Origin of the sequence: Neokomagataea anthophila (genome assembly GCF_018122595.1) — a bacterium.
Classification (GTDB): Bacteria; Pseudomonadota; Alphaproteobacteria; order Acetobacterales; family Acetobacteraceae; genus Gluconobacter; species Gluconobacter anthophilus.
In genome coordinates, this window is the sequence record NZ_JAGRQH010000008.1 from 1 (window position 1) to 105,937 (window position 105,937).

At 49.7% G+C, this 105,937-nt stretch carries 90 protein-coding genes and 1 riboswitch; of the genes, 58 read left to right on the forward strand and 32 right to left on the reverse strand.

Annotated features, from left to right (window positions below; translation table 11 throughout):
* The first annotated feature begins 78 nt into the window (after positions 1 to 78).
* Positions 79 to 600 (forward strand): gluconokinase, encoded by a 522-nt coding sequence (locus tag KB213_RS09925; RefSeq protein WP_211682714.1) that lies wholly within the window; start codon positions 79 to 81, stop codon positions 598 to 600.
* Positions 601 to 645: 45 nt separating this feature from the next.
* The gene (locus KB213_RS09930) at positions 646 to 2,082 is read left to right on the forward strand and encodes a mannitol dehydrogenase family protein (RefSeq protein WP_068173706.1); all 1,437 of its coding nucleotides are present in this window, start codon (positions 646 to 648) and stop codon (positions 2,080 to 2,082) included.
* A gap of 96 nt (positions 2,083 to 2,178) precedes the next feature.
* Here KB213_RS09930 and KB213_RS09935 read toward each other — a convergent pair whose 3' ends face one another.
* Both KB213_RS09935 and pdxH read right to left on the reverse strand, forming a co-directional pair.
* Positions 2,179 to 3,066 carry a universal stress protein gene (locus tag KB213_RS09935; protein ID WP_068173704.1) on the reverse strand — a complete coding sequence of 296 codons (888 nt, stop codon included), beginning with the start codon at positions 3,064 to 3,066 and terminating at the stop codon, positions 2,179 to 2,181.
* 59 nt (positions 3,067 to 3,125) lie between these two features.
* Entirely contained in the window at positions 3,126 to 3,731 is a 606-nt protein-coding gene (gene pdxH, locus KB213_RS09940; protein WP_211682716.1) for a pyridoxamine 5'-phosphate oxidase, read from the reverse strand.
* 213 nt (positions 3,732 to 3,944) lie between these two features.
* On the opposite strand from pdxH, the gene fabI reads away from it, so the two are divergent.
* Positions 3,945 to 4,805, forward strand: a complete 861-nt coding sequence (fabI, locus tag KB213_RS09945) for an enoyl-ACP reductase FabI (protein ID WP_211682718.1) — start codon at positions 3,945 to 3,947, stop codon at positions 4,803 to 4,805.
* A 2-nt stretch (positions 4,806 to 4,807) separates the two neighbouring features.
* On the forward strand, positions 4,808 to 5,881 hold the full coding sequence (gene aroC / locus KB213_RS09950; protein ID WP_211682720.1) for a chorismate synthase: 1,074 nt from the start codon (positions 4,808 to 4,810) through the stop codon (positions 5,879 to 5,881).
* Positions 5,882 to 6,050: 169 nt separating this feature from the next.
* On the opposite strand, the gene KB213_RS09955 is transcribed toward aroC, so the two are convergent.
* The gene (locus KB213_RS09955) at positions 6,051 to 6,482 is read right to left on the reverse strand and encodes an OsmC family protein (protein WP_211682722.1); all 432 of its coding nucleotides are present in this window, start codon (positions 6,480 to 6,482) and stop codon (positions 6,051 to 6,053) included.
* Positions 6,483 to 6,857: 375 nt separating this feature from the next.
* Here KB213_RS09955 and KB213_RS09960 point away from each other — a divergent pair, with 375 nt between their 5' ends.
* Positions 6,858 to 8,843, forward strand: a complete 1,986-nt coding sequence (locus KB213_RS09960; protein WP_211682724.1) for a ribonucleoside-diphosphate reductase subunit alpha — start codon at positions 6,858 to 6,860, stop codon at positions 8,841 to 8,843.
* 202 nt (positions 8,844 to 9,045) lie between these two features.
* On the forward strand, positions 9,046 to 10,065 hold the full coding sequence (locus KB213_RS09965) for a ribonucleotide-diphosphate reductase subunit beta (RefSeq protein ID WP_211682726.1): 1,020 nt from the start codon (positions 9,046 to 9,048) through the stop codon (positions 10,063 to 10,065).
* Positions 10,066 to 10,085: 20 nt separating this feature from the next.
* Here KB213_RS09965 and KB213_RS09970 read toward each other — a convergent pair whose 3' ends face one another.
* Positions 10,086 to 10,865 (reverse strand): tRNA1(Val) (adenine(37)-N6)-methyltransferase, encoded by a 780-nt coding sequence (locus KB213_RS09970; RefSeq protein ID WP_211682728.1) that lies wholly within the window; start codon positions 10,863 to 10,865, stop codon positions 10,086 to 10,088.
* 278 nt (positions 10,866 to 11,143) lie between these two features.
* Between KB213_RS09970 and KB213_RS09975 the strand changes: the two genes are divergently transcribed.
* Entirely contained in the window at positions 11,144 to 12,163 is a 1,020-nt protein-coding gene (locus tag KB213_RS09975) for a polyprenyl synthetase family protein (RefSeq protein WP_211682863.1), read from the forward strand.
* Positions 12,164 to 12,226: 63 nt separating this feature from the next.
* On the opposite strand, the gene KB213_RS09980 is transcribed toward KB213_RS09975, so the two are convergent.
* The 3 genes from KB213_RS09980 to KB213_RS09990 form a co-directional block, all read right to left on the reverse strand.
* Positions 12,227 to 14,176 carry a M61 family metallopeptidase gene (locus tag KB213_RS09980; protein ID WP_211682729.1) on the reverse strand — a complete coding sequence of 650 codons (1,950 nt, stop codon included), beginning with the start codon at positions 14,174 to 14,176 and terminating at the stop codon, positions 12,227 to 12,229.
* A gap of 103 nt (positions 14,177 to 14,279) precedes the next feature.
* A complete protein-coding gene (locus KB213_RS09985) occupies positions 14,280 to 14,891 on the reverse strand; it encodes a histidine phosphatase family protein (RefSeq protein WP_211682865.1) in 612 nt (203 codons plus the stop codon).
* A gap of 40 nt (positions 14,892 to 14,931) precedes the next feature.
* Positions 14,932 to 15,864 (reverse strand): ribose-phosphate pyrophosphokinase, encoded by a 933-nt coding sequence (locus tag KB213_RS09990; RefSeq protein WP_211682731.1) that lies wholly within the window; start codon positions 15,862 to 15,864, stop codon positions 14,932 to 14,934.
* Positions 15,865 to 16,079: 215 nt separating this feature from the next.
* On the opposite strand from KB213_RS09990, the gene KB213_RS09995 reads away from it, so the two are divergent.
* Complete coding sequence (locus tag KB213_RS09995; protein ID WP_211682733.1) at positions 16,080 to 17,096, forward strand: glycosyltransferase 61 family protein; 1,017 nt, start codon at positions 16,080 to 16,082, stop codon at positions 17,094 to 17,096.
* A 48-nt stretch (positions 17,097 to 17,144) separates the two neighbouring features.
* On the opposite strand, the gene KB213_RS10000 is transcribed toward KB213_RS09995, so the two are convergent.
* Positions 17,145 to 18,497 carry an inorganic phosphate transporter gene (locus KB213_RS10000; RefSeq protein WP_211682736.1) on the reverse strand — a complete coding sequence of 451 codons (1,353 nt, stop codon included), beginning with the start codon at positions 18,495 to 18,497 and terminating at the stop codon, positions 17,145 to 17,147.
* Between the two features lie 288 nt (positions 18,498 to 18,785).
* On the opposite strand from KB213_RS10000, the gene KB213_RS10005 reads away from it, so the two are divergent.
* Positions 18,786 to 20,801: a phosphocholine-specific phospholipase C gene (locus KB213_RS10005; protein WP_211682738.1), complete on the forward strand. Its 2,016-nt coding sequence runs from the start codon at positions 18,786 to 18,788 to the stop codon at positions 20,799 to 20,801.
* Between the two features lie 46 nt (positions 20,802 to 20,847).
* Here the strand turns inward: KB213_RS10005 and putA are convergent, their stop codons facing one another.
* Positions 20,848 to 24,396: a bifunctional proline dehydrogenase/L-glutamate gamma-semialdehyde dehydrogenase PutA gene (gene putA / locus KB213_RS10010; RefSeq protein WP_211682740.1), complete on the reverse strand. Its 3,549-nt coding sequence runs from the start codon at positions 24,394 to 24,396 to the stop codon at positions 20,848 to 20,850.
* Between the two features lie 146 nt (positions 24,397 to 24,542).
* Here putA and KB213_RS10015 point away from each other — a divergent pair, with 146 nt between their 5' ends.
* Genes KB213_RS10015 through KB213_RS10025 form a run of 3 tightly spaced genes read left to right on the forward strand, consistent with a single transcriptional unit; the run spans position 24,543 to position 28,350 of the window.
* Complete coding sequence (locus KB213_RS10015; protein ID WP_211682742.1) at positions 24,543 to 24,995, forward strand: Lrp/AsnC ligand binding domain-containing protein; 453 nt, start codon at positions 24,543 to 24,545, stop codon at positions 24,993 to 24,995.
* A 53-nt stretch (positions 24,996 to 25,048) separates the two neighbouring features.
* On the forward strand, positions 25,049 to 27,166 hold the full coding sequence (locus KB213_RS10020; RefSeq protein ID WP_249110478.1) for a beta-N-acetylhexosaminidase: 2,118 nt from the start codon (positions 25,049 to 25,051) through the stop codon (positions 27,164 to 27,166).
* A gap of 5 nt (positions 27,167 to 27,171) precedes the next feature.
* Positions 27,172 to 28,350, forward strand: a complete 1,179-nt coding sequence (locus KB213_RS10025) for a serine hydrolase domain-containing protein (RefSeq protein ID WP_211682745.1) — start codon at positions 27,172 to 27,174, stop codon at positions 28,348 to 28,350.
* 11 nt (positions 28,351 to 28,361) lie between these two features.
* Here the strand turns inward: KB213_RS10025 and KB213_RS10030 are convergent, their stop codons facing one another.
* From KB213_RS10030 to KB213_RS10050, 5 genes are all read right to left on the reverse strand, one after another.
* Entirely contained in the window at positions 28,362 to 28,991 is a 630-nt protein-coding gene (locus KB213_RS10030) for a CPBP family glutamic-type intramembrane protease (protein ID WP_211682747.1), read from the reverse strand.
* 337 nt (positions 28,992 to 29,328) lie between these two features.
* Entirely contained in the window at positions 29,329 to 31,734 is a 2,406-nt protein-coding gene (locus tag KB213_RS10035) for a TonB-dependent receptor (RefSeq protein ID WP_249110479.1), read from the reverse strand.
* 152 nt (positions 31,735 to 31,886) lie between these two features.
* Positions 31,887 to 32,792: a TauD/TfdA dioxygenase family protein gene (locus KB213_RS10040; RefSeq protein ID WP_211682751.1), complete on the reverse strand. Its 906-nt coding sequence runs from the start codon at positions 32,790 to 32,792 to the stop codon at positions 31,887 to 31,889.
* Between the two features lie 50 nt (positions 32,793 to 32,842).
* A complete protein-coding gene (locus tag KB213_RS10045; protein ID WP_211682753.1) occupies positions 32,843 to 33,673 on the reverse strand; it encodes an ABC transporter permease in 831 nt (276 codons plus the stop codon).
* Complete coding sequence (locus tag KB213_RS10050) at positions 33,670 to 34,485, reverse strand: ABC transporter ATP-binding protein (RefSeq protein WP_211682755.1); 816 nt, start codon at positions 34,483 to 34,485, stop codon at positions 33,670 to 33,672. The genes KB213_RS10045 and KB213_RS10050 overlap by 4 nt, the downstream gene beginning before the upstream one ends.
* A gap of 112 nt (positions 34,486 to 34,597) precedes the next feature.
* Between KB213_RS10050 and KB213_RS10055 the strand changes: the two genes are divergently transcribed.
* The 4 genes from KB213_RS10055 to KB213_RS10070 all read left to right on the forward strand — a co-directional run bounded on the left by KB213_RS10055 (position 34,598) and on the right by KB213_RS10070 (position 39,078).
* On the forward strand, positions 34,598 to 35,611 hold the full coding sequence (locus tag KB213_RS10055) for an ABC transporter substrate-binding protein (protein WP_211682757.1): 1,014 nt from the start codon (positions 34,598 to 34,600) through the stop codon (positions 35,609 to 35,611).
* Between the two features lie 2 nt (positions 35,612 to 35,613).
* On the forward strand, positions 35,614 to 37,023 hold the full coding sequence (locus tag KB213_RS10060) for a sulfatase family protein (RefSeq protein WP_211682759.1): 1,410 nt from the start codon (positions 35,614 to 35,616) through the stop codon (positions 37,021 to 37,023).
* Positions 37,024 to 37,365: 342 nt separating this feature from the next.
* A complete protein-coding gene (locus KB213_RS10065; protein ID WP_249110482.1) occupies positions 37,366 to 38,253 on the forward strand; it encodes a fructose bisphosphate aldolase in 888 nt (295 codons plus the stop codon).
* Positions 38,254 to 38,325: 72 nt separating this feature from the next.
* On the forward strand, positions 38,326 to 39,078 hold the full coding sequence (locus KB213_RS10070) for a DUF421 domain-containing protein (protein WP_346266706.1): 753 nt from the start codon (positions 38,326 to 38,328) through the stop codon (positions 39,076 to 39,078).
* Between the two features lie 49 nt (positions 39,079 to 39,127).
* Here the strand turns inward: KB213_RS10070 and KB213_RS10075 are convergent, their stop codons facing one another.
* Together KB213_RS10075 and KB213_RS10080 are read right to left on the reverse strand one after the other, a co-directional pair.
* Positions 39,128 to 40,375 (reverse strand): outer membrane beta-barrel protein, encoded by a 1,248-nt coding sequence (locus KB213_RS10075; protein ID WP_211682765.1) that lies wholly within the window; start codon positions 40,373 to 40,375, stop codon positions 39,128 to 39,130.
* Between the two features lie 212 nt (positions 40,376 to 40,587).
* Positions 40,588 to 41,868: an ammonium transporter gene (locus tag KB213_RS10080; protein ID WP_211682869.1), complete on the reverse strand. Its 1,281-nt coding sequence runs from the start codon at positions 41,866 to 41,868 to the stop codon at positions 40,588 to 40,590.
* A 340-nt stretch (positions 41,869 to 42,208) separates the two neighbouring features.
* Here KB213_RS10080 and KB213_RS10085 point away from each other — a divergent pair, with 340 nt between their 5' ends.
* Entirely contained in the window at positions 42,209 to 42,760 is a 552-nt protein-coding gene (locus KB213_RS10085) for a histidine phosphatase family protein (protein WP_346266704.1), read from the forward strand.
* Here the strand turns inward: KB213_RS10085 and bluB are convergent.
* The 3 genes from bluB to cobT are packed head-to-tail and all read right to left on the reverse strand — an operon-like array spanning position 42,757 to position 45,233.
* Positions 42,757 to 43,395, reverse strand: a complete 639-nt coding sequence (gene bluB / locus KB213_RS10090) for a 5,6-dimethylbenzimidazole synthase (RefSeq protein ID WP_211682767.1) — start codon at positions 43,393 to 43,395, stop codon at positions 42,757 to 42,759. The two genes, KB213_RS10085 and bluB, sit on opposite strands and share 4 nt — an antisense overlap.
* 10 nt (positions 43,396 to 43,405) lie before the next feature.
* Positions 43,406 to 44,185, reverse strand: a complete 780-nt coding sequence (gene cobS, locus KB213_RS10095; RefSeq protein ID WP_211682769.1) for an adenosylcobinamide-GDP ribazoletransferase — start codon at positions 44,183 to 44,185, stop codon at positions 43,406 to 43,408.
* Positions 44,178 to 45,233, reverse strand: a complete 1,056-nt coding sequence (cobT, locus tag KB213_RS10100; RefSeq protein ID WP_211682771.1) for a nicotinate-nucleotide--dimethylbenzimidazole phosphoribosyltransferase — start codon at positions 45,231 to 45,233, stop codon at positions 44,178 to 44,180. Before cobT ends, cobS begins: the two co-directional genes overlap by 8 nt.
* A gap of 65 nt (positions 45,234 to 45,298) precedes the next feature.
* Between cobT and cobU the strand changes: the two genes are divergently transcribed.
* The 11 genes from cobU (at position 45,299) to KB213_RS10155 (ending at position 58,865) form a co-directional block, all read left to right on the forward strand.
* On the forward strand, positions 45,299 to 45,814 hold the full coding sequence (gene cobU / locus KB213_RS10105; RefSeq protein ID WP_249110483.1) for a bifunctional adenosylcobinamide kinase/adenosylcobinamide-phosphate guanylyltransferase: 516 nt from the start codon (positions 45,299 to 45,301) through the stop codon (positions 45,812 to 45,814).
* A 16-nt stretch (positions 45,815 to 45,830) separates the two neighbouring features.
* Positions 45,831 to 46,086, forward strand: a riboswitch (cobalamin riboswitch).
* Positions 46,087 to 46,230: 144 nt separating this feature from the next.
* Positions 46,231 to 46,620: a DUF1636 domain-containing protein gene (locus tag KB213_RS10110; RefSeq protein WP_249110484.1), complete on the forward strand. Its 390-nt coding sequence runs from the start codon at positions 46,231 to 46,233 to the stop codon at positions 46,618 to 46,620.
* A gap of 4 nt (positions 46,621 to 46,624) precedes the next feature.
* Complete coding sequence (gene cobW, locus KB213_RS10115) at positions 46,625 to 47,686, forward strand: cobalamin biosynthesis protein CobW (protein WP_211682776.1); 1,062 nt, start codon at positions 46,625 to 46,627, stop codon at positions 47,684 to 47,686.
* 6 nt (positions 47,687 to 47,692) lie between these two features.
* Positions 47,693 to 51,058 (forward strand): cobaltochelatase subunit CobN, encoded by a 3,366-nt coding sequence (gene cobN, locus KB213_RS10120; protein WP_211682778.1) that lies wholly within the window; start codon positions 47,693 to 47,695, stop codon positions 51,056 to 51,058.
* Positions 51,058 to 52,278 carry a precorrin-3B synthase gene (locus tag KB213_RS10125; protein WP_211682780.1) on the forward strand — a complete coding sequence of 407 codons (1,221 nt, stop codon included), beginning with the start codon at positions 51,058 to 51,060 and terminating at the stop codon, positions 52,276 to 52,278. The genes cobN and KB213_RS10125 overlap by 1 nt, the downstream gene beginning before the upstream one ends.
* Positions 52,262 to 52,915: a precorrin-8X methylmutase gene (locus tag KB213_RS10130; protein ID WP_211682782.1), complete on the forward strand. Its 654-nt coding sequence runs from the start codon at positions 52,262 to 52,264 to the stop codon at positions 52,913 to 52,915. The genes KB213_RS10125 and KB213_RS10130 overlap by 17 nt, the downstream gene beginning before the upstream one ends.
* Positions 52,915 to 53,637 (forward strand): precorrin-2 C(20)-methyltransferase, encoded by a 723-nt coding sequence (locus tag KB213_RS10135; RefSeq protein WP_211682784.1) that lies wholly within the window; start codon positions 52,915 to 52,917, stop codon positions 53,635 to 53,637. Before KB213_RS10130 ends, KB213_RS10135 begins: the two co-directional genes overlap by 1 nt.
* Positions 53,634 to 54,380 carry a precorrin-3B C(17)-methyltransferase gene (cobJ, locus tag KB213_RS10140; protein WP_211682786.1) on the forward strand — a complete coding sequence of 249 codons (747 nt, stop codon included), beginning with the start codon at positions 53,634 to 53,636 and terminating at the stop codon, positions 54,378 to 54,380. Before KB213_RS10135 ends, cobJ begins: the two co-directional genes overlap by 4 nt.
* 96 nt (positions 54,381 to 54,476) lie before the next feature.
* Complete coding sequence (locus KB213_RS10145) at positions 54,477 to 56,756, forward strand: hypothetical protein (protein ID WP_211682788.1); 2,280 nt, start codon at positions 54,477 to 54,479, stop codon at positions 56,754 to 56,756.
* Between the two features lie 85 nt (positions 56,757 to 56,841).
* Complete coding sequence (locus KB213_RS10150; protein WP_211682791.1) at positions 56,842 to 58,008, forward strand: hypothetical protein; 1,167 nt, start codon at positions 56,842 to 56,844, stop codon at positions 58,006 to 58,008.
* Entirely contained in the window at positions 58,005 to 58,865 is an 861-nt protein-coding gene (locus KB213_RS10155; RefSeq protein WP_211682793.1) for a hypothetical protein, read from the forward strand. Before KB213_RS10150 ends, KB213_RS10155 begins: the two co-directional genes overlap by 4 nt.
* A gap of 191 nt (positions 58,866 to 59,056) precedes the next feature.
* Here the strand turns inward: KB213_RS10155 and KB213_RS10160 are convergent, their stop codons facing one another.
* A complete protein-coding gene (locus KB213_RS10160) occupies positions 59,057 to 59,791 on the reverse strand; it encodes a cobalt-precorrin-6A reductase (RefSeq protein ID WP_211682795.1) in 735 nt (244 codons plus the stop codon).
* Positions 59,792 to 59,823: 32 nt separating this feature from the next.
* Here KB213_RS10160 and cbiE point away from each other — a divergent pair, with 32 nt between their 5' ends.
* From cbiE to cobM, 3 genes are read left to right on the forward strand one after another with little or no spacing between them, the layout of a single operon-like run.
* A complete protein-coding gene (cbiE, locus tag KB213_RS10165; protein WP_211682796.1) occupies positions 59,824 to 61,044 on the forward strand; it encodes a precorrin-6y C5,15-methyltransferase (decarboxylating) subunit CbiE in 1,221 nt (406 codons plus the stop codon).
* Entirely contained in the window at positions 61,041 to 61,418 is a 378-nt protein-coding gene (locus KB213_RS10170; RefSeq protein ID WP_211682798.1) for a cobalamin biosynthesis protein, read from the forward strand. The genes cbiE and KB213_RS10170 overlap by 4 nt, the downstream gene beginning before the upstream one ends.
* A gap of 3 nt (positions 61,419 to 61,421) precedes the next feature.
* Entirely contained in the window at positions 61,422 to 62,180 is a 759-nt protein-coding gene (gene cobM / locus KB213_RS10175; RefSeq protein WP_211682800.1) for a precorrin-4 C(11)-methyltransferase, read from the forward strand.
* 12 nt (positions 62,181 to 62,192) lie between these two features.
* Here the strand turns inward: cobM and KB213_RS10180 are convergent, their stop codons facing one another.
* Positions 62,193 to 62,570 (reverse strand): hypothetical protein, encoded by a 378-nt coding sequence (locus KB213_RS10180; RefSeq protein WP_211682802.1) that lies wholly within the window; start codon positions 62,568 to 62,570, stop codon positions 62,193 to 62,195.
* 26 nt (positions 62,571 to 62,596) lie between these two features.
* On the reverse strand, positions 62,597 to 63,691 hold the full coding sequence (locus tag KB213_RS10185; RefSeq protein WP_211682804.1) for a cobalt-precorrin-5B (C(1))-methyltransferase: 1,095 nt from the start codon (positions 63,689 to 63,691) through the stop codon (positions 62,597 to 62,599).
* Between the two features lie 59 nt (positions 63,692 to 63,750).
* Between KB213_RS10185 and KB213_RS10190 the strand changes: the two genes are divergently transcribed.
* Genes KB213_RS10190 through KB213_RS10200 form a run of 3 tightly spaced genes read left to right on the forward strand, consistent with a single transcriptional unit; the run spans position 63,751 to position 67,235 of the window.
* Positions 63,751 to 65,115, forward strand: a complete 1,365-nt coding sequence (locus tag KB213_RS10190; protein WP_249110493.1) for a cobyrinate a,c-diamide synthase — start codon at positions 63,751 to 63,753, stop codon at positions 65,113 to 65,115.
* A 3-nt stretch (positions 65,116 to 65,118) separates the two neighbouring features.
* Positions 65,119 to 65,727: a cob(I)yrinic acid a,c-diamide adenosyltransferase gene (cobO, locus tag KB213_RS10195; RefSeq protein WP_068168304.1), complete on the forward strand. Its 609-nt coding sequence runs from the start codon at positions 65,119 to 65,121 to the stop codon at positions 65,725 to 65,727.
* A complete protein-coding gene (locus tag KB213_RS10200; RefSeq protein ID WP_408903739.1) occupies positions 65,727 to 67,235 on the forward strand; it encodes a cobyric acid synthase in 1,509 nt (502 codons plus the stop codon). The genes cobO and KB213_RS10200 overlap by 1 nt, the downstream gene beginning before the upstream one ends.
* Here the strand turns inward: KB213_RS10200 and cbiB are convergent.
* The gene (gene cbiB, locus KB213_RS10205; RefSeq protein ID WP_211682806.1) at positions 67,157 to 68,152 is read right to left on the reverse strand and encodes an adenosylcobinamide-phosphate synthase CbiB; all 996 of its coding nucleotides are present in this window, start codon (positions 68,150 to 68,152) and stop codon (positions 67,157 to 67,159) included. The two genes, KB213_RS10200 and cbiB, sit on opposite strands and share 79 nt — an antisense overlap.
* 36 nt (positions 68,153 to 68,188) lie before the next feature.
* On the opposite strand from cbiB, the gene cobD reads away from it, so the two are divergent.
* Together cobD and KB213_RS10215 are read left to right on the forward strand one after the other, a co-directional pair.
* A complete protein-coding gene (gene cobD, locus KB213_RS10210) occupies positions 68,189 to 69,217 on the forward strand; it encodes a threonine-phosphate decarboxylase CobD (RefSeq protein WP_211682808.1) in 1,029 nt (342 codons plus the stop codon).
* Positions 69,218 to 69,400: 183 nt separating this feature from the next.
* On the forward strand, positions 69,401 to 70,759 hold the full coding sequence (locus KB213_RS10215) for an FAD/NAD(P)-binding protein (RefSeq protein WP_211682810.1): 1,359 nt from the start codon (positions 69,401 to 69,403) through the stop codon (positions 70,757 to 70,759).
* A 63-nt stretch (positions 70,760 to 70,822) separates the two neighbouring features.
* Here the strand turns inward: KB213_RS10215 and KB213_RS10220 are convergent, their stop codons facing one another.
* The 3 genes from KB213_RS10220 to hpxZ are packed head-to-tail and all read right to left on the reverse strand — an operon-like array spanning position 70,823 to position 72,744.
* Positions 70,823 to 72,175: an AtzE family amidohydrolase gene (locus tag KB213_RS10220; RefSeq protein ID WP_249110485.1), complete on the reverse strand. Its 1,353-nt coding sequence runs from the start codon at positions 72,173 to 72,175 to the stop codon at positions 70,823 to 70,825.
* Positions 72,172 to 72,357, reverse strand: coding sequence for a DUF4089 domain-containing protein (locus KB213_RS13015; protein ID WP_282958328.1), 186 nt, complete (start codon positions 72,355 to 72,357; stop codon positions 72,172 to 72,174). The genes KB213_RS10220 and KB213_RS13015 overlap by 4 nt, the downstream gene beginning before the upstream one ends.
* Before the next feature lie 3 nt (positions 72,358 to 72,360).
* A complete protein-coding gene (gene hpxZ / locus KB213_RS10230; RefSeq protein ID WP_211682814.1) occupies positions 72,361 to 72,744 on the reverse strand; it encodes an oxalurate catabolism protein HpxZ in 384 nt (127 codons plus the stop codon).
* A gap of 644 nt (positions 72,745 to 73,388) precedes the next feature.
* Here hpxZ and KB213_RS10235 point away from each other — a divergent pair.
* Genes KB213_RS10235 through KB213_RS10250 form a run of 4 tightly spaced genes read left to right on the forward strand, consistent with a single transcriptional unit; the run spans position 73,389 to position 78,403 of the window.
* Complete coding sequence (locus KB213_RS10235; RefSeq protein WP_211682816.1) at positions 73,389 to 74,639, forward strand: allantoate amidohydrolase; 1,251 nt, start codon at positions 73,389 to 73,391, stop codon at positions 74,637 to 74,639.
* Between the two features lie 4 nt (positions 74,640 to 74,643).
* Complete coding sequence (locus tag KB213_RS10240) at positions 74,644 to 75,873, forward strand: pyridoxal-phosphate-dependent aminotransferase family protein (protein WP_211682818.1); 1,230 nt, start codon at positions 74,644 to 74,646, stop codon at positions 75,871 to 75,873.
* Positions 75,870 to 76,766: an allantoinase PuuE gene (gene puuE / locus KB213_RS10245; RefSeq protein ID WP_346266705.1), complete on the forward strand. Its 897-nt coding sequence runs from the start codon at positions 75,870 to 75,872 to the stop codon at positions 76,764 to 76,766. Before KB213_RS10240 ends, puuE begins: the two co-directional genes overlap by 4 nt.
* 50 nt (positions 76,767 to 76,816) lie before the next feature.
* Entirely contained in the window at positions 76,817 to 78,403 is a 1,587-nt protein-coding gene (locus KB213_RS10250) for a gamma-glutamyltransferase family protein (protein WP_249110486.1), read from the forward strand.
* A gap of 450 nt (positions 78,404 to 78,853) precedes the next feature.
* Here KB213_RS10250 and guaD read toward each other — a convergent pair whose 3' ends face one another.
* Entirely contained in the window at positions 78,854 to 80,164 is a 1,311-nt protein-coding gene (guaD, locus tag KB213_RS10255; RefSeq protein WP_211682822.1) for a guanine deaminase, read from the reverse strand.
* Between the two features lie 36 nt (positions 80,165 to 80,200).
* On the reverse strand, positions 80,201 to 81,133 hold the full coding sequence (locus KB213_RS10260; protein WP_211682824.1) for a LysR family transcriptional regulator: 933 nt from the start codon (positions 81,131 to 81,133) through the stop codon (positions 80,201 to 80,203).
* Positions 81,134 to 81,259: 126 nt separating this feature from the next.
* Between KB213_RS10260 and KB213_RS10265 the strand changes: the two genes are divergently transcribed.
* From KB213_RS10265 to KB213_RS10285, 5 genes are all read left to right on the forward strand, one after another.
* Positions 81,260 to 82,300, forward strand: coding sequence for an aromatic ring-hydroxylating oxygenase subunit alpha (locus KB213_RS10265; protein ID WP_211682826.1), 1,041 nt, complete (start codon positions 81,260 to 81,262; stop codon positions 82,298 to 82,300).
* An 83-nt stretch (positions 82,301 to 82,383) separates the two neighbouring features.
* Positions 82,384 to 83,844, forward strand: coding sequence for an NAD(P)-binding domain-containing protein (locus tag KB213_RS10270; RefSeq protein ID WP_408903740.1), 1,461 nt, complete (start codon positions 82,384 to 82,386; stop codon positions 83,842 to 83,844).
* The gene (uraD, locus tag KB213_RS10275; RefSeq protein WP_211682828.1) at positions 83,844 to 84,359 is read left to right on the forward strand and encodes a 2-oxo-4-hydroxy-4-carboxy-5-ureidoimidazoline decarboxylase; all 516 of its coding nucleotides are present in this window, start codon (positions 83,844 to 83,846) and stop codon (positions 84,357 to 84,359) included. Before KB213_RS10270 ends, uraD begins: the two co-directional genes overlap by 1 nt.
* On the forward strand, positions 84,356 to 84,688 hold the full coding sequence (gene uraH / locus KB213_RS10280) for a hydroxyisourate hydrolase (RefSeq protein WP_211682830.1): 333 nt from the start codon (positions 84,356 to 84,358) through the stop codon (positions 84,686 to 84,688). Before uraD ends, uraH begins: the two co-directional genes overlap by 4 nt.
* 6 nt (positions 84,689 to 84,694) lie before the next feature.
* On the forward strand, positions 84,695 to 86,059 hold the full coding sequence (locus KB213_RS10285) for a nucleobase:cation symporter-2 family protein (RefSeq protein ID WP_211682832.1): 1,365 nt from the start codon (positions 84,695 to 84,697) through the stop codon (positions 86,057 to 86,059).
* Between the two features lie 57 nt (positions 86,060 to 86,116).
* Here KB213_RS10285 and KB213_RS10290 read toward each other — a convergent pair whose 3' ends face one another.
* On the reverse strand, positions 86,117 to 88,225 hold the full coding sequence (locus KB213_RS10290; protein WP_211682834.1) for a TonB-dependent receptor domain-containing protein: 2,109 nt from the start codon (positions 88,223 to 88,225) through the stop codon (positions 86,117 to 86,119).
* A gap of 131 nt (positions 88,226 to 88,356) precedes the next feature.
* On the opposite strand from KB213_RS10290, the gene KB213_RS10295 reads away from it, so the two are divergent.
* The 10 genes from KB213_RS10295 (at position 88,357) to KB213_RS10340 (ending at position 97,438) form a co-directional block, all read left to right on the forward strand.
* Positions 88,357 to 89,307 (forward strand): heme/hemin ABC transporter substrate-binding protein, encoded by a 951-nt coding sequence (locus KB213_RS10295; protein ID WP_249110487.1) that lies wholly within the window; start codon positions 88,357 to 88,359, stop codon positions 89,305 to 89,307.
* The gene (locus KB213_RS10300) at positions 89,304 to 90,290 is read left to right on the forward strand and encodes a FecCD family ABC transporter permease (RefSeq protein ID WP_211682836.1); all 987 of its coding nucleotides are present in this window, start codon (positions 89,304 to 89,306) and stop codon (positions 90,288 to 90,290) included. The genes KB213_RS10295 and KB213_RS10300 overlap by 4 nt, the downstream gene beginning before the upstream one ends.
* Positions 90,290 to 91,075, forward strand: a complete 786-nt coding sequence (locus KB213_RS10305; RefSeq protein WP_249110488.1) for a heme ABC transporter ATP-binding protein — start codon at positions 90,290 to 90,292, stop codon at positions 91,073 to 91,075. The genes KB213_RS10300 and KB213_RS10305 overlap by 1 nt, the downstream gene beginning before the upstream one ends.
* Positions 91,076 to 91,101: 26 nt before the next feature.
* Positions 91,102 to 91,416 carry an antibiotic biosynthesis monooxygenase family protein gene (locus KB213_RS10310; protein WP_211682888.1) on the forward strand — a complete coding sequence of 105 codons (315 nt, stop codon included), beginning with the start codon at positions 91,102 to 91,104 and terminating at the stop codon, positions 91,414 to 91,416.
* Entirely contained in the window at positions 91,409 to 92,131 is a 723-nt protein-coding gene (locus KB213_RS10315) for an energy transducer TonB (protein WP_211682838.1), read from the forward strand. Before KB213_RS10310 ends, KB213_RS10315 begins: the two co-directional genes overlap by 8 nt.
* A gap of 284 nt (positions 92,132 to 92,415) precedes the next feature.
* Positions 92,416 to 92,703, forward strand: coding sequence for a hypothetical protein (locus KB213_RS10320; RefSeq protein WP_211682840.1), 288 nt, complete (start codon positions 92,416 to 92,418; stop codon positions 92,701 to 92,703).
* 3 nt (positions 92,704 to 92,706) lie between these two features.
* On the forward strand, positions 92,707 to 93,408 hold the full coding sequence (locus tag KB213_RS10325; protein ID WP_211682842.1) for a helix-turn-helix transcriptional regulator: 702 nt from the start codon (positions 92,707 to 92,709) through the stop codon (positions 93,406 to 93,408).
* Between the two features lie 79 nt (positions 93,409 to 93,487).
* Positions 93,488 to 94,327 carry an SDR family oxidoreductase gene (locus KB213_RS10330; protein ID WP_211682844.1) on the forward strand — a complete coding sequence of 280 codons (840 nt, stop codon included), beginning with the start codon at positions 93,488 to 93,490 and terminating at the stop codon, positions 94,325 to 94,327.
* Positions 94,324 to 95,175, forward strand: coding sequence for an SDR family oxidoreductase (locus KB213_RS10335; RefSeq protein ID WP_211682846.1), 852 nt, complete (start codon positions 94,324 to 94,326; stop codon positions 95,173 to 95,175). Before KB213_RS10330 ends, KB213_RS10335 begins: the two co-directional genes overlap by 4 nt.
* Before the next feature lie 106 nt (positions 95,176 to 95,281).
* Entirely contained in the window at positions 95,282 to 97,438 is a 2,157-nt protein-coding gene (locus tag KB213_RS10340; RefSeq protein WP_211682848.1) for a Hint domain-containing protein, read from the forward strand.
* A 69-nt stretch (positions 97,439 to 97,507) separates the two neighbouring features.
* On the opposite strand, the gene KB213_RS10345 is transcribed toward KB213_RS10340, so the two are convergent.
* The 3 genes from KB213_RS10345 to KB213_RS10355 form a co-directional block, all read right to left on the reverse strand.
* The gene (locus KB213_RS10345; RefSeq protein WP_211682851.1) at positions 97,508 to 98,653 is read right to left on the reverse strand and encodes a cytochrome-c peroxidase; all 1,146 of its coding nucleotides are present in this window, start codon (positions 98,651 to 98,653) and stop codon (positions 97,508 to 97,510) included.
* Between the two features lie 288 nt (positions 98,654 to 98,941).
* Positions 98,942 to 99,958 carry an alkaline phosphatase family protein gene (locus KB213_RS10350; RefSeq protein WP_211682853.1) on the reverse strand — a complete coding sequence of 339 codons (1,017 nt, stop codon included), beginning with the start codon at positions 99,956 to 99,958 and terminating at the stop codon, positions 98,942 to 98,944.
* Positions 99,959 to 100,081: 123 nt separating this feature from the next.
* Entirely contained in the window at positions 100,082 to 101,506 is a 1,425-nt protein-coding gene (locus KB213_RS10355; RefSeq protein WP_211682855.1) for a sensor histidine kinase, read from the reverse strand.
* Between the two features lie 122 nt (positions 101,507 to 101,628).
* On the opposite strand from KB213_RS10355, the gene KB213_RS10360 reads away from it, so the two are divergent.
* The 3 genes from KB213_RS10360 (at position 101,629) to KB213_RS10370 (ending at position 105,744) form a co-directional block, all read left to right on the forward strand.
* Positions 101,629 to 102,351, forward strand: a complete 723-nt coding sequence (locus KB213_RS10360) for a response regulator transcription factor (protein WP_211682857.1) — start codon at positions 101,629 to 101,631, stop codon at positions 102,349 to 102,351.
* Positions 102,352 to 102,645: 294 nt separating this feature from the next.
* Positions 102,646 to 105,240 (forward strand): TonB-dependent receptor, encoded by a 2,595-nt coding sequence (locus KB213_RS10365; RefSeq protein WP_211682859.1) that lies wholly within the window; start codon positions 102,646 to 102,648, stop codon positions 105,238 to 105,240.
* 21 nt (positions 105,241 to 105,261) lie between these two features.
* Positions 105,262 to 105,744, forward strand: coding sequence for a hypothetical protein (locus KB213_RS10370; RefSeq protein WP_211682861.1), 483 nt, complete (start codon positions 105,262 to 105,264; stop codon positions 105,742 to 105,744).
* The last annotated feature ends 193 nt before the right edge of the window (positions 105,745 to 105,937 follow it).

A 105,937-nucleotide genomic window follows, 5' to 3' on the forward strand; every position in this document is an offset into this window, starting at 1 on the left:
ACTTCGCTGAGAAAATCATCTCCGCACAGCGCTTCGGATTCGGCGGACACGTCGAGAAGAAATAAGGGAGAGCGGTCCATGGGCGTATCCATCATTGTCATGGGCGTCTCAGGCACGGGCAAGAGCACGGTTGCACGTGCTCTTGCTGATCGGATCGGAGCCGTATTCATCGAAGGCGATGACCTTCACTCTCAAGAGAACCTTGAGAAGATGGAAAGCGGTATTCCTTTAAAAGATTCAGATCGCTATCCTTGGTTGCAGATTTGTAATCGCGCCATGCGTGAACAAAATGCTCAAGGAAAAGATGCCGTTTTAACCTGCTCTTCGTTGAAGAAGGCTTATCGTGATGCGCTGGCAGAGGACTGCAATGCGTATTTCGTATATCTCAAGATCTCAAAAGAAGAGTCTCTTAAGCGGGTGAACCAGCGTGTTGGGCATTTTATGCCAACGAGCATGGTGGAAAGCCAGTTTGAGGTACTCGAAGAACCGGAACCCGGAGAGCATACGATCATTATAGAGAGTGATCGGTCTCTTGATCAGGTGGTCGAGGATGTTTCGCGCAGGGTGCGGCGGAATGTTCTGGATAGTGGTGCGCGTTAAAAGTCTCATCACAACATATCGACAACGACATAAGGAAACAAAAAGATGACGCTGAAATCAGTAGATGGATTGCCTTCTGGAGTTGTTGCGCCACCCTACGATGTATCGTCTGTTCGTCCGGGTATCGTGCATTTTGGCGTCGGTAACTTCTTTCGTGCACATGAAGCATTTTATGTTGAGCAAATTCTGAAAGACGATCCTAACTGGGGTATCGTTGGTGTCGGTTTAACGGCCGGTGAGCGTTCAGAACGTAAGGCTGCTCAGTATAAAGCACAAAATGGTCTGTACTCTTTGACAGAGACAGCACCATCGGGTGAGAGCCATGTGCGGGTGATTGGCTGTTTGCGTGATTATTTGCTTGCGCCAGAAAATCCGGATGCTGTTTTGGAGCGTCTCGCTGATCCGGCAACGCGTATCGTATCGATGACGATCACGGAAGGTGGTTATAATATCGATGAAGGTACGGGGGAGTTCGATCTGACGAACGAAGCTGTGCAGCAGGATCTAAAAACGCCAGAACGGCCGTCCACGATTTTTGGTTATGTTGTTGAAGCGCTGCGCCGCCGTCGTGATGCAGGCCATAAGGCTTTCACGATCCTGTCAGCCGATAATTTGCGCCATAATGGTAATGTTGCGCGCAAAGCATTCTTGGGTCACGCTAAAGCACGTGATGCAGAATTGGCGGCATGGATTGAAGAGAATGCGACCTTCCCAAACGGGATGGTGGATCGTATTACACCAACCGTCTCCAAGGCTGTTATTGAGAAGCTGAATAAGGCTTCTGGCTTGAATGATGACCTGCCGCTTGTGGCGGAAGATTTCCACCAATGGGTTCTGGAAGATAATTTCGCTGATGGTCGCCCGCCGCTTGAGAAGGCCGGAGTGCAGTTCGTTGATGACGTGACGGATTATGAGCATGTGAAAATTCGCATGTTGAATGCGTCTCACATTATGCTCAGTTTCCCTGCATTGTTGATTGGATATGAAAATATCGATCAAGCTTTGGCGGATGCTGATCTACGCCGGAATGTAGAAGCTTTCTTGAACAAGGATGTGATCCCGACCTTGCATGCCCCTCCGGGTGTGACGTTGGAAGGTTACCGAGATAGCGTTATCAGTCGTTTCTCTAACCCTGCGATGGCTGACCAAATCTTGCGTATTGCAAGTGATGGTTCGTCGAAGGTTCAGGTGTTCTGGACTGAGACTGTGCGTCAAGCTCTGGAACGTAAAACAGATCTGTCCCGTATTGCTTTTGGCATCGCGGCTTATCTCGAAATGCTGCATTCAGTGCCAGATCATGCTGAGCCAACCTTTAAGGCAAAGCAGAAGGAATTGGCTGCGGCTGATGATTATGAGACGGCACTACAGCTTCCTTCTTTCGATGCGTGGCGTGATTTGGACACAACGGCGCTGAATGCCAAGGTTGTGGAACTGCGTAAGGTTATCCGTGAGAAGGGTGTCCGTGCGGCCATCCCAGCTTGAGGGTATAGCGAGAGGGCGCAAACAAGCGTTTAAAATGAGAAAGGGAGGCTATAGGGCCTCCCTTTTTTGTGCGTAATATATGTGGTGATGTGGGTGTTAGCGGCTCATCAAAACCGTAAGCTTCATATTCTCCAGAATGTGGCGGGTGACGCCGCCAAGTAAGATTTGGCGGAAGCGTGGAGAGTGGGAATATGCGCCTAGAGCCAACATATCGGCCCCGAAATCGTCTGCTGCTTTAAGAAGGCCTGCGCCAATATCTTTTTTGACGGGTTCGCAGGAGCGGGATGTAGCGGAGATTCCATGTAGGCGGAGGTATCGTACGACTTCTTCGGCTTCGGGGCCGCGGCGTTGGTATTCAGGGGACGTGACGATTTCGATGGCTTCTGCGTCGTGTGCCCAAGGTAATACGCAGCGCAGTGCGAGTGAGGCTTCAGCTGTACCGTTCCATGCAATGGAAATACGCTTGCCGACGTGTTCTGGTGGGGTTGGTGGAGCGATGACGAGGGGGCGGCCACTGTCGAAAAGAATGGAATGTAGGGTGGCGGAAGCGCGCGGGTCAGATGTTGAGCTTAAGGTTGGGACCAGCGTCATATCTGCCAAACGAGAGCGCCAAGCCATAGCATCATAATCTACGCCATCCAGCACTTCAAAGCTGGCTGTATGGCCATTGGCGGATGCTAAGCCCATACAGTCAGGCTCAATTAAGGTGATATCATTATCAGCGACAAATTTTTGAAAATTATGCCGTATGAGGATTGCGTTACGCTCGGCTTCGGTGGAGGCTTCCTCGATCATTTCTGTGACCATGCTGGCGGAAATGCCGCCACCGGCAAGAGCCGCTATTTCTGAAGGGTCTGACCCAACGACAACGGCTGATAAGTGGGCCGTGAAGTGCTGAGCGAGTTTTTGGGCAACGCTCATGACTGCGTCGAGGTCTCCGGTTCCATTGAGTGGAAGCAGGATGTTTTTGATATCAACGAGCATTGGGCTGACTCCCTCGTTCAATATGGGGTTTGAAGTATACGCAGGGTGATTGTGTCTTTTTACGGGTAAAGCCGTGTGACATTCCAAGCGGATGTGCCCTCGCGTGACCATACGGCACGATCATGGAGGCGGTAAGGGCGATCTTGCCAAAACTCAATATGGTTTGGGACGACCCGGAAGCCCGTCCAGTGTGTGGGGCGAGGGATTGGTCCTGAGCCGTATTGCGCTTCAGCATCTTTCAGGCGTTGTTCAAAAATGGCGCGATCGGCTAGAGGGCGGGATTGGTCAGAGGCGATGGCACCTAAGCGTGAGGTTGCAGAGCGGCTAGCAAAATAGGCATCGGCTTCTTCGGTTGTGACGGGTTCCACGGGGCCTTCAATACGGATCTGTCGACGCAGACTCTTCCAGTGAAAGAGAAGGGCGACATGAGGGTTGGCGAGGATTTCTTCGCCTTTGCGGCTGTGGGTGTTGGTGTAAATGACAAAGCCTCGCTCATCTGCGCCTTTCAGAAGAAGCATACGAACGGAGGGGCGCCCATCTGGTGTGGAGGTTGCTACGGCAACGGCATTCGCATCATTGGGTTCGGTGACTTCGGCTTCAGTCATCCATGTATGGAATAGGGCGAAGGGGTCTGAGGTAAGGTCAATGAGGGGAAGGTCAGACATATTAAAAGCTCTCAGTCATCATCACGGGCAGGCAGGGGCCTGAGCAGTGTGTTTATACATTGCCCTCTTAGAGGCGTATTGATTTTGGTACAGTGGACACAAAAAATGGGTTGTAAAGATTATTTCGCAGTCCGTTGAAGGTGCTAAGTCTTGTTCTAAAGCCGCGCTTGTGCGACCACGAGCCAAATTGCTCATGCAACCAAGGAATGTGTGATGTCTGAAAAAGAAGATGCTCTGCAAGCTCCGGCTGTAGGAACATTGATGAAGGGTAAGCGCGGCATCGTGATGGGTGTGGCGAATAAGCACTCAATCGCGTGGGCTATTGCGAGTGCTTGTGCAGCGCAGGGTGCTGAGCTTGCCTTCACGTATCAAGGTGAAGCGCTGGGTAAGCGCGTACGTCCGCTGGCGGAGAGTGTTGGTTCATCGCTCGTACTGCCTTGTGATGTGGGTGATGATGCCGCGATTGATGCGACCTTCGCTGAAATTGAGAAGGTTTGGGGGAAGATTGACTTCCTCGTGCATGCGATTGGCTGGGCCGATAAGCAGTATCTGCGTGGACGTTATGTGGATACGCCGCGTGAAGCGTTCCTGCAGGCTATGGATATTTCCTGCTATTCCTTCACCGCAGTAGCGAAGCGTGCGGCTGCGATGATGAACAAGGGCGGTTCTTTGCTGACGCTGACCTATCTGGGTGCAGAGCGTGTGATGCCGCATTACAATGTCATGGGTGTGGCAAAGGCTGCTCTTGAAGCGTCTGTGCGTTACATGGCGGCTGATTTGGGGCGTGACGATATTCGTGTGAACGGCATTTCTGCGGGTCCGATTATGACGCTGGCAGCAAACGGGATCAGTGATTTCCGTTACATTCTGCGTTGGAATCAGCTGAATGCGCCGATGGAGCGCAATGTGTCTCTGAAGGATGTCGGTGGTTCAGGGATGTACTTCTTGTCTGATCTGTCCAGTGGCGTGACGGGTGAAGTACATCATGTCGACTGTGGTTATCATGTTGTTGGCATGAAAAACCCAGATGCGCCGGATATCGCGATTGTGACGAGCGAAGCAACTGGAGGCTAAGAATGTCAGAGAACAGTTTCGGGCGCCTTTTTCGGGTTACGACATGGGGTGAAAGCCATGGCCCGGCCATTGGCTGTGTTGTTGATGGTTGCCCGCCGCGCCTGAAACTGTCTGAGGATGACATTCAGCCTTGGTTAGACCGCCGCCGTCCGGGGCAGTCACGGTTCACGACGCAACGTCGTGAACCGGATAAGGTCAGGATTTTGTCTGGCGTGTTTGAAGGCCAGACAACCGGCACCCCAATCTCGTTAATGATTGAAAACACGGACCAGCGTTCTAAGGATTACGGTGATATCGCGCAGCGTTATCGCCCTGGTCATGCTGATATCGCGTATGATCTGAAATATGGTCATCGGGACTATCGCGGTGGTGGGCGTTCCTCTGCACGTGAGACGGCGATGCGCGTGGCTGCAGGGGCAGTGGCTCGTGTGGTGTTACGTCAGCTCTTTGGTGAAGAGCTTTCCATCCGTGCCGCTTTGGTGGGCATTGGTGACCAGATCATTAACCGGCAGAAATGGGACTGGGCGGAGACGGAGCGTAATCCGCTTTGGTGCCCTGATGCGGGCGCCGTAGAGGGATGGCAATCTCTCCTAGATGATGTTCGTAAATCGGGCTCATCCATTGGGGCTGTGGTTGAAGTGGTGGCGGAGCATGTGCCCGCTGGGCTTGGCGCACCTATTTATGGCAAATTAGATTCTGAACTTGCCTCAGCGCTGATGGGTATTAATGGCGTTAAAGGCGTCGAAATTGGGGATGGCTTTGCTGTCGCAGCTTTGCGCGGTGAGCAAAATGCAGATCCGATCCGGCCTGGCCCTGTCTTTGAGGCCAATCATGCGGGTGGTATTCTTGGTGGCATTTCAACTGGCCAGCCTGTTGTCGCACGTTTTGCTATTAAGCCGACCAGTTCGATCTTAACGCCTGTGCCGAGCATCACCAGTGAGGGTGAGGCTGTGGATGTGATGACGAAGGGGCGTCATGATCCGTGCATTGGTATTCGTGCTGTGCCGGTGGCAGAAGCGATGATGGCGTGTGTCTTGGCAGACCATGCGTTGCGGCACCGAGGGCAGTGCGGGTAATAGTTGGGCGTTACATTGAGTGAGAACACTCTCTTACGCGCGTTATGTAAAAGGTAGATCTTGAGCTTTTATGCGCGCTGAAGCTTCAGCACTGCATGATGTCTGAGGTATGTGTGTCGTGTGGGCTGATGCGGGTAGGTCCGTTTTATAGCCCACACGGTCTCATTTTTTAGTCGTTCAATGCGGCGTCGAGGGTGATCTCTGCATTGATGACTTTTGAGAGTGGGCACCCAGCTTTGGCGGTATTAGCCAGTTCCAAAAACTGCTCTTCTGTGGCTCCGGGGACTGTCGCGCGGAGTGTCAGATGTACTTTGCTGATCGCAAAACCATCTTTGACCTGATCAAGGGAGACGGTGGCTTTTGTATCTAAAGCTGTAGCGGTAAGGCCTGCATTCCCTAGAATGAGTGAAAGGGCCATCGTGAAGCATCCAGCGTGGGCCGCACCGAGGAGTTCTTCTGGGTTGGTGCCGGGTTTGTCTTCAAAGCGCGTGTTGAAGCCATAGGGCTGCTCAGAGAGGGCGCCGCTTTGCGTGGAAATAGTGCCCTTACCGTCTTTGATACCGCCGCTCCAGTGAGCAGATGCTGTTTTGGTGATGGTCATGTGCTTAGACTCCAACCATTGAACTTACGGTGTAACGTTGCTTTCAACGCGATGATACGCTGAGTGTTTCGCTATAAAAAAACATGATTTTGTGATCATGGTGTGGTGCGTGAAGCCATGGCTGTGGATGGTGGCGCTTATGTGGCGGTTTTCCAAGGGAACTACCATATCTAGTCCTGTGGATGACTTTGACCCCTAGATATAGGGGTGGGCCCAGACACAATCAGATGGTCTTTGCAAGCGAAGAGTTTGCTTGCGGCGCACCTATAAGGTGTGGAATTGAGGGGGCAGAAATTCAGAAAAACATGACAAGACGTGGCGCCAAGAATGAGTATTCCTTGGGCCTCCCTTGTTGGGAAGCGGTGGAGATAACGCATGAGCCTGCATGACGAGACCTTGGAAGCATCAACGGATGTCCAGCGTTCGAGTGACAGTGCTCATAGTGTGCAGCCGCCTGTAGACCATCCATTTGGTGATGATGTCGCATCTCCTCAGGAAAATGCTGAGTTGTTTGATGATGTGGTGCAGTTGCCTGGCCACCATGCAGTTCGTGTTGATCATAGCCGTGACCGTTTATTGACGGATTTTGGCAAGGCAACACTTGATAACCGTTATCTTTTACCGGGTGAGCGTTACCAAGATATCTTTGCGCGTGTGGCATCTTATTATGGTGCAGATGCAGGGCATGCGCAGCGTTTGTATGATTATATCTCACAACATTGGTTCATGCCGGCTACGCCGATTCTGTCCAATGGTGGGACATCACGCGGTTTGCCTATTTCTTGCTTCCTGAATGAGGCGGAAGACAGCCTCGAAGGCATTGTCGGGCTGTGGAACGAGAATGTTTGGTTGGCCTCTAAGGGAGGCGGTATTGGCTCTTACTGGGGTAATTTGCGTTCTATCGGTGAAAATATCGGTAAGAATGGCAAGACGTCAGGGGTTATTCCTTTCATCCGTGTGATGGATAGCTTGACCCTAGCGATTTCGCAGGGGTCTTTGCGTCGTGGTTCTGCTGCGGTGTATCTGCCCGTCTGGCATCCAGAGATTGAAGAATTCACGGAAATTCGCCGCCCGACGGGTGGTGATCCGAATCGTAAGGCCCTGAACCTGCATCATGGTGTTCTGGTCACAGACGCATTCATGCGGGCTGTGGAAAAGGATGAAGAGTGGGCTTTGCTGTCTCCGAAGGATCACAGCATTATCCGTAAGATTTCAGCGCGTGGCTTGTGGATCCGTATTCTCACGGCACGTATGGAACAGGGCGAGCCTTATGTAATTTATTCTGATCACGTAAACCGTGCGCGCCCAGAGCACCATAAGTTGGCCGGTCTGGAAGTGAAGACATCCAACCTTTGTGCTGAGATTACTCTGCCGACGGGCATTGATCATCATGGTAAGAACCGTACGGCTGTATGCTGCTTGTCGTCTCTTAATCTTGAGACATGGGATGAGTGGAAGGATAACCCGCAATTTATCGAGGACGTGATGCTGTTCCTCGATAACGTATTGCAGGACTTTATCGATCGCGCGCCTGATGATATGGAAAAGGCGCGTTATGCGGCTATGCGTGAGCGTTCCGTCGGGCTTGGGGTAATGGGCTTCCACTCCTTCTTACAGGCGCGGATGATCCCGTTTGAGAGCGTGATGGCGAAAGTTTGGAATCGTAAGATTTTCCAGCATATTCGTACACAAGCAGATGCGGCATCGCGTCATCTGGCGGAAGTGCGTGGAGCATGTCCGGATGCAGCTGAATATGGCATTCAGGAGCGTTTCTCACACAAATTGGCGATTGCACCGACGGCGTCCATCTCCATTATTACAGGCAATGCAAGCCCGGGTATTGAGCCGATTAGTGCTAATGTCTTTTTGCAAAAGACGCTTTCCGGCTCGTTCTCAGTCCGCAACCGTCATCTGACCACGTTGCTTGAAGAGCGTGGTCAGAACACTGACAAGGTTTGGTCTGACATTACGTTGAGTAAGGGGTCTGTGCAGCATTTGGACTTCCTGACACAGGATGAGAAGGATGTTTTCAAAACAGCCTTTGAACTGGATCAGCGTTGGGTTGTGGAGCATGCGGCAGACCGTGCGCAGTTTATCTGTCAGGCGCAGTCAGTGAATATCTTCTTGCCGGCGGATGTTCATAAGCGTGATTTGCATCAGATCCACTTCCAAGCATGGAAGAAGGGTTTGAAATCATTGTATTATTGCCGCTCTTTGTCCATTCAGCGGGCTGATGCCGTGTCAACGTTGGCGCTGAAAACGGACATTATGGAAGACGAGGATGACGCATTGACCCCAGAAGCTGCGCCCAAGGGGCCAGCGAGTACGGGTGACTATGATGAATGCCTGTCTTGCCAGTAAAAAAGTGAGGGCATGACAAGAGGAATTCGCTGCGAGCGTGAGAGCGAGTTTTCTCTTGTCTACGTATATGCCGGGTGCCTTGAGCGTAGTGTTCAGGCGAATGGTATGAATAGAATGTATGGATGCACAGTGTGCGCATATGAGGCTTGTAGTTTTGAGGGGCCTTGTGATGGACGTGCTGTGTTGATGAGGAGAGACGGTGATGACAAACCCGACTGAGAACGGCAAGGCAGCTCCAGAAGAGCGGTTTGATTTGATGACGGCGAACCCAGTATATAAGCCGTTTCGTTATCCTTGGGCTTATGATGCGTGGTTGACACAGCAGCGTGTTCATTGGTTGCCAGAAGAGGTACCGCTTGCCGACGACGTGAAGGATTGGCACCGCACGCTGACAGAATCTGAGCAGCATCTGGTAACGCAGATTTTCCGCTTCTTCACGCAAGCTGATGTGGAAGTGAACTCTGCTTACATGAAGTATTACAGTCAGGTCTTTAAGCCGACTGAAGTGCTCATGATGTTGTCCTCTTTCTCAAATATTGAGACGGTGCATATCGCTGCATATTCTCATCTTCTTGATACCATTGGTATGCCTGAGACTGAGTACTCAGCATTCCTTAAGTATAAGGAGATGAAGGATAAGTATGACTTCATGCAATCCTTCAATATTAACTCTAAGCGTGAAATTGCCAAGACGATGGCGGCGTTTGGGGCATTTATGGAAGGGCTTCAGCTTTTCGCATCGTTTGCGATTTTGTTGAACTTCCCACGCTTCAACAAGCTGAAGGGTATGGGGCAGATTGTTACGTGGTCTGTGCGTGATGAAACACTGCACTGCCTGTCCATGATTCGTCTGTTCCGTACGTTTGTGCGTGAAAACCGTGAGATTTGGACGGAAGATTTCCGTGAAGAACTCTTGCAGATTTGTCGTACGACGGTTGAGCATGAAGACGCCTTTATCGATCTGGCTTTCGAGATGGGGGCAGTTGAAGGGCTGGCTGCAGATGACGTGAAGAAATATATTCGCTTCATTGCAGATCGTCGTTTGACGCAGTTGGGTCTAGAAACGTTCTATGGTGTGGAAGAAAATCCACTGCCGTGGATTGATCACATGCTGAACGCTGTTGAGCATGCAAACTTCTTCGAAAACCGTTCAACGGAATATTCTCGCGCATCGACGGCTGGTAGCTGGGAAGATGCGTTTGAGGGGAATGTGTTCGAGTAAAAAAGGTCAGTTCCCTCTCATCATAAGATGAGGGGGGCGCCATCTCTTAGAATGTTTTCGGCTTCGGGTGTGAAGCTGTTTTGTACAGTGTGTAGTACAAGCCCGGGCAGCATTCTAAAGGCTGCTTTTCCAGCAAAAATTGCTTGTATCATGACGAGCTTGGCTTCTCGCTGAGGGCGTGGCCATAGAGGGAACAACTTTATAGAGCCGCATCCGTTTTGGCGGAGTGTCATGCAGGCGCGGTCTGTCAGGCTGCTGTGCAGAATGGTGGTGAGTGTGCCACCGGGTAAAACCCATTTTGTAAGGCAAGTGATCCATTCTTCGGGTGTGATGTGCTCTGTGCGTAAGGCTAGGTTGCGGCGTGCATCTGGTGAGGCTTTGCCATTTGGTGCGTACCACGGTGGATTTGAAATAACGTGGTGAAAACGCCCATTAGCGTTGGGCGCGATGTGCCTCAGCTTGCTGGGGAGTGAAGGGACGTGACCGAGGAGGACGTGGCTTTGGTCTCGTTTGATACCATTTAAGCGTAAATTACGGCGCGCTAATAGAGCCGTTGCCGGGTCTGTCTCGATACCGATACCGCGTAGAGTGGAGTTGCGCGCGGTTAGGCAGAGCAGGCTGGGTCCGGCACCGCAGCCTATATCTAGAATGGTTTGGTTATTACGTACGGGAACGGCCGCAGCTAAAAGAATAGGCTCTATTCCTGTGCGATAACCTTGAGCAAATTGCTCATAATGGAGGCGACCATTGAGGAGAGTGCCCGTACGTAAATGTGAAGCCTGTAGGGTGTGCATCGTCATGCTTATGGTTTGTTTGTACAAAGTGGCGTAGGATTATGGTTCTGATCATGGATTAGAGGACGTTCTCTTTCGTTCTGGCGTTGCATGGGTTGTTTTCTATGTCTAGACCGGAAGGACGTTATAGGGGTGCGGTGTGGTTCGTGTGATCGTTCCGTTACCTGATTGTTGTATGGTATCTGGAGTTATAACCTTTGGACACTGCTTCCACGGATGCAGCGAACATTCCTAGCGCTTCTGCTTCAAGCGGTGCTGGACATGTCGGGCAGTCGAGCACTGATATGCCTTCGGGGGGAAAGACCTCTGGTGGTGAAAATGCACTTTCCGCTTTGTTGTCTTATTTAAAGGACGACATGCAGGCTTGTAACCGCGCTATTGTTGAGCGGATGCAAAGTCCGGTGCCACTTATTCCGCAATTAGGGGCACATTTGGTGGCCGCGGGTGGCAAGCGTTTACGGCCTTTACTAACGCTAGCATCAGCCCATTTATGTGGTTATGAGCCAAGTCCAGACCGGCAGCGTCATGTTGGGCTGGCAGCCTGTGTGGAATTTATCCATACGGCGACGTTGCTGCATGATGATGTGGTGGATGAGAGCGTGTTACGGCGCGGCTTAGCGTCTGCTAATGCGGTCTTTGGTAATAAGGCGTCTGTTCTCGTTGGGGATTTCTTGTTTGCGCGCTCATTTCAGCTGATGACGGCTGATGGTAGTTTGCGTGTGATGGAAATTCTCTCGGGAGCCTCGGCGACCATCGCAGAAGGTGAAGTTCTGCAAATGGTGGTGCAGAATGACCTGTCTACGCCGATGGAGCGTTATTTGGAGGTCATCCACGGGAAGACGGCGGCGCTTTTTGCTGCAGCTTGCCGCGTTGGGGCTGTGATTGCCGAGCGTTCAGAGCAGGATGAATTGGCTTTGGATGCGTTCGGAACCAATCTGGGGATGGCGTTCCAACTGGTTGATGATGCGCTGGATTATGCGGCAGATCAGCAGGTTCTGGGTAAGACGGTCGGTGACGATTTCCGCGAAGGAAAAATCACGCTGCCTGTGTTGGCCGCTTATAATGCGGGTAATACGGAAGAGCGTTTGTTCTGGGAGCGTGTGATTGGTCGTGCTGAGCAGACGGAAGATGATCTGTTCCATGCTCTGGATCTGATTGCCAAGACGGGTGCTATTCACACCACGATTGAGCGTGCGCGCCAATATGCAGACGCTGCTGTTGAAGCGCTTCAGGTTTTTCCTGAGAGTGAAATTCGCCGTTTGATGGCGGAGACGGTACAGTTTACGGTGGATCGGGCGCGATAAGCGTCAGCGGTATTGCTGTGTTTCATGAAAAAGCCCGGCTCAATGAGCCGGGCTTTTTGTATTTTAGCGCGGAGCGTAAATAGCGCTCAGGCGATCTGGAGTGCCGTTAAGGCGCTCAAGGTGTGGGTAACGGAGGCCATCATGATATGGGATAGCAACCGTAGTAATGTGGTCATCTGATTTTACGACGAGACGAACATCTTGCTTGCTATGCTGAGCATCCGTAATGGCCTGTTTGAGGCGCTTTGGAGTGAAGCTCAGATCGTTGACGGCCAGAATGACTTGGCCAGAGTTGATGCCTGCTTTGAAGGCTGGGCTGTTCCAATGGACGCGCGATGCGGTGCCATTAGCACGTACAAGCATACCCAAAGAGAAGGTTAAATCTGCGCTATGGCGTGCGCCTTCGATAGTTTTGATGAAGGATGTTGGCTTGTCGGTGTAAACAAGCTTATAGCCGCCATTCGTCAGGCCATCGAGCGGAGCGTGTGGCTGAACTTTATCAAGGCGATCATGCAAGAACTTGGCCCAGTCATAAGGCTGCACAGCGTTGAGTGTCTTAACGACATCATCAAAGTTATAAGGGCTAACGATGAAGCTGCCATTATTGGTGCTGAAGAAAGCTTTCGCAAAATCATCGAGTGATTTGTGATCATTGGACAGCTTACGGATTAAGGAATCAGCATCCAGCCAGACGAGTTGTCCTTCAACATAGTAATCTTCAGAGCGCTGCCAGTCACGCCATGACAAGGGAGCGCGCTGTGCGATGACAGGGTCATTGGTGGTGTCTTCCAAAGTGCGCCATAGACGGCCAGTCTGGTTGTCGTATGTGGCAGCCATGTAGGCTAGGGCTTCAAAGCCTTGGTCTTTGGTTACGAGGCCAGAGCGAGCGGCAAGGACATTGCCCCAATATTGGGTTTGGCCTTCATAGACCCACAGAAGGGAATCACGCTGTGGGTAGTTGAAGTTTGGTGCCCAAAGGTCCGCGGGACGACGATATTTGCCGTTCCATGAATGTGTGAATTCATGTGCCAGAAGGTCACGGCCGGGGAAGGTTTGATCCCATTCGGTGAAATAACCCGTTTCAGCGCTATTCTCGCTGGATTGATGGTGTTCAAGACCGATGCCGCCGAGTTCGTCCGTCAGGGCGAGCAGGAAGTCATAATGATCGTAATGGTGTGAGTCGAATAATGTAGTTGCTTGTTTGACGAGGTTCCGATGCGCGTCAACCTGTGCAGGTGTTGCTTCAAGGGATTCTGCATCGTCAGCGACGACATCTAGGCTAACAGGCACATGATCTGGGCCGGTGAGGTCAAACTTGCGGAAGTAGCGTCCGACATACAAAGGGGAGTCGACCAGTGTGTTGTATGTGGTGGGGTTGAAATGTGTGACGTCACCATAGGTGGAAGCGCGCAGGGCCGTGCCAATTTTCCAGCCATGGGGAACGTGAACGCTGGGGTTCACGGTAATGTTGCGTGAGAAATAACCCGCAGGATAGAGAGAGACCTGGTTCCACTGTACGTTCACGATAGAGGGCGTTACGGTCACGCGGCCTTGGCTATCTGTGATGGGAGTGAGGAGCTGGAAGTTTAGGTCCAGTTTGGTGGTGTTGTGGTCAACTGGAATGTGGAACGCGGCGACGTTTACCGTGTCACGCTTCCAGCCAATATCTTTTCCATTGCTATGAACCCGTAGGTCACCAAACTGGCTAAGAACGCCTGTTGGGGAGTGATCACCGGGGATCCACATCGGGAAGAACAGCACCATATCGCCTGCGCGTGCCGCATCTTGTGGGACGGGAATGGTTTCGTGAACGTTGAGTGCACGATGTGTCGTGTCAGTGGCATCAACATCAACGGTCAAAGCACCGGGGAATGGGTGGTCAACCGGGTCAGGGATAGTATTGGGGAGGGGCAGAGGCTGCGGTTGCGGCTGGGTAGATTGAGCATTTGCAAAGGTGGGCGCCGTGAGGGCGCTTGCCAATGTTAGGGCCGTGAGAAAGCGGCGTGAAATCATTAGGGCATTCCTGCATTAAAATCGTACAGCTATGATTTATAGCCGTACGATACGGACTGCGCCAATTATGATTCAGTAGCGGATTGAAAAAATATTCCGGTGTTTAGGTCGGAGTTGTGGCTTCATGCACAGGGAAAACGGTGACGTCCCATGTATTGTCTGTTGGCGTTATATGCATCGGGGTAGCGTTGGGGATGCGGACATTAATGTCGAGGCCCATACCAGCGCGCAGGCCACGATAAAGTGCTCCATGTGCAACAATTAGCGGTGTGCCGGTTTCTATTGCGCGATTGGTCGCTGCAACGGAACGTTTCGTGAGATCAGCAAAGCCTTCAGCGCCTTCTGGTTTGTAGCCGTCATAGATCCACGGTTCGTACCAATTGCCCATCTCTTTACCTTCGAGAATACCGAAGCAAACTTCTTTGAAACCGGGGTCGGCTGAGAGGGGGAGTGTGATGCCGTGCCGTTCGAAGATGGCTTTTTGGGCGTATTCTGCTGTTGTGAAGGCGCGTGCCAAAGGAGAGGCTACTATATGGTCAAATGGGCGTTTCCCATCATCAAATAAGGTAGCCAAGAACGCCCCAGCCCGCTCTGCTTGAGCAAGGCCTGTAGCATTCAAAGGAATATCCGTGTGCCCCTGCGCCAGTCCTTTGAGGTTCCAGTCGGTTTGTCCGTGACGGAGATACCAGTAGGGGCGAGGCGTAATGGAGGTCATAAGAGTATAAACTTCCAGAGGCGGAGAGGCGTGACGGAAATCAGTCGAACAGCGACGATACGGAGCTTTCATCTGCGACGGCGCTCATAGCGCGGGCGAGGAGATTAGCTGTCGTGATCTGACGGATGTTCGGCGTCTCTCTCAAGGTTTCGGTCGCGGGGATGCTATCCGTGAGGGTTAGCATGTTGAGAGGGCTATTCTTGACTTTTTCACACGCATTGCCAGTCAAAACCCCGTGTGTGACGTAGGCTTCTACGCCAGCGGCGCCGCGCTTCATGAGGGCTTCAGCTGCGTTACACAAGGAGCCACCACTATCGACGATATCATCCACCAGAACGCAGTAGCGGCCAGAGACATCACCGATAACGTTCATGACTTCGGAGACACCAGCGCGTTCACGGCGTTTATCAATGATTGCGAGATCGACGTTGAGACGTTGCGCTAACTGCCGTGCACGTACCACGCCGCCGACATCAGGTGATACGATAATCAACTCGCGGTTAGGAAGGCGTGCGAGGAGATCGCGGACGAAGAGTGGTGCTGCGTATAGGTTATCCGTGGGGATGTCGAAGAAACCTTGAATCTGCATAGCGTGCAGATCCATCGTTAAAATACGGTTTGCGCCGGCTTCGGTGAGGAGGTTAGCGACCAATTTTGCGCTAATAGGGGTACGTGGGCCGGATTTACGGTCCTGACGTGCATAACCAAAGTACGGCATGACGGCCGTGACGCGGCGGGCGGAGCCACGGCGTAGGGCATCCAGCATGACCAGCAATTCCATTAGGTGGTCATTTGTGGGCATGCAGGTGCTTTGAATAACGAACACGTCTTCACCGCGTACGTTTTCTTGGATCTCGACAAAGACCTCACCATCGGCAAAGCGCTTGACGACGGTCTTGCACAAAGGAAGGCGTAATTCGTTTGCAACCGCGCGGGCAAGCGGCAGGTTACTGTTGCAGGCAACGATTTTCATTCAGCAATCTCGTCTGGGGGTGCCGACAGGGAAGAAGGAGGGCCTTTTAACAGCGCGTGTTCTCTCTGTCATCTTCTCTGTGCGATGAAATGGTGCAGCAATGAGAGAATTACGCTGTAGGTCTGTGTTTGGTTCCGTAGTTAGGGCGTTGTTATCCTGTGGCGGAAGTGCTGTTTTGCAATAGCTGCATGTCTTTTGGATAATGGGAAAAGCGGATGGCTCTGAAAAAATGTACCGGTCAGGTAGGGCGCGTCTTATGCCTAGAGACCCTGCCATCCTTGCGTGAGGCGCATGATGCTGTCTGTGTGCCTCCGGGCGTTATGACGGAATGGGGGCTCTTTGAGCCATCTGGGCGCTGCGTGCCAGAGGCGATGACTTATAATGGTGTCGGGCGTTTGCACGCAGAGACATCTGCCCTGTGGTTGAGTGGTGAGGTTGAGGCAGCTTGGGCGCCAGATGGGTTCGATTATGTGTATATCGGTCCAATTGAGGCTAATCACTCTTTCTTTCATCGACGGAGTTTGGCCCGTTTTTGGGCTTTGCCCGCTGTTGAGCGTCGGCGTTTAAAGTTGGTGTATACGACGACGAATTGGAGCGCTTTGCAGGCGGCGCCATATTTTCAGGGTATTTGTTCAGCACTGAATTTAGAGGCTGATAATTTTTTTCATGTTACGGAACCGGTGCGCTTTTCGCGTATTGCCGTTCCGGCACCGTCTTTTGAAGAACTTTCGTTGATCCATTCTGTGCATACGGATCTCATGCATATGATTGGTAAGCGATGGATCCCTCATGGTGCGGAAGTGGCTCCGGGGCGTGTGGTTTATATTTCAAAACAGCATTTGCCCGTGGGTAATGTTCGTGTTGGCAATGAAAAAGACATCACGGATGTTTTGGAGGAAAAAGGTATAGGAGTTCTTTTTCCGGAGACACTGTCATTTAGGGAAAAGGTAGAGTTTTGGGCATCAAACCCGACTGTTATTGGGTTTGATAATTCATTTCTGAATCTCTCATCTCTATTTCCACGCAGGAATATTATTAATATCGCGCATGGCCATGATATGTGGGCCAATCAAATGCTCTTCGATAAGGCCAATAATAACAAAAGTGACTATATTTTTTGGGAAGAAGGCTTTGATGCCATGGGGGCAGGTGCTGGGTTTAATATGACGCTGATGGCGAAGAATCCAAAGCAACTCGCGCATGATCTTGCTGATTTTGCGCTGTCCCGATGAAGGGGGTGTACCCGGCTTATAGAAATAGGCCGGGTACGGAAGCAGCATTTAGACGAAAATATAGAACAGGAACGCTGCCAGTGCGATGGTAACGGGCAGGGTGACGACCCATGCGAGGGCAATTTTTAAGAGCATTTTGGGGTTAATGCCAGAGCCTGATGCAACCATTGTGCCAGCAACGCCGGAGGTGATGATGTGCGTGGTGGAGACTGCAAGGCCGGTATAGCCAGCAGACATAATCAAACCAGCGCCGAACACTTCGGAGACAGCACCTTGAGCGGGGGTGAGGTGTTTTTTGCCGATGCCTTCACCAAGGGTTTGGACAATACGGCGATAACCGATCATCGTACCAAGGCCTAAGCAAAGAGCGCTGAGAACACGGACCCAGATTGGTGCATATTCAACCGTTGGGCGGAATTGTGCTGCGAGAGCTTTGGCATGCTTAGTCTCGGTCGGAGCCGCCGCAGGGTTGGCTGCAACAGAACGTAGGCCGGAGAGGGCTTCGTAAATGTCACCGCGGATAAGGGCAGGTGCTTCGCTGCCATTTTCAACCGTGCTGAGGCGGTCAAGTGCGGCAAGTTGTTCTTGGCGGAAAGAGTGGTTGCCGTATGAGGCAATGAGAGGGCGTGCGGCTTGAGCCTCTTGATGCAGTTGCTCGTAATGGATTGGCGCATTTGGATTAAGCGCGAAGGCAGCGGGCATAATACCGATGATGGTGAGCATGATCAGACCGATGCTCTTTTGTCCGTCATTGCTGCCATGAGAGAAGCTAACGAGTGTGCAGGTTGCGACCAAAAGGGCTTTGACAACCGGGTTAGGCTTCGCTTCAGGGGTTGGGGGAACGTAAAACTCTGGCTTTCGGACCAGTGAGCGTACGATGAGATACAGAATGAATGCGCCGATGAAGCCGACGGCTGGAGAGATGGCAAGTGTTTTGAGGACTTTGAAGATTTGTCCCCATTCAACGCTGGGCCCTAAAGCGCGCGCATGAACAAACGCATCCCCTACGGCAATACCGATGAGGGCGCCGATGACGCAGTGTGAGGATGAGTTGGGGATACCGAGCCACCAGGTCGTGATGTTCCAAATGAGCGCTGTTCCGAAAAGCGCGACGAGCATTGGAATGGCTGGGGCCCCGTTGGGGGGAGACATGACGTCTGCGGGGAGTAGTTCCACCAATGTGTAGGCGACGGCAATCCCGCCTAACAGCACGCCCAGCAGGTTCATCAGGCCAGACCATATAACAGCTGTGCGTGGCTTGAGGGAATTAGTGTAGATGACACTGGCAACGGCATTGGCTGTGTCGTGGAAGCCGTTTGCGAACTCAAAGACGCAAACGAGGACGAAGCACAAAACTAGTGCAATGATGGACCAAGGCGAGTCCGGTACGAAATGAAGCATAGGGAACCATCTCTCAATGTTGAAAGGGTGCTTGTTTCGACCCCTAGAGAGTTTCCTGAAATAGGACTATCGTTTGGCAAAACAATTCACGTAAATTTAATCTCATTAAAAAGTTTAGTGATGTCTTCAAAAAGTCATGTGACCTTTCGGTATAGGGGTTTTATTCAGGGGCAAAATTATAAAATTGGGACGTGTTTTTAGTATAGTTTTTTCAGGAAGAAGATCTTTTCTTCTTTGGGATGATCTGACGAAAACATTGTCCACATACATCATGTGACGGGAAAGTTTATGACGTCTTCTAATCGCCGCAATTTCTTACGGATGGGAGCTTCTATTGCGGCTGTAGGAGCTTTACCGGCTAATTTACAGGCGGCTTTAGCTGTGGCGCCCCACCGTAAGACAGGTACGCTGCAAGATGTTGAGCATGTTGTGATCCTGATGCAGGAAAACCGTTCTTTTGATCATTATTTTGGCTGTTTGCGAGGCGTGCGAGGGTATGGAGATCCTCATGCCGCGCGTCTTCCTGATGGGGATAGTGTTTTTGCGCAAAAATCTGCGCATGGTAAAACGATTATGCCGTTTCGTATGAATACAGTTCATACATCGAGTGCGTGTATTGCGAGTTTGGATCATAGTTGGAAACAAAATCAGACAACATGGAATGAGTGGGACTGTTGGGTTCCTCATAAAACAGAAATGACTATGGGACACTTCACGCGTGAAGACATCCCTTACTATTATGCTCTTGCAGAAGCTTTTACGATTTGTGATTCATATCATTGTTCTATTTTTGGACCGACAAACCCTAACCGTTTATTCTTATTTTCAGGAACGAATGGTCTGACGCATGGCTTTGATGGTCCGCAGGCGATTACGAATATCGATGATGGGAATGAAACGGCGGATATTCGTTTAGAGAACCCGCATTTCTCTCCGTTTCAGTGGGTCAGTTATGCGGAAGATTTGCAAAAGGCAGGTGTGTCTTGGCAGGTTTATCAAGAGTACGATAATTTTGGTGATAATCCACTCGCGAGTTTTGTGGCATTCCGTGGAGTAAAACCTGGTAGTTGGCAGTATGAGCGGGGGCGCCGTATTGTTGATGGGTCAAATGCGCAAAATGCAGAAACGTCTGAAGGACGTTTCCTATTGGAGGCTTTTGAACGCGATGTGGCTAAGGGAACGTTACCACAGGTTTCTTGGATTGTGCCGTCACAGGCTCTTTCAGAACATCCTGATGCCCCGCCGGGTTTTGGAGAGCATTTGATTTCTCGCTTGATGGATGTGTTTAGTCGTCATCCGGAGGTGTGGTCCAAGACGGTATTCATTCTGAATTATGATGAGAATGATGGTTTTTATGATCACGTTCCAGCGCCCGTTCCAGCGTTAACAAAGGCGGAAGGGATATCAACAGTTTCTATGGCGGGGGAGAGTTATCGCGGGGTCTCAGTAGGGCTTGGGCCGCGTGTGCCTGCTATGGTGATTTCCCCGTGGAGTAAGGGGGGGCGGGTTAACTCAGAACTTTTTGACCATACGTCTGTTCTGCGCTTTTTGGAGAAGCGTTTTGGTGTGCCTGCACGGAATATTACACCATGGCGGCGTTCTGTCTGTGGTGATTTGACATCGGCATTGGATTTTTCTGCGCATGACAGTGCGTGGGCGAAAAACTTGCCAAATACGGATGATTATATGCCGCAAACGCGGCACTCATGCACATTCCCACATCCTGAAGTCCCTGAAACGCCGATGATGCCCAAGCAGGAGGCCGGGCAGCGTGTGGCTTGTGCGTTGCCGTATCGCCTGACGGCTGATGTGGTTTTGTGGGAAGGGCGCGAAGCGGTGCGTGTGCAGAACCACGGCCAAGTTGGGGCAGTTTTCCGTTTGTCTGGGCAAGGGCCTGCGCGTGCTTATACGGTAGGTGCGGGGCATGAGGTGGATATTGATCTAGTATTGGGTCAGCCTTTTCATGTGGCAGGACCGAATGGTTTTGTGCGTGAGCGCGCGGGGGCGCATGGGGCTACATTACAGGTTGCGCTACGCGAGGAGCATGATGCTGTGGTGTTGAGTGTTCAAACCACCTCTGCGGATATGACGTCAGCGGTTATTGAAGATGCTTATGGTGTTATGCCGTCTCAGCGTATTGCGGTTGAGCGCGGGCGTGTCACGACGCATCGCGTATCCGTGGCGCGTAGTTCAGGTTGGTATGCTCTGGCGATTGATGATGGACGTGGTGGTGTTTTGCGTTTTTGTGGGCATGTTGAAAACGGCCGCGCAAGTTTGAGTGATCCACTGATTGCACGCCGTTAAGTTAGGGTTTGTGGGGCAGAATAACTCTGCCCCACAATAAGGCTGTTTAGACGCGCGCCATGAGCGCCGCGTTACCACCAGCGGCAGTGGTATCTGTGCTAATGCTGCGCTCCAGAACCAGCCATTCGAGAGGGTAGGTTCCGTCTTCATGGGGGACGTGCAGGCCGATAATGGCTGCCCCGAGGCTAGGTAGTTGGCTCGCAAGCTGTTGCCGCTGTTCAACGGAGCCGTTGAACAGCGCGATGTCCACCGTCATACCAGACCGCATAGAAACGATATGTTGCGCTAGGCTCTGAGGCGGTGGTGGAAGGCGGCGCCATAACGTCGCCGGGAGAATGCATGTATTGCCTGTTGCGAGGGCTGCTTCGATTTGCGCGCGCAAATCTTGCTCAGTCGGACCAGCACATAAAACAGTTCCGCGAGGAGACAGGCTATAGATGTTGGTTTCGCCGACTGGTCCAGGAAGCGCGATTTCGGTGCCGAGCGGTGTATGTGCTGGAGAAGCTTCGGCCAATGCTGGGGCCAGGATATCGAGCCATGGTCGCGCTTCAGAAAGGGTTGCCGGGATAGCGTGGTGGAAGCGGGTATCAAGTGCTGCGGTGCGGGACAGGAGGCGGCGGAGGTAGAGAGGGCCACCAGCCTTTGGTCCCGTGCCGGAGAGACCGTGTCCACCAAAGGGTTGTGACCCGACGATAGCACCAACAATATTGCGGTTAACGTAGATGTTGCCAGCGCTGGAGGAGTTCGTCAGTTCAGCAATGGTACTATCAATGCGTGAGTGCAGGCCGAATGTGAGGGCGTAACCGGTTTTGCGGATGCATTCCATCAGTGCTGCACGCTCGTTGGAGCGGTAGCGTAGGACGTGTAGCACTGGGCCGAATACTTCGCGCTTTAGAGCGGAGAGGTTATTAATTTCAATCAGGGTTGGTGGGACAAATGTGCCGTTTGCACATTCGGTGGGTAAATGCGTTTGATAAACTGGGAAGCCCTGCGCGCGCATCGCGTCAATATGGCTCAGGATGATTTTTTGAGCATCGGCAGAAATGACAGGCCCGATGTCGGTGTCAACGTCTGCAGGGTTGCCGATTTTAAGTTCATCCATAGCGCCTTTGAGCATGGTCAGGACGTGGTCTGCGCTATCTTCTTGAAGGCAGAGAACACGCAGGGCGCTACAGCGTTGACCCGCGCTATCAAAAGCCGATGCGAGAACATCACGCACGACTTGCTCAGTGAGTGCTGAGCTGTCAACGACCATGGCATTTTGGCCGCCAGTTTCTGCAATGAGTGGCAACGGCGTGCCAGTAGCTGTGAGGCGGTTAGCGAGTTGCTTTTGAATAATATGTGCGACCTCAGTGGAGCCCGTGAAGACGACGCCTGAGATGCGTGTATCCGCAACGAGAGCCGCTCCTGTTTCTCCGCCACCGGGGAGGAACTGTAGAGCATTTTGAGGGATACCAGCATCATGCAAAATTGTGACAGCAGCGAGGGCAATCAGGGGTGTTTCTTCGGCAGGTTTAGCGAGCACGGTGTTGCCCGCTGCTAGGGCCGCAGATACTTGCCCAAGGAAAATGGCGAGAGGGAAGTTCCATGGGCTGATGCAGACAATGGCCCCAAGGGGTGTCGTGTCTTGAAGTTCTCGTCGTGCTTGTGCGCCATAATAACGTAGGAAATCGACCGCTTCGCGGATTTCAGCAATGGCGTTGGCCAGTGTTTTGCCGGCTTCACGCATGACGATGCCCATGAGTTGGGGCATTTGTTCTTCTAGAGCATCAGCCGCGCGTTCGAGGATGGTAGCGCGTGTGTCAGCGGGAGTGTTGCTCCACTCCTCAAAAGCCGCACAGGCTGCAGTGACGGCGTTCTCTACTGCGCTGGGCTTAGCGGTTGTGACAGAGCTTAAGATGTCAGCGTGATTGGATGGATTGGTGACGATGAGGTCTCCCTCTGTTTTGGGGAGAGCAGTGTCGAGAATATTGCTGAGGGAACGGAGCGTATTCTCATCGTTCAAATCAATGCCGCGTGAGTTTGGGCGCTCAGGTTGAAAGAGGTCACGCGGGGGGAGAATGCCAGTGCTATGTGTCTGGCCGAGTAAAGAGACGGGGTCAGCAGTCAGATCTTCTAAAGACAGAGAAGGGTCTTGAATACGGTTGACGAAAGACGAGTTTGCACCGTTTTCCAGTAAGCGGCGGACAAGGTAAGCGAGGAGTGTTTCGTGAGTGCCGACAGGTGCATAGATGCGAACGGGGCGGTCTAGATTACGTGGGCCGATGACTTGATCATACAGCGCTTCACCCATGCCGTGCAGGCATTGGAATTCGTAAGAATCTGGCGTGTATTCGTTGCCAGCCATGGCGTAAATTGCAGCTAGGCTTTGCGCATTATGTGTGGCGAATTGTGGGTATACAGCATCCAGAGCATTGAGCAGTGTGCGTGCGCAAGCGAGGTATGAGATGTCTGAATGGTTTTTTTCTGTGAAGACAGGGAAATCCGTTTGACCGTCGACCTGTGCGCGTTTGATCTCGCTGTCCCAGTATGCGCCTTTGACCAGACGGATCATAAAGCGGCGTTTGTGCCGTCGTGCGAGGTCAATAATGAAGTCCAAAACTGCTGGGGCACGTTTTTGATAGGCTTGTACGACGAAGCCGAGACCGTTCCATGAGCGAAGGGCAGGGTCTTCGCAGAGAATTTCTAGCAGGTCGAGTGAAAGTTCTAGGCGTTCTGACTCTTCAGCATCAATGTTGAAGCCGATATTGTACTGGCTTGCGAGTTTCGCGAGTTCGCGCAAGCGTGGTGCTAACTCTGTGAGGGCGCGTTCACGCTGTAGCCGTGCGTAGCGTGGGTGGAGTGCGGAAAGTTTTACAGAAATACCGGGGCCAGCATAGACGCCGAGGTCACGTGCAGACTGTCCAATAGCGTGAATGGCAGTTTCGTAATCGCGATAATACCGGTCCGCATCAGCCATGTTCATCGCAGCTTCCCCGAGCATATCGTAGGAATAGCGATAGCCACGTGATACCGGGCCGTTACTGTTCTTTAGGGCTTCTTTGATGGTTTGTCCGGTGACAAATTGGCGTCCCATGAGGCGAATAGCTTGATTAACGCCTTGCCGAATAGTGGGCGCCCCGCAGCGTGTTGTGAGGTTGGCGAGGGTGCTAGGCAAGCGTGAGAGTGTTTTGGATGATAAGGTTTTTCCGGAGACGACGAGACCCCATGTCGCTGCATTGACGAAGAGAGGGGACTTCCGATCGATCTGGCTAATCCAGTTGCCGTTACCGATTTTATCGCGGATGAGTGCATCGCGGGTTGCGTTGTCAGGGATACGGAGAAGGGCCTCAGCGAGGCACATGAGGGCCACGCCTTCCTCGGTCGAGAGGTCATATTTTTGGACGAGGTCTTGAACAATTCCACCGCTTTTATTGGTGCGTAGGCCCTGCACTAATTGGCGTGCGACGCGGCTAACAGTGGCACTTTCTGCTGCTGTTGGGGCGGCGCTATGACTAAGTTGTTCAATCAGGGGTTTTTCATCGGCACGTGTATAGTTGGTGATTGCCTGACGCAGTGGGGAGCGTTCGGGAACACAATGCGCAATGAGAGCCATCTTTTGACAGTCCTGAAAGAGGAAGGATTATGGTTACGATTGTAAAAAGAATAACGCGAAATGAGCACTGGAAGTTTATGCTTTTGACCGAATAAAATTTTCTGTACCGTCAAAGTGAAAAATTTAATTAGGGTATAGGAGCGGCCATGGATGAAACAGATCGCAGAATTCTGAGCTTTTTGCAGAAGGATGGCCGTATGACGAACTTAGAACTTTCTAAGCAGGTTCATTTGAGTCCAGCGGCGACATTGGAGCGTGTGAAAAAGCTCGAAAAGAAGGGGGTTATTCGTGGGTATATGGCGCAATTAGACCCGGTAGCTCTTAATCTTGGTTTGGTTGTTTTTGTGCAGGTTACGTTAGAGCATAGTGGGCCAGATATTTTTGATACCTTCTCTAAGATGGTTCGGGGTATTCCACAAATAACAGAATGTTATATGGTGGCTGGAGGCTTTGATTATATGATTAAAGCGCGCGTAAAAGACATGAATGGATATAGAAATTTTCTCGGTAGGACATTAACCCGCCTTCCTGGAGTGCGGCAAACGCATACTTATGCTGTTATGGAAGAAGTAAAGAGTGACCCTAAACTTCCAGTATAATTTTTTTTGTGTCTTAAAATTATAGAGCATACTTTTATAAAGGCGATTCTCTCATGTCCCGTCATACAATACTGCGGATGAGTTGTTCTCTTATGGCCCTTTTAGGGGGCGCTTTTTGCAGTTTTGGTGCGGGGTATGCGCAGAGTACTGGAGATCTTTTGCCTGTTCCTCAGCATGTTATGTGGGGAAATGGGGAAGAGGCAATCGGTACGGTGCATGTTGTGTGGGACACGCCGCCAACGCCGTTACTTCAGAAAGCAGTGGCCCGGTTTGAGCGGCGCCTAGTACGTGTACCCAGCGTAAGTGGTGGGCCTGTTTACGTTGTGCATCTTCGTATAGGGCAGGATGCAGCATATTTAACGCTGCAAGAACGAGAGGCTTATCATCTGCGGATCAAGCAGAACGGTGGAACACTAGACGCTGATGGTCCTGCTGGGGCGTTACATGGGCTGGCTACTTTGCTGCAATTAGTGGAGCGTAGGCCTGGTGGGGCGGCGGTGTTGCGGCATGTAGATATAACAGATGCACCACGTTTCGCTTGGCGTGGTCTGGTCTTAGACGTATCACGCCATTTTATAACGGCTGAAAGTGTAAAGCGGCAGTTAGACGCTATGGAATTGGTGAAGCTTAATGTGCTGCATTGGCACTTGAGTGATGGTACCGGGTTCCGCGTTCAGAGCCATCTTTTCCCGAAGATTAATGCTGGTGGTGCGTATTATACCCAGCAGCAGGTGCGCGATATTGTTTCTTATGCTGCCGATCGTGGCATTAGAGTGGTGCCTGAGATTGATGTGCCGGGGCATGCCTATGCTCTTTTGAAAGCATATCCGCAATTGGCGGCGGAACCTTTGCCGCAACCAGCTTATGTGGGGGAGAAATCCAATTTACCTGCAATGGACCCTACTAATCCGGAGACATTAAACTTTATTCGTGCGCTTTATGCTGAGATGGAAACGCTTTTCCCGGACCTGTATTTCCATGCGGGTGGTGATGAAGTGGCCGAGAAGCAATGGGCTGAGAATTCGCACATCCGTGCCTATATGGAGGCGCGCCATATTCCCGATGTTGCGGCTTTGCAGGGGCAGTTTACAGCAGAAATTGCACGTATTTTGGGGCGTCAAGGACGTATTATGATTGGCTGGGATGAGGTGAGTACTGCACCGGTTCCGCAAGATGTTGTGATTGAGGGGTGGCGCGGCTCGAAGTGGACAGCGCGTGCGGTGCGTAGCGGGCATAATGTTTTGGTGTCGTCGGGGTATTATTTAGATCTCTTGCGTCCTGCGGCGGAGCATTACGCGGTGGATCCGTATGATGTGACGATAGATGGTTTGACACCGGCGCAAATTGCCGAAGCCAAGCCTAAGCCGAGTGCTTTTGTTGAGGCGTTCCGACAAGACCCTAATGAGGCGCCGTTGAGTGAAGATGAACAGAAGCATGTTTTGGGGGCAGAAACGGCTTTATGGACGGAACTTGTTTCTGATCAGATGCTGGATGCTCGTTTATGGCCGCGCAGTGCTGCGGTGGCGGAACGTTTCTGGTCGTCTGAGCAGATACGAGATGTTGCTGACATGGAACGCCGTTTGGTTGGGGTTCAAAATGAGTTGGAAGCCGCCGGTTTGAAGGCGCAAGAGCACATGGCCTTACTGCGGCATGCCTTAACGGGGGGGCAGGACGAAGTTGTGCTTGATAATGTGTTAAGCGCTCTTATCCCAGCACCTAATTATGTTTTGAATAGGCTGCATGACCGTGGCGTTGTGGATGTGGAGCATGGTCCGGCGGGTGTGGTGGACCCTGATTCTACGGATGTCATCAGGTTTAATGCTTTGGCAGTACGCTATGCGCAAGGTGATCATACTGGTGGGCGGGAATTGAAGGAGCTTTTAACCCGCTGGGCGCAAAGTGCGGATGCAGCACAGTCTGTAGTGCAAAGTTCGCCAAGATTGTCGGTTCTTAAAGACATTACGCATGATTTGGCATTTGTGGCGCAGGCGGGATTGGCTTGTTTGAAGGGGCACGCTCTGACGGATGAGGAAAACTCCGCTTTAGAGCGCCAAGAGATGTGGCGGCATAATGCGTCCAATATGTTGTTAGCGGTACGGCGCCCCCAAGCGCCGGGCGGTGTTCTGGTCGGGATTGTGCCGGGTGTACGGGCTTTAGTGCAGAAAAGGTGAGTGAGATGTTGAAGAAACAAGCTGCATTAGGGCGGCGTAAGCTTTTGCTACGCGGTGGTGCATTATGTGCCGGTATGGGCATTATGCCTGTTGTTGGGTGTGCGACTACGCGGCAGGAGACATTTTCTGCTGTAGATGCGCGTGTCAGGCAGGCTGTAATTGAGGGGCAGTGTCCCGGAGCTGTGCTAGCTGTGGGGCATGCGGGGCAGGTGGTGCACCGTTATGTGTACGGGCATCGTTCTGTGGTGCCGAGTGTTCAGCCAATGTTGTGGCAGACGGTGTTTGATATGGCATCGCTCACGAAGCCTTTGGTGACGGCTTTAGCTGTGATGCTATGTGTTGAGCGTGGGTTGCTGCATGTTGATGACCCAGTGACGCATTATTTCCCAGAATTTGGCGTGATGGGGAAAGAGGCGATTACCTTGCGGCTGTTGCTGACGCATTATTCGGGGCTGCCGCCTGATCTGCCTTTGCAAGCACCGTGGAGTGGGAAGGAAGAGGCAGTGCATTTGGCGATGACAAGTCCTCTGGTCGCGCCGCCGGGGAGCCGTTTTTTATATAGTGATATAAATTATATTGTATTGGGACTGATTGTCGAAAAAGTCAGCAGTTTGGCGCTCAATCTCTATGCGCAGAAAGAGATTTTAGGGCCTATGGGCTTGTCTCATTCTGGCTTTTTACCTGCCGAGGGTGAGCGTGCGGAGATTGCTCCGACGCAATTTGATGAAACGGGGCATTTGTTACAAGGTGTTGTGCATGACCCTACCTCACGACGGATGGGTGGTGTTGCCGGTCATGCGGGGCTTTTTTCAACGGCAGATGATGTATGCGGGTATGCGCGGGCGCTTTTAGATCGTTTGAAAGGGCGTGAAAGTCCGTTCCCCCTGAAGCAAGAGACTTTGGCGTCTATGGTTGTGCCTGAGCAGCCAGCGGGAAAAGCGGATAAAAGAGGTTTTGGGTGGGATATTCAGACCTCATTCTCGACGCCGCGTGGTGATGTTTTTTCGGCGCAGTCTTTCGGACATACGGGTTTTACGGGGACGTCGTTATGGATTGATCCGGTCAGTGAAAGTTATGTGGTGTTGTTGACCAATCGCGTGCATCCGTATGGGGGGCATAGTGTGGTGGCGTTACGTCATGATGTGGCGACGTTATCTGCGCGAGCGCTGGGCATTGTGCGGTAACAGAGCATTTTTTAGTGGTGCCATGCTGTTCCGGTATAGAAAAAACGTCCGAGCCCTGCTGTGAAGAGCAGGCAGCCATAGAGTGAGTGTTCAAGGCATGCCAGCCGCAATGAACGGTGCTGTGCATAGTCTTGGGCGAAGAGAAATCCGCCAATGAGGCACAGAGCGATTGCGATGGGGTTGAGAAATAAAATATGAGCAAACCCAAAAGTGATGGCGCTCATGAAAATGAGAGTGGTTGTTTTGTTGAAGGAGGTTGCATAGCGGGTGAATAGGAAGTGTCTGTACAGTACCTCTTGGGGCCATACTGATAAAAGTGGGTAAAGTAGTAATACGAGGATCCATAATTTAGGGTTTGTGCGCGGTAGTGATAAAAAATCATGTGGGAATATAAAGCGCGTTAGCAGCAATAGGCATGGGGCGAGTACTGCAAAGCGCAGTAAGAGACGTTTGAAGTGTGGTGTGAGGGGGCGAACAGGAGCAGGGGCATGGTGGCGGGTACACCACCATGCGAGGCCAGCTGAAACCCAGAGGGTGCCAAAGAGGATTTGCGGGTTTCGGAGCATTAAGAGTGCAATGGGGCCGCCGATGAAGAGCAATACACATTCAACCATGAGGCGATAATGTCTAGGTGGTGTCATAGTCGGTGGAACCCTTGAAATAATGCGTAGATATAAGGTGGCAACGTAGGGCACGAGGTGCAGTTTGCGCTGAATGTGCACAATGCGGCTCATAATTTTGTGTATGGCATTATCTGGTGTGATGTTTCGAAGAGAGGCGCATGATTGTCTGTGTGCCCACTCTATGAAATCATGAGAAAAGTAGCGTCTTTGTCTGTAGCTATCATGTTGGATGATGTTTCTGGAATGACGGTAGAGGTGATTTCCTTGGGGATAAGCAGTGCGGAGAATGTTTGAGCCATTTTCTCAATGAAGTGATAAAATGGCTCGCTGGTGTGCTGAATGCGTCTGGTGGTGGTTAGTAATTCACTCTTGCAATAAAGCCAAAATTGCGTGGTTGGGTGACGTAGGCATACCATGCACCGTTACCGCTTACGCCACTGCCTTGTACGACTTGGCTTATGCGGCGTTCATCGGTTGCATTATTAATAAAGCCACTAATATCCCAGCGCCCTTGGTGGTCACGCAGGCCAAAATTCACGTTTAGCGTGCCGTAACCGGGTACCCAGCCGTAAACTGAGTTGTTCGCTGATGTGTTTTCGCGCGTGTTGTAATTATAGCTTCCGCCAAAGTAAGCATCGGTTTGGCTACGGCCAATTTTGCCGATGCTGTGATAATATTGTGCAGATGCAGAGAGGGCCCAACGCGGCACGAAGGGGATTTGTGTATGCGCCAGACTATATACCCCTGTTGAAGCGATTTCTGTTGGAGCAATGGTGCTGTATTCTAAGAACTGCGCGTCATTATAAGAGGCGGAGAGAGTCGTGATGAGGTTGGGGAGGGGGCTGTAGTGTATGTCTGCTTCTGCACCGCGTACGCGTACTTTAGGGGCGCTGCTGAGATATGATAACAACGCGCCCTGAAATTCACGTACGGCGGTGACTTGATAATTGTGGTCATTCGTTTGGTATAGTGCGCCAGCGAATAATAAGCGCCCTTGAAGAGTGGTTAATTTTGCGCCGACCTCAAAGGAATCATCAGTTTCTTTCCCAACATTGGGTGAGACTGCACCGCTGGCAATTTGTTGTGCGGAGAGTGGGGTGAGGTTTAGTCCACCTGATTTTCCGCCATGTGCATAACGGCCATAGAGCATTAGATCTTGTGTTGGGTGATATTGTAGAGCGACTTGTCCTGTAACAAAGCCATTATCTAAATGCCCGGCAAAATGGTTGTTGGCTCCGTAGACATTCCAAATTTTTTGGGCTGAGGCGAGGGAAGTTACTGCTGATGAGTAAGAAGATGGTGCTTCTTGCCACTGGGAAAAGCTACCTGTTTTTACGCCATAATTATAGCGTGCTCCTGTTACGATATCGAATTTTTTTGAGAGATGCCATGTGCCGTCTGAATAGAGGGCATAGTAATTTGTCGTTGGTTGAGCGTAGCTGCGTACGTTGTAACCATTTAATGCATTGCTTGCTTGTGTAGCGGTCACGCCGGAGACTGGGGTGGCGGAAGTGCCATAGCCAAACCATGTGCCTGCATCGGAGCCGTAAGCCTGATCACCAGCAACATCATTCTCTTGCCACAAATAGAAAGCGCCTAGGCGATAATCAAGCAGTGTTCCCCAGTGGTTTGCAAAGCGAAATTCTTGGCTGAATTGGCGTTGATTGACTTTAAGGTTGGTATTGGTTTGTGCGTTAATGCCGTTAAGGTCACCATCATTCAAAGGCCACCAATTCCAAGCGCGGTAAGCGGTAATGGAGGAAAGGGTGAAGCCTGCATGGTGCCAGTTGGCCTGTGCGGAGAGGCCCATGTCTTCTTGGTTGGCTTGGCTGAGAGAGTCACGGTCAATGGTATAGGGCGTGTCTGACGGGGCGACTGGCGTGTAGTGAGACCAAGCCGCTCTTTGTAAAAGGTTGCCACCAATAATCGTTCCATCTGTTTTGCGCGTTACTATTTTATAGAGGCTTCCAGAGCAGCAATTTTCACGGAGGTGGCTGTAATCACCAATGAGACGCACATCAATTTCATCTGTGGGTTGATAGAGTATTTGTGTTCTTACTGAACGGTTTGTCACGCCGTTAATATCGCCGCCGCCCGATAGATTATGGACCCAGCCGCTATAAGCATAGCCGAGTGTATCGATACGAACGGCTAATGTATTTTTGATGAGCGGTGTGGAGATGCCAACGGACCAACGGTTGTAATTATAATTTCCGGCCCCGGCTTCTGCGGTGATATGCCGCGTATATAAGTCTGGTGCGGTGGTGGTGAGTTCAATCGCACCAGCCGTTGTGACCATGCCACCTGCTGTGCCAGAGGGGCCGCGTAATACGGTAATACCGTTTAACCCTGGTAAGTCAGACATGGCGGTTGCGGGGCGGGGGCGGTAAACGCCATCCACATAAACGGCAACGCCGCCTTCAATTCCGTCTGTTGCGCCGGTGCCTGCGGCTCCTAATCCACGAATGTTAATGGCTGAAACGCGCGGGTTTGCGATGTTGAATTGCACGGTTGGTAGCAGGCGTGTCGCCTGCGTCAGGTTGGTAATATGTTCGGCTTTAAGCTGGCGAGCATCAACGCGCGTGGCGGCTTGTGAGATATGCTGTAGTTCGCGCGTTTTATGGTCGATCGTATGTGCGGCTCGTTGGTTGGAACTGGCTGTTACGCTGATATTTTCTGCATGTTGCGATGCATCGATGCTTTTGGGCTGAGCGGCGAGGGCATAGTGAAAGGAGGCCAGTGTGGTGGCCGCGTACAGCATTTTTTTGTTCATGATGAGGATGTCGCTATCTGTAAGGAGGGTTAAATATCGGCGGGGGCGCAATCTGCGTCAGATACGACAGGTCATTGAAACATCTCTATGTTGGATGATTTGACCTGCAACCGTATGAGGAGGTTGCAGGGAAAAAAGGTTTAGTGGCTGGTGAGCGCTAGGCTTTCACGGCCGTCTGGTCCTATTGGAGTTTCCCCCTCGACCGTGCTGCGGCGTAATAAACGCGGTTCATTGCCGTAGTCATTAATAGCGCGGTGTTGTGTTGCGCGGTTATCCCAGATGGCGACATCCCCAGGCTGCCAGCTCCAACGTACGATATTGTCCTGAGAAACAATGTGATCTTGTAGAATTTCTAGAATGCGCCGACTGTCACGTAGGCTAATTCCTTGAAATTTCTTTACAAAATGACCGAGCAAGAGAGTGCGCTCACCTGTTTCTGGGTGGATGCGGACGACGGGGTGTTCGGTTTCATAGTTTTCACGTGTGAAAACGCCGTGATATTCTAAGGCCTTGGCGCTGATGGTTGCCCGGTGTGCCGCGTAATCATAGCTGTTGGTATGCACAGCTCTGAGTGTTTCCGCGAGGTGCTGTAAGGGTTCGGGTAGGCTTTCATAAGCTGCGGTGGTGTTGGCCCAGACGGTATCCCCGCCCGCTTCTGGGGTTACGACCGCTCGTAAAACAGAGAGCTTGGGATAGTTCGGCAGGAAGGTCATATCGGTATGCCAGCTATCGGCCCGTGCCCCTTTTTTACTATCGACTGAGAAGACAGCCTGCGTGCCTTCAGCAGATGGTACCGTGGGGTGTGGGACAATTGTGCCAAAACGTTGAGCGAAGCGTTCTTGTTCAGCATCACTTAAATGGTTTTGGTTTCGAAAGAATAGGACTTTATGACGGCTTAATGCCTGTGTGATAGACGTGAATGTTTCATCGTCTAGGTCGGCTGCAAGACGAATGCCTTGGATTTCTGCCCCGAGAGACCCTGCAACACGACGTATGTTCAAGGGCGAAGCAACATGTGCGGTATTTGGTTCAAGTGTTTCAGACATGAGGTCAAATTCCTTGAAAAGAGTAGAGATGAAGGGCGATATCGGCGTTTTTACGCCGACTTCCAGCGTGTGAGGTGGGTTTCCACGCGCTGTAGAAGGAAGTTCACGCTGCCGCCAATGACAGACAGCACGAAGATGGCCGCGTACATTTGCGGAATATCGAAATCGAGTTGTGCGGCATTTACGAGGTACCCAAGTCCTGCGCGGGCTCCGACCATTTCAGCCGCGACTAAAACGAGTAGTGCTGCAGCTGAAGCGAGGCGAATGCCGGTGAAAATGCTGGGTAACGATGCAGGAAGAATGACGCGTGTGAACAGGCTTCGGCGGGTTAACCCCATTGCGCGTCCGGCTTTGATCCATAGTGGGTCAACGCCTTGCACGCCGTTAATGGTACCGAGGAAAATGGGCCAAATAGCTGCGTAAAACACCATGGCAATTTTAGAGGACTGACCGATACCTAAAAGCAGGGTAAAGACGGGTAATAAGGCCAGAGCAGAGGTGTTCCGCAAAATTTCTAAGGCAGGGCCGATTGTTTCGCGTAGTATTTGTGATGTGCCAACGAATAGTCCTGCGGGGATACCGACAAGTAGAGCGAAGACTAGACCCGGCAATACACGTGAGAGACTAGACGCAGTGTGTTGCCAAAGCTGCCCGTTCTCCGTCATTTGCGTGAGTGCTGTCAGCACATGAGATAATGGTGGTACAAAGAGCGGGTCTAGTACACCAAGGGTCGGTAAAACCTGCCAGAGTATGAGCAGAATTGAAATGCCGAATGCGCCGCGTAATGTTTTGCGAGAAAAAGTAAACTCCATGCCAAAGCGTTTATTGGGATGCAGCAATGTGGGGGCTTCAGATACGCTATTATAGGTGGTGGTATTCATGAGAGGCCCCCGTTATGGAGGGCGTAGCGTGGAGTTAGGCTGGTTCTAATGTATTGGCGTAATGCGGCGTAATCCGCAGATGAGCGAATAGTGTCGATGTCACTATCGGCAGTAAAGGGAAGATCTAGTATATCTATCACGCGGCCGGGAGAAGCGCCAAGAATGGCGATACGTTGTCCGAGTACGAGTGCTTCATCAATATCATGCGTAATAAACATGATGGTCATGCCGGTGCGCTGCCATAAACTACGGAGTTCTATTTGTAGTGTTTCACGGCTTTGAGCATCTAGTGCACCAAATGGCTCATCCATCAGTAAGACTTTGGGTTCTACAGATAGGGCGCGTGCAATAGCGATGCGCTGTTTCATACCGCCCGAGAGTTGATGTGGGTATCGATCAGCGCTTTGCTGTAGGCCGACAAGGCTTAAAGCTTGGTCCGCTCTGATCGTATGTTGGCGTCGATCAATTCCGGCAGCATCCAATGCCAAGATGATGTTGTCTCGTGCTGATTTCCACGGAAAAAGAGCGTAATTTTGAAAGACAACCGAGCGCTCTGGTCCGGGACCAGAAACGGAACTGCCGTCTAGTAAAACCTCACCGTGTGTTGGTGCAGAAAGTCCAGCAGCGAGGTCAAGAAGTGTGGATTTTCCGCTGCCGCTAGGGCCAACGATAACGAGAAACTCACCGGCCTCAAGAGAGAGGTTTAGGTTCTCTAAGACGATCGTGGAGCACGTTTCTTTGGCACTAGGAGGAAAAGATTTCGTGATCGCGTCAAAGCGGAGCTTTGGGGGGGCGGGGCTTGTTGTCGGCACGATTCCTCTTCCTTTCTTTGTGTTTTTCAAATATTACTCAAGTGTTATGTTGATATCTCATAATGATATGAGTCAAGGTGAATTGTATTAATTAAGGAGATAAATTTGTTAAATGAATAAATTAACTATAAAAAGGCGTGAATTATCGTGTTTGCTCGTAGCCCCTTTTGTATTGCGAAAAGCTTGGGCGCGGGGGGCTGACCCTGCGAAAGAACGTGTTTTGCGTTATCAGGGCTGGGCGGGGACGGTTTTGGCGGCTGAATTGGCTGAGGCACTTGGCTATCTTGGTGCGCTACGCTTGCAATGGGTTGGCAATACAGCAAGTGGCCCTGTTGATTTACAAGCGGCAACTACGGGTGATACGGAGTTCGCTAGTGCGTTTAATGGTCCCATTATGAAGATGATTGGGGCTGGAGCACCGGTGAAGGCAGTTTATGCTTATGGTGGTACCGCTCCTCATGAGTGCTCGGGTATTATTGTGCCGGAGGCTTCTTCCATTCGAAATCCGCGTGATTTGATTGGCCGTTCTGTTGCAATTAATACTCTGCGTGCTCAGCAAGAGTGTTTTGTGGATCAATACCTTGTTGCTGCTGGATTAACGGCACGTGAGATTGAGCAAGTCACTCTTGTATCTGTGCCGCCGCCGCTGGTCGAAGCTGCGCTGAGGCATAAGCGGGTTGATGCTGCCGTGCTCTCGACTTTTTTTCGCGATACGGCTTTAGCGCGTGGTGGATTGCGTGAATTGAGCACGGATATTGCTCTGTATGGTTCGTCCAATATGGACAGCGTGATCTTGAGGGAGAGCTATATACGCGAGCATCCTGATGATGCAGCTCATTTTGTGCAGGCTAGTGCGCGTGCAATTCGTTGGATGCAAGTGACGCCGCGTGCGGAAGTAACGGCATTAATGACTCGTATTATCCAATCCCGAAAACGTGGTGAAAGCATTTTACCAACTCAGTTTTGGCAGAATGCCAGCGTTATTACGCCCGGGGGGTATATGACGGAGCAGGACTTTTCGCGGTTTCAGTCTTGGTATGGATGGAGGGGGGATACACGCACAGCCTCTCTGAACGCCAAGACATTGTTTACAAATGCTTTTAATCCTTACGCCGAAGGTGCATGAGAATGCCTCAATTTACGAAACGACGTCAGTTCCTTGTGGGGGCGACAAGCCTTAGTATTGGTGCTTTCGCGCCGTCTATTCATGCGTCGATTACGAAGCGACCTAATATTGTTTTCATCCTTGCAGATGACCTTGGCTATGCTGATGTCTCGTGCTTTGGGAATCCGGGCTTTACGACACCGGCGATTGATCGCATTGCCGCAGGTGGTATAAAATTAAAGCGAGCATACGCGAACTCTGCTGTATGCTCAGCAACTCGCACAGCATTGATTACAGGGCGTTATCAAGATCGGTTGGCATGTGGTCTTGAAGAGCCAATTGCCTTTTCGACGCGTAAGGATTTGGGGTTGCCGCCGGGTTTGCCGACCTTGCCAGAACAATTGCGCCAGCATGGCTATCAGACGGCTCTCGTTGGAAAGTGGCATTTGGGGGCTCCACCAAGCTTTGGGCCTTTGAAAAGTGGGTATGAACATTTTTATGGTATATCAGGCGGTGCAGCAGATTACTTTACGCATCAGGCGCAGCCGGGACATGATCAGTTTTATGATGATGCAAAGTTAACGTATGATCATGGTTATTTAACAACGCTTCTTGGTGATCGTGCGACACGCTTGCTAGAAGAGTTTTCATCACATCAAAAACCATTTTTCTTGAGTTTGCATTTCAATGCTCCTCATTGGCCGTGGGAAGGGCCTCATGATGAGGCTGAGTCTCAACGTATCCATGGAAAAATCGGTGATTTTGATGGTGGGACGCAAGCGACTTATGGGCGCATGGTTAAGGCTATGGACGATGAGGTTGGACGTGTTCTGGAGACGTTGGATCGTTTGAAGCTGAGCGATAACACGATTATTGTGTTCACGAGCGATAATGGCGGCGAACGTTTCTCAGATATTTGGCCGTTTACTGGAATGAAAGGGGAATTGCTGGAAGGCGGATTGAGGGTGCCAGCAGTGGTTCGTTGGCCGGGTGTTATTCAGGCCGGGAGTGAGAGTGAGCAAGCAGTCATTACGATGGATTGGTTACCGACCTTCTTAGCTGCGGCCGGCATTGTTCCGGATAAAAATTTTGCACCTGATGGACGTGATGTGGGAAATTTCTTGCGTGACCCGGCGCAACGGGAAGATCGTATTTTTTCGTGGCGTTACAAAAAGAATGATCAGCATGCTCATATGGAGGGGCAGTATAAATATCTTAAAATAGGTGAGAATGAGTTTTTGTTTGATGTGGTGGCAGATCCGCGGGAGCGCGCGAATCTGAAAGCGCGCTTGCCTGATGTATTTGCGCGACTGCGCAAGAGTTGGGCGGAATGGAATGCGCAGATGTTACCCTTTCCGGAAAAAAGTTATTCTTGGGGAGCAGATGGTGCACATTTTGCAGATCATTATGGGGTTCCATCAGACGATTTGTAATACAGTGCGGTAAGTTGAAAATGAGCCCATGTGCAGTGTTGTGCATGGGCGTTTAGATGTTCGTTGAGAAAAATATATTATTGTATTTTGATTTGAATATAGATTTTCATTTTGTGCGTTTTAATCGTTTGTTTTGAATTGTTTTTTAGATTTGAAGTGCAGTTGCCATCAGGAATGGAAATGCGTGCTATTCGGTGGTGTGGGGTTCAAGACACAGTTCATAATTCTATGCGTCGTATGTCTTGGGAGGATGGCAAGATCGGTGCATATCATGCGCCAAGAATGAGAAGAGCGGTGTGAAGAGGGGGCCAGTGCGTGCAGATGCAAAATGATAGACAAGAGATGGCACGTCGGATTCAGCGTGATCTAGGTTATCTTGCTGCTCTGGACCAAAGTGGTGGTTCTACCCCTTCAGCACTGGCAATGTATGGTGTATCGCCGAGTGCTTATAGCACTGAAGAAGAAATGTTTGCGGCGATGCATGCGATGCGTTGTCGTATTATGAAAGCTCCTGCATTTTCAGGAAAGCAAGTTCTTGGTGCTATCTTGTTTGATCGTACGATGGATGCGTTGGTGGATGGTATTTCTGTTCCGGAATTTCTGTGGCAGAAACGTCGGATTGTTCCTTTTGTAAAAATTGATCAGGGCTTGCTAGCGGAGGCGCAGGGGGTTCAAATGATGCGCCCACTGACCAATCTTGAGACATTATTGGAGCGGGCATCTGCTTTGGGAGTGTATGGTACAAAGGCGCGTTCTGTCATCCACTCGGCGGATAAAGTCGGTATTGCTGCTGTTGTGGAACAGCAAATGTTTTATGCGGAGCGTGTGCTTGCTGCTGGTTTGACGCCTATTTTAGAGCCAGAGGTCGCGGTTCAGAGCCATGAAAAAGCAGCAGCGGAACAGATACTACGTGATGTCTTGATGGAAAATATAAAAAAATTACCTGAAAGTAGTAGAATTTTATTAAAGATTACTTTGCCAGAAGTTCCTAATCATTATGAAAAATTAAATAGTGATCAACGTGTATTGCGTGTTGTGGCATTGTCTGGAGGGTATTCATTGGAAGATGCCTGTAAGCGTTTGGCGCAGAATGAGGGTATGGTAGCGAGTTTTTCTCGTGCGTTATTGGACCGTTTGCGTATTTCGCAAGATGATGAAGCGTTTAATGCTGTTTTGCAGAAGGTATCCGATTTGATTTATGAGGCTTCTGTAAAGAAAATTCTGCATTAAGGAATTTTCTGATCACATGTGCGTTGTTTAACTTAATTGCGATGGTAACAAGTTGGCAGGGCTATAACGATGATGTTTTTCGTATGGGTAGTCATTAAAGTCCTTGTTGGACTTATAATGGTCATAGGGTATTTGAATATTACAGGTAGATCGCAGGTTTCTCAGATGACGCCTATAGATTTATTTGGAAATTTTATTATGGGTGGTGTTGTTGGTGGTATTTTATATAATGATAAAATAGATTTTTGGAAATACGTATTCTTATTGTTTTTATGTATTATGGTTATGGCTTCGTTGAACTACTTAACGCGGAAGTGGTCTTTGTTGCGAAAGGCGAGTATTGGTCGTCCTATTCCCATTATCGAGAATGGTCGCTTTGTTGTTCAGTCTTTTGAAGATCATAAAAGTCGACTAGATATTCATGATCTAGCATCGAATTTGCGCATGCAGGGTATTTTTGGGTTTGACCGTATTCAGTTTGCTCAGATTGAACCGACGGGTAATATTAGCGTCATTCAAGGCGATAAAACGCACCCCACGCGTTTTGTTGTTTTCCGGGGTAAGCTGCTAAAGGCTGAGTTGGAAGCGGGTGAGTTCGAAGAGGAGTGGGTTCGGCATGAACTTGCGCTCGCGGGTGAAGGTGATCTGGAGCAGATTTTCTTGGCCGAATGGTGTTATGAGCGCATGGTCATCATTCGGGCTGATGGTCAGATTATCAGGGGGCCATTGCGGCCAGCTCGATCTGTAAATGCTCAAAATCCACTGCCACTGAGCCGGGTTGAACAAATCGCAGCTCGGTCTTGGGCAGTAGGACGCACGTCTTAAAGAAAAGGAAGTGTGCTGCTTTCTGTTTTAGAAAGCAGCACTGTATTTTTTAGAAACCAATGGTGGCGTCACCGCCGAAAGTGAACATGCCGATATTGCGGTTGTTATTAAACGGGCTTGTTCCGTTGAGGGAGCGGTCAAAACGGATTTCTGGGCGAAGAGCAAAGACACGAATACCGTGCCCAATGTTGGGGCTATAGGTAGCACCAAGGGTGAGGCCGCCATATGTGGTGGGCGGGGCAGTTTCTGCGGGAGCATTACCCCCGAGGAAGGCATTCATATAAGCTTGGTTGGTAAGGAAGCTGACGACGGAGAGGCCCGAGTTGTCACGAAAAATTTCGCCTCGGTAATTCAAGGTCCAGTGCGGGGTTACTTTATAGCTGGCATAGGTTACGAAGCTGTAGTTTTCAGCCCGTAGACCGACATCATGAAAAAAATTAAATTCTCCGGTGAGGGAAAGTTTGTCGTTTACTGTATAATAAGCGGCAATATCGTTCCAGTAACGCTGTGCTGTATTTGCTCGTCGTCCGATGCTGGCAACGGCATCTTCTGGGCCAATGCGTGATAATTCGACGATATTTAGTTTTCCACCTACGAGACCATTGAGGTTGAAGCCAAAATATCCGGCAGCAGCATTGTTGTTATCATTTTTGCCGAAGGTCGTTTGATTGCCTGTATCGACCCCGAAGTTAAAGTCAAAGTGCGGATTGACGTGCAAGTGAAACATCGCGCCGAGATGTTCGAAGGGGACCGAATATTGTGCGGTATAAGCAAAGGTGTAGAAAGGGCGCGCAGTTGGTTCAATGACTTCTACGCCCATTGGGGCCTCAAGGATGCCTGCTTGAATGTCTAAGCCGCCTGAGGTCAGTACATTTAAATGTGCATCTGCGTGGGCTTGGATAGGAAGAATTTGGTAACGGTTTGATGTGACTTTGTCGGAGACGCCCAATAGGTGGTAGTAACGGGCATCCGAACCGTAGAGTGCTTGTAGGGTAAAGCCAAATTGATTTTCAGCTTTGGTAGAGTCTACGGCTTTAGATAAGGTAAGATACAGTTGGTTCAACTGCACTTGGTTAGCGTGGTCAGATAAAAAATTCCCAAAATTGATACCGTTATCAGGGCGTGCGGGGTTGGCCATGATGCCGCCTTCTGCTTCCCCTTGTACTGTGATCCCTTGGAGCCATGTGTTGGAGCTGTCTTTGAAAAGGGCAATTTGTGCTTTGGCGGGGGATGTAGACAGGATTGCTGCGATACCGGTTAGGGCCGTTAGGGAGAGAAGGCGGGTATATGAGGGCATGAAAATGTCTCGCAATGCCTGAAAATAGCAGGGGAGAATGGTAAATGGAATTAACCTGAACCATTCTTATCTTTGGTTAGGTTAATAAATTTCATTTCAATTGTAAGGGGAAATTTTTACCAATGTTTCAACATTGGAAGGTTATGTGTTCAAAACGACACATGCCCTAGGGTGTTCCATCCGGATGGTGCCGGATGGAACGAGTGTATTATTTAGCCAATACGCTCGCCATGGAGCGAGATATCGAGGCCTTCGATTTCTTCTTGTTGAGAAACGCGCAGCCCCATAACGAGGTCAATAACTTTCAGGAGAATAAAGGTGACGATGCTGCACCAGATGATGGTCACACCGACGGCTTCTGCCTGAATGATGAATTGGTGCCATGAGCCGACAACACCTGATGGGTTGGCATCTGTTGCGGAGAGTGGGCCATAAGCGAGAAGACCGGTTAACAGAGCGCCAACGATACCGCCTACGCCATGTACGCCGAAAGCATCAAGGCTGTCATCATAGCCTAAAGCATGCTTCAGAGCTGTTGCAGAGAAGTAGCATACAACACCCGTAACGAGGCCGATGATGAGGGCATTGCCCGGCAGCACAAAGCCAGCAGCGGGTGTGATGGCAACGAGGCCTGCGACGGCACCGGAGATAATGCCAAGAACCGTTGGCTTACCTGTTTTGATCCATTCGACCAGAAGCCACGCGATGCCGGCGCCTGCTGTAGCGATTTGCGTTGTTGCCATGGCCATACCTGCACGGCCATTAGCGCCAACGGCAGAGCCGGCGTTAAAGCCAAACCAGCCAACCCAGAGAAGGGAAGCACCAATGACTGCGTAGGTCAGGTTGTGGGGTGTGAGGTCGTCTTTACCAAAGCCATGACGCTTGCCCAGTACAAGCGCGGTCACAAGGCCTGCGACACCCGCGTTGATGTGGACAACGGTGCCGCCCGCGAAGTCAACGGCGCCTAGGCCAGAGAGCCAGCCGAGCGGGCTCCAAACCCAGTGTGCAATCGGGGTGTAGACCAGCAAAGACCACAGGACGGTGAAGACGAACAGGGAAGAGAACTTCATACGTTCTGCGAAGCTGCCGGCAATCAGTGCTGGGGTAATGATGGCAAACGTCATCTGGAACATCATGTAGACGCTCTCAGGAATGGTCATGACGGTTGGGTTTGCACTGCCTGCGCCGAGTGTGAAGCCGATATCGGAGCCTTTGCTGATATTGGCACCGATTCCGTTCAGCATGAAGCGGGAGAAGTCACCAATGTAAGGTGTGCCCGTCCCAAAGGTGAGGCTATACCCAGCAATCATCCAAACGACGGTTACGGCACAGCAAATGGCAAAGGACTGCATGACCGTGGCAAGGATGTTCTTTTTACGCACCATGCCCGCGTAGAACAGTGCTAGACCGGGGATTGTCATGAGAAGAACAAGGGCTGTGCTGGTCAGCATCCATGCTGTGTCGCCCGTATCAATGGCGGGTGGAGCTGCCATGGCAACGCCGGGGGCGAAAGCTGCTAAACAGAGGGCTAATTTTTTAAGGTTCACACTATAATCTCCCCAGTGAGGTCGTATCGTGATGTTGGTCTAAAATGTAAAAACAAGAAAACCTTTCCCGTAGATGCGGCAGGTTTTTCATTTCTATAGCATATTGAATAAAAGATTTGTGTGTCTACGGTAGAAGTTTCTCGAAAATCATTCTGAGAGTGGATTTTGAGCAATATTCTTTATCGAGCTATGATTTGTCTCAATCTGCGGCGCTGAAGGAATTGACCAAAGGCTCTATTCACGCCCAAGGTGTTGCTCTTTTGCACGGTCAGGCTGAGGTTCGAGGGTGAATATCCGTTTTCCAGTTGTGTTATGCCGCCATGCTGCCGTGATGGGGGTATCTGGTCGTTGTTACGGCCAGAGTGATGTTTGTTTGGCAGAGGGGTGGGAACAGTTTGGGGATGGCTTATCTGTTCTCGTGAAAGGTTCTGGTGCGGAAGTTATTCATTCCTCCCCTTTACAGCGCTGTCGTTTGTTAGCCGAGTATGTAGCGCATAAAACGGGTTTGCCTCTGGAGGACGATCATCGCCTGCGTGAGTTGAACTTTGGGGCGTGGGAAGGGACGAAATGGGACGATGTTTCACGAATTCAGCTTGACCAATGGGCCACAAACCCACTGGGCTTTGCGCCGCCTGGTGGTGAAAGTGGTCAGGAGTTGATTGAGCGCGTACAGGCATATTGGCAGGATGTTCAGCATTCTGCCCAAGGGGTGTGTATTATAACGCATGGGGGACCATTGCGAGTTTTAACGGCCTTAACCCGTGGGGAAATGCCTAATCTTATTGTGCCGTCAATGCCGCAGGGTAGTGTACGTGTGGTGCGTGCGTCTCAAAATTAGCGCTGAATCCATTGTGTGCGTTCAGGGTTGCGTTTTTCCCATCCGGCCCGCTCAAGCTCTGGCGTTGCGTGTTTCTCTTCGGGGTAGCCAACGCACAAATAAGCGATGAAACGCCAGTTTTCAGGTATAGATAATGTCTGGCTGACGGTTTCTGGGGTTAGGATTGATACCCAGCCGACGCCAATACCACGGGCAGTTGCGGCAAGCCAAAGGTTATGGATGGCCATCACGGTGGACCATGTTGTGGTTTCAGGCATGGTGCTGCGCCCAAGACCTTTGCCTTGCTCAGGGTCTTCCACATTAAAAACGGCGATATGGTGCGGGGCATCATCGAGGCCTGAAAGTTTCAAAGAGGCGTAAATGCGTGCTGGATCATCTTCATAGCGCTCCAAGGCATCTGCATTGCATTGTTTGAAGTCGTTTCGGATGATTGCGCGGCGCTCAGGGCTGTCTATGCGTAGGAAGCGCCAAGGTTCGCTGAGGCCAACAGACGGTGCGCGGGTGGTGGCGGTGAGAAGGTCATCCAGATCTTTTTCTGGGATAGGATCACGACGAAAGCGCCTGACATCGCGGCGCCAGATGAAGAGGTCGTCGAGTTGCTTGTAGAAGGTTTCATCGAAAACCGGCTGTGGCATGGGTGAAACCTTATGTCAGAAGCAGGGCGAAAAGGGTGAGAGTGGCGGCTTCTACGCAGCATACGGTTGCGCCGAGGATATCCCCGGTAAAGCCATTGAGGTGCCTGAGAGTTTGGTAGCGCATCAATACGACGAGGCCTAGTGTCAGGGCGCAGGCTAGGAAGGCAATAGTATGGGGTAAGAGCAGAAGGGCAAGACAGAAGGCGCAAAATAGGCTGCTCAGCATACGGTCTTTTGAAAGCCCGGTGAGCTGTTTGGCGAGGCCGTCTGGGCGTGCTGCAGGGCAAAAAGTGACCAATATTGGCATGCCTGCGCGCGCTAAGGTGGCACTAATGGCCAGTGCGGGAAAGATGGCGCGGTCTGGGAGGGTGGCTAGGGCGGTAACGCGTATGGCGATATACAGTAGAAGCGCTAGAGCACCGAAGCTGCCGATGCGGCTATCTCGCATAATGGTGAGTTTTGTTGCGGTATCTTTGCCGCTACCTAAGCCATCCATCGTATCGGCTAAACCATCTTCGTGGAGGCCGCCTGTCAGGAATATCTGGCACAATACGACCCATGGCGCAGCGAGGAGAGAAGAGGCGCCGCAGAGTTTGAGTAGTAAAAACAGTCCAGCACTTAAAGCGCCGATAACAGCGCCATAAAGCGGCCAGCACCATGTAGAGCGGGCGAGGTCCCAAGGTGTTTGCTTATTGGCGAAACGGCCAACGGGAAAACGGGTTAGAACGCTACCGGCGCAGATTAGGTCATCATAATAGCGACGGAGATGCTGAATAATCACACTACTCACGGTTGGAAATGGAAGCTTCGGTGAAGGTGGCCATATTGTGGTGACAGGTGAGAGCGGCACGTAAGAGTGGAAGCACTAAAGCGGCGCCGGAGCCTTCGCCTAAGCGTAAGCCGAGATCAAGCAGGGGAGTAAGGCACATATGTTGTGCGAGGGCGCGGTGCCCGGCTTCTGCAGAGCAATGTGCGAGACGCGTATGCGCAAGAAGCTCTGGGTTGATGGCAAAGAGTGGCAGTACAGCCGCTGTTACGACAAATCCGTCGAGTAATGTTGGAATGCGGTGGTGGCGTGCGGCCAATGTTGCGCCCATTATGGCGGCAAGTTCATGTCCGCCAAGACAGCGAGCGATATCTAAGGGGTTTTGAGCGTGGGTTCGGTGTAATGTGCAGGCGTGGGCGATAATGGTGGCTTTATGCGCTACTCCAGCATCGTTAAGGCCTGTGCCGCGTCCCGTCCAGTAAGAGGCATCATGGCCTAACAAGGCAGTGGCCAAGGCAGCTGCGGCAGATGTATTGCCAATGCCCATTTCACCGGGACAGAAGATGCGTGCGTCATGTGGGACCGAGCGATATCCGGCTTTGACGGCGTTCAGGAAACGCTCTTCACTCATGGCGGGTGCGATGGAGAAATCGTCCGTTGGGGTGAGGTCAAAGAGAGGAAGGACAGAAAGATGGGCGTTTGCGTGGCGGCTTAATTGGTTAATTGCGGCGCCACCACGTTCAAAATTAGCCACCATTTGTGCGGTGACGCTGGATGGATATGGGGAAACGTTTTGTGCGGTAACGCCGTGGTTTCCTGCAAAAATGGTGACGTATGCGGGGTCAAGTTGGGGTTTTGCCGTGCCTTGCCATGTACCCAACCAGAGGGTGATGTCTTCTAAACGCCCTAAACTGCCAGGTGGCTTGGTCAGCGTGTGCTCGCGTTCAGTAATGACGGTTGCCGATTCAGTGCAAGGCGGCGGCAAAAATGCGCAGGCGGCTTGCAGACCTTCCATAGAAGAAAAGTCAGGCGTGAAGAGAGCGTTTTTGGGGGTAGAAGATGCGGATGGCATGGAGGTTGTTTTGTGCTGATATGGGGTAAGATGCAAGAGCTTTGGGTGTTGTGATGGCGCAAGGAATGTCGGGTGTGACTTTGGTGCTCGGAGGTGTGCGTTCTGGCAAAAGTCGTTTTGCTGAGGGGGAGATTGCGCGTTGTACGGCACCTTGGGTGTATGTGGCGACGGGCCAGGCCTTTGATCAGGAAATGCGTGAGCGTATTACGGAGCATCAATCGCGGCGGGATAGTCGGTGGCATACGGTGGAAGTACCATTTGATGTGGCGCAAGCATTGGATGAGGCTGGAGAGCAGCCGGTTTTGTTGGATTGTTTGACGCTGTGGCTGACGAATATACTGCTGGAAGATCGTTGTGTTGATGAGTTTGTATCTATCTTGTTAGCCGCATTGCGGCGGCGTGTTGGGCCAACGGTTTTGGTGGGGAATGAGGTTGGACTTGGTGTCGTGCCGGAAAGTGCCTTAGGGCGGCGTTTCCGGGACGAGGCGGGCATGCTGCACCAGCGTATTGCGGCTGAGGCGGGACGTGTTGTGTTTGTTGCCGCTGGGCTGCCGCTTGTGTTGAAGGGGAAAGCACTTTGACAGTGCTGGAGCGCCACCTTACATGAAGGGTAGTGGTTCCCTGATGAAGGGATGAAAAGGGAAGTCGGTGCGGCGCTTTACGCTTAGTCCGACACTGCCCCCGCAACTGTGAACGGTTTGTGTTTCATTGAGCTTTGAGCGTGTGAGGTCAAAGCAGCCACTGGGGTGATACTCTTTTTGTGAGAGGTAGCTCTGGGAAGGTGGATGAAATGAAGCAGCTTTCGGGCTGCTGTGCCGTAAGTCAGGAGACCTGCCATGAGAGCGAGCATTGCTGGCTCTGAGAGTTGAGAGTCGTAAACTGGCGGGGTGCCCGGTGGACGAAGATGTGCGGTTGCGCGCATCCTCCCCAATATGGGGCTCTTTATGTGCGCCCTGTCTGGTTTCGTGATGAAGCCGTATGAGGACAGGATTGTGTGTTGAGTGATGTCAGGGATGCCGTCTTAGACGGTGGAAAACCGATACTATCCGTCTGTGTGACGTGTGGTAAGCGGGAAGATGGCACGGTGCAGGGGGAAGAACTGCATGGTCGTCTTAAGGATTATGCCTCGGCAGGTTATTTTGAGCTGCGTGAAGCGCGGTGTTTGGCCAGTTGCCGGAAGAATACGGCGGGTAGCGTATCCATGCCGGGGCGTTGGAGCCTTCTTTTGGGGCATTTGACGCCAGATTTAGCACAAGATTTAGCGGCTTTTACCACAATTTATGCAGCCTCTAAGACGGGAGCGGTAATGCCGTCTAAGCGTCCAGAAACGCTGCGTGATGTGATTTTGGGGCGTATTCCCCCGCAAGATGGTTTTCAGAAAGGTTGATCTCATGACGAATGACAAACGCGCATCCGGTAAAATTCCTGTAACGGTCGTAACGGGCTTTCTTGGGGCTGGGAAAACAACGCTTTTGCGTCATGTTTTGACGCAGCCGCATGGACGGCGAATTGCGGTTATTGTGAATGAATTTGGTTCGCTCGGTATCGATGGTTCTTTGTTGCGGTCTTGTGGGATTGAGGGCTGCCGGGATGAGGATATTGTTGAACTGGCGAATGGTTGTTTGTGCTGCACCGTAGCGGATGATTTTCTGCCAACGATGCAGGCGCTGATTGATCGTGATGACCCGCCTGAGCATGTGGTGATCGAGACGTCTGGCTTGGCGTTGCCGAAGCCGCTTTTGAAGGCGTTTGGCTGGCCGGGTATTCGCACACGTATGACGGTAGACGGCGTGGTGACGTTGGTGGATGGCCCTGCCTTTGTGGAAGGGCGCTTTGCTGATGATCCAGAGGCGGTTGCAGCACAGCGTGCGGCTGATCCGTCCTTGGATCATGATAATCCGCTGGTGGAGGTCTTTGAGGATCAATTGGCATCGGCTGATTTGGTTGTTCTGGGTAAGACGGATTTGATGACCTCTGACGCGGTGGTTGCTGCTGAGAAAGCTGTTCAGGAACAAGTGGCACGCTTTTCATCGCGGCATGTGCCCGTTTTAAAAACGAGTGAAGGCCGGATTGATGCGTCTGTTTTGCTTGGTATTGGTGCCGCGGCGGAAGATGATTTATCGGCCCGTCCATCCAGCCATGATGGTGCAGATGATCATGAGCACGATGATTTTGACAGCTTTGTTGTGACAGTGCCTGAGCAAACCGACATTGTAGCCTTTGTGGCGCATTTGGAGCAGGTCGCTGGGCGGTTTGATCTTCTGCGGATCAAGGGGTTTGTTCCGGTTGCGGGTAAGGCGCGGCGTTTGGCAGTGCAGGGCGTGGGGACGCGCTTTCGTCATGAGTTTGATGCACCTCGCACGGCAGATCTGACTGAAGGGCATTTGGTTGTGATCGGCCGTCATGGTTTGGACCGTGAGGCGATTGAAGCTGCATTAAAGACGCAAGGCTAAAGTATCGTGCATATCATTGCGCGTGAACGTCACGGAATTGATGATCAGGCTGTGGCGGAGGAATATAATCATCCGCCAGCAGATGTGGTTGTGCTGTCTTTTTCGGATAGTGACCTTCTGGGGCTGGAGCGCGCATATGCGGCGATGGACGGGGGCTTTACGCTGCGCCTGATGAATCTGGCGCGGCTAAGGCACCCGATGTCTGCAGATTTATATATTGAGCAAACGCTGGAGCAGTCTCGCTGTGTGGTGATCCGCCTTTTGGGTGGGGTGGATTACTGGCGTTATGGTGCCGAGGAAGTCCGTAATGCGTGCCGGGCGCGTGGTATTCCGTTGGTACTTTTGCCGGGGGATGCACGGGACGATGGGCGCTTACGGGACTGGTCCACGGTCGATGTGGATATTCAGCGGCGTTTGGCTGGTTTTTTACGTGAAGCGGGGCCGGAGAATTTAAGCGCATCTTTGCGTCTTATGGGGACGTTGGCCGGGTATGGCCAGGATGATGGGGCTGAACCTGTGCCGCTGCCGCCTGCGGGTGTGTATCGGGTGGACGGGCCTGCTGAGGGTGCCGTTGGGCGTGTATCGGTTGTGTTCTATCGGGCACATGTTTTGGCGTCTGACTGTGCGCCGATTGATGCATTGGTGGAGGCTTTTGCTGAGCGTCAGATACGGGTTGAAGCGCTCTATGCGGCATCTTTGCGTAATAAGGACGCCGGGCGTTGGGTCGAAAATCGTTTGCGGGAGTTTCAGCCGCAGATTGTGGTGAATGCGACGTTATTTGCCGCACGTGAGGCGGACTCACCCTCTCCGTTAGATGTGGCGAAAGTGCCGGTGCTTCAGGCGTTGCAGCCGGGAAGTACGTTGAAGGCGTGGGGTGAAAGTAGCCGCGGTTTAGGGCAGGCAGATCTGGCCATGCAGGTGGCGTTGCCCGAGTTGGATGGGCGTCTGTGCAGCGCGCCGATTTCGTTTAAGGCTGAGAGTGAGCCGGGGGCACCGGCACGGCGTGAGGCACATGCTGCGGGGATTGGGCAGGTTGTGCAGCAGGCTGAGCGGTGGATGGCGTTACAGCAAACGCAGCGGGCAGAGCGGCGTGTGGCGGTTGTGCTGTCTGATTATCCCGGTGCGGTGGATGTAGAAGGACAAGCAGGGCATGCGGTGGGGCTGGATAGCTTTGCGAGCTTGGCCGGGCTACTGAAGACATTGCAGCGTGAAGGATACATACTGGGTGATGTGCTGCCTGATGGTGATGCCTTGGCATGTGCCTTAGGGCGGGCCGCGGATGGTGGGACGGCGAAGGTTATTTATTCGGCAGAGGCGTATCGCGCAGCATTTGAGGCTCTGCCGGTTGCGTTTCGTGAAGCTGTTGTGGATCTATGGGGTGTGCCGACGGGTCCGATTACGGCACGGTTTTTGCGCTTTGGGCATGTGGTGGTGGCCTTGCAGCCGGAGCGTGGCGCGCCGCAGGACCGTAAGGCGCAGTATCATGACCCTGATGTGCCGCCCGCACATGCGTATATTGGGTTTTATCTGTGGTTACGCAGCGTTCAAGACGTGCATGCCGTGGTGCATATGGGGACGCATGGCACCACGGAGTGGCTGCCGGGTAAGGCTGTTGCATTGTCCGAAGGCTGTGCGCCGTCTGTGCTGATGCGTGGGGTGCCGGTGTTGTATCCGTTCATTGTGAATAATCCGGGCGAAGCGGCAGCGGCGAAGCGGCGGCTTGGGGCGGTGACCATTGGGCATATGACGCCACCCTTCACGCAAGCTGGAAACAGCGAGGAGCGTGGTGATGCACCAGCCGTCGTTGAGATTGAGCGCTTGATTGATGAATATGCGGAGGCGGACGGGCTGGACCGCAGGCGTAGTGCGTTATTGCGTGGAGAGATTTTCCGCAAAGCGGAAGCGGCCGGGCTGTTGGCGGAAAGTGGTGTCCGTGCTGGGCAGGATGATGAGGATGCGGCTCTAGCACGGTTGGATTCCTATTTGTGTGACGTCAAAGACCTGCAAATTCGTGATGGGTTGCATATTTTTGGTCACGTTGCGCCTAAGGCTGAGGCGTTGGCGCAGGGTATGGCGCATGTGTGTGGTGTCTCGGAAGAGACGGTGCTTGAGCGTTTGCAGTGGTCTGCCGAGCAGGAAATGCGCTCGTTGCTAGCGGGGCTTGATGGGGCGTTTGTGGAGCCGGGGCCAGCGGGTGCGCCAAGCCGTGGGCGCTTTGATGTTTTGCCGACGGGCCGTAACCTCAGCACGGTGGACCCGCGCGCTATTCCCACACCATCCGCCGTGTCTTTGGCGCGGGTGCAGGTCAAGGAATTGCTGGAGCGGCATGAGCAGGAGGAAGGCGAGCCGTTAACGCAGCTTGTGCTGGATGTGTGGGGTTCGGCATCGTTGCGGACGGGCGGTGAAGATTTGGCTCTGGCCTTGCTGCTGATGGGCGTTGAGCCGGAGTGGGATGTTGGTAGTGGGCGCGTGTCGGGCGTGGCGGTTTTACCTATGGCGGCGTTAGGGCGGCCACGGGTGGATGTGACCATTCGTATTTCGGGGCTGTTTCGTGATGCGTTCCCGGCGCAGATTGCGCTGTTTGATCAAGCCGTGCAGGCCGTGGCGGCGCGTGAGGGTGAGGGGCATGAAAACCCGCTGGCTTATGCGGTGCAGGATTTGGAGCCAGAGGAGCGCCATAAGGCAACCGCGCGTGTCTTTGGGGTGGCACCGGGGGGGTATGGGACCGGGCTGGAGGCGATGCTCCGCACGGGTGAGTGGGTCAGCCGTGAGATGCTGGGGGATGCGTATTTAGCCGGGAATGACTGGACTTATGGTCAAGGACGTGACGGTGTGCGGGATCAGGCTGTGTTGGTAGAGCGGCTGCGTAAAGCAGAAGCGGTTTTGCATGTGCAAGATCATGCTGAGGTCGATCTGTTGGAGACGGCGGATTATGCTGCGCATGAAGCCGGGCTGGCGGCAGCGGCGGAGCGTCTAGGTGGTGCACCACGCATTTGGCATGGGGAGAGTACCGCGACGAGCTTGCGCCTGCGTGACCTTGAGGCAGAAGTGGCGCGTGTGGTGCGAGGACGCCTCGTTAATCAGCGCTGGTTAGAGGGGATGCAGCGTCATGGCTATCGGGGGGCTGGTGAGATTTCGCGCGGGGTTGAGGCATTATGTGGGTTTGCAGCGCTTCTGCCGGGGCGGTTTGACCGGCAGTTTGATATGGTGTTCGCCACGACATTGGGGGATTCTGCCTGTGATGCGTTTTTGCAGGAGCATAACCCGGATGCACGTGAGGCGATCCGACGGCGGATGGATGAAATGGTTCGGCGTGGTTTGTGGCATCCGCGGTTGAATAGTGTGCATGCGGTGGTGGCCGGAGAGGCGTGATGGGGCGTGCGCCGCAGGTCAAAGGCTGGTGCCCGGATGTTTTTGCGCCAATGCAGGCGAAAGATGGGCTGTTGGTGCGTGTGCGTTCACCATTACGCGGCTTTGACGCGTATGGTCTGCGTGATCTTGCGGTATTGGCGCAGCGTTTTGGCAATGGCTGCATTGAACTGACAAACCGAGGCAATGTGCAACTCCGCGGGTTTGCCGCAGAGCGCCTTGCGGAGGCGCAAGATTTTGCGCGTGATGCGGAGCTAGTGGAGAGTGATCCGGCTTTGGAGAAACGGCGCATTGTGATGGTGTCGCCTTTAGCCGGGCTGGACCCGGCAGAGCATCCTAGGACGATGGCCGTCGCGCAGGCAGTGGCTGATTTTATACGTGATGAGCCATGTATGGCCGGGTTGCACCCGAAGTTTTCAGTGGCGGTAGAAGGCGGCGGGGTTGTGCCGTGCGGGGTGCTGGCGGCGGAGCTTTCTTTATGGGCAGATGTGTCTGCATGGCGGGTAGTGTGTAGCCATCAGATGAGTGCGCCCCTCAATGAGGCAGAGGCTTTGCGGGCTATGGCACTGTTGTTGGAACGTGTGGCGATGGACGCAGATTTAGCGCGGCCATCGCGTGTGGTTGAGGCATTTTGCGCGTGTTTTCCAGATTTGGGGTGGAAGAATATCCCAGCGCAGTCCAGTGGTTCTATGCTTGTGGGAGCTTTGCCGCGCGGTATGTGGGGTGTCGGGGTTGTTTTAGGCCGTATGCAGGGTGATGCCTTGGCGCGAGTAGCGGGTGCCATGATGGCGCACGGGATGCAGGGTGAGCGCGTGCGAGTTACGCCGTTTCGGGGGATGGTTATGCCTCAGAAGCTGGCTGAGGTTTTATCTCATGAGCCGTGGCTGATTATGCAGGCGGATGACCCAAGGTTGCGTGTGAAGGCGTGCATCGGGGCTTTGGGGTGTGCGCATGCGGGTGATGAAACGCGTGATATTGCTTTGGGTATGGCCCCTTTGGTACCAGAAGGGCGGTTGCTCCATGTCTCCGGGTGTGTGAAAGGCTGTGCCCATCCGCGTGTGGCTGACGTGACGTTGGTGACGCATGGAGAGGATCATTATGACGTGGTGCTGAATGGGCGCGCGCGCGATGAGGCCATGGCCCGCAAGGTTGTGCCATCCGCTGTGTGTGATGTTTTGGCGCAGATTTGGAAAGAGGACACCCTGCATGACGATATCTCCTAAGGGGCATCCTGCTATGTATGATTATATTCGTAATGGCGCGGAAATTTACGCGCAGTCTTTTGCGACGATCCGGGCGGAAGCGGATTTAAGTGCATTTTCTGCGGAGCAGGCACCGGTTGTTGTGCGGATTATTCATGCCTGTGGAATGGTGTCTGTTGCGCAGCATGTGGTGATGAGTGCGGACCTGGTTGCCTCTGCGCGTGCTGCATTGCGTGCGGGAAAGCCTATTTTATGTGATTCTATGATGGTGGCGCATGGGGTGACCCGTGCGCGTTTGCCTGCTGATAATGACGTGATTTGTACGTTACGTGACCCGCAGACACCGGCGCGGGCGGCCGAAATTGGCAATACGCGTTCCGCAGCGGCGTTAGATTTTTGGGGTGATCGTTTAGAGGGCGCAGTTGTTGCGATTGGTAATGCCCCGACGGCGCTGTTTTATTTGTTGGAGCAGATTAAAGCAGGTGGGCCACGACCTGCTGCGGTGATTGGTATGCCTGTTGGTTTTGTGGGAGCAATGGAATCGAAAGAGGCGCTAGAGGCGTTTGGCGATATTCCGTTTATTGTGGTGCATGGGCGTTTGGGCGGGAGTGCTATGGCGGCGGCAACGTTGAATGCGTTGGCGAGTGAAGTCGAGTAATGTCTGCCATGTTGCGTATTGTTGGGGTTGGCCCCGGGGACCCGGAACTACTGACGCTGAAGGCCGCGCGGTATATTCGTGAGGCCTCTGTTATTGCGTATTTTTGCCGGCATGATCGTATGGGGCATGCACGGCGTATTGCGGATGGGCAGATTGTTCCGGGGACGGATGAGTTACGGTTTGCCTATCCCTTCACGACGGAACGTTCTGTGTGTGAAGCGTCCTATCATGAAGAGATGGCGCGGTTTTATGACCACTGTGCGGAGCAGGTGCGGGCGGAGGTCAGTGCTGGGCGCAATGTTGTTCTGCTGTGTGAGGGGGATCCGTTTTTATATGGCTCCGCCATGTATGTGTTTGATCGTTTGGCAGAAGATGTGCGCTGTGACATTGTGCCCGGTATTATGGCTATGAATGGGTGTTGGAGCATGGCGCATGCGCCGATATGTCATGGCGATGATGTATTATGTGTGCTCCCTGCGACGATGCCGGAAGAGGCACTGCAAGAGTGGTTACAGCGCAGTGATGCGGCTGTTGTCATGAAATTAGGGCGTAATCTGCCGAAATTAAAGCGCGCTTTGGCGCAGGCGGGACGGCTGGACAACGCGCTTTACGTGGAGCGTGGCACGCAAGAAAGTGGGCGTGTGCTCAAATTGGCTGAGATGGCGGAAGACGCGCCCTATTTCTCCTTAGCATTATTGCCGGGGCGGAAAGGCGTACGATGAGCCTTGTTATTGTAGGGCTAGGCCCAGGAAATGAGGCGCAGCGGACGTCTGAGGTGGATGCAGCCTTAGATGGCATTACCGATGTTATTGGTTATGGGCCGTATGTAGAGCGTTTGGCACTGCCGGAGACGGTGCAGCGTCATGGTTCGGATAATCGGGTGGAGTTGGACCGCGCACGGCATGCTTTGACCTTGGCTGAACATGGGCGGCGTGTGGCGGTGGTATCTGGCGGGGATGCCGGGGTTTTCGGTATGGCCAGTGCGGTGTTTGAGGCTGTTGAGGCGGGGCCTGAGCAGTGGCGGGCATTGGATATCCGTGTGGTGCCGGGGCTTTCGGCTGTTTTGGCTGCGGCTGCGCGGATTGGTGCGCCATTGGGGGGAGATTTTTGTGTGCTCTCCCTGTCCGATAATTTGAAGCCGTGGGATGTAGTGTTGCGTCGTTTGCGCTTGGCGGCGGAAGCTGGGTTTGTGATGGCGTTGTATAACCCACGCTCTAAGGCGCGGCCTTGGCAGTTGGGGAAAGCGTTGGAAATGTTATCGTCGGTATTGCCGGGGGACGTGCCGGTTGTATTTGCACGGGCCATTGGGCGTTCTGATGAGCGGGTATTGATCACGAGTTTGGCCGAAGCGGATGCGGACATGGTGGATATGAGCACTTTGGTGCTGATTGGTTCGGTTTTGACGCGTCGTGTTGCACGGAAGGGGCATGAGGACTGGGTGTATACACCGCGTTATGTGTTGTAGATTATATGGGGGGAAGATTTAATAAAAATTTGAATTTACTTATGTTTATTATTATATAATTTAAATATTTAGTTACCATTGAGGGATAATTTTATCGTGTTTGATGTTAAAGAAAAAATTGCTCATATTCTGCACAATAGACGTAGTGAACTCCCTGAAATTGAACGGCAAATTTTACGATGGGAAAATCTGAAGCAGCAACTCTCTGGTTTGGATAGTTCTATTACAACATTGTGTCAGCAAGAAGCTTCAGGAAGTCCTCCGTTGGAGGCATTGAAAACCTTACGTTTTAGTCCTTTGTATGAAGATATTTCTACTACTCTAGCGAGCCTTAACTTACTGAAAGCACGTTTTAGTCGTTCTACATTAAATATAGGTGTTAGTGGTAGGGCGCGTGTTGGTAAAAGTACGTTATTGCAATCAATTGCAGGTTTGACTGACGAGCAGATCCCGACTGGAAGTGGATTGCCTGTTACTGCTGTGCGGAGCAGAATTTTTCACTCGGCACATAAACGTGCAACGTTGATTTTGCATAGTTATGAAACATTTCGTCGTGACGTTCTACAACCTTACCATGCTGCGTTAGACTTACCTGAAGCCCCTCAAACAGTGGAACAATTTTCCAGTTATCAGTACCCGCGCACCAATTCGGAGCTTTCTGAGGCTAAACAGCAGGAATCGACAGCCATTCCTGTGCTGCGTCGGTTGAAAGAAATGCAGGCGGCACTGCCTTCTTACCGTGAGTACCTCACGGGGGCAGAAAAAATTGTCGATCTTGAAGCGCTCAGGCAGTTTGTTGCTTACCCTACAGCTGAGGCAGAGAAGCAGGCTTATCAATCTGGCCAAGCTGCAGCGCGTCCATATCTTGCTGTTAGAGATGTCCAGATTGAATGCCCCTTTCCTTATGCTCAGGTATCTCAGCTTGGTATTGTTGACTTGCCGGGTTTAGGTGAACTTGCTGCAAATGCTGAAGAACACCATCTGGAGGGCCTGCAAAACGATGTCGATCTTGTGATGCTTGTGAAGCGTCCGATTGAAGGTATGGCTTATTGGGGTAAGGAAGATGGTGCAGCAACCAATCTTCTTGATAAAGCGCGCGGATTTATTCAAGAACGGCGTGACTTTGTTTATCTCGTTATAAACACTGGGGGAGTAGATGACGCTAAAATTGATGCCCTCCGTGGAGATATATTACGCAACGTCAATGATGGCCAAGAAAATAAGCATTTCCGTGTTCTTGAAACAGATACGAGTGACGAAAAAAAGGTCTATGATACGGCTCTAGAGCCCGTACTTATTCATCTGGCTGAACGCTTGCCGATTATGGATAAGCAGGTGCGTGATGGAACAATTGCTCTGTCATCCAGTATTACGCAACGGGTGCAACAGGTTCTGACGGATATCGAAACCGCGCTAACGGCTGGCAAGTCAAGTCTTATGAGTACTAGTGAACAAGAGGCACTGGACGAAAAGGTTGAATTACTACACAGAGAACTCTCTTATGAGATGCGTAAAGAAGTAGAGATATTGAAAGAGCAAGCGCGTAAAGATTTTGGTCCTGATTATCAAGATTATGCAGATTCTGTTAAGAAAGCTTATGAGAGAGCCTGCCATTGGATTGATGATGGCTTTGGTGAGGGCGCTGAAAAATGGTGTTCAGATGCTGCGATGCAATTTTCAGTTGGTCGAGGGTCTGCAGGATTTTGTGAAGAAAAGTGCAATCATATTCGCGTTGAGGTTAGAAATATTTTTTCAGGTATTAACCAGCATTTTGACCGTGCGCTTGACAGTTTGTGGATTCTTTTGGCGGATAATCTCTTAAACAAGAAACTAGGGAATCTTTTGTCTGGTTATAAGGGGCGTGATGCCCTTGTTAAATTTGGAGAGTTAATGGCTACGGCCGACGAGCCATGTATCAATATTAATAAAGCGGTTAATGACCTTCTCTCCCTGCGGCTTGATTATAGTAATCATATCTATCCATCGGTGCGCCCTGTTCTGGATGGTCTAGACCATATGATGTATGATCCAGAAACACAGCAAGATGTGCTACGATTTGGTGTGTATCGTACAGAGGAACAGACACCTATTCTTTTACAGGAAATGAGTGATCTGACGCATAAAGTGGTTTCTCAATTGCGCAACGCGATGTTGGATAAGGCTGCTATAACCGCTCTGGCGGTGCATGCAGCGGCAGAGCAATTTGAGGATGCGCTCATACGATCTGAGACATCTGTGAAGGAATTCCGTCGGATGGCGCGGTGCTATCGTGACGATATCTGGCCTGATCATTTTGCAGGGATTGCGGCTGCATCAGCGCGTGTGAGGGCTGTAAAAATAGCGATGAAGGCTGTGAGAGAAACGCTCGCGGCATAACAATGTTGGACACGCTTGTTTGTTAATGAGCGTGTTCGTAAAATTTTCTTATAATACTCAGCGTAAAACTAGCTAGGAACAAGAGATGAGTAACCCGGTATTAGATTTTAAAGTTTCTATTGTTGCCCCTAGTCGTATTGGGAAAACATCTTTGGTTTCGGCTATATTGCAGGATACGGAGAAACTTCTGCGTGGTACGCCTCTGAATATTAGAGCAAAGGATTCAGCAACAGGGAGTCGTCTTAATCAGCATAAAAATCAATTGAGTGGCGCGCTTCGTGTAAGTAAATATTTTAATGGCGGTACTGTGAGTGGCACTCAAGCGCCATTTGAATTTAATCTTTTACTTTCCGGCGCGGAGCCGGGCACTCAGGATCTGAACATTAAATTGCTTGACTTTCCGGGAGGATGGCTTCCGGCTCTTCAGTATAATGAAGGGACAAAAGAACAACGAGAGTGTGCTGCTTTTGTAAAGGATTCTACGGTACTTTTACTGGCTGTTGATGCCAGTATGATTATGGAATCAACAGGGAATGAAGAAAAACAAGCCATTGATGGTGTTTTAAAAATTTCTGAAACGGATCAAATTGTTAAAGAGTGGGCGAAGGCACATAATAATATGCCAACGTCTATTTTGATATGTCCTGTAAAGTGTGAAAGCTATTTTTCAGATAATGGTGGTGACCAAGATCGTTCTGCTGAATTGTACGCAAAAGTTAAAGAAGTATATCAAGGTATTATAGAGACGGCCTTTGAGGAAACGAACGGTAACGCTACTATATTATATATTCCGGTTGATACAATTGGGTTTGTAGAAGTTAAAAGGGCACAATGGTCAGGTTTAGATACGGAAGATCCAATATTTAAAGCTGAATTCATGCGTAGAGGCACGCCAGATCAAAGAGCGAGAACGGATGGAAAGTTAAGCATAATGGGGGCTGGAGACGTTCTGTTGGCTGTGGCTCGGCAAATGTTTTATTATCACCAGAAGCAACAATTAAATCGTCAAGATACGCTTGCAGATAGAGCCCAGAGAGCCGAAGATAAGGCCAAGGATAAAGACTTTTTCCAGCATATTTATAGTTTGTTTGGTGGTACAACAGATAATGAGAAGAAGGCTCAAGAAGCGTATCAAAAATTAGGAGAAGCCCTCGGTGAGACCAGAAGTACAGAGGGTTTGATTGAAATTTTAGCGAATGTTGATTTTGGGAAGCGTGTTAAAGTGTGTGTGAATCATGAGGGCGTGCTATGAAGATCTGGCTTCAAACTCGTAGTGAAACACAGGATTATAAGTTCCTTGAGCAGGAGCCGCCGGAGTATTGGTGGGGTATCAAGCTCTATAAGGATTCTACGTCCTTTGAGGCTCCGACGTTAATTCTTGAACGTTTGGGCGATGATCAGTGGCGCTGTTTTATCAGCGCTATTCCGTCTGCGCGGAAGGATCGTGTTGATACGGCAATTCGATATACTTTAGTTCTTGAAGGTAGCATTTCTTCTGATGAGGATATGTTATTTAAAGTTCTTGGTCATGTGCTTGCTGTTTTCGCGAAGTATCCCGCTTCAGAAGTAAATCCACTTACAAAACTTCTGGATGACACGATCGGTAATGGTATTGATCAGTGGTTCGGTGGTGCACCAGTAGACGATACAGGGTCTGTGGAGAATTTATTGATTGAGGCGCTGCGAGGCTTGGATGATGTTTTTGCGCCCAATGGAGTGGTTGATAAAGGAGGGTCTTTACCAAGTAAATCAAAGGTATTGAGTGCATTAAAGGATGTTTTGAATTCTGGACATGATGTTCATAAACCATCATTGGCTGCATTATTTAACTTTATTGGTACAGATAAAGACAACGAAACCATACAAAATATAGAATATGAACTCCGTGAAACGGATCATAAGGGCATCCTGATTATTGGGAGTCCGGTTGCGGGTGGTGATATAAGCGATTTTTTTATTGTGACGCCTCGGCAGAATCCCGTGAAGAACGTCGCCAGCGAGGAGAAAGAGCAGAGCAGGGCATTGTGGATACTGGGGTGTGTAGCACTGATAGCGTTAATAGTAGCTCTGGTGATCGCGTTGATGGGAACGGGGGCACAAGGTCAATGAGGGGGAGGGTTCAGAAGCTTGGCAGAGCTGTTTTGAAAGGGGTCAGCGAGGCGCAGAGTTTGTGGCCAGAGCGGTTCGGGGGGAAGATGATCTCAGAGGAGAATAAATCTTAATAAGGTATTCTTATTTATTCCAAGCCGAATTTTTATAATCGGCTTGGAATATTGCGTTTTAATTTAAAAAACGAGGCCTTAAAGAGTTTCAAGCCAAAGACGCGCGGCTTCTGGCGTTGCTACATAGGTGAGTGATGGTCGCTCTGGGCGTTGGACCATGATGACAGGGATGTTGAGGTGGCGTGCAGCCGTGAGTTTGGCAGCGGTGGACGCTGATCCTGCGTTTTTGGTGATGAGGATGTCTATCTTGTGAGAGGACATCAGAGCATGTTCGCTTTCGATGGAGAAAGGCGGGCGGCTGATGAGTAAGGTATGGTTTTGTGGACATTCATCGATGTGTGGCGGGTCAATGCTGCGGATGATGTAATGGTGTGTTGTATCGGTACGGAAGGCGCTTAAATCCTTGCGCCCTGTGGTGAGGAACACGCGTTTTGGTGTGCTGCCGAGAAGTTGGGCAGCGTGGTTGAGGGTTTTTGCGTTGATCCAGTGGTCTCCCGGTTGGAGGGACCACGCGGGGCGTTCTAGACGGAGTAAAGGCAGAGAGAGAGCGGCGCAGGCAGCGGCAGCGTTATGGCCCATTTGTGCTGCGAAGGGGTGTGTGGCATCCACAACCGCATGGATGTTTTCTATGTACAAATAGTGTTTCAGGCCGTTAATCCCCCCGAACCCGCCAGTGCGAATGGTGCATTGGGGCAGGATGGGATGGCTGGTAACGCCAGCCAGAGAAAAGATAGGCGTTATTTTCGGGTGGGTGTTCAGAAGGGTTGCGAGTTCACGCGCTTCTGTGGTGCCGCCGAGGATCAAAACGTTCATTATAACGGCTCCTTAAGACGTGAGAGGGCAGCATGACCCAGTGGTTAAGTGTTATCGGCATAGGTGAAGACGGTGTCGAGGGGCTTTCGGGGGTGGCGCGGGCTGCTTTGGCGCAGGCTGAGGTGATTTTTGGTGGTGAGCGGCATTTGTCATTAGCGGCCTCTATGTTGAAGGGGCGTGCGGAACCATGGGGCACGCCATTTTCCGCCGGAGTTGCGCGTGTTTTGGAGGCCCGTGGGCAGCGTGTTGTTGTTTTGGCTTCCGGTGATCCGTTTTTTTATGGGGTAGGCTCCGTTTTGGCGCGGCAGGTGCCGTATGGAGAAATGGCGTGTTTCCCGGCGGTATCGTCTGTTTCTTTAGCGTGTTCTCTGTTGGGTTGGGCCGTGCAGGAGGCGCGGGTTGTTTCCTTGTGCGGGCGGCCTTTGACGACGATACGCCCACATTTGCAGCCAGGTGCAAAGCTGCTGGTGTTGTCGGCTGATGGCACAACGCCGCAGCGTTTGGCCAAGTGGTTGGCGGGGCATGGGTTCGGTTTATCGCCTATGAGTGTGTTGGAGCGTTTGGGTAGTGAAGCGGAATGTGTGCATGAAGGGTTTGCGGCGTCAGAGTGGGGTGATGTTGAGGCGTTGAATCTCATTGCGCTGGAGGTCGTTGCTGATGCGGGGGCGCAGATTATGTCGCTGTCATCGGGTCTAGAGGATGCGTTGTTTGAGCATGATGGGCAGATGACGAAGCGTGAAATTCGGGCTGTGACGTTGTCGACTTTGGCTCCGCGTGCGGGGGAGACGCTTCTGGATGTTGGGGCCGGTTCTGGTTCTATCGCCATTGAGTGGTTGTTGAGGCATCCGGCGAATAAAGCGATTGCCGTTGAGCGTAGTGCAGAACGTGCAGAGCGAATTATCCGTAATGCTCAAGCTCTCGGTGTGCCACGCCTTGAAGTGGTGGTTGGGGAGATGCCGGAGAGTGCTCTGGCGTTATCGGTGCGGCCTGATGTTGTGTTTGTCGGCGGTGGTCTGGCTGCGGAAGGTATGTTCCCGGCTGTGCGTGCGTTGGTCCGGCCGGGTGGGCGTATTGTGGCCAATTCTGTGACGCTGGAAGGCGAGCAAGTATTGGGCGCGGAATATGCCCAGCATGGCGGCATGTTGACGCGTATTGGTGTTGAGCGTTTGGACACGGTGGGTAGTTTGCATGCGTTCCGACCCGCGATGCGGGTGACGCAATATGTGGTGACAGTGCCGGATGGTGTGCCGTGAAAGAGGGGCATTATGTTGCGGGGCTCGGAGCGCGGCCGGGTGTAGGAGCAGATGATATTGTTGCTTTACTGCGCGCTGTTCTGCCAGCTGGTGTGAGCCGTTTGGCGGTTCCTGTGTTTCGATTAGGTGAGATTGGTATTCTACACGCTGCCGAGGCATTGGGGCTGGAAATTGCATGGATTGCGGCGGAGGCTTTGGCAGAGCGGCAGAAGGATTGTATGAGCCATTCTGCACGCGCGCAGGCGGCGGTGGGGTTTTCGTCTGTCGCTGAGGGGTGTGCCTTGGTTGGTGCGGGTGTGGGTAGTACGATTGTGGTGCCAAAGCAGGTTGGGCGGAATGTGACCTGTGCGGTGGCGGTGAGTGGTGGAGATTAGAGTATGACGGTGCATTTTATTGGTGCGGGGCCGGGTGCTGCGGATTTATTGACGTTGCGTGGACGGGACTTATTGGCGGCTTCCCCAGTGTGTTTATATGCGGGCTCTATTGTGCCGAAAGCGATGTTAGAGCATTGCCCGGATGGTGCACGATTGGTTGATACCGCGCCGTTATCGTTGGACGATATTGAAGAAGAATACCGTAAGGCGCATGAAGCGGGTGAGGATGTTGCGCGGCTACATTCGGGGGATTTGTCCGTTTATAGCGCTGTGGCGGAGCAGATACGGCGTTTAGACCGGCTAGGTATTCCTTGGACGATGACACCGGGTGTTCCGGCTTTTGCGGCGGCGGCCTCGGTTTTGGGGCGTGAACTAACAGTGCCGGGCGTTGCGCAAACTGTGGTGCTGACGCGAGTGAGTGGACGTGCCTCCGCTATGCCTGCGGGTGAACAGTTAGCTTCTTATGCAGCAACGGGGGCGACCTTGGCACTGCATCTGGCTATTCATGCCGCAGAGCAGATCGTTGAGACATTGCTCCCATTTTATGGTGCGGATTGCCCTGTTGCTGTGGTGGCAAGGGCGACGTGGCCGGATGAGCTATGTTTGAAGGCGACGCTGGGTACGCTGCTTGATGCCTTGGTTGCGAACCCGATTGAACGCACGGCTTTAGTGATGGTTGGTCCGGCTTTGGGGGTAGAGGATTTTCGGGAGAGTGCGTTGTATGATCCCGAGTATCAGCGTAGGTTTCGGGGGCGGGAGTGATGGTCTAATCATCTAATATATTTCAGATAGACACTCATCGGGCCTCATGCCGTAACTATATTTCCATCTTTCGCCATTGTGGTACATGCGCTTGCCCTCATCGTAGAAAACGACGGTCCAGTCAGGTAATTCTTTTTTGACCTCTTGTGCAAGGGCGTAGCCCTCAGCGCAAAAGGCATACATATCAAAGAAAGGGTAATCTTCTGGGGGGTCAGTATCATAGTTGTCGTAGTGTTTGCCCCAATCCATAAGGCGCTTTTCCAAGTCTTTACTGACAGGCAGTTCTTCAATGCAGGCACTGATTCCTTCTATATCGTATACAGGGTCAGAGCAAGTTTCAGCCATGATTAGAACATATTTATGATCAGAGAGTACAGTTTCTTTGCTCATGAAGTAGTCTCCGAGATGTTTCGATTTTATAGGGATTTGTAGGATGTTCCACATTTATATCCAAGACGATTAAAAACAATAATATCAAGTTTAATCGGTGTGTTTTGTTTTCTTTCATCATCCAGAACACTACGCGCTGTCTCATAAGCGCTCTTAGCAATACTATCGCCTAAGGAAAACTGTTCCTCTCCAGCAAGGAGCATGGCTTGGGCGACGCTTTCCGCAGTGCTAATGGCTTGGGTTAGGGTGTTTGAAGCGCCGTGTTGTTTTGCGAGTTCTGCGAGTGCGGGCATGTCGGTTAGGCCACGCTTGGAGTGTAAATCGAGGCGTCCTTGGCCCAGTTTAGCCATTTTTGCCACGCCACCTGCGATGGTGAGGCGTGGGACGGGGTGTGTGCGGAGATATTTCAGTACGCCCCCTGCGAAGTCCCCCATATCAATCAAGGCAGTATCGGGCAGGTTATAATGGGCTTGCACGGCTTTTTCAGAGGTATGTCCGGTGCTGGCAGCGATGTGCGGCAGCTCCAGCGCGCGGGCGACGTCGATCCCGCGGCGGATGGAGTCAATCCATGCTGCGCATGAGAAGGGAATAACCACGCCGGTTGTGCCTAAAATAGACAAGCCGCCGATAATGCCAAGGCGGGCGTTGAGTGTCTTTTTCGCGAGTTCCTCACCATTTTCGACGGAAATGGTTATTTCAGCATCGACGCTGTGTGAGATTTCGTGCAGCGCGGTGTGGATCATTTGGCGTGGGACGGGGTTAATCGCCGGTTCCCCAATAGGGAGTGGCAGGCCGGGGCGCGTGATGGTCCCGACGCCCGATCCAGCTTTAAAAACAAGGCCAGAGCCGGGGGGGAGGCGTTTGACATGGGCTTGAATAAGCGCGCCATGTGTAACGTCAGGGTCATCTCCGGCATCTTTGATGACGCTGGCGGTGGCGATATGTGTGTTGAGGGTGTGTTGTGCCAAGCTAAAGGCGGTTTGGCGGCCATTGGGTAGGGTAATGGTGACGGGGTCAGGAAAGTGACCGTGGCACAACGCTGCCCATGCGGCTTTTGCAGCGGCAGTGGCGCAACTGCCAGTGGTCCAGCCTTTACGCAGTTGTGGAGACGGTGTGATCATGCGTTATACCCTAGCGGGATTAGGACGAAAAGCGAGAGGGACATTGGTGTAAAATGCCGATGATAACGCCAATGCAGACAGAGCGCACAGCATCAGGGGCAACGCCGAGAGCGGTTATGATTGCGGCACCGCGTTCAGGCAGTGGTAAAACGACGGTGACGTTAGGGCTTTTGGCAGCATTGCGGGCGCGTGGCGTGCGGGTGCGTGCGGCGAAGACAGGGCCGGATTATATTGATCCGGCTTTTCATGAGGTGGTGACGGGGTCTGTTAGTCTCAATTTGGACAGTTGGGCGATGTCTGATGCGGTGTTGACGGCGTTATTGGCTGAGGCTGCGGATGGTGCGGAGTTATTGCTTATTGAGTCTGCTATGGGCCTCTTTGACGGGTTGATGGGGCCTGAAGGGGCTCGGGGTTCACCGGCGGATATTGCGCGGCGGTTTGGTATTCCGGTGTTGTTGGTGTTGGATGTTTCTGGGCAAGGGCAGTCTGCTGCGGCGGTAGCGCATGGTTTTGCAACGTTAGAGCCCGGCGTGCAGGTTATGGGCGTTGTGCTGAACCGTGTTGCTTCAGACCGGCATGAGCGCATGGCAAGGCAGGCGATTGAGGCAACGGGTTTGCCTGTGATGGGCGTAGTACGGCGTGATGCAGAGTTAGCATTGCCTGAGCGGCATTTAGGGTTGGTTCAAGCGCGTGAACAAGAAGCGCTACCGGGTTTGTTGGCAGATTTGGCGCAACGGATTGAGGCAGGCGTGGACCTTGAGCGGGTCGTGGCGGGGGCTGCTCTGTTGGTGCTGTCGGTAGGTTTGTCTGAATGTGTGCCGGTTGTGCCCCCGGGTCAGCGGATTGCTGTGGCGGAAGATACGGCGTTTTCGTTTTTATATGGGCATTTGGCGCAAGGGTGGCGCCGTGCGGGTGCTGAGTTCGTACCGTTTTCACCTCTGGCTGATGAAGGGCCGGATGAATCTTGTGATGTCTGTTGGTTACCGGGTGGGTATCCGGAGCTTCATGCTGGGCGGTTGGCCGCAGCGGATGGGTTCAAAAAAGCTATAAAGTTCTTTTCTTGTTCTCGTTATGTTCATGGTGAGTGTGGGGGCTTTATGGTGTTGGGAGCGGGTCTGGTCGATCAAGCGGGTGAACGGCATGAGATGCTGGGACTGTTGAGCCATGAAACGAACTTTGCCAAACGGAAGATGAATTTAGGGTATCGGGAAGCGACATTACGGGGCGATACGGCTTTGGGGCGGGCGGGTACCGTGTTTCGTGGCCATGAGTTTCATTATGCACGCGTCGTTGAAGCTGGGCATGATGAACCATTGGCGGATTTACGCGATGGTTTAGAGCAGGATCTAGGTGTAGCCGGCGGACGACGTGGTTTTGTCTCCGGGTCATTTTTTCATGTTATGGCGCAGAAAGAGGGAGCGTAAAGAATGAGTAATGAGACAGAGGCCGGGCGCCATACGGAGAAAATGCGTAAGCGCAAAGAGGTTCAGGATGCTGAAGTTGCATCTAAGACCATAGAGCGTGGGGTGTTTGCTGTGCATACCGGCCCCGGAAAAGGGAAATCTACGGCGGCTTTTGGTTTGGCTTTGCGGATGTTGGGGCGCGGTAAGCGTGTTGTTGTTGTACAATTTATCAAAGGTGCGTGGGAGACCGGAGAGAACCTTGCTCTTTCACGCTTTGAGGACCTGCTGGAATGGCATGTCATGGGTGAAGGCTTCACTTGGGATACGCAGGATAAGGCGCGTGATGTTGCGGCGGCTGAACGTGCTTGGGATGTAGCGCGTGAAGCATTGCAGCGTGAAGATGTGGCGCTTGTTGTGTTGGATGAAGTCAATATCGCTCTACGTTATGACTACCTTCCGGTAGAGCGTGTGTTGACGGATGTGCTCGCTCGGCCTGAGAAACAGCATGTTGTGTTGACAGGACGTAATGCGAAGCCTGCCATTATTGAAGCTGCGGATTTGGTGACGGAAATGGGGGCGGTCAAGCATCATTTCGCTGCGGGCTTTAAAGCCCAGCCGGGATTTGAGTTCTGATGACAGGTAAGAAGCCTTGCCGGGCATTGATGTTTCAAGGCACGGGGTCGAGCGTTGGAAAATCTGTGTTTGTGGCAGGGCTTGCGCGTGCATTAGTACGGCGGGGTCTACGTGTGAGGCCTTTCAAGCCGCAAAACATGTCGAATAATGCTGCTGTTACGGCTGATGGTGGTGAGATTGGTCGGGCGCAGGCTCTTCAAGCGCAGGCATGCGGGGTAATGCCCAGTGTCGATATGAATCCTGTTTTGCTTAAGCCTCAAAGTATGGTTGGTTCACAGTTGGTCGTCTGTGGGCGGGCACGGGGTAATGTGAAAGCACGTACGTATCAGGACGTTAAGAAAACGCTCTTGCCGGATGTTTTAGGTGCTTTTGAGCGGTTAGCGTCCGATGCGGATATTGTGTTGATTGAGGGGGCGGGGTCTGCCTCTGAAGTTAATTTACGTGAGAATGACATCGCCAATATGGGATTTGCTGAGGCAAGTGGTGCGCCAGTTGTTCTGATTGGGGATATTGACCGTGGTGGCGTCATAGCCAGCCTTGTGGGGACGAAGGTTGTTCTGCCTAAGCCTGATGCGGAGCGGATTAAGGGGTTTATTGTTAATCGTATGCGTGGGGATCCATCTTTATTTGATGAAGGGATGGTGACGATTGCGCAGCATACGGGGTGGGAAGCGTTAGGGCTTCTTCCATATAGTGAGCAGGTAGGGCATTTCCCGGCGGAGGATGCGGCTGATGTGATGGAGCATCAGCGTTCTGGCGGGAGGGGGGTGCATATTGTTGTGCCGTATTTGCCGATGATTGCGAATTTTGATGATTTAGACCCATTAAAAGCGATGGAAGGGGTTCGGTTAGAGATGGTCCCGCCGGGCCGCCCTCTGCCTGTGTGTGATTTAATTCTTTTACCGGGCTCTAAAGCGACGATTGCGGATATGGAGGTTTTTAAGGCGCAAGGCTGGGATATTGATCTTCAGGCTCATGTGCGCAGGGGCGGGTATGTTCTTGGTATTTGTGGTGGGTATCAAATGCTGGGTATGTCTTTGTCTGATCCTTTAGGTTTTGAGGGTAAGAAACAAACGGTTGAGGGGCTGGGGCTGCTGCATGTGCAGACAGAGTTATCGGCTCAGAAGGTTTTATGTGCTGTTCATGGCGTGTTGGCAGAGAGTGATGTGCCTATACGGGGTTATGAAATGCATATGGGCGTGACGGATGGTCCTGATTGTGCTCGTCCATTTGCTCGCCTTGAAACGCATGATGATGGGGCTATGGATATGACCGGGCGTATATGGGGTACCTATCTGCATGGTCTGTTCGAACAGGGAGCTTTGTGCCGTGCGCTTTTAGGGCGTATCGGTGTTTATAATTTGCAGGTGATGGATCATTCTGAGCGCGTAGAAAAGGCATTAGATGCGTGGGCTGATCACATCGAACGTCATGTTGATGTTGATGCGTTGTTACGTCTAGCACGGCCTCTTACGATGTATGATAGGAATGTGAGTACAAGCGCCTGACATAAGCATGCTCTGTTATAGAGTTTTAGGGCTGCACTGAGGTCTTGTAAGGTTGCGTTAGAGCGCCCATTGCCCATCCAGTCATCCTCAACACGTTCTCCGCTGTAAATACGTGGTCCTGCGAGGCGTAGCCCTAAGGCACCAGCCATGGCGGCTTCTGGCCATCCGGCATTAGGGGAGCGGTGTTTATGAGCATCGCGCCTGACGGCTTGCCATGCGTGCCGAGCACTAGCGGAAGGAAGTGTAGAGGCTGCTAAGATAATCCATAACGCGGAGAGGCGGGATGCGGGGAGGTTGACGTAATCATCAAGGCGAGCGCTGGCCCATCCAAAGAATTTATAACGGGGCGAGCGGTGGCCGATCATACTATCGGCCGTATTAATCGCTTTATAGGCAACGCCGCCGGGCAGACCAAAGAGAGATGACCAAAAGAGTGGAGCGACGACGCCATCAGAAAAGTTTTCTGCCAAGCTTTCAATAGCTGCGCGGATAATGGCGGGCTCATTAAGGGTTTCAGGGTCCCGGCCGACGATGAGAGAGACAGCTTTGCGCCCGCCGGGCAGGCCATGTTGTGCGAGGCCATCATGGACAGCGCGTACGTGTTGATACAGCGATTTTTGTGCCGAGAGTGTCGATAGAAGAATACTTGCTATGGGGCCTCGTTGTGGAAGTATCATACTGACAAGTGTGGGCAGAGTTGTAAGGGTAGCGCTGGCGATAATGCCATTACGTTGCTGCGTACGCGTTGAAAAACGTTCCTGATTAAGTTTTCGTTCAAGTTGTGTGATGAGAGCACCGATCCATGTTACCGGGTGGCCGATAACGTTAAAAATACAGTTCGGGTATCCAAAGATGCGTTCAAAAATGCAGGCAGTTGTTGTGAGGTGGACGCTGGTACGAAGACGAAAAAGAGGCATGATACAGGTCCGAACAGAAGCAGAGTGGGCGATAGCATGAAGAGAGACGGTGAAACAATGTTCCCGGTACATGGCGGGCAGATCCGCCGTATTATGGAACAGTTTCCTGATGCGCCGCAGCCTTATCTTGATTTATCAACCGGGATTAGCCCCTTTGCTTATCCCTTTATCCCCGATGCGATGAAATTACGCGCTTTGCCGCAACCGCATGAAGAATATGCCGTGATGCAGGTGGCAGCAACGGCCTATGGAGTGGCGGATAGTGCGTATGTGGTCGCTGGGCCGGGAACGCAGATCCTCATTAATCTTTTGCCCCTCGTTCTGTCGGTACGAAGCATTACGATCTGGGGGCCGACCTATTCTGGGCACGAGCGTGCATGGCAGCGTGCCGGGTATGTTGTGCAGCATGTTGAGACCTCGGCGGCATGTGAGGCGGCAATGCGGTGTGGTGGTGCTGTCGTGGTGGTGAACCCGAATAATCCGGATGGACGACTGGTATCAAAAGCACGTTTGGCGCGGTGGGCCGATCTGTGCGCGGAAGCCGGTGGGGTCTTAATTGTTGATGAGGCATTTGCAGATTTTTGCGATGAAACGGTAGCGTCTCTTTTGCCGCATGAAGGACTGGTGGTGTTGAGGTCATTTGGCAAGACATATGGCTTGCCCGGTGTGCGTTTGGGGTTTGCTTTAGGCAGTCGGTCAGAAATAACGCGTTTACGCGGTATTCTAGGGGAATGGGCTGTGAGTGTGGACGCGCTGGAGGTTGGCTGTGCTGCGTTAAGCGATGTTGGTTGGTATCAACAGGCACGAGAGCGTGCTTGGGTGGATACGCGGCGTTTATCGGTCATGTTGGAGCAGTATGGGATGGAGGTTATAGGGCAAGCACCGTTATTTCGGTTGGCACGGCATGATCAGGCGCAGTGTTTGTGGCATTTTTTATGTGAGAACGGGGTTGTCACGCGGCGTTTTGACGGGCGGGATGATGTGTTGCGGTTTGGACTGCCTGCTGAGGAGGCGGGTTGGAAAAGGCTTGAGAAGGCATTAAAGCAATGGAATTCTAGGTTATGATATGATGATTTTCATTGTGTAAATCCACTAGTCATTATAGATTTTTAAATATAAAATATTGAGTACGATGAGTGTATGGATATGAACAATATATCGAAATTATTGACAATTTCTTTTGGGATAATTGAGTATTTTTCTGATGTTGGGGAGGTTTTGTTTTGAGTATTACATCCTGTTGATGTAATGATTATTGGCGGCGGTGCGAGTGGGTCCATTACCGCGTGGCATTTGGCGCGGTTACGTATGGCAGGGGCTGGGGAGCGCATTGTGGTGATAGAGCCGCGCGCTGCCTTGGGAGCTGGACAGGCTTATGGCACATTAGATGCCTCCCACCGTATTAATGTTCCAGCATCACGTATGACTATTCATGCCGCCCAGCCAGATGATTTTTCAACATGGTTGGCGGAGCAGGTGTTGAACGATGCTGATGCGCGGCGACCTAATGGTGATGTTTATCCAGCGCGGGCACAGTTTGCGCTGTATTTGGCAGCACGTTTAAAGCCTTACCAAGACGCTGGGACTATTGTTCATTGCCGTGCATCGGTGGAGCGTTTACGGCGTGAAGAATTGACATGGGTTGCTGAGCTGGCAGATGGGCGAGGTGAGGTTCGGGCCGCGCGGGTTGTGTTGGCGACATCGCATCCTCCTCCGCAATTATTGCCGCAATTAGTGAGTGTAAAGGACCATGCGCGTATTATCGCTAATCCATGGGCTGAGAGTGCATTAGCAGCGATTGCACCTTATGATAGTGTAGCCATTATTGGGACAGGATTAACGATGGCGGATTGTGTGGCGTCTTTGTCTGCACAAGGTCACCTTGGTTCTGTTCTAGCTTTCTCGCGGCGTGGTATGCGCTCAGGTGGGCACGCTGAAGGGCTGGCGCGAGGTGCTTGGGGAGAAAATTTTACAAATAATCTTCCACGCACGGCTCTTGCCTTGTTGCAAAGGGTACGCGGTTCCGTCGAGGAAAGTGGCAGGCAGGGTTTGCCGTGGCAGGCAGTTTTTGATGCATTAAAAATGCAAGGTCGCTCATTGTGGCAAGCATTGCCGTTGGATGAGAAGAGGCGTTTTGTCCGGCATTTACGCGTATTTTGGGATATTCACCGTTTTCGGATTGCGCCGCAGTTAGAGAGCGTATTGGAGGCTGGTATCAAGCGTGGCCAAGTATGTATTGAAGCTGCCCGTTTGCAGGGCGTTGAGGCTGAGTATGAAGAAATAATTCTGCATATGAGGCGGCGTGGCATGGGGGTGGAAACACGGTCTGTTCAGTGGTTGATCAATGCTGTGGGCCCTAATCATGCAGGTATTTTGAGAACAAAGAGCTATTTGGCGCGCCTCTCTGAAGATGGGTGGGTTGAGGCTGATCCGGTGGGGTTAGGGTTACATACACGGCAAGATCATCGGGCGGTTGGAGTACGGGGAGTAAGCGATACATTGTTTATAGCGGGGCCATTATCCCGTGCGACATTTGGTGAACTTATGGGCTTTCCTGAGATTACGACTTATGCAGAATCAGTTGCACTTGCAGTCTTGAAGAGCTGAGGTCAGTTTTTCCTTTTTTTTGTATTGGGAAACTTATTATTTAATAAAGTTTCCCAAAATTTTTTAAGCTTGCAGTAAGCGGGCTTGTGCCGCTCCAGAGTGTTCAAGGGCCTTGCCTAAGGCAAGAAGTTGGTCTTCGCGTCCTGGTTTAGCGATAAGTTGTGCGCTGAGAGGTAAGCCATCGCACGGCATGGGGAGTGTTAAAACCGGGAATCCTGCGAGGGTGAGAGGCTGGGTGTATAAACCAAGATTGGCCCGTGCGGAGACCATTTCTCCATTGACTTCAATGAGAGGTTGATCAAAGCGCGGCGCTTCGCCGACGACGGCAGGTGCTATCAAAATATCTGTTTGAGCGAAAGCTGTATGCATGGCGCGGCGGAACCAGTTACGGAAACGGTGTGCTTTTACAAGTGTTGGGGCTGGAATAAGGGCACCAGCTAAAAGCCGGTCACGCACAGCGGGATCAAAGTCATCTGTTTGGTGCTGTAAGTGGTGAAGATGCAGTTCAGCGCCTTCGGAAGCGCTAATGAGGAAGGCAGCGGCACGGGCACGTGCGACTTCTGGTATATGGACTGTTTCGGTAGCGTTTATTTTATGTGCAAGGGTGTTAAACGCGCTTTCCATACGAGGTGACATGTTGTTTGCAAACCACCCTCCCAAGCGTGCAATTTTTAAAGATGTGTGATCGACTAGAGGAAGTTTCTCGGCACTGAGAGCTTCGAAGCAGAGTGTTAAACTTGTGGCGCTGTCGGCAAAAGGGCCTACGGTGTCAAGGCTTTTGACAAAGGGGTAACTGCCTTGTGTGGGGAGGCGACCTTGAGTGGCACGTAACCCCCAAACGCCGCATAATGAGGCTGGAACCCGGATGGAGCCATTGGTATCGGAACCGAGGCTAAGACCGAAAAACCGTGCGGCAATGCCAGCTGCGGACCCACCAGAAGACCCTCCGGCGAGGCGTTGTGTATCATGAGGGTTATAGGTTGGTCCGTGATGTGCGTTATCTGTGGCAAACCCGTAAGCGAACTCATCCATGTTGGTGAGGGCTACGGGAATAGCTCCTGCTTGGATGAGGCGTTGGACGAGGATAGCGTCATGGGACGCTGTAGGGGTATTGGCTAAAATTTTTGAGCCTGCGGTAGTAATTTCGCCTCTGACGTCAAAGAGGTCTTTGATGCCAAAAGGTATACCGGCAAGCGGGCCTGGATCGATGTTATTTCTGACGGCATAATCGATTTTTTCAGCGCTTTTTATGGCGCGTTGTGTGAGGAGGCGTGTTGTTGTGTTGTAGAGGTGATCTCGTTGAGTGATGTCCGCCAGTACGTGCTTCGTTAGGGTAACCGCGGAGAGGGTTCGATTGCGGATACGTTGTGGGATGTCATGGCTGAGGCAGGGTAGCATTTTAGGAGCTTGGTTCATGGGTTATTCGGCTCGTATTCTGCTGCAATTTCTTCACGATCAGATAAGGGGAATTGGTCAATCATGTCGGCATAGGAGCTGAGAACGACAAGATTGGTCATAACCCCTCCATGGTACTGTTCTGAGACGTTTAAACCGATATTTTGAAAGAAAAGGGTGAGGTTTTTTTGATGAATATTCATAGCTTATGATTTGTCCAACATGAGTGAAACATGAGCGGCTATAATTTTCCAGCCTTGTGGAGTGTTGATCCATGTCTGGCTTTGGCGGCCGATGCGGGTTTCGTGGGTACGTTGAAATTCTAAATTTACGATTGCGGCATCGGGTGACAGGACCGTTATGGTGCGCCTGACAATGTGGCGGGGTGGTGAACCGCCTGAGCGTACTGACCGGAAATTGCGGATAGCTGTGATTCCGTAAAGGTTTTCACCTACTCCATAGCGCAATGTTTCTTCGCTATCGTAGAAAAGAGCATCAAGCGTGGTGAGGTCATTGTCGTTTAATGCTTTTTCGTATTGATCTGAAAGAGCCGCGATATGCTGGATGAGAGTTGGATCGTCCAGAGGCATTGATAATGTCCTGCTATTTTCATCTTTAATGCAGGAAGCTTAGTCTGTGATGTTGGTGAGTGCTATGTGAAAGAATGCACGAGGGTGCACTCATTTATGCATTTAAGGATACCTGAAAATCCGGATGAATTCCAAGTTGTAATTATATTTTCGTCTATGATTTAAATTTATATAGTACATTTCTAATTTAATTTGGGAGGGGTAAGATGTAAATAGATAAACTGTAATTATATATTTTATTTATCATAATGTATTTATTTAAATAAATATTATTTCGATAAAATCGAGAGGAATTTCAATTACCATGTGAATGAATTTTATTTTATTCTCTATGTTAAAGCACGTTTTTGAACGTCAAAAAATGACCTGTTTCTCAAAGGCTGGTTATGGGATGATTGAGGGGCGCTATTGCTGCGGTAATTATGGTGTTCTAATTTCTGGAACGGATCAGGCTAAAATTAGATATATCTAAGAATGAGCTTACTGTGTGATAGCTCTATATTATTAATCACTTCTTGTTTTTTGTCGGGCGTTTTTTGTGTTTTGAGAGGGTTCATGTTGCTGCTGAAAGCGCTTCCAAGAGGTGAGCATAAGTGGGTGTATTCACCCGAATATTTTATCATTTCTGTGTATTGAGTGATGGAATGGTAACTGGCAAAAAAATTGTTGATCGCTGTCGTGCATTCGGTGGTGGAGTTTATTCTGAAACGCAGAATGGCCTTTTCCGTCCATGGTTATCTGACGCTTTTTTTGCTGCGCAAAAGACGCTTTCTGAGTGGATGACAGCGGCAGGTATGCATGTACGGTATGATGCCGCTGGTAACCTTATAGGGCGTTATGAAGCATGTGTACCGGGGCGGGCAGCGGTCTTATTGGGTTCGCATATTGATTCTGTTGCGAATGGTGGTTGTTTTGACGGGTTGTTAGGTGTCGTATTAGCAATTTCGGTTGTGGAGCAGCTTTTTCAGGCGGATAAACGATATCCTTTTGCCATCGAAATTATTGCATTTGGTGATGAAGAGGGATCGGCATTTCCTGTCTCCATGATCACGTCCCGTGCGGTGAGTGGTGAAGTGAAGCCGGAAGATTGGGATTTGAGAGGCCCTAGTGGTAGTGTTGCGGAGACAATGCAGGCTCGTGGTCTGTTCTGTACTGATCTATTAAAAGCGGGTCGCTCTGAAGAAGATATTATAGCATTTGTCGAAGCTCATATTGAGCAAGGCCCTGTTTTGGAGGCGATAGAACGTCCACTGGCTGCTGTACGTTCTATCGCAGCGCAGCGCCGTGGTACGGTCACGATTAAGGGGCAGGCTGGTCATGCCGGTACGTTGCCAATGGCTATGCGTCGAGATGCTCTGGCTGCTGCTGCGGAAGCGGTGCTGAGTGTTGAACGTATTGTGTCGGAGTTCTCTGGTGGTGCAGAGGGGGGGCTTGTCGGTACGGTTGGGCGTTTAAATGTTTCTCCCGGTGGCAGTAATGTTGTTGCAGATCATGTGGATTTTTCCTTGGATGTTCGGTCAGGGGGAAGAGATTTGCGGGATGCTGCTATTCAAGACATAGAAGCCGAATTTCATGCTTTGGCGCAGCGCCGTGGTGTAACGTTATCATGTGTGTGGCAGCAAGATCTTGAGGGGGCGGAGTGTGATCCTTCCTTGGTAGAGCTGATGCAGCAGGCCGCTTGTGCTGAGGGAGGTAGTGATATGGCCTTGGTGAGTGGCGCCGGTCACGATGCGATGGTGATGGCACGGCGCTGGCCAACGGTTATGTTGTTTATACGTAGCCCCGGTGGGATCAGCCATCATCCAGATGAAACGGTATTAGAAGACGATGTTGATGCAGCTCATCGGACCCTTCTAGGTTTTCTTGAACGTTTAAAACTCAGTCAGAAGAATTAACGCTATGCCACCGATCTTTCCTGTTCTTGATATGCCTCAGCGTCTTTTGATGGGGGCCGGTCCGTGCAATGTGCATCCACGTGTTTTGCGTGCGATGGCATGTGATGTTATCGGGCAGATGGACCCAGAAATGACGGCATGTATGGACGAAACAGCTGAGCTGTATAGGCAGGTATTTCGTACACGAAACCGTCATACATTGTTAATTGATGGCACGGCCCGGGCCGCCATTGAGGCAGCGCTAGTGTCTTTGGTAACGCCAGGTATGAAGGTTTTAGTGCTGCGGATTGGGCGCTTTGGCCTTTTATTAACGGAAATTATTGAACGTGTGGGTGGGGTCGTCTGCCCTGTTGATGTTTCGTGGGGAGAGGTTGTTTCTACGGAAGCGGTTAAAGAGGCGATTGAACGGTATAGGCCAGAATTACTGGTGAGTGTTCATGGCGATACATCAACTACAACGGCGCAGCCTTTGGCTGAAATTGGCGCTTTGTGTCGTAAGCATAATATTCTGTTCTATGTTGATGCGACGGCGACCCTGGGAGGTATGCCTTTAGAGGTTGATGCTTGGGGGATTGATATCGCAACGGGTGGTTTGCAGAAGTGTTTGGGAGGCCCTCCCGGTAGCGCACCCATTACCATGTCAGAGCGTGCTGTTGAAGTGATTATGGCGCGTAGGCATGATGAAGCGGGTATCCGTAGTGCTGCGCCTCAAGGAGAGGGGCCGGTCATTCGATCAAATTATTTCGATCTAGCGATGATTATAAATTATTGGTCTGCTGAGCGTATCAATCACCATACGGAAGCAACCAGTATGCTATATGCCGCTCGGGAGGCCGCGCAGATTGCGCTAGAAGAAGGTATGGATGCGCGATTTATGCGTCATGCACGCGCTGGGGCAGCTGTGGTCGCAGGTATTCGGGCTATGGGCTTAAAGGTGTATGGCGATGATCGTATTCGTATGAGTAACGTGACTGGCGTGTGGGTGCCGGAAGGATGTGATCCCAATCGGGTGCGTTCGTTGTTGCGGACTGAATTTGAAATTGAAATAGTATCGTCATTTGGGCCACTTACTGGAAAAATTTGGCGTATTGGTGCCATGGGTGTGAATGCGGCGAAGCATAAGATTTTATTGACGTTAGCTGCGTTGGAATCTGTTCTGGCGAGCGAGGGCGTAAAGGTTGTGAGGGGCGCTGGTATCGATGCCGCGCGTGCTGCATGGGAGGCCTATTCGTGAGTGTCTATCCGCGTGATATGATTGGGTATGGGGCAACGTTACCAGATCCAAAATGGCCGAATGGTGCGCGTATAGCGCTGCAATTTGTTGTGAATTACGAAGAGGGTGCTGAAAACAGTGTCCTGCATGGAGATGCGGGGTCTGAGGCGTTTTTGTCAGAAATGGTAGGCACCAAGCCTATTATGGGCGAGCGCTGCATGCAGATGGAAAGTTTATATGAATACGGCGCGCGGGCGGGGTTTTGGCGCTTGTATAGGCTGTTTCAGCAAGCGGGATTTCCGGTAACTGTATTTGGTGTGGCGCTTGCTTTGGCACGTAATCCCGATGTTGTGGCAGCTATGAAAGAGGCTCGCTGGGAGATTGCAAGTCATGGTTTGCGTTGGATTGATTACCAGCATATTCCGGAAGACATAGAACGTGCACATATCCGTGAAGCGATTGCGTTGCATGAGCAGGTAACAGGGTCACGCCCGCAAGGGTGGTATCAAGGTCGTACCAGTCCGCAGACAGCGCGTTTGGCCATGGAAGAGGGGCCGTTTATTTATGATGCGGACTCTTATGCTGATGATTTGCCATATTATCGTGACATTAATGGCGCAGCGCAGTTGATCGTTCCTTATACGCTTGATGTTAATGATATGAAGTTTGCCGCACTCAATGGTTTTACCGAAGGAGAGCAGTTCTTCCATTATCTTCGTGATAATTTTGATCAGCTTTACGCAGAAGGTGGGCGTATGATGTCGGTTGGGCTGCATTGTCGTCTGGCTGGGAAACCTGCGCGTGCTCGTGCTCTAGCGAAGTTTATTGAGCATGTGCAGAGGCATGAAGATGTGTGGATTGCTACGCGCCTTGATATTGCTCAGCATTGGTTGACACATTTTCCAGCTCGTTAAGATGCCTTAGGGCATCAGACTATACTCTATCCCATAGAAAGCATTGAATTATGCAAACCCTGTCTTCCTGTCGTGGGATGGTGACTGCACCGCATCATTTAGCCAGTCAGGCGGGATTGGGTGTTTTGAAAGATGGGGGCACTGCGATTGAGGCCGCGGTTGCTATGGCTGCAACGTTATCTGCGGTGTATCCTCATATGACTGGATTAGGGGGGGATGCGTTCTGGCTCATTTTATGGCCCGATGGGCGTAATATTGCCATTGAGGCGTGCGGTGCTTTAGCGCAGGCCGCTGACGCTGCGTTTTATGCGGGGCATGAGCAGATTCCGTGGCGTGGTGGTTTGGCTGCGAATACAGTGGCAGGCACGGTAGCGGGATGGGAAAAGGCTCTGCATATCAGTGCAGAGCAGCAGCCTAATTTGCCTTTGGAGCGTTTATTACGCGATGCGATTTATTATGCTGAGCGTGGTCGGATTGTTACAGAGAGTGAAGCGGCTCTTTTGAAAGAAAAACAGGCTGAGTTGACCGATAATAAGGCATTTTCAGAGCAATTTTATCCTAAAGGCATCCCGTTGAAGGCTGGAAGCATTCAGACAATGCCGGGCTTGGCAAAAACTCTAAAAATTTTAGCGCGTGATGGCTTAAACTCCTTTTATGATGGAGACTTAGCCCGAATGATAGCAGATGATTTGGAAGCGGTTGGAAGTCCCATGAGGTATATTGATGGGGCGGGGTATACTGCAGAACTGAAGGCACCTTTATCTGTTGAAAATTCCTATGGTCGTATTTTTAACACTGCTCCACCATCTCAGGGGGTAGCCTCATTACTGATTTTAGCTTTGCAGGATCGTTTGCCGTTATGTGAGGCCGTTGATAGTGTTGATTTTATTCATGGGTTGGTAGAGGCGACTAAAAAATCATTTCAATATAGAAATAAATATGTGGATGGTCAGGAGGGGGCCGTTCAGCATTCACAATCTGTATTGCGAAATCCTACTGTGCTTGATGACTGGGCTCAAAAAATTGATTCGAAAGTCGCGCTCCCATGGAACGAAGATACTCAATGGGGGGATACGACGTGGATGGGGGCTGTCGATCATAACGGTGTATCTGTGAGCCTTATTCAGAGTGTTTACTTTGAGTTCGGTTCAGGAGTTTTGCTGCCGCAAACAGGTTTAATTTGGCAAAATCGAGGGACTTCTTTTCGTTTGGTCGAGAAGGGGTGGAATGCCCTTATGCCAGGGCGTAAGCCATTTCATACACTTAACCCTGCAGCCGCGCGGCTGAATGATGGCCGGATTATGGTGTATGGTACTATGGGAGGGGAGGGGCAGCCGCAAACACAGGCTGTAATTTTTAGTCGATATGTTCAGTATGGTGTGCCTTTGCAAGAAGCTGTTTCTCGGCCGCGCTGGTTATTGGGCCGGACTTGGGGGCAGGAAAGTACATCTTTGAAGATAGAGCTGGGTTTTTCTGAAAATGTATTTACTGAGTTATGTCAGCGTGGTCATGATGTGGAGCGGCTATCTGCCCGATCAGGGATTATGGGGCATGCTGGTGCACTAGTAAGACACCATAATGGAGTAATTGAAGGTGCGACGGATCCACGTAGTGATGGTATGGTTTCTGCATGGTAAGAAGTGGATTTATTTATCATCTTGTATTTTTTGTTTGATTAATAAAAATGTTATTTTTATATAAAATTGAACATATCTTACAAGTGAAAGTATTTTTCCTAAATTTATTCTTATTAATTTATATAGTGTGGCACAAAAAAGTATCAACGATATATCTATAAAGGATATGAGATCTAAGCCTGAGGAAAGGGTGATGACTATCATATCTGAGGTTGATGCTATAAATATTTTCAATATATCAAAAAATTTTTTGTATATAAGAAAAGAAAGTACACTAAATGTTAGTGAAAGAATTATTATATGTTTGAAGGTAAATTTATTCAAATAAGATGCTATGGGAGTTATAAAAAAATCGTCAAATTTTTTTGATAAAAATATATCAGGGTGATTTTTTTTAATTAGGTATATAAATATTAATAATGTATTTATGTATATCATAGTGAGTATTATCTATCTTTGATAGACTTTTTTGCCAGCGACATAGGTCGCCGAGACGCTACGATCATCGCCCAGCATCATCAGTGTAAAAAGTATATCAGAAAGGGTACTAGCACTTTGAGTTCGTATGCTTCCTAAGGGAGTAGCTGCCGGATCTAAAATACAAAAATCAGCGAAATGGCCGGGGATAATATTCCCAATTTGGTGCTCTAACCCTAAAGCTTCTGCGCCACCGACTGTTGCGAGCCATAGGCCCTGAATGGGGTGTAGGGATGTATTCAACCCTTGAGCGACTTTATAACTGTCTGACAAGACTTGCAGAAGTGATAGGGTGGGGCCTGCACCGATATCACTGCCGAGGCCGACCTTGACCCGACGATCTGTCTTGAGTGCTTGAAAGAGAGGAAAAGATCCGGATCCCAAAAATTGGTTAGAAGATGGGCAATGAGCAATAGAACATCCCGTATCGTGGCAGCGCTGAAAATCCTTTTCTTGTGCGTGGACAGTGTGAGCAAGGATAGAGCGAGGGCGTAACAGTCCGGCTTTATCGTACACATCCAGATAAGAGTGACGGTGAGGAAAGAGCTCTTTGACCCATGCAATTTCGGCTTTATTTTCAAGCAAGTGTGTATGCATGAATACATCACTATGTTCAGCCAATAGAGCGCCTGCAGTGTTCAGTTGCTCTTCTGTGCTGGTCGGTGCAAAGCGCGGTGTAACGGCATATAATTGACGGCCTGTCTTGTGCCAGCGTTGAATGAGCGCTTGTGAATCATCGTAAGCGGTTTGAGCTGTATCGCGGAGGTTCTTGGGAGCGTTACGGTCCATCAATACTTTTCCGGCGACCATACAAGTATTGAGTTTGGTTGATTCTGTGAAAAAAGCATCTACGGATTCTGGGTGTACAGTACAGAAAACTGCGGCCGTTGTCGTACCTGCTCGTAGGAGTTCAGATAAGAATGAGCGCGCAATGACGCGAGCGTATTCGGGGTCTGAGAAGCGTGCTTCTAGAGGAAAAACATAGTTATTGAGCCAGCTTAACAGTTGCTCACCATAAGAAGCGACCATAGGGAGTTGGGGATAGTGGACATGGGTATCCACCATGCCTGCTATGAGTAGCTGGTTTGGATAACTCTCAATTGTGGTGCTTTCTTCTAGGGCATTTTTTCCAGTACTCCATGGTGATGTAGAAATAATTCGTCCGTTTTTTATAATAACAAGGCCATCTTCTTCGTAATGTATGGCTGATAAAGGGTCACCGTTTGTGAAGGGATTTTCTTTGAAGGAGAGAAAGGGGGCGCGAATGGCGGAGTATTGGGTCATGTCGTTTTTTAATCCTATACGGTGTGGAGAAGTCTATCAAACGTCTTTCATAATTTCTTGCATGGTCTCTTGTAGTTTCAAGAAATGAATTTCAATTTTCTTTAAAAGTAATCGTGAAGCACTGGAAAGAGTGCGAGAGCGATCGACACAAAGTGCTGCGGTTAAGGGAGTTAATTTTTCATTCGAAATGTGAGTGAAGGAGATTTTATTTTCTTCAACCTCTTCCATTACGTCGGCATAACTCATGATGCTGATACCATAATTTTTGCAGATCATAGATTTAATCATATCGATACTATCAGAGGATAGAACTTCATTCATAGATATGCCTGTTTCTATTTCTAATATATCAATTTTTCGGCGTAATGCGAGTGGTAATGCTGGTGCTATAATATCATGTTCCATGCAGGCGCTGAAACGTACATGCTTTTTTTGCGCGAGTGGATGTCCCGGGGGGCTTATAAAGCCTAAGGGAAACTCGATATAAGAGCGTACAACAAGGTCCCGGACGTTTCCGGGGTCGAATAAGATGGCAAGGTCGGCTTCGCCTTGGGCTAGAGCGGGGCCAATATCTTTACTGTTACGCACAAGAATGTTCACGACGATTCCGGGGTGGGTCAGGCGTAGGTTGCGAATGAGGCGCGGCATAAACCCTCGCGTCATGGCGTTAGGAATCATAATATTGACCGAGCCGCGGCGTAGGCCTTTTAGATCATCAACTTGAATAAGAAAGCTGTCCATTTCTTTGGTCCAGCGCTTTGCTTGATCGAGTAACATTTCGCCGGCTGTTGTGAGGCGTAAACCTGTTGGAAGGCGTTCAAAGAGGGGGGTGCCGAGTGTTTGTTCGCCTTGAAGAATTTGACGGTCAATGGCGGATGCTGAAATTCTGAGGCTTTCAGATGCTTTTCGGATGGATTGGTGTTGTGCCACGGCAATGAAATAGCGCAGAAAGCGTGAAAATGCCGGCATAGGAGTGTTCTCTTTTTTAGAATGAAAAAGACGAAAATTAGATATATCTTAGAATGATCCGGGCGTGAAATAGTTCTTTTACATGTTATGTGTTCTCTTTCCATCCGAAGCTATGAGTGTGTCCTAATGTCTGAATGTTTGAAAAATTCAGTGCAATTGCCGCGTAACTGCACGTTTGAGGCAGAAGACTGGGAAATTCTCTCGCATTTTTGGTACCCTATCGCGCTTGTACGTGACGTTGGAGAAAAACCCTTGGGTGTAACGTTGCTGGACGAGACGCTTGTTGTGTATCGGGCTGGTGATGAGATTGTCGTCGCTCAAGATTTATGTCCCCATCGTGGTGTGCCGTTAAGTATGGGTAACGGTGACGGTAAGACGATTGCTTGTGCTTATCATGGTTTTCGTTTTGGGGAGGGGGGACGATGTGTTCGTATCCCTGCTCATCCAACAGCAAATATCCCTAAGAATATGCATCTCCAAAGCTATCCCGTTAAGGAGCAGTATGGTCTGATATGGACGTGTTTGTCGGATGACGGCACCCGCTCTGTGCCGGATATGCCGCACTGGGATGAAGCCGAATTCCAGCAGATTACATGCCCCTCGATTGATATTGCAGGCTTTGCGGGCCGACAAGTGGAGGGCTTTTTGGACGTGGCGCATTTTGCGTTTGTGCACACAGAAACTTTCGCTGATCCAGATAATGCGGAGGTTCCAGCTTATATGCCGAAGTTTACGAAAGAGGGTTTTGAGGCCCAATATCGTAGTTCAGTTGGTAACTACCCAATCGGTGTTTCGGGGCGAGCGCCTGAGGGGTTCGAGTGGTTGCGTCATTTCCGCCTGTCTGTGCCATTCACTGCGACGCTAGAGATTCATTTTCCTGAAGGCTCTCGTTTGGTCATTATGAATGCGGCCTCTCCTGTTTCGGCCAAGAAGACACGTATGTTTGCACCAATTTGCCGGAACTTTGATAAAGAGCTGCCTGTGCAAGATGTATATGATTTTAATCTCCGGGTTTTTGAAGAAGATCGTTTATTGGTTGAATCGCAAAAGCCAGAGTGCTTACCGTTGGATCCGACGTTGGAAGCTCATGTGATGGCAGATCGGAGTTCCATTGCATATCGGCGAAGCTTGCGTGATTTGGGCTTAAGCCGCTTCTTTATTGCATAAGCGTTTTTAGGTTACACTATGCTTTAACCCCGGGATGTTCTGAGTTTAATCTGAACAAAATTTGACACGTAATTAAGGCTGTAATGATTGTGGAATATGGTGCTACGGACCGTTTGAAAGAGCTTTCTGATACTGTAACGGCAGATTTGGCAAAAATTGCGTATGCGAGTGGTGAGTGGTCTTTCCCCAAGCACCATAAAGGAAAGTCAGTTCTTGAGGTTGCAATTATAGGGGCTGGACAAGGTGGTTTAGCGTCAGCTTTTGCTTTGCGGCGTTTAGGGGTTACAAATACGCAAATTTTTGAACGAGCTTCTGCCGGTCAAGAAGGCCCGTGGACAACGTTTGCACGCATGATCACTCTGCGAACGCCTAAGCATGTGACGGGGCCAGATCTCGGTATCCCGTCACTGACACCACAGTCTTGGTTTGAAGCACGTTATGGTGTGGATGCATGGCAAGAGTTGGGGAAAATTTCGCGTCAAGATTGGCAATCATATTTAGATTGGTTGCGTCAAACGCTGGCAATACCAGTCGTATATGATACCACTCTGGCACATATAGGTTGGGAAGACGGACTAATTCGCTTAACTTTAGTTGGCCCAGAAGGGCAGCAAGAGGTTTTTGCGCGGAAGTTGGTGCTTGCTACAGGTATTGATGGCGGTGGGGAATGGTTTATTCCGTCATTCATTAAAGATAATGTGACGAAAACACATTATGCCCATACGCATGAGGCGATCGATTTTGAATTTTTACGCGGTAAACGGGTGGGTGTTTTGGGGGCTGGGGCTTCTGCTTTTGATAATGCTGCAACGGCATTAGAAGCGGGAGCCGAACAGGTAGAGTTGGCTTTCCGTCGGAAAGAATTACCCAAGGTTAATCCATATCGTTGGATGGAGAATGCAGGGTTTTTAGCGCATTTTGCAAAATTGCCGGATATTACGCGTTGGCGGTTTATGAATCATATTTATGGTTTAAATCAGCCGCCACCACAGGATACTTTTTGGCGTTGCCGAAAGCATGATAATTTTGCTCTTTTGTCTGGAACACCCTGGTTATCCGCCCGCCAGTCTGTGGATGGAAAAACAGTAGAGGTGCAAACGGCGGATGGTGTACGGGTCTATGACTTTCTGATCGTAGGCACTGGTTTTACTGTTGATCTCGCGTTGCGTCCTGAGATGTGCGATGTGGCATCATCCATTGCTTGTTGGCGGGATCGCTTTATACCCCCGAAGGGGGAGGAAAGCGTTTTACTATCCAGTCACCCGTATCTCGGGGAGCGGTTTCAGTTTTTGCCAAAAAATCCTCATGATGAGAAAGCGGATATGCTGGCAGCTATTCATAACTTCACCTTTGCGGCTACGCCGAGTATGGGGCTAGGTGGCTCGTCTATTAGTGGCATGCGGTTTGGTGTTGATCGATTGGCGCGGGGGATTGCTGAAGATCTTTTTGTCCAAGATGGTGATCTTCATTTGGAGAGTTTATTGTCTTATCAGACGGCCGAGTTGATTAGTTTAGATCCTCCGCCTGAGGGATGGAATAATTAATGTTAAAGCAGACATTAGACGCTATTAACCAGCTGTCACACTCTGCTTTTGTAGAGTGTTTTGGACGTGTCTATGAGCATTCCCCATGGGTAGCGGATCAAGCCTGTATGCACCGGCCTTTTTCTTCTTTCGAAGCAATGAAGAAGGTTTTTTCTGATGTCGTTAAAAACGCTGGGTTTCATGAGCAGATGGGGCTAGTGCGTGCCCACCCAGAGCTAGGGCATCGTGCGGGTATTGATCCAGAATTGAGTCCGGAATCTACATCTGAGCAAGGGCAGGTCGGGTTGGATCGTTTGACGCCTCAAGAATATGCACAATTTAAGTGTTTGAATGAGGCTTATGCCGATAAGTTTCAAATGCCGTTTATCATTTGTGTGCGTCAGGCCAATAAGAAGATTATCTTGGATGCAATGGCAAAGCGCCTTATGAGCACTCCCGAGGCTGAGTTGATAACGGCTTTAGAACAGATTGACCGTATTGCAGATTTGCGCCTTCAAGATAAGGTAATATTATGAGTTCTCTCTCGACACATGTATTGGATACAGTTTCTGGCCTTCCTGCAGTTGGGGTGACGTTCCGTCTATACTCGGCGCAAGATGTTCTTTTTGAAGGGGTAACGAATAGCGATGGTCGCTGTCCTCTGCTTAGGGATATTTCGTTAAGTGCAGGAACGTATCGCTTGGAATTCGAAATTGGGGCATATTTTCGGGGAACGCATACGGCTTTAGAAGAGCCTTCTTTTTTGGATATAGTGCCGATTGTGTTTGGTTTAGCAGAAGGACGGCACGTTCACGTTCCTCTTTTGGCTGCGCCCTATGGTTATTCGACGTATCGTGGAAGCTAAGAGAGTATGACAATCAATACCCACGTGATCGCGTCAGAGCGGCATCCAGTTGATCAGGTGCCATCTTGGTGGAAGACAATTGCTTTTGGCTTGCAGCATGTACTGACATTTTATGCTGCTGCTGTAGCCGTTCCGGTTCTTTTAGCGAGTGCATTAAAGCTTCCTAAAGATGTTTTAGAGCACTTGATTAGTGCAGATTTATTTACGTGTGGTATTGCTTCTCTTATTCAAGCGGTGGGTATCGGGCGGATTGGGGTACGGCTTCCTCTGCTTCAAGGAGTATCATTTACATCTTTGGCACCAATGATTGCTATTGGCGCGTCGGGGCACGGAGGAGTGGATGGGCTTCGTGATGTGTATGGATCTGTCATAGCGTCGGGTATAATTACGTTTTTTATTGCTCCATGGTTTGCTAAATTGGCACGTTTTTTGCCGCCTGTTGTTACAGGAACGGTTATTCTTGTGATCGGTATTACTCTTCTACCAGTTGCAACGAATGATATTTTTGCAGATAGTGTAGTTGTTGGGGGGCATGGTTATTTAAAGGGATTATATTACGGACTTGGAACATTGTTGTGTGTTCTTACAATACAAAAATTAGGTAGAGGATTTTTCTCAAGTATTGCGGTTCTTATTGGGCTAATTATTGGGACCGCGGTGGCCTGGTTCGCAGGAGATGCGCACTTTTCTGATGTTGCGAGATCTGAAAACTTTGCGATGACTACGCCTTTTTATTTTGGTCTGCCGCATTTCCAGATTATTCCTATTCTGTCGATCACCATTGTTATGATGGTAAGCTTGATGGAAACCTGCGGTAATCTTTATGCCGTTGGAGAAATTGTGGATAAACCTATCACACGGCGTGATATTGTTAGCGCAGTAAGAGCTGATGGATTGGCGACATGTCTGGGGGGGATTTTTAATTCCTTTCCTTATACATGTTTTGCAGAAAATGTTGGTTTGGTGCGTTTGACGCAGGTAAAAAGCCGTTGGGTTGTAGCAACTGCTGCGTGCATTATGATTATTTTAGGGTGTATCCCGAAGCTTTCAGCAATTGTTGCGGGTATTCCTTTAGCCGTTCTTGGCGGTGCATCATTGGCGATGTTTGCTGCTGTTGCGGTCGTCGGGGTTCAAATGTTATCGCGTGCGCGTCTGGATCGGCCCAATAATGTTATTATCGTTGGGACCAGTTTAGCGCTTTCATCTTTGATGACAACGCAGCCGCATTTGATTGCTGATTTTCCTAGTTGGGCCCAAGTTATTTTTGGTAGTGGTATTCCTGTAGGGGCATTCTCAGCATTGGTTTTGCATATTTTGTTTAATTGTTTGCCGTCACGGAACTCTGGTCAACATTTAGACACAGCAGATTAAAATATATTATTTATTGCTCGGCTAAAATGAAAATATTTTAGCAGAGCAATAGAAGCTTTAGCGTGATAGGGCGAAGTTCAAGCCACTCATAACGGTTAGGCCTTGGTTGGGTATGGCTGCAAGGGAGCTTGCATAATATTGACGATTGGTAACATTGCTAGCGCTTGTTGAAAGCTGAATTTGTTTCGTAATTTGCCAATCACCAAACAGATCAAATACGACATAGCCAGCGCGCATTTTTGCGAGACCAGTTTCAGCGCTTGGTTGCCCTGCCGTATGTGTTGCAGCACGAACGCGTGCCCCAATGGTGACTTTTTTGTCCCAGAAATGAACGCCTAGAGTACCGTCCATGACAGAGCGGGGAGGGGTGGTAACGATTTGGTCATATCCTGTATAATCTGCCTGTGGCAGTTTGGTTGTGGTATTGGTGTAAGATAGAGAGGCAAAAATTCGTGGTGTATCGTACTTGATTTGTCCTTCAAAACCACTGGTATGCGTGGTTCCGGAGATGTTTTGGAAGAAATAACCATAAGTTGGAATGTAAGGGCGAGTACGTGTCGGGTGAATAACGAGAGTTTGTCCAATATAATTGCGAATGCCTGTATCAAAGACATCCCCTGAGAATGTTAAGTGGTCACGGTCAGTTAAGATGTCAGAGTAATGCAGCTTTGCGCCAACTTCCCATCCATGAGTTCTTTCTGGGTTCAGGTCTGGGTTGGGGATAAATTTTAGGAAGCCAAGGCCTGGGTGGGAGCCTGCGTAAAGTGTTTCTGTTGTAGCTGGGGGGCGGAAGCCTAACCCGTAATTAGCATAAAGTTGGAGCCCTTTGAGCGGGTTGACGGACAGGGTGACTTTGGGGTTCACGGCATCAGCGCTTTTATTAACATTGAAATGTCCAGCGGAAACGCGTGTGAAGCCTGATGCTTCATTTACGCCATTACCAGATAGGCGGTAGGCGTCATACCGCAGCGCCCCGGTGAGTTGGATAATTTTCCATGCCATTGTTGCTTGTGTAAATGCTGAACCGACGGCACGATTTCCGCTTGGTGTGGCGCCTGTATAGCCTGTTTTATCTGTTGTATTGATATGGTCGTGGTAATATTCCCCCCCATAATCGAGAGCAATATTAATGGGGCCGGTGTGCAGGCGGGAGGTATTATCTGCTTCAAAACCTAAAGTTGTAAGATTGTAATGCGTTAAATTCGCAGCAGCAATGGTCATTGCGCGGAAAGATGGAGTGGCATTCGACATGCCCGTTGTGACGACATACCCTTTAAGGTGTAGTGCGATGAGTGGGTTATCGTGGGGTGTAAAGCGGTACTCGATATTTCCTGTGTTGTTTTGGACGGCATTGGCAGTGGCAATACCACTGGACCCGACACCAAACTGGTTATGATAAATTACGGTTCCTAATTTTAAGCTCTGGTCAATTCCAGGAGTGATATCAATTTTAAATAAACCAGACTGTAAGCGCTGGAAGGTCTGGGCAATACGGTTTCCGTTACCGTCTGCATAATCACCAGAGCTACGCATTGAGAAGGCAGCTGCTATACTGAGCCAGTCGGTAATATGTGTTGCACCTCCAATCATTCCTGATCCGCCATAGTTATTGGTTCCACCAATAGCTCGTGCTTGGACGCCGTAACGTCGGCCTGCTTCAATGAGGTCACTGACGTCAAGCGTATGTAGATTCAGGGCACCTGCGATAGCGCCGGCACCATCTGCGGTAGCGACCGTGCCACGTTGAACATCAAGGCCAGCAAGTAGGGCTGGGTCAACATAGACACTACCGTCTGCGCCGTGGCCGCTTTCTTGGAAATTCTGACGAGCGCCGTCAATCATGACATTGACGCGTCCGAAGTCTTGCATGCCGCGTATTGATACAGCGAGTGAGGGCGTTCCATCGTTTTGGAAGAATACCCCCGGCACGCCTGTTAAAATGGAGTAGGGCTCGTTGGGTTGTACGCGGAGTAAGTCTTGGCGTGTTTGGTGTGAGGTTGCTTGTGGTACTTCAATTGTAGTGGTTTTTGCTCGAACCGATACCTTGCCAAAACGAAGGGGGTTGGTTTGTGATGTGATGATTGTGGAAGAATCTGCAAAGGCTTGTGTGCTGCATAGGGCTATGGTTGCAGCGGTTAAGCTTAATATATGACGGAAATTAGACATATCTGATCAATCCTAGAATGCAAAACGTCTAAAGAGACGGGTTCCCTTCAGTTAGTGCGAATAAGTTGCACTTGCAATGATAATAATTCTCATTTAGATGATCCGTAGATTTTTTCTGGAGGGGATAAATCATGCTCATACGTTCTCTGTCCCGCAGAAAACTGTTGCTTTCTATGATGGGCTCTATGTGTGGAGTGCTTGCTGCTGGCAGTTTGAAGCAGGCATGGGCGGAAGGTGAGGGGCGAGAAGGCGTACGGCGCATGATGACTGATGCGCGTGGGCGTCAGATTACAGTAGAGGCCGCCCATAAAATTGTGTGTATCGGCGGTACCATTACCGAGACATTATATGAGCTTGGCGCTGAAGGCCGTATTGTTGCGGTTGATAGTACATCGACCCGCCCGGAAGCTGCTTTACGCGAGAAAAAGTCTTTGGGCTATATGCGTATGATTTCGGCAGAGAGTGTTCTGTCGTTAGAGCCAGACCTGATTATTGCAATGAATGATGCTGGTCCACCAGCAGCGATGTCCCAGTTGATTGCATCTCGTGTGCCTATTGTTTTCGTGGATGCAACGCCATCTATCGAGGCAATTATAGGGCGAACACGCTTTTTGGGGCAGTTAATCGGTGCCGAAAAAGCAGGGGAAATATTATCGTCCCGGATTAGTGAACGTTTTAATGCATTAGCACAATGGCGTACGGAGCATGCGGTTGCGAGACGTATTTTGTTTGTTATGCGTATGACCAATGGGCATCCTATGGTGGCTGGGCAAGGCACAGCCGCGGATGCCGTTATTCATCTCGCTGGAGCAATAAATGCAGGCTCTTCTTTGCAGGGGTATAAAATTGTTGGGGATGAAGCGCTAATAACACTTCAGCCGGATATCGTTTTGATTATGGCGCAAGGCGCAGAGAGTATTGAGTCTGAATTGCGTAAAGACCCTAGCTTTTTATTGACCCCAGCAGGGAGACAAAATGCCATTATTTCAATGGAGGGTGAACGTCTTTTAGGGTTTGGTCCACATACACCAGATGCTGCGTTAGATTTAGCGCAGAAAATTACTGTTGCTTTGCCTTTATGAAGCTTTTTCGTTTTTCGGTCACGCAATGGTTTCTGTTTTTACTTGCGAGCTTAGCTTTGGCGGTTGGCGTGTCTCTTATGACGGGCGCTATGGGGTTTGGCGTGCCTAAAGGGCCAAATGGATGGGTGGTTTTAACACAGATCAGAGGCCCCCGCGTGTTTCTCGCGGTATTAACGGGGGCTGTGCTGGCTGTATCTGGCGCAGTGATGCAGGGGTTGTTTCGTAACCCGCTTGCGGACCCGGGTTTGGTTGGCGTCTCTTCCGGAGCTGCTTTGGGCGCGGCTTTAGTCATTGTGTGCTTGGGAAACACTCTTTCCATGTGGAGTGTTCCAATAGGGGGCATGATTGGAGGGCTTTTAACAACGTTGTTATTGTACTGCTTTGCAACGCGAAGAGGCATAACATCTACAGGAATGATTATTCTTTCTGGGGTAGCGCTTAGTGCCTTTGCAGGGGCCATTACAGGAATTTTGGTTTTTCGTGCGAATGATACGGCATTGCGGGATCTTACATTTTGGACGATGGGAAGCTTAGCGGGTTCTGATTGGATGCGCGTTGTAATTTTATTGCCATTTTTTGTTGTATCATTCCTTCTTTTTATAAGTATTAATCGATCTCTTAATGCTATTTTACTTGGAGATATTGATGCGGCGCTGATGGGGTTTCGTGTTGAACGCACCAAAAAAATAGCCATCCTAGGAGTGGCTTTGGCGATTGGTCCGTTAGTATCTTTTGTCGGTGTTATAGGCTTTATTGGTGTTGTGGTGCCTCATTTGGTGCGGTTAATAACGGGACCGGACCACCGTTTGGTTTTGCCTGGAAGTGCTCTGTTAGGGGCAATTTTATTGCTAATAGCAGACACGCTAGCACGGGTTATTGCTATTCCTGCTGACGTGCCTGTTGGTGTGGTAACAGCAGCAATCGGTGCTCCAATGTTTGCATGGCTTCTTCTTAAAACACGAGACCTTGGAGAAGTAGGCTGATGTTGTGCCTTAAACATGTCTCCTGTCATGTGGCGGAACGGGTGCTGTTGAATGATATTTCTGTAACGGTCAGTGCTGGTGAAATCGTTGCTGTTGTTGGAAAAAATGGTGCTGGGAAAAGTACCCTTTTAAAGGTCGCCAGTGGTTTGCTCAGGCCTGCTGTTGGCGAGGTGATGCTAGATGGTCAATGTGTGTATCAACTCTGCGCTAAAGAACTCTCAAAACGGCGCGGAATGTTAATGCAGGAAACGCCGATGCGTGCCTCTTTTACAGTTGAGCAAGTTGTAGGCATGGGACTTATGTCATGTTTTTTGGCTCAACGTATAAAAATTGTGGATGAGCAAATAGCTCGGGTTGGCCTGACTCATTTAGCACAACGGGATATTATGAGCTTATCAGGGGGCGAACGGCAACGTGCACATTTGGCGCGTGTTTTGGCGCAATTAAAAGGTGGATCTGAGGAGTGTAACCCTGGCCTTTTATTACTGGATGAACCCATTGCGGCGCAGGATTTTTCTCGACAAGGTTTGGTTTTTAAGTTGGCAAAAGAGCATGTGTCGCATGGGGGAGGCTGCTTGGTAGTACTTCATGATTTAAACTGGGCTGCTGCATGCGCAGATCGAATAGTGATGCTTTTGGAGGGAAGTATTTATGCGCAAGGTCCACCGGAAGATATTTTGACCTCTAAGGCACTTTTAGATGTCTTTGATGTCAAGGTAACTGGTGTTTCTACGCATTGTGGAACCCAAAAACCATTTGTGATTCCGCATGACCTTAACAGTTAGATGCGTGCTTTAGAGGAAAATTTTTGATGTATATTGCTATGAATCGTTTCAAAGTTTCTCTGGATTGTGAAGAGGCTTTTGAAAGTCGCTGGTTGAATCGTGAAGTACTTTTGAAAAAAGTTCCAGGTTTTGTCTCTTTCCAATTTTTAAAAGGACCACGTACTGAGAATTATACGCTGTATGTTTCTCATACTGTTTGGGAAAGTCATGATGCTTTTATGTTGTGGACACGTTCTGATCATTTTCGTCAAGCGCATGCTGCGGCAGGAGAAGGTAAAAAATTAACAATTAGTGCTCCTGTTTTTGAAGGTTTTTCAGTCCTTCAGAATATTGATGTTTAACCGAAAAGAAAATCTATCTGTAAATCTCACGCATCTTTATTGGGTGCGTGAGGCTAAGCGTAAATTATGGCGCAATGCGTTTTATGCAGCGCTATGTTTGATATGCTTATTTTTTTTATTTTTCTATTTTGGAAAATTTAATCAAAATTATATTGAGGGCAATCATAAAGAAAGATCTATTATGGTTGTTAGTAGTTATTCATATATTTTTGAAAAAAAAGATACAGAAAACCCCTTTCGCCCAAAAATGATTAGTATTGAAAATACTAATTTTATAATCCCTATTCCTAATATCAAAAATAATAATTCTATTAAACACCCCATGCATAAGCCTATGAATGAAAAAAAAGAAAGTAGTAAGGTTAGCGTACCATTAGAAAATTTTCGCTCACCGCCTAAAATCAGCAGGGCAGTAGCCACGAAAAAAAATGAATGGCAGAAATTGATAATGGAGCGTTTTAATAATTTTCGCTTATACCCTAATGAAGCACGCATAAATCATGATGAAGGTACAACTGTTCTATGTTTGAGTATTGATCGTAATGGTAACTTATTGAAGGTTATGATAGATCAAACATCTGGGTCATCTATTCTAGATGATGAGGCGTTACATTTGGCTTATCGTGTTGCTCCTCTTTATCCGCCACCTGAGAGTGTTGTCGGTGATCCTGTGGTCATTATGATTCCGGTTGATTTTCAATTGGATAATAATTGATATTATCATTTTTTAAAAATTGTTGGATTTTGTTTTTATTTTTCTCTTAAATCAGAGCTTATTTTTGTGAATATGTCTGTATTTTTCAGAAATAGTTGTTTTATTAGTTTATTGTATGCATGAGAAAAAGCAATTTGCCCTTGCTGTGGTTAATATTTTGGTAAAAACGGTATTTTCTCAATCGATATCTTTTTTATAACAATATCGATCTAACTGACACAACGCTGTCAGTTAGGGTGTGATAGCCATGTGGTTGTAAAAACGAACGAAAAAGGACATTTTGTATGGCCATCATTGAGCTTTCAACATTTAGCCTTAAACCTGAAATTGAGGAATCAACATTCCTTGAGGCTCTAGCTCAGAGTGATGCATGGTTAGCCCGTCAGCCGGGGTTTATTCGTCGTAGTTATGGTTGTGGCGAACTTGGTTGGGTTGATTATGTTGAATATGAAAGTTTGGAGAGTGCAAAAAGTATTAACCAGCGTTTTCTCAGTGCCTCTGAGGCGCAGGCTTTTATGGGTGCCATAGATTTTCCTACCGTAGAAATGCGCCACTTTGATCTGAAGTTATGAGCGATGCGCCGCGCCGATCGTCTTTTCGAAATACTGCAAATGTTGCGGGGAGGGCGGCTTAGAACGGCGAGTGAAATTGCTGAAGCGCTTGAGGTATCAACACGGACAATCTGGCGTGATGTCGCTGATTTACAGGCTCAGGGTGTGCCTGTCGCGGGAGAGCGTGGCGTCGGTTATGTGCTGCAAGAGGGCTATTTTCTGCCGCCTTTGGGTTTAACCGGGGAGGAAATGGAAGCATTACTCTGGGGGGTACATCTGGTGGGTTCTTTGGCGGATGATGCGTTGGCCCAAGCTGCACGTGAGCTTCAGGTAAAAATTCTTGCGGTTTCGCCAGAAGATAAAAGGTTGAATACGCCTACAATGGCTGCTTACCCAGCATCATCTATTAAAGCCGCAGGTGCTTTTATGGCTGTAATTCGTGATGCCATAAGGAAAAAACATAAGCTCTCTATTTCGTATCGCAGTTTAAAAGAAGAGGAAACGAACCGTGTGGTGAGACCGCTTAACTTGGAGTTTTGGGGGCAGGTTTGGACATTATCTGCGTGGTGCGAAGCGCGGTCAGATTTTCGTCTCTTCCGCTGTGACCGAATGATTGAGGTGACCATGCTTTTAGAGCGGTTTCGTGATGAGCCAGGTAAACGTTTTGCAGATCTTTTGGCGAAAGTCGATAAGGACAAGATCGTAGATACGTATTCTAAAACATAAACATTTTGGGGTTTCTGAGCCTTGAGGCAGGCCCAGAACAGTTTGGTTTCATAACAAATAAAAATGCATGAGGAAGAGAATGAAAGATAAGATTTTGGTTCTTGGTGCCAACGGTAATGTTGGTATTCACCTTGTGGAAGAGCTAGTAAAATCTGGTAAAAAAGTTAAAGCAGCATCACGGTCTGGGCGTAATGTATCTGGTGCTGAAGGAGTTATTTTTGATTATGAGAATAATGATAGTATTAAATATGCTCTTGAAGATGTTGGTGCCATGTATCTTATGGCCCCAACGGGTACAGTCAATGCATTTAATTTATTAAATCCTGTTGTTGATGCTGCTATTTTGCATCAAGTAAAGATTGTACTTCTGACTATGCTTGGAGCGGATGCCGATGAAGCTATTCCGTATCATCAGGTTGAAAGGGCAGTAAAGGGATCCGGTCTTCCTTATGTCATTCTGCGACCAAACTGGTTTGCAGATAATTTTCATTTTTTCTGGAAACCTGGCATCGATCAAGGTGTCATATCGGCTCCTGCTGGTAACGGGAAATCTAGTTTTATTGATGCGCGTGATATTGCAGCGAGTGCGGCTGCTGCATTGCTCTCAAACCGGTTTGATGGTCGGGAGTTTAATCTTACGGGACCAACAGCACTCGACTACGGAGAGGCCGCTGATATTGTTGGAGCGGTTCTTGGTAAGCCGGTACGCTATGAAGCGATCAGTGATGAAATTTATATTCAAGGATTGATGTCGGTAGGGGTGTCAGAGGAGCGTGCAAGTTTCCTTGCAGAGATCATGTATCCCGTTCGACAAAATTGGACAGCTGTTGTGACGAACGATGTGGCAGAGTTGACGGGGCAGGCACCACGTTCTTTTAGGGCTTATGCTCAGGATTATAAAGAGCAGTTAAGCGCATGAATAAAATCATAAAAATGAATAAGCAGGTTGTCGTAGTCATCGGTGCTGGGGGTATTGGGCAGGCTATTGCTCGACGTCAGTGCTTTGGTAAGGTTTTACTGCTTGCTGACTTCAATACTGAGGCTCTTGAACGAACGGCGTCAGGGCTGCGTGATGCTGGCTATATAGTAGAGACGCAGTCTGTGGATATAGCGTCACGGGAATCTGTAGAAGCTTTAGCAGTGAAGGCCGTCAGTCTTGGTGATGTTGTTCAAGTCGTAAACGCTGCTGGTGTCTCGCCCAATATGGCATCCGTGGAGCGTATTTTGGCGGTGGATCTTTATGGTGCGGCACTGGTTTTGGATGTTTTTGAGGGCGTTATTGCTCAAGGAGGTGCGGGCCTTCTTGTGTCGAGTATGGCTGGTCATATGCTGCCGCCCTTGTCCTCTCAGCAGGATCAAGATTTGGCATTTACATCTGTTGATGAGTTGCTGGGACTTCCTATGCTTGGTGCGGAATTCGTGCCGAATTCTGCAGCCGCTTATGGTTTAGCCAAGCGCGCAAATGCTCTACGGGTTAGGGCGGCAGCTGTATCGTGGGGTGCCAAAGGCGCGCGTGTAAACGCCATCAGTCCCGGCATTATAGTTACGCCACTTGCACAACATGAATTAAACTCGTCAGTCGGTGATATTTACCGCAAAATGGTGTCTTCTTCTCCCTCTGGCCGTATGGCGCCACCGGATGAAGTCGCTGCTGCTGCGGCCTACCTGCTCGGATCTGAAGCCAATTTTGTTACAGGCACAGATTTGCTCATTGATGGTGGGGTTGTTGCTGCAATATTCGCGGGGAAAATAGCGCTTCAGATGTAAAATCAATAGTCGTTGATTTTTCTGTGGCATAAATATTCATACATTTATTTTGTATGAATGTAATCGGCCAATATAGGTCAATAACTCAGTGTTTTGGAGAATTTACGTGGCTATTATACTTCCTAATGGTGGGGCAAATGACACGACAAAAACGTCATCAGATATCACTAATACGGTATCAGGCGTTACGTTCACTGTAACTAACACATCTAGCGGTCAGTTTATATTCACGCCTCCAGGTGGGGGTAATTTATATTTTTATGGCAGTTTAAAGAACAGTGGTGTTGTTTCTTATACCACTACAACAAATGCGGCCGGTGCGACGGTTCGTTTGGGCGATGGAAATAATACAACTTTATCTCAAAATGGTGGACAAATTATTGTTATCAACAATAATGCCGCTTCTGGTTCGACGATTTCGTTGGGATATAATTCAATATCGAATGATTCTCCAAGTATTATCGATTTTGAATTGTCGAGGGCTGCAACGGTTAACGCAACCTCTTTAGGTAAGTTTACCAATAATGGTACAGTTAAAATAGTTGATAATAGTGGCGGCGGTTTAACGTCAAACTGGGGAAATGGGTCTGATTATTTTATCAATAATGGATCTTTTTCTGTAGATAATTCTACCGCAACAAGTGGCGCAACTTTTAATTTGAACTTTAAAGGAATTAATAATTCTGGAAAGTTTAATTTAAATATTCCTCAAGCCTCTACCTCTATTGCGAACGTCGGATCGGGAGGATTTGTTAACACTGGAGTTTGGAAATACTCAGAACAAGGAAATGGTGGCGGTAATTTACAAATAAATGGTGGTAATAGTAATTATATTAATAACGGAGAAATTGATGTTATTAATGGACACCTTACTCTGGATAATGCTTTAGTTTCGAGTGGTGCAGAAACTGGACAGGTTAATTTATCGCAAGGTTCTACGGTTACGCTGAATGGTAATAACTCCGGTCAAGGTCAAGTTTTCAATTTTAACGGTGGAAATAATGTTCTTGATGTTGCCAATGGTCGTACCTTTGTGGGGGTTTTGCGAGGGTTTAGCCAAGGTGACCAATTTAATATTCATATACCAGGTACATTAAATTATAATCAATCAACGGGAATTTTAACTATCACCAATGCTGCAACCGTTTATAGTTTTGATGTTGGGCAAGGGTATACAGGTAAATTTTCAGACAGTACCAATGGAGTGGTAACTTATAATGGTGCAACGCCTTGCTTCCTACCTGGTACTATGATCCGCACTGGTGATACGGTACGGGCTATTGAGGAAATTAAGGTTGGTGATATGATCACCGTTTATGATAATGGGCACATACGCCAAGATTCCGTGACTTGGGTTGGTTCGACTACCTGTAAAGTTCGTCCAGAGATGACAGATGATGAATCTGGTTATCCTGTTCGTATTTTGAAAGATGCTATTTCAGACGGTGTACCATTTAAAGACCTGCTGGTGACGTCTGAACATTGCCTTTTTTTCGAAGGCTCTTTTGTTCCGGCACGTATGCTTGTGAATAATCGCTCTATTTTTTATGATAAGAGTTTCTTATCTTATGATTATTATCATGTAGAAACAGAAAATCATTCGGTCATTTTTGCAGATGGAGTAATGACTGAAAGCTATCTGGATACAGGACATCGTTCGTTATTTCATGATGGGAATATTTCGTTTATTGGCTATGCCCCTAAAAGCTGGGAAACGGATGCTTCGGCACCTTTAAATACAACTCCTCAAAATGTGGAGCCAATTTTTCGGTCTCTGGAACAAAAAGCTATTCATAATCAATTGGATATAAAAAATAATCCTATTACAGTTACGCAAGATCCTGCTGTTGTTTTGTTGACAGATAATGGGGTTACTCTGCAGTCTATCCGTGAAGTAGATGAATATGTTGTCTTTATGCTTCCTAAAGAAGCGCAGGCGGTGCGTATTCTTTCTCGATCTTCACGACCATGCGATACGATTGGTCCATTTTGGGACGATCGGCGTTCTTTCGGTGTAGGTATTAGTGATATTTTTATTTTTGAATGGAATCAAAAAACAAATATTACGACACATTTGGATAACAATACTCTTGAAGGGTGGCATGACTGTGATGCGGGGGCGCACCAGCGCTGGACAACAGGCAATGCATTTTTGCCTTTGCAGCGTGGTAAAGCAGAAGATCATGCGCTGCTCATTTTGAGAGTTCAGGCTACGGATTATGTAATTGAAGACGCTTGTTCGGATCTCCGTAAACAAGCTTAATATATCTTTTGACCCTCTCTTATTCTAAATAAGAGAGGGTCAATTAAAAATTAATATTGTATCAATTTTTTATTTACCATATCCATCCGTTAAAGTTTTAAGAAAAGAAATAATATCGTTTATTTCTTTGTCGCTCAGGGTGGGAGGAGCTCCTAGTTTTTGTGTGGCGAAAGGCATGTCTTCACGGTCGACTGTTATGGCATTTTGTGGATGAGAATTTTTTCCATACCAACGGCTTGGGTCTGTATCTCGTGTGGCATAAAAAATAACGACATCGCGTAAAGTTCGTACGGAGCCATTATGAAAAAATCGGTGACGTGTTGCGGTATTTCGTAAACTAGGTGTCATAAACATTCCGCAATAATGCGCGTTGGATGAATTATGAGCAGGTAAAAAGTCTGTGCGGAGAGGGCCGCAAAGTCCCTCATCGGGGTAAGGAAAAAAAGCGTCTTGAGGCATTGTAGGAACGCCAATATTACGAAAAAAGAAATCTGAAAATTGAGAGACAGAGGTTCCATTGTGTAAACCGGGTCCAACTCCAGCCGTATGGCAGGAAGAGCAGTTTGCTTTTCCTGCGTCGTTAAATAAAGCCATGCCATGTTTTTCTGCGGGTGTTAGATTAATTTTGCCATTAACATACTGGTCATATTTGCTGTCATAAGGATGAAAAGATATGTCTTCGTGTTGGTAGGCCCCCAAGGCGATGCCTGTTGCCTTTAAAAGATTGTCAGGTGAGGCTACTGCTGCTTTGCCAAAGACATGCTGGAAGCGAACGAATAGATCGGCTTGAGAATGAACACGTGCAGCAAAAGCCGTAGCATTTATATTGGCCATTTCATAAGGTGAAAGAAGTGGCATGACTGATTGCGCTTCTATTGAAGGCATACGACCATCCCAGTCATGTCCCCCTCCGGGCGCGGAGGCCGAACCATCTGGGTTTGCTAGGTCGATTGCAAAATCAGGAATTTCATTTTTGTACGTTAAGCTGGGAACAGCGCGCAGACCGCGCTGGCGAAGGGTGGGGCCGCCGAGAGCAACGGCTAGGTCGTTGCTCGGTGCATAGTGATTTTTGGGGTCATGACAGCTTGCACAGGACTGCCGGCCGGAGGCCGACAATCCTGTATTTGTAAAAAGGTCTCTGCCCAAAGATGCTTGGGGGGAGAGAGGCGCGCTTTGAGCTATCGTGGTGGGTGCTGTGAGGATAATTGCAGTCAAACACGTAGCGGATGTGATGTGGCGGAGACGTTGATACATGGCGGTAGCGTCAATATCCATGCTCTAACTGTAGCAGCGGCGTCATTGGGACGACCGGAGTTTGGACATAACGTTTGTCTTTTGGTTGTTCCGCTACGTTATCTGCTGCGTGGCCGATATGTTCAGAAATTCCGAATGTATCTTCAAGTGTGCGTAATAAAGCATAATGATTGTAGGGGGTTGGGTCTTGTATGCCCCTCCGGCCGTGATTGGTAATAACGATAAGGGGGGTACGGCCGCCGCCTTGATTTACAACTCCTTTATGGGGTTGTCCGGGTAATACCGGAATGTAACCGCAGCAACCTTGAATGCCGGCCCCCCGGAATCATCTTCATCATAAAGGATAATGATGGCGGCATTACGTCGTGAGCGCCACAGGGGAGAGGCTTGTATATGGTCAACGAGAGATTGAACATAATTATCGCCAGATGTCAGCAGCGGTGATGGACCGTAGCCTTTGCCTATGCATTGCTGGTGTTGAAGCATGGGGCCTGAGGGGCCATGATCGTCGTGGCATTGATCTGGTACGAAATAGGCAAAACGTGGCAGGCGATCATGGGTAAGGTCGTTGAAGAAAGCGGTTTCAGTTCGGTTATGTTCTAGGAAGCCGAGTTTACCACGAATGTCATCAAAGTTATCAGCTGGGTTGTGTTTTGAAGCATATAGTCCACGAATATCGGCGCTTTCATCGTCTGGTGCTGGGAAGGTTGGAGTTTGCGGAATAGTTGCACCTGTTTTGGGGTCAGTCGGTACGCTCTGGAGATACATTGACCAAGAAATGTGTGCTTGATTGAGTTGTGCAAAAAAATTGGGAACCGTGAAATGGTGCGCTACGTAAGGTTTGACTTTTTTGATCCCTGCGCATGCGCGATCATGTGGTGCCGTGTCTGGAAGGCCGTTGACCAGCGCAGCACCGCCTGTGGCTTGGGTACCATCAGCCTGACAGTACCAAGGGTCGTCATCTAAAATGCCCTCTTGGTTTCCGGCCATTAGAGAGATGTAGTTTGGTTCACTTGGGTGAGTAACGCTGTAATACTGTGTGGCCACATTATAGCGTGCTGCGAGGGCTGTCATGTGGGGGGAGGAGGCTGGCTGGGCGCCGATGATTTCGTCGTACTGACGGTTTTCCATCTCAATGAGGATAACGGTGTCGTAGCGGGGAACATTTTCTAGGCGAACGTTTTTATGCGAGGTCGTAGGAGAGGCGAAGGCCGGTGTGAGGGTGCCGAGTACTGTTGTAGCGGCAAGAGCAAGAAAAAGACGCATGATACTGGGATGTTCCTGTTGAAACAGAATGTGCAAGTGCACGGTCGAATATGTTTCTAATCAGGGTGATTGCGTGTGTGCGTGTTTTCTGGATGACGATTTTATGACTTTATTGCGAGATTTTCATACAGATTTTTCTATTGGTTGAAGGGTAGTGGAAGGAAAATGAATGCAAACTCGTGTTCCTGGATTATTATCGGTTAAAAATAAAATTGCGCCGTGTCGTGTTGCAATTGCTTGAGCAAGGCTAAGGCCTAGGCCGTTTCCGGGTGTAGTACGACTGGCTTCGAGGCGTACAAAGCGTTCGAGTACACGCGTTCGTTCGTTTTCTGGAATGCCGGGTCCATTATCGGTAATATTAATTTCATGGTGTGTTTTCGTGGATTGAACAGAAAGACGTATTTTTGTGCCTATGGGGGTATGTAGTGTTGCGTTTTCAATTATATTTGATAGCATTTGTTGTAAAAGAATGGGGTCACCTTCAATAAATGCAGGATCGAGCGCCTCAATAATTAAGGTTTGTTGGCGTGTTTCTATATAAGCACCGTACAAGCTAGCAATTTTCCTAATCGCGTCTGGTAAAAAAACTCTTCTATCTCCACTTCGTGTTGTATCAGCTTGAAGTTCGGAGATGCGCAGTAGAGATGAAAAGATAGACAGAGCATCATCAAGGTCCGCAAGTAGGACATCCAGTTCGGCAGTGCGGTCGAAATTTTTTTCGTGATTTTGTTCTGTGTTGCGTAACGCAATGAGACGATGGCGTAGTCTTGCTAGCGGGCGGCGCATATCGTGGGCAATATCATTTGAAACCTGTTGTAGGTTAGCAAATAGTGTTTCGATTTTTGCGACCATTCGATTAATGTCTCGAGCGAGGCGATCGAGTTCATCTCCTGTACCACGCAGGGGGACGCGGCAAGTGAAATCACCCTCCATAATTTGGCTAGTTACAACGGTAATGGCGTCAATTCGTGCTTGGACGCGGTACCCGAGTAAGAAGCCAGCAGAAATGCCAATCACAACGAATGCTAATGCTCCAGCCTCTCCAATCTGAAAAAAACCGTGGCGGAGGCGGTTCACGGCAGATGCATCAACGCCGACATATAAGTATCCGCCATCATCTAATATTGTCCCTATTCCGGCTAGAGGCGCATGATGATTTTTAGGGCGTGCTGCGGTATGGGGCCAACTCAGTACCCTTTTTCCAGGGACTGGTTTGAGGTGGGTGATGGTACCTGCAAGATGCTCATTTTTAGCATTTTCGAGAAAATACAGAAAACTGGGGTTTGTTTTTTGCATACTAGCGACGAGCGGGGCGAGGTGCGCTGTATCATGAGATATTGAGGAATCAAGCAATTCAGCCATTTCGTTGGCGCTAATTGCATGGAGTTGTTCTGTGAGTAGTCTTTCGCCTTGCCATTCGACAATTGACAGGATGATGCCTCCTAATAGAATGAACAGGGCTGCAAAAAGTGCAGCAATCTCGAATGATGATGTGCACACAATAGGACTTAAACGGCGTTTTGCCGTACGAAATAACAAGAATTTCATGACAATTTTCGTGTCGTTTCCAAAGAGTTGTCGGGGCCGAGGCTTAGATTTCTCATACCGAAGTATGGAAGCTGACTGAAGGTGTCATTGAGTGCATTATAATGAAGGAAGGCGTTGTGGTCATGATACAAAATGTCGGCGACCAGTTGGCAGAGGTTAGCAGCTTTACGCCGCATATTTTGATTGTGGAAGATGATCCAGATATGGCGGCTTTCGTATCAAATGAATGTATCCGGGCCGGAATGAAACCTGTTATTGCACCAGATGGTGAGACTGCCGAGGTATTAGGAATGGCCAGATCTTGGGATTTGGTGATTTTAGACCGGAGGTTGCCTGGACGTTGCGGGCTTGACGTGTTGCATGATTTGCGACGGAAGGGGATTCAGGTTCCAATTTTATTTTTAACAACGATGGATGGCATTGCAAGTCGTGTCGAAGGATTGCGTGCTGGTGCTGATGATTATGTGATTAAGCCCTTTGCTCCTGCGGAATTGATGGCCCGTATTAATGTCTTGTTACGGCGTATCGATAGGACAGATGAAGCGGTAGCGATTACAGTAGGAGCTCTACGCCTTGACCTTTTGACACGCACAGTTAGCCGGAATGGTATGCTTTTGCGGCTTCAGTCTCAGGAGTTTCAAGTATTGGTTCAATTTATGCGGCATCCAGGGATGACGCTTAGCCATGCGATGCTGTTTGAAACGATATGGGGGATTGATTTTCCAGTGAATGCTAACCTTTTGGCCGCTCATATAAGTCGGTTACGTGAAAGAATTGGACAACATAGCGGTGTCAGAATTGTAACGCTTCGTGGTGTTGGATATCGACTTGAGGTTGAATATTGATTTTTTGAAGTGGTATTTCTTTTATAAATTTCTATTCATTTTTTCATCGTCTTATCATTAAGCCTTCACACCTAAAATGATGGTTTTCCTCTAGAAAAAACGGCGTTGGCGTAGTTCGTTTTTTTAATTTGCGTCAATACATAATGTATTGGGGGAATTTGGAATGAAAATTTTGGTGTATCGTAATATATACCCTATCTTTTTTCATAAAATATTTCCTCAATTATTGTTGTAATAATTTTTATTGTTAATTGATTGTTTTCATTAAAAATAAAATCGAAAGAATGTAAATTTATGCTGTATTATTTCTCTTCATTGAGGTTTTTATTGTTATCAGCAGTCATTATGCCGAGTGTAGCTTTTGCAGCTGCACACCATAAATCTTCGGAAGTCAAAATTAAAGTTCATGACAAATCTGCTCCTGCAAATGAAAAAATTGAGGTGCGATCACAGCTGCACCGTTCAACTGGAACTATAGAGCAGGCGCGTAGTGAGCAGAAAGCGGCCCTTAATATAGTAAATGTACTGCCCCAATCACAGATTGGTAAACTGCCTGATATTAATGTCGGTGATGCTTTGCGTCGTCTGCCTGGTGTCTCTGTTTCTAATGCGGGTGGTGAAACGCGGTATTTTGAAATACGTGGCCTTGGTCCGACTTTGAATGGCGTGACGTTTGAAAACGTTCAGGTCGTAGCCGGTAGTATAGGACAAGGTGGACGTGCTGTGCCAGTTGATGCCTTTCCGGCTGGAATTGTTGGGGGCATTGAACTCTTTAAAACGCAACGCCCTGACCTTCCCGCAGATGCTTTGGGGGGGCAGGTTAACTTGCAGTTGCGAGATATGCCGGCCGATGGCAAATCTTATTTACATGTACATATGGCTAGCGGTTTTTATCAAAACCATATGACAAACGTGTATAATGGTACGATCGACGGTGGATTTCGTTTCAATTTATCGCACGATCCGTTTGGAGGGAGGGCACAAGATAAACTGTTTTATTTGATCGCATGGGCGACAGCTCAGAGCGACTGGCGTTATCTTGATGATACGCAGCCTGCCTTTTCTAATGGTTCGACACCACGCAATGCTCTGTCCCAGGTTTCGGAAGGCATTTATGCTAATCACCGTGTGCATTGGGGATATGGAGGCGTTCTTGGGTGGGACATAAATACAGATAATCATCTGTATTTTAAAGCATCTGATGGTGGTTATGATACATCCGGGTTACGGTATCAGCAGGTTTATAATATCTCTTCAAATTATGCCGGTGCAGCAACGGGAAATTATGCTGGTGCGGCGTCTCTTTCACAAGCTACTCGAGATTTATTCACACGTTCTGAAAACCGTTTTTTTAAGTTTGGTGGAACGTCTAGTACAAAATTTGGTACTTTTGAGTATTGGGGCGCTTACAATAGCAATTTTGTTTTTACTCCCTATCAATATGGCTCGACCTTTACCCGCGGGGGAAGTGTTCCTGTTATTGTGCATGATGCTAATACAGGACTGCCGACCGTCGGGATCACTAATGGAGTTAATCCAAATGATTATAGCCCGTATCGGTTGTCTGGTGTAAATTTCTATCATCAAAATGATATGGACAGTGCATGGGATGGGCATGTCGGGTGGAAAGCGCCGCTTGATTTCGGTCCATTGCATGGCGAGGTGCGAACGGGTGGTGGTATTCGTATGCGCGCCGCGACTAATAACGATATTACGACTGTTTATACTAATCTCCCCATGATTTATGCAGGAAATATTGCAGGAAGTCAGTCGTATAGTACGTTTGGTGGGCTTTATAATTTAGGGTATCCTGTTGGTAGTGAGGCAATCCGTAGATTAGTTAACAATGGTTCTATTACTCCGAACGTTGCAGCAAATTATTTAACCAATTCAGGGAGTCTACTCGCTGATAATGAGAATATTTATAACGGTTATGCTGAGTATGCCGCACATTGGGGAAAGCTTGGTATATTAAGCGGCGTTCGTATTGAGAAGACGGACGGAATTTATAAGGGAAATACGGTTACACAGGGGAAGGGGGGAGTTCAGGTTACTCCCAACCATGTTGGGCAAGAATATACAAATTTTTTTCCGACAGTTCAGTTTCGTTACGAAATTACAAAAAATCTTTTGGCACGTGCAGGCTGGGCTACCGCTATTGCACGTCCGGGGTTTAATCAGATTACTGCGGCAACGTCAGTTAATTTGTCTACGCCTTCCATCGCTCGCGGTAATCCTGCTCTGAAACCGACGACAGGCAATAGCTTTGATGCGGATGTGGAGTATTATTTACCTGAGGGAGGTATTGCTTCTGTCGGAGTGTTCGATAAAGAATTTCGGAACTATATTGTATCGACAACTCAATATGTCTCCTATCCTGGTATCGCAGTACTTATTCCTTCCTCAACATATGCTAACCTTCCATATGGTAGTGCTCGTGGAATTGAATTAAATTACCGTCAGACTCTAAATTTTCTTCCTGGTGTGTTTAAGCATCTCGGCATTCAAGGCAATTGGACATACGTTAAGACGCGTGGCCCCAATCGTCCTGGTGCACAGGAAGGATTACCATATACAACACCGCATACGTTTAATTTTGGCCTTTTCTACCATCATGGTCCACTCGATTTGACTTTTGATGGTAATTATCAAGGTACACAGATGCAGTCTCTTGGAACAACACCGGGACTGGATGTGTATCAGCAGCGTTTTATGACGCTCGATATGGGCGGTAGTTACGCTATCACGAAATTTCTTAGCGCGAATGTGCAGGTTCGCAACCTGACCAATGCAGCAGTTCTTACAACGCAAGGAGCTGAGCATTGGCGCGTGACGGAATATCAGGCTTTTGGTCGTGAATTCCTTTTTGGTCTCGACGCAAAGCTTTGATCTTTTTTAGTGGAGTTAAAAATGAAGCCTTTATTTATTGTTACAGTTGCCTCTTTGGCTTGCGTATTTTCGACAGCAGTAGCTGCAACGCCTGCGAAATTTATTTCGGTTAATGCACCGAATGCGCAGAAACTTGTGAGTAGTGTAGCTGCGACACATCCGGAAGCAAAACTACTTTGTCTTCATGCTGATGTTCCATCTGCAAAGGTTAATGCAATTATTGGTAGCAATGATTTGGCACGATTGGGAAAGGTCTCCAGCCCGCACGACCTTGAGGTTATTGGAAAACCTGCACTTGTTACTGAACGTGCAGATAAAAAAGGTGTGTATGAGATGAAGTTGCCAGTGAACGATCGAGATGGACGTGTCGTGGGCATGATGGTGGAGCAGATTGCAGTCTCAGATGCTAAAAATGAAGTAGATGCGCTTGCTAAGGCTGTTGCCGTACGCGGTGAAATTGAGCAAGGTATTCTCAATACGGCATGGCTTTTCCATAAATCATAAATAAGTTTATTTGTATTGCTTGGTAATTTTAATTAATAATCAAGCAATACAAATTTTTATTATGAATAATTTTTAAAAAATAAAGTAATTATATTATATATGGCATAATTTTTAATTTTATATTGTGATTAATTCTCCTGACGTGCTCCCCGGAAATGTATCCATTTTAAAGTAGATTCCGTTGGATAAGGAA

Coding starts and splice junctions, on each gene's coding strand:
- KB213_RS09985 (WP_211682865.1), bottom strand. CDS start 14,891: ATGACCTCCATTACGCCTCGCCCCTACTGGTATCTCCGTCACGGACAA.
- KB213_RS10365 (WP_211682859.1), top strand. CDS start 102,646: ATGCTGTATTATTTCTCTTCATTGAGGTTTTTATTGTTATCAGCAGTC.
- KB213_RS10215 (WP_211682810.1), top strand. CDS start 69,401: ATGATTATTGGCGGCGGTGCGAGTGGGTCCATTACCGCGTGGCATTTG.
- KB213_RS10360 (WP_211682857.1), top strand. CDS start 101,629: ATGATACAAAATGTCGGCGACCAGTTGGCAGAGGTTAGCAGCTTTACG.
- guaD (WP_211682822.1), bottom strand. CDS start 80,164: ATGACCCAATACTCCGCCATTCGCGCCCCCTTTCTCTCCTTCAAAGAA.
- KB213_RS10005 (WP_211682738.1), top strand. CDS start 18,786: ATGACGTCTTCTAATCGCCGCAATTTCTTACGGATGGGAGCTTCTATT.
- KB213_RS10000 (WP_211682736.1), bottom strand. CDS start 18,497: ATGCTTCATTTCGTACCGGACTCGCCTTGGTCCATCATTGCACTAGTT.
- KB213_RS10240 (WP_211682818.1), top strand. CDS start 74,644: ATGCCACCGATCTTTCCTGTTCTTGATATGCCTCAGCGTCTTTTGATG.
- KB213_RS09975 (WP_211682863.1), top strand. CDS start 11,144: ATGCCTTCGGGGGGAAAGACCTCTGGTGGTGAAAATGCACTTTCCGCT.
- KB213_RS10180 (WP_211682802.1), bottom strand. CDS start 62,570: ATGAGCAAAGAAACTGTACTCTCTGATCATAAATATGTTCTAATCATG.
- uraH (WP_211682830.1), top strand. CDS start 84,356: ATGAGTTCTCTCTCGACACATGTATTGGATACAGTTTCTGGCCTTCCT.
- bluB (WP_211682767.1), bottom strand. CDS start 43,395: ATGCCACAGCCGGTTTTCGATGAAACCTTCTACAAGCAACTCGACGAC.
- KB213_RS09970 (WP_211682728.1), bottom strand. CDS start 10,865: ATGACGATGCACACCCTACAGGCTTCACATTTACGTACGGGCACTCTC.
- KB213_RS09925 (WP_211682714.1), top strand. CDS start 79: ATGGGCGTATCCATCATTGTCATGGGCGTCTCAGGCACGGGCAAGAGC.
- cobM (WP_211682800.1), top strand. CDS start 61,422: ATGACGGTGCATTTTATTGGTGCGGGGCCGGGTGCTGCGGATTTATTG.
- KB213_RS10135 (WP_211682784.1), top strand. CDS start 52,915: ATGTCTGCCATGTTGCGTATTGTTGGGGTTGGCCCCGGGGACCCGGAA.
- KB213_RS10150 (WP_211682791.1), top strand. CDS start 56,842: ATGAGTAACCCGGTATTAGATTTTAAAGTTTCTATTGTTGCCCCTAGT.
- KB213_RS09955 (WP_211682722.1), bottom strand. CDS start 6,482: ATGACCATCACCAAAACAGCATCTGCTCACTGGAGCGGCGGTATCAAA.
- KB213_RS10045 (WP_211682753.1), bottom strand. CDS start 33,673: ATGAATACCACCACCTATAATAGCGTATCTGAAGCCCCCACATTGCTG.
- KB213_RS10065 (WP_249110482.1), top strand. CDS start 37,366: ATGGCACGTCGGATTCAGCGTGATCTAGGTTATCTTGCTGCTCTGGAC.
- KB213_RS10330 (WP_211682844.1), top strand. CDS start 93,488: ATGAAAGATAAGATTTTGGTTCTTGGTGCCAACGGTAATGTTGGTATT.
- cobU (WP_249110483.1), top strand. CDS start 45,299: ATGTCGGGTGTGACTTTGGTGCTCGGAGGTGTGCGTTCTGGCAAAAGT.
- KB213_RS10305 (WP_249110488.1), top strand. CDS start 90,290: ATGTTGTGCCTTAAACATGTCTCCTGTCATGTGGCGGAACGGGTGCTG.
- KB213_RS09990 (WP_211682731.1), bottom strand. CDS start 15,864: ATGAAAATCGTTGCCTGCAACAGTAACCTGCCGCTTGCCCGCGCGGTT.
- KB213_RS10040 (WP_211682751.1), bottom strand. CDS start 32,792: ATGTCTGAAACACTTGAACCAAATACCGCACATGTTGCTTCGCCCTTG.
- KB213_RS09965 (WP_211682726.1), top strand. CDS start 9,046: ATGACAAACCCGACTGAGAACGGCAAGGCAGCTCCAGAAGAGCGGTTT.
- putA (WP_211682740.1), bottom strand. CDS start 24,396: ATGGCTCTCATTGCGCATTGTGTTCCCGAACGCTCCCCACTGCGTCAG.
- cobT (WP_211682771.1), bottom strand. CDS start 45,233: ATGCCATCCGCATCTTCTACCCCCAAAAACGCTCTCTTCACGCCTGAC.
- cobO (WP_068168304.1), top strand. CDS start 65,119: ATGAGTAATGAGACAGAGGCCGGGCGCCATACGGAGAAAATGCGTAAG.
- KB213_RS10335 (WP_211682846.1), top strand. CDS start 94,324: ATGAATAAAATCATAAAAATGAATAAGCAGGTTGTCGTAGTCATCGGT.
- KB213_RS10015 (WP_211682742.1), top strand. CDS start 24,543: ATGGATGAAACAGATCGCAGAATTCTGAGCTTTTTGCAGAAGGATGGC.
- KB213_RS10070 (WP_346266706.1), top strand. CDS start 38,326: ATGTTTTTCGTATGGGTAGTCATTAAAGTCCTTGTTGGACTTATAATG.
- KB213_RS10185 (WP_211682804.1), bottom strand. CDS start 63,691: ATGATCACACCGTCTCCACAACTGCGTAAAGGCTGGACCACTGGCAGT.
- KB213_RS09995 (WP_211682733.1), top strand. CDS start 16,080: ATGGCTCTGAAAAAATGTACCGGTCAGGTAGGGCGCGTCTTATGCCTA.
- cobD (WP_211682808.1), top strand. CDS start 68,189: ATGAAGAGAGACGGTGAAACAATGTTCCCGGTACATGGCGGGCAGATC.
- KB213_RS10155 (WP_211682793.1), top strand. CDS start 58,005: ATGAAGATCTGGCTTCAAACTCGTAGTGAAACACAGGATTATAAGTTC.
- cobW (WP_211682776.1), top strand. CDS start 46,625: ATGACGAATGACAAACGCGCATCCGGTAAAATTCCTGTAACGGTCGTA.
- KB213_RS10315 (WP_211682838.1), top strand. CDS start 91,409: ATGTTTAACCGAAAAGAAAATCTATCTGTAAATCTCACGCATCTTTAT.
- KB213_RS10130 (WP_211682782.1), top strand. CDS start 52,262: ATGACGATATCTCCTAAGGGGCATCCTGCTATGTATGATTATATTCGT.
- KB213_RS10370 (WP_211682861.1), top strand. CDS start 105,262: ATGAAGCCTTTATTTATTGTTACAGTTGCCTCTTTGGCTTGCGTATTT.
- fabI (WP_211682718.1), top strand. CDS start 3,945: ATGTCTGAAAAAGAAGATGCTCTGCAAGCTCCGGCTGTAGGAACATTG.
- KB213_RS10200 (WP_408903739.1), top strand. CDS start 65,727: ATGACAGGTAAGAAGCCTTGCCGGGCATTGATGTTTCAAGGCACGGGG.
- KB213_RS10080 (WP_211682869.1), bottom strand. CDS start 41,868: ATGGCAGCTCCACCCGCCATTGATACGGGCGACACAGCATGGATGCTG.
- pdxH (WP_211682716.1), bottom strand. CDS start 3,731: ATGTCTGACCTTCCCCTCATTGACCTTACCTCAGACCCCTTCGCCCTA.
- KB213_RS10220 (WP_249110485.1), bottom strand. CDS start 72,175: ATGAACCAAGCTCCTAAAATGCTACCCTGCCTCAGCCATGACATCCCA.
- aroC (WP_211682720.1), top strand. CDS start 4,808: ATGTCAGAGAACAGTTTCGGGCGCCTTTTTCGGGTTACGACATGGGGT.
- KB213_RS09980 (WP_211682729.1), bottom strand. CDS start 14,176: ATGATTTCACGCCGCTTTCTCACGGCCCTAACATTGGCAAGCGCCCTC.
- KB213_RS13015 (WP_282958328.1), bottom strand. CDS start 72,357: ATGAATATTCATCAAAAAAACCTCACCCTTTTCTTTCAAAATATCGGT.
- KB213_RS10060 (WP_211682759.1), top strand. CDS start 35,614: ATGCCTCAATTTACGAAACGACGTCAGTTCCTTGTGGGGGCGACAAGC.
- KB213_RS10160 (WP_211682795.1), bottom strand. CDS start 59,791: ATGAACGTTTTGATCCTCGGCGGCACCACAGAAGCGCGTGAACTCGCA.
- KB213_RS10260 (WP_211682824.1), bottom strand. CDS start 81,133: ATGCCGGCATTTTCACGCTTTCTGCGCTATTTCATTGCCGTGGCACAA.
- KB213_RS10285 (WP_211682832.1), top strand. CDS start 84,695: ATGACAATCAATACCCACGTGATCGCGTCAGAGCGGCATCCAGTTGAT.
- KB213_RS09960 (WP_211682724.1), top strand. CDS start 6,858: ATGAGCCTGCATGACGAGACCTTGGAAGCATCAACGGATGTCCAGCGT.
- cobJ (WP_211682786.1), top strand. CDS start 53,634: ATGAGCCTTGTTATTGTAGGGCTAGGCCCAGGAAATGAGGCGCAGCGG.
- KB213_RS10235 (WP_211682816.1), top strand. CDS start 73,389: ATGGTAACTGGCAAAAAAATTGTTGATCGCTGTCGTGCATTCGGTGGT.
- KB213_RS10295 (WP_249110487.1), top strand. CDS start 88,357: ATGCTCATACGTTCTCTGTCCCGCAGAAAACTGTTGCTTTCTATGATG.
- KB213_RS10055 (WP_211682757.1), top strand. CDS start 34,598: ATGAATAAATTAACTATAAAAAGGCGTGAATTATCGTGTTTGCTCGTA.
- KB213_RS10350 (WP_211682853.1), bottom strand. CDS start 99,958: ATGCGTCTTTTTCTTGCTCTTGCCGCTACAACAGTACTCGGCACCCTC.
- cbiB (WP_211682806.1), bottom strand. CDS start 68,152: ATGCCTCTTTTTCGTCTTCGTACCAGCGTCCACCTCACAACAACTGCC.
- KB213_RS10300 (WP_211682836.1), top strand. CDS start 89,304: ATGAAGCTTTTTCGTTTTTCGGTCACGCAATGGTTTCTGTTTTTACTT.
- KB213_RS10075 (WP_211682765.1), bottom strand. CDS start 40,375: ATGCCCTCATATACCCGCCTTCTCTCCCTAACGGCCCTAACCGGTATC.
- KB213_RS10325 (WP_211682842.1), top strand. CDS start 92,707: ATGCGCCGCGCCGATCGTCTTTTCGAAATACTGCAAATGTTGCGGGGA.
- KB213_RS10355 (WP_211682855.1), bottom strand. CDS start 101,506: ATGAAATTCTTGTTATTTCGTACGGCAAAACGCCGTTTAAGTCCTATT.
- KB213_RS10035 (WP_249110479.1), bottom strand. CDS start 31,734: ATGCTGTACGCGGCCACCACACTGGCCTCCTTTCACTATGCCCTCGCC.
- KB213_RS10310 (WP_211682888.1), top strand. CDS start 91,102: ATGTATATTGCTATGAATCGTTTCAAAGTTTCTCTGGATTGTGAAGAG.
- KB213_RS10030 (WP_211682747.1), bottom strand. CDS start 28,991: ATGACACCACCTAGACATTATCGCCTCATGGTTGAATGTGTATTGCTC.
- hpxZ (WP_211682814.1), bottom strand. CDS start 72,744: ATGCCTCTGGACGATCCAACTCTCATCCAGCATATCGCGGCTCTTTCA.
- KB213_RS10190 (WP_249110493.1), top strand. CDS start 63,751: ATGATAACGCCAATGCAGACAGAGCGCACAGCATCAGGGGCAACGCCG.
- KB213_RS10125 (WP_211682780.1), top strand. CDS start 51,058: ATGGGGCGTGCGCCGCAGGTCAAAGGCTGGTGCCCGGATGTTTTTGCG.
- KB213_RS10270 (WP_408903740.1), top strand. CDS start 82,384: ATGATTGTGGAATATGGTGCTACGGACCGTTTGAAAGAGCTTTCTGAT.
- KB213_RS09935 (WP_068173704.1), bottom strand. CDS start 3,066: ATGCTCGTTGATATCAAAAACATCCTGCTTCCACTCAATGGAACCGGA.
- KB213_RS09930 (WP_068173706.1), top strand. CDS start 646: ATGACGCTGAAATCAGTAGATGGATTGCCTTCTGGAGTTGTTGCGCCA.
- KB213_RS10265 (WP_211682826.1), top strand. CDS start 81,260: ATGTCTGAATGTTTGAAAAATTCAGTGCAATTGCCGCGTAACTGCACG.
- uraD (WP_211682828.1), top strand. CDS start 83,844: ATGTTAAAGCAGACATTAGACGCTATTAACCAGCTGTCACACTCTGCT.
- KB213_RS10020 (WP_249110478.1), top strand. CDS start 25,049: ATGTCCCGTCATACAATACTGCGGATGAGTTGTTCTCTTATGGCCCTT.
- KB213_RS10290 (WP_211682834.1), bottom strand. CDS start 88,225: ATGTCTAATTTCCGTCATATATTAAGCTTAACCGCTGCAACCATAGCC.
- KB213_RS10250 (WP_249110486.1), top strand. CDS start 76,817: ATGCAAACCCTGTCTTCCTGTCGTGGGATGGTGACTGCACCGCATCAT.
- KB213_RS10320 (WP_211682840.1), top strand. CDS start 92,416: ATGGCCATCATTGAGCTTTCAACATTTAGCCTTAAACCTGAAATTGAG.
- cbiE (WP_211682796.1), top strand. CDS start 59,824: ATGACCCAGTGGTTAAGTGTTATCGGCATAGGTGAAGACGGTGTCGAG.
- KB213_RS10025 (WP_211682745.1), top strand. CDS start 27,172: ATGTTGAAGAAACAAGCTGCATTAGGGCGGCGTAAGCTTTTGCTACGC.